At 48.9% G+C, this 115,343-nt stretch carries 109 protein-coding genes, 1 tRNA gene and 2 riboswitches (2 of these 112 only partly in view); of the genes, 61 read left to right on the plus strand and 49 right to left on the minus strand.

From position 1 onward, the window contains the following. The 5 genes from HHL17_RS14875 to HHL17_RS14895 form a co-directional block, all read left to right on the plus strand. Positions 1-1,165: the 3' portion of a TonB-dependent receptor gene (locus HHL17_RS14875; protein ID WP_169225481.1), read on the plus strand. 851 nt of this gene lie to the left of the window's left edge; only the last 1,165 of its 2,016 coding nucleotides appear in the window; its start codon lies off the left edge, out of view; the stop codon is at positions 1,163-1,165. 5 nt (positions 1,166-1,170) lie between these two features. After that, on the plus strand, positions 1,171-2,322 hold the full coding sequence (locus tag HHL17_RS14880; protein ID WP_206155992.1) for a YncE family protein: 1,152 nt from the start codon (positions 1,171-1,173) through the stop codon (positions 2,320-2,322). A 9-nt stretch (positions 2,323-2,331) separates the two neighbouring features. Continuing rightward, positions 2,332-3,504, plus strand: coding sequence for a PKD domain-containing protein (locus HHL17_RS14885; RefSeq protein ID WP_206155993.1), 1,173 nt, complete (start codon positions 2,332-2,334; stop codon positions 3,502-3,504). Positions 3,505-3,582: 78 nt separating this feature from the next. Continuing rightward, positions 3,583-3,800, plus strand: a riboswitch (cobalamin riboswitch). 252 nt (positions 3,801-4,052) lie between these two features. Then, a complete protein-coding gene (locus HHL17_RS14890) occupies positions 4,053-5,204 on the plus strand; it encodes a DUF5074 domain-containing protein (protein WP_169225482.1) in 1,152 nt (383 codons plus the stop codon). A gap of 39 nt (positions 5,205-5,243) precedes the next feature. Beyond that, complete coding sequence (locus tag HHL17_RS14895) at positions 5,244-6,173, plus strand: PKD domain-containing protein (RefSeq protein WP_169225483.1); 930 nt, start codon at positions 5,244-5,246, stop codon at positions 6,171-6,173. 90 nt (positions 6,174-6,263) lie between these two features. Here the strand turns inward: HHL17_RS14895 and HHL17_RS14900 are convergent, their stop codons facing one another. Then, entirely contained in the window at positions 6,264-6,719 is a 456-nt protein-coding gene (locus HHL17_RS14900) for an NUDIX domain-containing protein (protein ID WP_169225484.1), read from the minus strand. A 60-nt stretch (positions 6,720-6,779) separates the two neighbouring features. Beyond that, the gene (locus HHL17_RS14905; RefSeq protein ID WP_169225485.1) at positions 6,780-7,343 is read right to left on the minus strand and encodes an AAA family ATPase; all 564 of its coding nucleotides are present in this window, start codon (positions 7,341-7,343) and stop codon (positions 6,780-6,782) included. Positions 7,344-8,122: 779 nt separating this feature from the next. Between HHL17_RS14905 and HHL17_RS14910 the strand changes: the two genes are divergently transcribed. Beyond that, a complete protein-coding gene (locus HHL17_RS14910; RefSeq protein ID WP_169225486.1) occupies positions 8,123-8,857 on the plus strand; it encodes a LuxR C-terminal-related transcriptional regulator in 735 nt (244 codons plus the stop codon). Here HHL17_RS14910 and HHL17_RS14915 read toward each other — a convergent pair. Further along, positions 8,823-9,896 (minus strand): AAA family ATPase, encoded by a 1,074-nt coding sequence (locus HHL17_RS14915; RefSeq protein WP_169225487.1) that lies wholly within the window; start codon positions 9,894-9,896, stop codon positions 8,823-8,825. The genes HHL17_RS14910 and HHL17_RS14915 overlap by 35 nt on opposite strands. A gap of 97 nt (positions 9,897-9,993) precedes the next feature. On the opposite strand from HHL17_RS14915, the gene HHL17_RS14920 reads away from it, so the two are divergent. Further along, complete coding sequence (locus HHL17_RS14920; protein WP_169225488.1) at positions 9,994-11,100, plus strand: ABC transporter permease; 1,107 nt, start codon at positions 9,994-9,996, stop codon at positions 11,098-11,100. Between the two features lie 5 nt (positions 11,101-11,105). On the opposite strand, the gene HHL17_RS14925 is transcribed toward HHL17_RS14920, so the two are convergent. Beyond that, on the minus strand, positions 11,106-12,242 hold the full coding sequence (locus tag HHL17_RS14925; RefSeq protein WP_169225489.1) for a glycoside hydrolase family 172 protein: 1,137 nt from the start codon (positions 12,240-12,242) through the stop codon (positions 11,106-11,108). Between the two features lie 142 nt (positions 12,243-12,384). Between HHL17_RS14925 and HHL17_RS14930 the strand changes: the two genes are divergently transcribed. After that, positions 12,385-13,017, plus strand: coding sequence for a hypothetical protein (locus HHL17_RS14930; protein ID WP_169225490.1), 633 nt, complete (start codon positions 12,385-12,387; stop codon positions 13,015-13,017). Here the strand turns inward: HHL17_RS14930 and HHL17_RS14935 are convergent. Further along, positions 13,001-13,804, minus strand: a complete 804-nt coding sequence (locus HHL17_RS14935; protein WP_169225491.1) for a hypothetical protein — start codon at positions 13,802-13,804, stop codon at positions 13,001-13,003. The genes HHL17_RS14930 and HHL17_RS14935 overlap by 17 nt on opposite strands. Before the next feature lie 159 nt (positions 13,805-13,963). Here HHL17_RS14935 and HHL17_RS14940 point away from each other — a divergent pair, with 159 nt between their 5' ends. Then, a complete protein-coding gene (locus HHL17_RS14940) occupies positions 13,964-14,341 on the plus strand; it encodes a hypothetical protein (protein ID WP_169225492.1) in 378 nt (125 codons plus the stop codon). Here the strand turns inward: HHL17_RS14940 and HHL17_RS14945 are convergent. Together HHL17_RS14945 and HHL17_RS14950 are read right to left on the minus strand one after the other, a co-directional pair. Further along, entirely contained in the window at positions 14,338-15,396 is a 1,059-nt protein-coding gene (locus HHL17_RS14945; RefSeq protein WP_169225493.1) for a response regulator, read from the minus strand. The two genes, HHL17_RS14940 and HHL17_RS14945, sit on opposite strands and share 4 nt — an antisense overlap. 4 nt (positions 15,397-15,400) lie before the next feature. Next, complete coding sequence (locus HHL17_RS14950) at positions 15,401-16,993, minus strand: sensor histidine kinase (protein WP_240975301.1); 1,593 nt, start codon at positions 16,991-16,993, stop codon at positions 15,401-15,403. Between the two features lie 162 nt (positions 16,994-17,155). Here HHL17_RS14950 and HHL17_RS14955 point away from each other — a divergent pair, with 162 nt between their 5' ends. Together HHL17_RS14955 and HHL17_RS14960 are read left to right on the plus strand one after the other, a co-directional pair. Then, entirely contained in the window at positions 17,156-17,551 is a 396-nt protein-coding gene (locus HHL17_RS14955) for a hypothetical protein (protein ID WP_169225494.1), read from the plus strand. 11 nt (positions 17,552-17,562) lie between these two features. After that, positions 17,563-18,396, plus strand: a complete 834-nt coding sequence (locus HHL17_RS14960) for a hypothetical protein (RefSeq protein ID WP_169225495.1) — start codon at positions 17,563-17,565, stop codon at positions 18,394-18,396. 6 nt (positions 18,397-18,402) lie between these two features. Here the strand turns inward: HHL17_RS14960 and HHL17_RS14965 are convergent, their stop codons facing one another. Further along, positions 18,403-19,824, minus strand: coding sequence for an MFS transporter (locus HHL17_RS14965; protein WP_169225496.1), 1,422 nt, complete (start codon positions 19,822-19,824; stop codon positions 18,403-18,405). 84 nt (positions 19,825-19,908) lie between these two features. Between HHL17_RS14965 and HHL17_RS14970 the strand changes: the two genes are divergently transcribed. Both HHL17_RS14970 and HHL17_RS14975 read left to right on the plus strand, forming a co-directional pair. After that, on the plus strand, positions 19,909-20,298 hold the full coding sequence (locus HHL17_RS14970) for a winged helix-turn-helix transcriptional regulator (protein WP_240975303.1): 390 nt from the start codon (positions 19,909-19,911) through the stop codon (positions 20,296-20,298). Beyond that, on the plus strand, positions 20,299-21,123 hold the full coding sequence (locus HHL17_RS14975) for a sigma-70 family RNA polymerase sigma factor (protein WP_169225497.1): 825 nt from the start codon (positions 20,299-20,301) through the stop codon (positions 21,121-21,123). Here the strand turns inward: HHL17_RS14975 and HHL17_RS14980 are convergent. Next, on the minus strand, positions 21,120-21,740 hold the full coding sequence (locus HHL17_RS14980; RefSeq protein WP_169225498.1) for a hypothetical protein: 621 nt from the start codon (positions 21,738-21,740) through the stop codon (positions 21,120-21,122). The two genes, HHL17_RS14975 and HHL17_RS14980, sit on opposite strands and share 4 nt — an antisense overlap. 106 nt (positions 21,741-21,846) lie before the next feature. Next, the gene (locus HHL17_RS14985) at positions 21,847-23,361 is read right to left on the minus strand and encodes a DNA polymerase III (protein WP_169225499.1); all 1,515 of its coding nucleotides are present in this window, start codon (positions 23,359-23,361) and stop codon (positions 21,847-21,849) included. 153 nt (positions 23,362-23,514) lie between these two features. Here HHL17_RS14985 and HHL17_RS14990 point away from each other — a divergent pair, with 153 nt between their 5' ends. Genes HHL17_RS14990 through HHL17_RS15000 form a run of 3 tightly spaced genes read left to right on the plus strand, consistent with a single transcriptional unit; the run spans position 23,515 to position 26,285 of the window. Beyond that, positions 23,515-24,543 (plus strand): hypothetical protein, encoded by a 1,029-nt coding sequence (locus HHL17_RS14990; protein WP_169225500.1) that lies wholly within the window; start codon positions 23,515-23,517, stop codon positions 24,541-24,543. A gap of 2 nt (positions 24,544-24,545) precedes the next feature. Further along, positions 24,546-25,265: a polysaccharide deacetylase family protein gene (locus HHL17_RS14995; protein WP_169225501.1), complete on the plus strand. Its 720-nt coding sequence runs from the start codon at positions 24,546-24,548 to the stop codon at positions 25,263-25,265. A gap of 9 nt (positions 25,266-25,274) precedes the next feature. Then, entirely contained in the window at positions 25,275-26,285 is a 1,011-nt protein-coding gene (locus HHL17_RS15000) for a zinc-dependent alcohol dehydrogenase family protein (protein ID WP_169225502.1), read from the plus strand. Between the two features lie 6 nt (positions 26,286-26,291). Here HHL17_RS15000 and HHL17_RS15005 read toward each other — a convergent pair whose 3' ends face one another. Together HHL17_RS15005 and HHL17_RS15010 are read right to left on the minus strand one after the other, a co-directional pair. Further along, positions 26,292-26,744 carry a hypothetical protein gene (locus tag HHL17_RS15005; RefSeq protein ID WP_169225503.1) on the minus strand — a complete coding sequence of 151 codons (453 nt, stop codon included), beginning with the start codon at positions 26,742-26,744 and terminating at the stop codon, positions 26,292-26,294. 84 nt (positions 26,745-26,828) lie between these two features. Then, on the minus strand, positions 26,829-27,719 hold the full coding sequence (locus HHL17_RS15010) for an AraC family transcriptional regulator (RefSeq protein ID WP_169225504.1): 891 nt from the start codon (positions 27,717-27,719) through the stop codon (positions 26,829-26,831). A 198-nt stretch (positions 27,720-27,917) separates the two neighbouring features. Here HHL17_RS15010 and HHL17_RS15015 point away from each other — a divergent pair, with 198 nt between their 5' ends. The 5 genes from HHL17_RS15015 (at position 27,918) to HHL17_RS15035 (ending at position 33,676) form a co-directional block, all read left to right on the plus strand. Further along, entirely contained in the window at positions 27,918-28,832 is a 915-nt protein-coding gene (locus HHL17_RS15015) for a dihydrodipicolinate synthase family protein (protein WP_169225505.1), read from the plus strand. 9 nt (positions 28,833-28,841) lie between these two features. Further along, positions 28,842-30,266, plus strand: coding sequence for an aldehyde dehydrogenase (NADP(+)) (locus HHL17_RS15020; RefSeq protein ID WP_169225506.1), 1,425 nt, complete (start codon positions 28,842-28,844; stop codon positions 30,264-30,266). A gap of 43 nt (positions 30,267-30,309) precedes the next feature. Further along, positions 30,310-31,311: a 4-hydroxyproline epimerase gene (locus tag HHL17_RS15025; protein ID WP_169225507.1), complete on the plus strand. Its 1,002-nt coding sequence runs from the start codon at positions 30,310-30,312 to the stop codon at positions 31,309-31,311. 8 nt (positions 31,312-31,319) lie between these two features. Next, positions 31,320-32,570 carry an NAD(P)/FAD-dependent oxidoreductase gene (locus HHL17_RS15030; RefSeq protein WP_169225508.1) on the plus strand — a complete coding sequence of 417 codons (1,251 nt, stop codon included), beginning with the start codon at positions 31,320-31,322 and terminating at the stop codon, positions 32,568-32,570. A gap of 269 nt (positions 32,571-32,839) precedes the next feature. Further along, entirely contained in the window at positions 32,840-33,676 is an 837-nt protein-coding gene (locus HHL17_RS15035) for an FkbM family methyltransferase (protein ID WP_169225509.1), read from the plus strand. Here HHL17_RS15035 and HHL17_RS15040 read toward each other — a convergent pair. From HHL17_RS15040 to HHL17_RS15090, 11 genes are all read right to left on the minus strand, one after another. Then, the gene (locus HHL17_RS15040) at positions 33,627-34,901 is read right to left on the minus strand and encodes a WcaI family glycosyltransferase (RefSeq protein ID WP_169225510.1); all 1,275 of its coding nucleotides are present in this window, start codon (positions 34,899-34,901) and stop codon (positions 33,627-33,629) included. The genes HHL17_RS15035 and HHL17_RS15040 overlap by 50 nt on opposite strands. Next, positions 34,891-36,291 (minus strand): undecaprenyl-phosphate glucose phosphotransferase, encoded by a 1,401-nt coding sequence (locus HHL17_RS15045; protein ID WP_169225511.1) that lies wholly within the window; start codon positions 36,289-36,291, stop codon positions 34,891-34,893. The genes HHL17_RS15040 and HHL17_RS15045 overlap by 11 nt, the downstream gene beginning before the upstream one ends. A 42-nt stretch (positions 36,292-36,333) precedes the next feature. Then, entirely contained in the window at positions 36,334-37,074 is a 741-nt protein-coding gene (locus HHL17_RS15050) for an FkbM family methyltransferase (RefSeq protein WP_169225512.1), read from the minus strand. Continuing rightward, the gene (locus HHL17_RS15055) at positions 37,058-38,173 is read right to left on the minus strand and encodes a glycosyltransferase family 4 protein (RefSeq protein WP_169225513.1); all 1,116 of its coding nucleotides are present in this window, start codon (positions 38,171-38,173) and stop codon (positions 37,058-37,060) included. Before HHL17_RS15055 ends, HHL17_RS15050 begins: the two co-directional genes overlap by 17 nt. A 5-nt stretch (positions 38,174-38,178) precedes the next feature. Then, a complete protein-coding gene (locus HHL17_RS15060) occupies positions 38,179-39,600 on the minus strand; it encodes a hypothetical protein (RefSeq protein WP_169225514.1) in 1,422 nt (473 codons plus the stop codon). A gap of 2 nt (positions 39,601-39,602) precedes the next feature. Continuing rightward, positions 39,603-40,550 (minus strand): glycosyltransferase family A protein, encoded by a 948-nt coding sequence (locus HHL17_RS15065; RefSeq protein ID WP_169225515.1) that lies wholly within the window; start codon positions 40,548-40,550, stop codon positions 39,603-39,605. Continuing rightward, positions 40,541-41,248 (minus strand): FkbM family methyltransferase, encoded by a 708-nt coding sequence (locus HHL17_RS15070; RefSeq protein WP_169225516.1) that lies wholly within the window; start codon positions 41,246-41,248, stop codon positions 40,541-40,543. The genes HHL17_RS15065 and HHL17_RS15070 overlap by 10 nt, the downstream gene beginning before the upstream one ends. Continuing rightward, a complete protein-coding gene (locus tag HHL17_RS15075) occupies positions 41,241-42,590 on the minus strand; it encodes a flippase (protein WP_169225517.1) in 1,350 nt (449 codons plus the stop codon). Before HHL17_RS15075 ends, HHL17_RS15070 begins: the two co-directional genes overlap by 8 nt. Next, positions 42,583-44,943, minus strand: coding sequence for a GumC family protein (locus HHL17_RS15080; protein WP_169225518.1), 2,361 nt, complete (start codon positions 44,941-44,943; stop codon positions 42,583-42,585). Before HHL17_RS15080 ends, HHL17_RS15075 begins: the two co-directional genes overlap by 8 nt. Before the next feature lie 12 nt (positions 44,944-44,955). Then, positions 44,956-45,714, minus strand: coding sequence for a polysaccharide biosynthesis/export family protein (locus HHL17_RS15085; protein ID WP_169225519.1), 759 nt, complete (start codon positions 45,712-45,714; stop codon positions 44,956-44,958). A gap of 86 nt (positions 45,715-45,800) precedes the next feature. Next, positions 45,801-47,009, minus strand: a complete 1,209-nt coding sequence (locus HHL17_RS15090; protein ID WP_169225520.1) for an acyltransferase family protein — start codon at positions 47,007-47,009, stop codon at positions 45,801-45,803. 247 nt (positions 47,010-47,256) lie between these two features. On the opposite strand from HHL17_RS15090, the gene HHL17_RS15095 reads away from it, so the two are divergent. Continuing rightward, positions 47,257-47,508 (plus strand): hypothetical protein, encoded by a 252-nt coding sequence (locus HHL17_RS15095; RefSeq protein WP_169225521.1) that lies wholly within the window; start codon positions 47,257-47,259, stop codon positions 47,506-47,508. Positions 47,509-47,552: 44 nt separating this feature from the next. On the opposite strand, the gene HHL17_RS15100 is transcribed toward HHL17_RS15095, so the two are convergent. The 4 genes from HHL17_RS15100 to HHL17_RS15115 form a co-directional block, all read right to left on the minus strand. Continuing rightward, positions 47,553-47,909, minus strand: a complete 357-nt coding sequence (locus HHL17_RS15100) for a cupin domain-containing protein (protein ID WP_169225522.1) — start codon at positions 47,907-47,909, stop codon at positions 47,553-47,555. 2 nt (positions 47,910-47,911) lie between these two features. Continuing rightward, positions 47,912-48,331: a DoxX protein gene (locus HHL17_RS15105; RefSeq protein ID WP_169225523.1), complete on the minus strand. Its 420-nt coding sequence runs from the start codon at positions 48,329-48,331 to the stop codon at positions 47,912-47,914. An 82-nt stretch (positions 48,332-48,413) separates the two neighbouring features. Then, positions 48,414-49,208 (minus strand): helix-turn-helix domain-containing protein, encoded by a 795-nt coding sequence (locus HHL17_RS15110; RefSeq protein WP_240975318.1) that lies wholly within the window; start codon positions 49,206-49,208, stop codon positions 48,414-48,416. A 12-nt stretch (positions 49,209-49,220) separates the two neighbouring features. After that, positions 49,221-50,165: a hypothetical protein gene (locus HHL17_RS15115; RefSeq protein ID WP_169225524.1), complete on the minus strand. Its 945-nt coding sequence runs from the start codon at positions 50,163-50,165 to the stop codon at positions 49,221-49,223. Positions 50,166-50,606: 441 nt separating this feature from the next. Here HHL17_RS15115 and HHL17_RS15120 point away from each other — a divergent pair, with 441 nt between their 5' ends. Then, complete coding sequence (locus HHL17_RS15120) at positions 50,607-51,029, plus strand: pyridoxamine 5'-phosphate oxidase family protein (protein ID WP_169225525.1); 423 nt, start codon at positions 50,607-50,609, stop codon at positions 51,027-51,029. A 30-nt stretch (positions 51,030-51,059) separates the two neighbouring features. Here the strand turns inward: HHL17_RS15120 and HHL17_RS15125 are convergent, their stop codons facing one another. Then, entirely contained in the window at positions 51,060-51,827 is a 768-nt protein-coding gene (locus HHL17_RS15125) for an alpha/beta hydrolase (RefSeq protein WP_169225526.1), read from the minus strand. 427 nt (positions 51,828-52,254) lie between these two features. On the opposite strand from HHL17_RS15125, the gene HHL17_RS15130 reads away from it, so the two are divergent. Then, a complete protein-coding gene (locus HHL17_RS15130; protein WP_169225527.1) occupies positions 52,255-52,902 on the plus strand; it encodes a class I SAM-dependent methyltransferase in 648 nt (215 codons plus the stop codon). A 56-nt stretch (positions 52,903-52,958) separates the two neighbouring features. On the opposite strand, the gene HHL17_RS15135 is transcribed toward HHL17_RS15130, so the two are convergent. Together HHL17_RS15135 and HHL17_RS15140 are read right to left on the minus strand one after the other, a co-directional pair. Beyond that, complete coding sequence (locus tag HHL17_RS15135) at positions 52,959-53,741, minus strand: type 1 glutamine amidotransferase domain-containing protein (RefSeq protein WP_169225528.1); 783 nt, start codon at positions 53,739-53,741, stop codon at positions 52,959-52,961. A gap of 88 nt (positions 53,742-53,829) precedes the next feature. Further along, the gene (locus tag HHL17_RS15140; RefSeq protein ID WP_169225529.1) at positions 53,830-54,396 is read right to left on the minus strand and encodes a Crp/Fnr family transcriptional regulator; all 567 of its coding nucleotides are present in this window, start codon (positions 54,394-54,396) and stop codon (positions 53,830-53,832) included. Positions 54,397-54,639: 243 nt separating this feature from the next. Between HHL17_RS15140 and HHL17_RS15145 the strand changes: the two genes are divergently transcribed. The 9 genes from HHL17_RS15145 (at position 54,640) to HHL17_RS15185 (ending at position 64,730) form a co-directional block, all read left to right on the plus strand. Next, the gene (locus HHL17_RS15145) at positions 54,640-56,142 is read left to right on the plus strand and encodes a Gfo/Idh/MocA family oxidoreductase (protein WP_169225530.1); all 1,503 of its coding nucleotides are present in this window, start codon (positions 54,640-54,642) and stop codon (positions 56,140-56,142) included. Between the two features lie 70 nt (positions 56,143-56,212). After that, the gene (locus HHL17_RS15150; RefSeq protein ID WP_169225531.1) at positions 56,213-56,800 is read left to right on the plus strand and encodes a Crp/Fnr family transcriptional regulator; all 588 of its coding nucleotides are present in this window, start codon (positions 56,213-56,215) and stop codon (positions 56,798-56,800) included. 61 nt (positions 56,801-56,861) lie between these two features. Then, entirely contained in the window at positions 56,862-57,773 is a 912-nt protein-coding gene (locus tag HHL17_RS15155; RefSeq protein WP_169225532.1) for a haloalkane dehalogenase, read from the plus strand. Positions 57,774-58,353: 580 nt separating this feature from the next. Further along, the gene (locus HHL17_RS15160; RefSeq protein WP_169225533.1) at positions 58,354-59,649 is read left to right on the plus strand and encodes a hypothetical protein; all 1,296 of its coding nucleotides are present in this window, start codon (positions 58,354-58,356) and stop codon (positions 59,647-59,649) included. A 153-nt stretch (positions 59,650-59,802) separates the two neighbouring features. After that, positions 59,803-60,213 carry a VOC family protein gene (locus tag HHL17_RS15165; protein WP_169225534.1) on the plus strand — a complete coding sequence of 137 codons (411 nt, stop codon included), beginning with the start codon at positions 59,803-59,805 and terminating at the stop codon, positions 60,211-60,213. 203 nt (positions 60,214-60,416) lie between these two features. Further along, positions 60,417-61,271, plus strand: coding sequence for a hypothetical protein (locus HHL17_RS15170; protein WP_169225535.1), 855 nt, complete (start codon positions 60,417-60,419; stop codon positions 61,269-61,271). Between the two features lie 102 nt (positions 61,272-61,373). Continuing rightward, complete coding sequence (locus HHL17_RS15175; protein WP_169225536.1) at positions 61,374-62,072, plus strand: hypothetical protein; 699 nt, start codon at positions 61,374-61,376, stop codon at positions 62,070-62,072. Positions 62,073-62,415: 343 nt separating this feature from the next. After that, positions 62,416-63,561, plus strand: a complete 1,146-nt coding sequence (locus tag HHL17_RS15180; protein ID WP_169225537.1) for a TIGR03118 family protein — start codon at positions 62,416-62,418, stop codon at positions 63,559-63,561. Between the two features lie 350 nt (positions 63,562-63,911). Continuing rightward, positions 63,912-64,730, plus strand: coding sequence for an HAD-IIA family hydrolase (locus HHL17_RS15185; RefSeq protein WP_169225538.1), 819 nt, complete (start codon positions 63,912-63,914; stop codon positions 64,728-64,730). 250 nt (positions 64,731-64,980) lie between these two features. On the opposite strand, the gene HHL17_RS15190 is transcribed toward HHL17_RS15185, so the two are convergent. The 3 genes from HHL17_RS15190 to HHL17_RS15200 all read right to left on the minus strand — a co-directional run bounded on the left by HHL17_RS15190 (position 64,981) and on the right by HHL17_RS15200 (position 68,451). Then, the gene (locus tag HHL17_RS15190) at positions 64,981-66,783 is read right to left on the minus strand and encodes an amidohydrolase (protein ID WP_169225539.1); all 1,803 of its coding nucleotides are present in this window, start codon (positions 66,781-66,783) and stop codon (positions 64,981-64,983) included. Between the two features lie 72 nt (positions 66,784-66,855). Next, positions 66,856-67,737 carry a pirin family protein gene (locus tag HHL17_RS15195; protein ID WP_169225540.1) on the minus strand — a complete coding sequence of 294 codons (882 nt, stop codon included), beginning with the start codon at positions 67,735-67,737 and terminating at the stop codon, positions 66,856-66,858. A 132-nt stretch (positions 67,738-67,869) separates the two neighbouring features. After that, positions 67,870-68,451 carry a Crp/Fnr family transcriptional regulator gene (locus HHL17_RS15200; RefSeq protein WP_169225541.1) on the minus strand — a complete coding sequence of 194 codons (582 nt, stop codon included), beginning with the start codon at positions 68,449-68,451 and terminating at the stop codon, positions 67,870-67,872. 58 nt (positions 68,452-68,509) lie between these two features. Between HHL17_RS15200 and HHL17_RS15205 the strand changes: the two genes are divergently transcribed. Beyond that, complete coding sequence (locus HHL17_RS15205) at positions 68,510-69,367, plus strand: helix-turn-helix domain-containing protein (protein WP_169225542.1); 858 nt, start codon at positions 68,510-68,512, stop codon at positions 69,365-69,367. A gap of 155 nt (positions 69,368-69,522) precedes the next feature. Beyond that, positions 69,523-69,888 (plus strand): nuclear transport factor 2 family protein, encoded by a 366-nt coding sequence (locus HHL17_RS15210; RefSeq protein ID WP_169225543.1) that lies wholly within the window; start codon positions 69,523-69,525, stop codon positions 69,886-69,888. Positions 69,889-70,200: 312 nt separating this feature from the next. Here the strand turns inward: HHL17_RS15210 and HHL17_RS15215 are convergent. Together HHL17_RS15215 and HHL17_RS15220 are read right to left on the minus strand one after the other, a co-directional pair. Beyond that, positions 70,201-70,274, minus strand: a tRNA-Pro gene (locus HHL17_RS15215). 179 nt (positions 70,275-70,453) lie between these two features. Then, the gene (locus tag HHL17_RS15220) at positions 70,454-70,621 is read right to left on the minus strand and encodes a phosphatidate cytidylyltransferase (protein WP_169225544.1); all 168 of its coding nucleotides are present in this window, start codon (positions 70,619-70,621) and stop codon (positions 70,454-70,456) included. Between the two features lie 100 nt (positions 70,622-70,721). On the opposite strand from HHL17_RS15220, the gene HHL17_RS15225 reads away from it, so the two are divergent. From HHL17_RS15225 to HHL17_RS15240, 4 genes are all read left to right on the plus strand, one after another. Then, positions 70,722-71,333, plus strand: a complete 612-nt coding sequence (locus HHL17_RS15225; RefSeq protein ID WP_169225545.1) for an RNA polymerase sigma factor — start codon at positions 70,722-70,724, stop codon at positions 71,331-71,333. A gap of 66 nt (positions 71,334-71,399) precedes the next feature. Next, positions 71,400-72,416: a FecR family protein gene (locus HHL17_RS15230; RefSeq protein WP_169225546.1), complete on the plus strand. Its 1,017-nt coding sequence runs from the start codon at positions 71,400-71,402 to the stop codon at positions 72,414-72,416. Positions 72,417-72,493: 77 nt separating this feature from the next. Further along, positions 72,494-76,039: a SusC/RagA family TonB-linked outer membrane protein gene (locus HHL17_RS15235; RefSeq protein ID WP_169225547.1), complete on the plus strand. Its 3,546-nt coding sequence runs from the start codon at positions 72,494-72,496 to the stop codon at positions 76,037-76,039. Between the two features lie 25 nt (positions 76,040-76,064). Further along, positions 76,065-77,873, plus strand: a complete 1,809-nt coding sequence (locus HHL17_RS15240; RefSeq protein ID WP_169225548.1) for a RagB/SusD family nutrient uptake outer membrane protein — start codon at positions 76,065-76,067, stop codon at positions 77,871-77,873. A gap of 56 nt (positions 77,874-77,929) precedes the next feature. Here HHL17_RS15240 and HHL17_RS15245 read toward each other — a convergent pair whose 3' ends face one another. Both HHL17_RS15245 and HHL17_RS15250 read right to left on the minus strand, forming a co-directional pair. Then, a complete protein-coding gene (locus HHL17_RS15245) occupies positions 77,930-78,643 on the minus strand; it encodes a phytanoyl-CoA dioxygenase family protein (protein ID WP_206155994.1) in 714 nt (237 codons plus the stop codon). A 15-nt stretch (positions 78,644-78,658) separates the two neighbouring features. Further along, positions 78,659-79,930 carry a hypothetical protein gene (locus tag HHL17_RS15250; protein WP_169225549.1) on the minus strand — a complete coding sequence of 424 codons (1,272 nt, stop codon included), beginning with the start codon at positions 79,928-79,930 and terminating at the stop codon, positions 78,659-78,661. A gap of 137 nt (positions 79,931-80,067) precedes the next feature. On the opposite strand from HHL17_RS15250, the gene HHL17_RS15255 reads away from it, so the two are divergent. After that, positions 80,068-81,141: an NADH:flavin oxidoreductase/NADH oxidase gene (locus HHL17_RS15255; protein ID WP_169225550.1), complete on the plus strand. Its 1,074-nt coding sequence runs from the start codon at positions 80,068-80,070 to the stop codon at positions 81,139-81,141. A 25-nt stretch (positions 81,142-81,166) separates the two neighbouring features. On the opposite strand, the gene mgrA is transcribed toward HHL17_RS15255, so the two are convergent. Together mgrA and HHL17_RS15265 are read right to left on the minus strand one after the other, a co-directional pair. After that, entirely contained in the window at positions 81,167-82,168 is a 1,002-nt protein-coding gene (gene mgrA / locus HHL17_RS15260) for an L-glyceraldehyde 3-phosphate reductase (RefSeq protein WP_169225551.1), read from the minus strand. A gap of 133 nt (positions 82,169-82,301) precedes the next feature. Further along, a complete protein-coding gene (locus HHL17_RS15265) occupies positions 82,302-83,222 on the minus strand; it encodes an acyl-CoA desaturase (RefSeq protein WP_169225552.1) in 921 nt (306 codons plus the stop codon). Positions 83,223-83,392: 170 nt separating this feature from the next. Here HHL17_RS15265 and HHL17_RS15270 point away from each other — a divergent pair, with 170 nt between their 5' ends. Beyond that, on the plus strand, positions 83,393-83,959 hold the full coding sequence (locus HHL17_RS15270) for an HdeD family acid-resistance protein (RefSeq protein WP_169225553.1): 567 nt from the start codon (positions 83,393-83,395) through the stop codon (positions 83,957-83,959). Positions 83,960-83,967: 8 nt separating this feature from the next. Here the strand turns inward: HHL17_RS15270 and HHL17_RS15275 are convergent, their stop codons facing one another. Next, positions 83,968-84,471, minus strand: coding sequence for an RNA polymerase sigma factor (locus tag HHL17_RS15275; protein WP_169225554.1), 504 nt, complete (start codon positions 84,469-84,471; stop codon positions 83,968-83,970). Positions 84,472-84,637: 166 nt separating this feature from the next. Here HHL17_RS15275 and HHL17_RS15280 point away from each other — a divergent pair, with 166 nt between their 5' ends. The 3 genes from HHL17_RS15280 to HHL17_RS15290 all read left to right on the plus strand — a co-directional run bounded on the left by HHL17_RS15280 (position 84,638) and on the right by HHL17_RS15290 (position 90,589). Beyond that, positions 84,638-85,582, plus strand: coding sequence for a FecR family protein (locus HHL17_RS15280; protein ID WP_169225555.1), 945 nt, complete (start codon positions 84,638-84,640; stop codon positions 85,580-85,582). Between the two features lie 96 nt (positions 85,583-85,678). Further along, positions 85,679-89,128 (plus strand): SusC/RagA family TonB-linked outer membrane protein, encoded by a 3,450-nt coding sequence (locus HHL17_RS15285; RefSeq protein WP_169225556.1) that lies wholly within the window; start codon positions 85,679-85,681, stop codon positions 89,126-89,128. Positions 89,129-89,146: 18 nt separating this feature from the next. Further along, positions 89,147-90,589, plus strand: a complete 1,443-nt coding sequence (locus HHL17_RS15290; protein ID WP_169225557.1) for a SusD/RagB family nutrient-binding outer membrane lipoprotein — start codon at positions 89,147-89,149, stop codon at positions 90,587-90,589. 102 nt (positions 90,590-90,691) lie between these two features. Here HHL17_RS15290 and HHL17_RS15295 read toward each other — a convergent pair whose 3' ends face one another. The 4 genes from HHL17_RS15295 to HHL17_RS33945 form a co-directional block, all read right to left on the minus strand. Further along, complete coding sequence (locus HHL17_RS15295; protein ID WP_169225558.1) at positions 90,692-91,024, minus strand: hypothetical protein; 333 nt, start codon at positions 91,022-91,024, stop codon at positions 90,692-90,694. Between the two features lie 87 nt (positions 91,025-91,111). Further along, the gene (locus tag HHL17_RS15300) at positions 91,112-91,372 is read right to left on the minus strand and encodes a hypothetical protein (protein ID WP_169225559.1); all 261 of its coding nucleotides are present in this window, start codon (positions 91,370-91,372) and stop codon (positions 91,112-91,114) included. A gap of 220 nt (positions 91,373-91,592) precedes the next feature. After that, entirely contained in the window at positions 91,593-91,961 is a 369-nt protein-coding gene (locus HHL17_RS15305) for a hypothetical protein (RefSeq protein ID WP_169225560.1), read from the minus strand. Positions 91,962-92,088: 127 nt separating this feature from the next. After that, entirely contained in the window at positions 92,089-92,274 is a 186-nt protein-coding gene (locus HHL17_RS33945; protein WP_394353273.1) for a transposase, read from the minus strand. Positions 92,275-92,628: 354 nt separating this feature from the next. Between HHL17_RS33945 and HHL17_RS15315 the strand changes: the two genes are divergently transcribed. The 11 genes from HHL17_RS15315 (at position 92,629) to HHL17_RS15365 (ending at position 103,941) form a co-directional block, all read left to right on the plus strand. Further along, positions 92,629-95,250: a M1 family metallopeptidase gene (locus HHL17_RS15315; RefSeq protein WP_240975326.1), complete on the plus strand. Its 2,622-nt coding sequence runs from the start codon at positions 92,629-92,631 to the stop codon at positions 95,248-95,250. 97 nt (positions 95,251-95,347) lie between these two features. Beyond that, the gene (locus tag HHL17_RS15320; protein ID WP_169225561.1) at positions 95,348-96,502 is read left to right on the plus strand and encodes a hypothetical protein; all 1,155 of its coding nucleotides are present in this window, start codon (positions 95,348-95,350) and stop codon (positions 96,500-96,502) included. A 55-nt stretch (positions 96,503-96,557) separates the two neighbouring features. Then, on the plus strand, positions 96,558-97,736 hold the full coding sequence (locus HHL17_RS15325) for a hypothetical protein (protein ID WP_169225562.1): 1,179 nt from the start codon (positions 96,558-96,560) through the stop codon (positions 97,734-97,736). 7 nt (positions 97,737-97,743) lie between these two features. After that, positions 97,744-98,280, plus strand: coding sequence for a hypothetical protein (locus HHL17_RS15330; protein WP_169225563.1), 537 nt, complete (start codon positions 97,744-97,746; stop codon positions 98,278-98,280). A 100-nt stretch (positions 98,281-98,380) separates the two neighbouring features. Then, positions 98,381-99,853, plus strand: a complete 1,473-nt coding sequence (locus HHL17_RS15335; protein WP_240975334.1) for a cobyric acid synthase — start codon at positions 98,381-98,383, stop codon at positions 99,851-99,853. After that, a complete protein-coding gene (locus HHL17_RS15340; RefSeq protein ID WP_169225565.1) occupies positions 99,850-100,872 on the plus strand; it encodes a pyridoxal phosphate-dependent aminotransferase in 1,023 nt (340 codons plus the stop codon). The genes HHL17_RS15335 and HHL17_RS15340 overlap by 4 nt, the downstream gene beginning before the upstream one ends. Next, positions 100,857-101,792 (plus strand): adenosylcobinamide-phosphate synthase CbiB, encoded by a 936-nt coding sequence (cbiB, locus tag HHL17_RS15345; RefSeq protein ID WP_169225566.1) that lies wholly within the window; start codon positions 100,857-100,859, stop codon positions 101,790-101,792. The genes HHL17_RS15340 and cbiB overlap by 16 nt, the downstream gene beginning before the upstream one ends. A 15-nt stretch (positions 101,793-101,807) precedes the next feature. Next, the gene (locus HHL17_RS15350; RefSeq protein WP_169225567.1) at positions 101,808-102,650 is read left to right on the plus strand and encodes an SDR family oxidoreductase; all 843 of its coding nucleotides are present in this window, start codon (positions 101,808-101,810) and stop codon (positions 102,648-102,650) included. Between the two features lie 17 nt (positions 102,651-102,667). Beyond that, positions 102,668-103,042 carry a hypothetical protein gene (locus tag HHL17_RS15355; RefSeq protein WP_169225568.1) on the plus strand — a complete coding sequence of 125 codons (375 nt, stop codon included), beginning with the start codon at positions 102,668-102,670 and terminating at the stop codon, positions 103,040-103,042. Positions 103,043-103,071: 29 nt separating this feature from the next. Then, entirely contained in the window at positions 103,072-103,440 is a 369-nt protein-coding gene (locus HHL17_RS15360) for a hypothetical protein (RefSeq protein ID WP_169225569.1), read from the plus strand. A 192-nt stretch (positions 103,441-103,632) separates the two neighbouring features. Then, complete coding sequence (locus tag HHL17_RS15365) at positions 103,633-103,941, plus strand: hypothetical protein (RefSeq protein WP_169225570.1); 309 nt, start codon at positions 103,633-103,635, stop codon at positions 103,939-103,941. 187 nt (positions 103,942-104,128) lie between these two features. Here the strand turns inward: HHL17_RS15365 and HHL17_RS15370 are convergent, their stop codons facing one another. Then, positions 104,129-104,815: a uracil-DNA glycosylase family protein gene (locus HHL17_RS15370; RefSeq protein ID WP_169225571.1), complete on the minus strand. Its 687-nt coding sequence runs from the start codon at positions 104,813-104,815 to the stop codon at positions 104,129-104,131. Positions 104,816-104,853: 38 nt separating this feature from the next. Beyond that, positions 104,854-106,926, minus strand: coding sequence for an ATP-binding protein (locus tag HHL17_RS15375; protein WP_169225572.1), 2,073 nt, complete (start codon positions 106,924-106,926; stop codon positions 104,854-104,856). Positions 106,927-107,240: 314 nt separating this feature from the next. On the opposite strand from HHL17_RS15375, the gene HHL17_RS15380 reads away from it, so the two are divergent. The 3 genes from HHL17_RS15380 to HHL17_RS15390 all read left to right on the plus strand — a co-directional run bounded on the left by HHL17_RS15380 (position 107,241) and on the right by HHL17_RS15390 (position 110,996). Next, positions 107,241-108,470 (plus strand): YdcF family protein, encoded by a 1,230-nt coding sequence (locus tag HHL17_RS15380; RefSeq protein WP_169225573.1) that lies wholly within the window; start codon positions 107,241-107,243, stop codon positions 108,468-108,470. Positions 108,471-108,533: 63 nt separating this feature from the next. After that, positions 108,534-109,454 carry an NAD-dependent epimerase/dehydratase family protein gene (locus tag HHL17_RS15385; protein ID WP_169225574.1) on the plus strand — a complete coding sequence of 307 codons (921 nt, stop codon included), beginning with the start codon at positions 108,534-108,536 and terminating at the stop codon, positions 109,452-109,454. A 71-nt stretch (positions 109,455-109,525) separates the two neighbouring features. Beyond that, positions 109,526-109,636: riboswitch (SAM riboswitch) on the plus strand. Positions 109,637-109,817: 181 nt separating this feature from the next. Then, positions 109,818-110,996: a trans-sulfuration enzyme family protein gene (locus HHL17_RS15390; protein ID WP_169225575.1), complete on the plus strand. Its 1,179-nt coding sequence runs from the start codon at positions 109,818-109,820 to the stop codon at positions 110,994-110,996. On the opposite strand, the gene HHL17_RS15395 is transcribed toward HHL17_RS15390, so the two are convergent. Continuing rightward, the gene (locus HHL17_RS15395; RefSeq protein ID WP_169225576.1) at positions 110,947-112,158 is read right to left on the minus strand and encodes a dicarboxylate/amino acid:cation symporter; all 1,212 of its coding nucleotides are present in this window, start codon (positions 112,156-112,158) and stop codon (positions 110,947-110,949) included. The genes HHL17_RS15390 and HHL17_RS15395 overlap by 50 nt on opposite strands. Positions 112,159-112,390: 232 nt before the next feature. Here HHL17_RS15395 and HHL17_RS15400 point away from each other — a divergent pair, with 232 nt between their 5' ends. Continuing rightward, entirely contained in the window at positions 112,391-112,720 is a 330-nt protein-coding gene (locus HHL17_RS15400; protein WP_169225577.1) for a NirD/YgiW/YdeI family stress tolerance protein, read from the plus strand. 14 nt (positions 112,721-112,734) lie between these two features. Here HHL17_RS15400 and HHL17_RS15405 read toward each other — a convergent pair whose 3' ends face one another. Together HHL17_RS15405 and HHL17_RS15410 are read right to left on the minus strand one after the other, a co-directional pair. Beyond that, positions 112,735-113,712, minus strand: coding sequence for a sulfite exporter TauE/SafE family protein (locus HHL17_RS15405; protein WP_206155995.1), 978 nt, complete (start codon positions 113,710-113,712; stop codon positions 112,735-112,737). Positions 113,713-113,767: 55 nt separating this feature from the next. Further along, a complete protein-coding gene (locus HHL17_RS15410; protein ID WP_169225579.1) occupies positions 113,768-113,983 on the minus strand; it encodes a hypothetical protein in 216 nt (71 codons plus the stop codon). A gap of 48 nt (positions 113,984-114,031) precedes the next feature. On the opposite strand from HHL17_RS15410, the gene HHL17_RS15415 reads away from it, so the two are divergent. Together HHL17_RS15415 and HHL17_RS15420 are read left to right on the plus strand one after the other, a co-directional pair. Continuing rightward, a complete protein-coding gene (locus HHL17_RS15415; protein WP_169225580.1) occupies positions 114,032-115,318 on the plus strand; it encodes a hemolysin family protein in 1,287 nt (428 codons plus the stop codon). Positions 115,319-115,329: 11 nt separating this feature from the next. After that, positions 115,330-115,343: the 5' portion of a pirin family protein gene (locus HHL17_RS15420; protein ID WP_169225581.1), read on the plus strand. It continues 850 nt past the right edge of the window; 14 of the gene's 864 nt are visible here — the first part of the coding sequence; it begins with the start codon at positions 115,330-115,332; its stop codon lies beyond the right edge, outside the window.

Consider the following 115,343-nt stretch of genomic DNA (forward strand, 5'->3'; position numbering starts at 1 on the left):
TGACAAGCAATGGGACCGTAACTTCTTCGCGCAGTCTTCCTGGCGAAAAGATATTTCCCCCAGGTACAGCCTGATGTTTAATGGTAAATACGCTTACGACTATACGCATTACCTGTCGCCGGATACTGCCTACTTTGCGGAGAACCGCTACTATCAGCAGGAAGTGTACCTCTCTGTGGCCAATCAGTTTGCAGTGACCAAATGGTGGAACGTGGGCCTGTCAGGTGATTTTCAATGGAACAAACTGGATGCGGACCTGAAGAAATTCTCTTATCCGCAGCGGTTCACCACACTGGTGGCACTGGCTACTTCCGTCAGCTTTCAGCGCTTCAGCGCACAAGCCAGCCTGCTGAACACCAACATGAATGAACAGGTGAAGCTCAATACAGCCTCACCTTTCCGGCAGGAACTGACACCGGCGGTTTTTGTGTCATGGCAACCCGTCAAAAAAATACCTGTCACCTGGAGGTCTTTCTATAAGCGCATTTTCAGAATGCCCACCTTTAACGATCTCTATTATACAGACATTGGCAACTCCAACCTGAAACCGGAATTCACCACCCAATACAATACGGGCCTCACCTGGAACCAGACGTTCCATGGAAAAATGTTGCAAGAGATAGGCGTGGAGACGGACGTATACTACAACGAAGTGACCGACAAGATCGTAGCAGTGCCAGGTTCCAGCCAGTTCCGCTGGACCATGATGAACCTCGGCTTTGTGAAAATCAAAGGAGTGGATGTTAAAGTAAAGGCAGCATGGCAGTTGTTGAATGAGCTGCTGGTGAGCACCCGGGCTACTTATACCTTCCAGGAAGCACGTGACTTTACAGATAAGTCGGATTCGTTTTACGGAGATCAGATTGCCTATATTCCCTGGCACAGTGGCTCATTGATAATAGGTGGTACTTACAGGGCATGGGACCTGAACTACAGCTTTATTTATACCGGCGAACGTTATAACATGAAGGCCAATATTCCTGCAAACTATACGCTGCCTTGGTATACCAGTGATCTTGCACTGGCGTACACACGTACCGTTAACAAGACCCGCTTCCGGCTTACCGCACAGGTGAACAACCTGATGAACCAATACTATGATGTGGTAGCCAATTACCCGATGCCAGGAAGAAACTACAAATTTATTCTCGCTGTAAATATTTAATAAAAATGATTAAACAACTACGTTTTATCAGAATTGTTGCCGTGTTGATAATGCTGGCCATGGCCGGTTGCCGCAACGGGGATTATATCGTGCCCCCTGTGACAACGCCCGTGGATACACCGGTAACGCACCAACGTTACAAAGGGTTTTACCTCCTTAATGAAGGAAACATGGGCAGTAACAAATGTACCCTCGATTTCTTTGACTTTACCTCCGGGACGTATAGCAAAAACATCTATGCAACAGTGAATCCTAATGTGGTAAAGGAGCTGGGAGATGTAGGCAACGATATCAAAATATATGGCAGCAAGTTATACGCTGTCATCAATGTGTCCAACAAGATAGAGGTGATGGAAGCTGCCACCGCCAAACGCCTGCAGCAGATAGAGCTGACCAACTGCCGTTACATGGCATTTGCTAACGGGAAAGCCTATATCAGCTCCTACGCCGGCCCTGTAGTGATAGACCCTCGCTCGCCACTGGGTATTGTGGCCGAAGTGGACACCGCCACGCTGCAGATTACCCGTAGGGTGGAAGTAGGCTACCAGCCGGAAGAAATGGCCGTGATAGGCAACAAACTGTATGTGGCCAATTCCGGTGGTTATCGTCCGCCCGACTACGACAGTACTGTATCAGTAATAGACCTGACAACGTTTAAGGAGATCAAAAAAATACATGTAGATATTAACCTGCACCGGTTGAAAGCTGACAGTGATGGCGATCTGTACGTGACCAGCAGGGGAGATTATTATAACAGGCCTTCCGCATTGTATGTATTGGACACTAAAACCGATGAGGTGAAAAAACGCTTCGCGATTGCCGCGAGTAATCTCTGTATTGCCGGGGACACCGCTTATCTGTACGGCTCTGAATACAGCTACAATACTGCTTCCTGGAAGATCAACTACGGCATGGTGAATGTGAAAACAGAGACGTTGTTGCCGGGTAATTTTATTACTGACGGTACCGAGAAGAACATCAAAATGCCTTATGGTATCATGGTAGATCCGGAAACCAAGGATATTTATGTAACAGATGCCCGTGATTATGTATCTCCCGGAACATTGTATTGTTTCGATAAAACCGGTAAAAAGAGATGGTCAGTGATTACCGGCGATATTCCTGCGCACTTTGTCTTCCTTCCTGCAAAACAATAAAACTCAACCATGATGAAACATAAACTTTTACCAATTTCTGTACTGGCAGTGCTCCTGGCCGGTAGCTGTTCCAAATCTGATGATACGCCGACTGCTAAGCCGGACGTGTCTGTGAACATCCCAACGGGTGGTGTTACGACTGCCAACATGAAACTGGTGCGTATAGCCGGTACCGTGAAAAACGAAAGCGCTTCCACTTCCTTTATGTGGAAACTGGGCAATGATACCATTGCTACCACGAAAGAACTCGTGTACGCTTTCACCAAAGAAGGGGATTATACCCTCACTTTCCTGGTTAAAAACAGTGTTGGTGAAGAACGTGTAAACGTTCCCGTTAAGGTGACTGCTGGCAAATATACAAATGGCGTTGCCCGCGTATTTGATTACTTTCCGGCGCCGGGACAGTTCGTACATGACCTGCCCAAATGGGAAGCTGGCGATGACCAGGTGAAGATGACAGCTAAAGCAGAAGAATCGCTGAAAAACGGTACGATGATCCACCTTGGCGGTTTCGGCGGTTATGTGGTGATGGGATTTGATCATACCATCGTGAATGTACCGGACTCCTTTAACTTCAAAGTGCTGGGTAATGCTTTCGCCAAATGGTCTGAAGCGGGTATTATCGAAGTGGCCTATGATGCCAACGGCAACGGATTGCCGGATGATGAATGGTATGAAATTGCCGGTTCTGAATACAAGAGCCCTAAAACCATCCATGACTATAAGATTACCTATTACAAGCCGAACGACAACAAGGCGCCAACGCCCAATAATGATTATAAATGGCTGACTGACACGACTTATATCCGTTGGAAAGACAATCAGGGCAAATCCGGTTATCTCTCTAAAAACTCCTTCCACGCCCAACCTTATTACCCGCAGTGGAAAGGTGACAGTATCACGTTTACGGGTACACGTCTCACAGATGAAAATGTGAAAGACCAGTCTGGCAAAGGAAGCTTTTTCGTAAGCCTGGCGTTTCCATTCGGCTATGCCGACAACTGGGCCAACGACAATCCGGACGCCAGGATCAAAATCAACTGGGCGGTGGACAAGAAAGGTAATTCCGTGCGGCTGCCGGGTGTGGACTTTATCCGCGTGTATTCCGGTATGCGTGCAGAAGCCGGCTGGGTCGGTGAAATTTCCACGGAAGTTACCGGTGTAACTGACCTTAATTTGTAGTGAATATTTTACAGAAAAATATTTCAATCCCGGGGCATTTCCCCGGGATTTTTTATTGGATATAAGCTGAACTTAACGTACGTTTGTAAAGCAACTGGTTGTTCTGTTCATGCAGAACATTAAAAGGGAATCCGGTGTAAGACCGGAGCTATCCCCGTAGCTGTAATCCTGCCTGCCGGCCATCAACCGGCAATGTTTTTCCGGAGTATGCTCCATACCACTGTCTGCTGTTGCAGATGGGAAGGTTTCCGGAAAAGCAGGAGAGCCAGAAGACCTGCCAGATGAGATCACCATTCGTCGCTTTCGGGTGAAAGGCTGTAGAATGTAGGCCTGCCGGCTTTATATTCGCGTATTTGTTTTTTTGTTTCACCTGCGTGCGGGTACGGGAAAGAAAACCTGTACTGTTTTTAGGCTGTCACAAGAGCGGCCATTGTAGCAAATTGTTTTTGAGTGAAAAACAAAATGGAAAACCCATGCCTCCTATGAACGACCGGATGCCCTATGATGTGCTCATTTTTTATTAAAAATAACCACACAATTTGTAAACTATGAAATCAATCAAGTGTTTGGCCCTGGCGGCCTCGCTGTTAATCCTGTTTGCCGCCTGTAAAAAAGAAAATGCCGACTCCGGGTTAGGAGCACTCTCCGAAGAAAACGCAGCAGCGGTACATGCCGGCGTAAACCTGCTCGGGAAATATCAAAACGGCTTCCTGATGGTACATGAAGGACAGTATGGCGTCAACAACGGCGATCTCTGGTACTATAGCTACGACAGTAATAAAGTGGCCAAAGACATCTACAAAGCGGAGAACCCCGGCAAAAACCTGGGCCCCACTACTTCCACACTGCAGTTTGCCACTATCTACAATAACAAGGTGTATATGGTCGCAAAAGTCGGCGGTCCGCTGGTGGCCACCGATGCGAATACCCTGGTGGAAACAGGAAGGATCACTAACCTGCCTCAAAGCGAAGGTTACGCCTTTGTCGGTGTAGATGCCAGCAGAGGCCTGCTTAGCGCGGTAGACGGCGTATACCGCATCAGTCTCTCAGGTCCTTCGCTGGGCACCAAAGTAACGGGCATCAACGGACCGGCGGGTGATATGCTGCTGGCCGGCAACTACGTGTTTGTGATGACCAAAGATGATGGGGTAGTGGCACTGAATGTATCCGACTACAGCATCGCGAAGAAATTTGGCATCGGTGATGCTGGCTTTGCCCGTACCAACGATGGTACTGTTTGGGTGGCCGGCAAAGATTCGCTCGTAGCCATCAATCCTGCTTCCCTGGCAGTGTCCCGCGTGAAACTGCCTTTTGCCACTACCAGCCCGTGGGCTTATCTGTCCTGGCGCTCCGGGTCACTGACCTCCGATGGATCATCCGTGTTTATTGCTGCCCGCCTGTCCACCGCCGGTATCGGTGGTGACATCGAATACGGCGGTACACAGCTGTACCGCTATGTGCCAGGTAATGCTGCATCCTTGTCAGCGCCTTTCCTGACAGTGCCTTCCGGTCAATATTTCTACGGTTCTGCTGTACGGTATAATGCAACGCGCAATGAACTGCTGGTGATCACGCTCACAGACCAGTTCGGCGCCAGCAATGATAACCGCTGGCTGATGTATGACGCTAATACCGCCGCACTGAAAGAAACAGTGAGGTATACAGGTTATTATTTCCCTGCCCTGCCGGTATTTTATTGATCATGTTCTTTCTTTTCCCTCAAATTTTAAATAGATAATATGAAGATTTCCTATTTGCCAGCCATCGCATTGGTGGCCCTGTTTTTCTCGTCTTCCTGCCGTAAAGACGCTTTAACCGACACGCTGAATACCCATGAAGCAGTACGTACCGGTATTGTCAGCAATGTGGCTGTCAGACAAGCCACGCGGACCAGCAGCCCGTTGATCAGCACAGTGTATACGTACCTGCCGGCACCTGGACAGTATACCAATGAATCCGGCCTGGGTTCTGTCACCGCAGCGCAGGCGCTGGTGGGCAGCACGACCAATATGGTATCGCTCGGAGGTTATGGTGGTTACATCGTTTTTGGATTTGACCATTCCGTGGTGAATGGAACTGGGGCAGACCTTGGCATCTATGGCAATCCCGCAGGCCCTACCTATCAATGGTCGGAGCCGGGTATTGTGATGGTAAGCCAGGATATCAATGCCAACGGTATTCCCGATGATCCGTGGTATGAACTGGCGGGCAGCGAATACAATGCGTCCGGTACTGTCAAAAACTACCGGATCACGTATTACAACCCGCATGCTGCCGGCACAAATGTAAACTGGACAGACAATCAGGGTAACAGCGGATATGTGCAGGCCAATGCTTTTCATACCGCCAATAACTATTATCCGGCCATGGCGCCCAACCAGGATTCCGTCACCTTTACAGGTACCAAACTGGTGAATACGCTGGTGTCTGGCGGGATACTCACCAACCTTGCTTTCGCCTGGGGATATACCGACAGCTATTCCAGCGAATATCCTGCGTTAGGGTATAATACCGTGGATATTGCCAATGCCGTAAATGCAAGCGGTCAACCGGTAACGCTGAACGCCATTGATTTTGTGAAAGTGTACACGGGCCAGAACTGCAATGCAGGAGCGATGTTAGGAGAGATATCTACGGAAGTGAGAGGAGCGCGTGATCTTCACCTGTAAATGACAAAATCTCCGCTTTTATCACAATGGTAAAATCTCCGCTTTTATCAAAACGGTAAATCTTCGCTTATCAAAACGTAGCCCAGGGCTTCAGCCCTGGGTTTCTGATAATTCATCGATGAATGCCGCCTGTTGAGGATTGATCATTTTTTTAGCGGTATCCGCATCAAACCAGCCGGCCCTGTCGATTTCCGGGAACTGCTTCTTTTTGCCGGAATGTGGCGGCCATTCTATTTCAAATAAATTACTGACGATGGTCTGGTGGTCCAGATCACCTTCGGTGGCCCAGCAGTACACTTGTTTGCCGCCTTTCTGGGTGATGGGCTGCAGGGGAATAAATGTCCCTTCCGGCCGGTAGCCGGTTTCTTCTTCAAACTCGCGGATGGCCGCTTGTAGTGGCGCTTCTCCCGGTTCTATCTCTCCTTTGGGTATGCTCCACCATCCGGCGTCTTTTTTAACAAAGAAAGGCCCGCCGGGATGTACCAGGAAGTATTCTGTAGTGTCGTTGTTTTTTCGGTAGAGCAGAATGCCCGCACTTTGTTTCATATCGTGATTGTATGAATGGACGGTTACCTGACCAAGCCCGGAAAATCATCGATGGTGGCCTTACTGTTGTGGGGCTTCCCGGTATTTGATGCCGGCGAGTTTTTCCTGCATCCGTTGCAGTCTTTCTGCCAGCGGGAAGTCCCCGCTAATTTCCAGTACGGGTATTTTCAGTTGCCCGATCCAGTTTTTATGAAGGGTGAGGCTTCTGCTGGGGAAATCGGGCTCATCGTACCGGGATGCCCAGGCAATGAAATCAGCATTGTGTTCTTTGAGCCAGGGGTCGGATTCCAGCAGGGAGCCGTAGCGTTGTTTTTCCCGCAGGATAAGCCGCTGCATCCGGATTTCAGGAGGCAGCCACAGGAAAACGGCGAGGTCAAACAATCCGAACATTGCCGGGTCCCACTTGAAAATAGAGCCTGCCACCACTACTTTGCGGTGGCTGTTGAGGTCTTCGAGGAACAATCTGTTCCGTTCAGCAGGGTTTCGCCTGGTTTCGTATGGCCGTTCGGTTTTGAGCCAGTAGTAGTTGTCCGCTTCGATATGCTGGTAGCCGTTTTCTCTGGCAAAAGCTTTGGCCAGGGTGCTGGTACCGGCACCGGAAGCTCCAAAAATAATGATCTTCATCTTTGCTGGATATTCTTTGGGTGTTACAATCGGGTATAACAAATATACTCATATCTTTGGATCAAGTCGAAAAGTTGGGGGATGGAGTAAAAACACATTGCCAGGCGACAGAAATGAGTGTTTTTCCCTGGATATATCGCTATGGTACATACAGCCCCCCTATAGTAACCCAGGGGTAAAGGTGGACTTGATGCGGGAGTGTTCTTTGGATGTATAGTTTTAATGAAATGATCCATATCTTTTTTTTATCATGGCGGTGATCATGATAAGCTGGTGAAAATAAAATGGCGAGGCCGGGGCCTCGCCAGGTTGCTTCATAATTGAAACTAGTAGGATTAACAATTCGGGGGTAATTCAACAGTCAAAAAATTCATGACAATCTTAACACAAAATCAATATCTTTTGGGGCCAACCTGTCAGGGTCAGTACAGGCATGGACCTGGATGGATCCGGTCCATGCACCGTAGCTGTTATCCCTGGGGGACATTGCATCAATGAGGATGGGGCTTTTTCTAACAAACTTTTCCTCGGTTTTTAACACATTCCTTTATCTCAACTTTTGGGCTGGTAACCACTCCTGGTTATGGTCTCCGGTTCTTGCCTCCTTGCCGGACCATTAAACCGGGTGAATTCGCTGGACAAAAGGCCTCTTAAGCGGTTTTTCCTGCAGATCCATTTCTGATGGTTTACGGACGCAAAATTACCAGTACGTTCATAATCAGTCAACTGCGTAATTACGCAGGTTGTGATATTATTTTTACATTTATGACAAAAAACGAATGGATCCGGATAAGTTGGGGCATTATTCCAAAACATTTATTACAGACGTACCGGCTGACCTGAGCAGTCCGGAAGCACAGCATTTTAAGAAGATCATCCGGAGGTTTCCGGATGAGGCGATTTATATCTATTCGTTCAAAGAAAACCGCATGTTATATGCCGACGGCTGGGAACCGCTGCTCGGCTATCGGGACGATGAAATGACCATGATGACGTTCGTCAACATCACGGCGCCGGAGTACGCTCCCTTTTCCAATGAACTCAATGACAAGGCGCTGATGTTCCTGCATAACAAAACAAAGGACCTCGAACAGTACAGCTTTACCATTGAACTGAAAAAGATCCATAAAGATGGTACCCATGTGCCGCTGATTACCAAAGTAGGGGTATTTGCCACGGAAGAAGGAAGGGTAACGGCCATCATCGGGCATTCCCAGAAGAATGAGAGCATTCAGCTGGGCAATGTGATGCGTTACGCTGCCTATGGCCCCGAAAAATCGACCTTTGAGGAGGACCTCAATAAACAACTGTTCCGGCACTACGCTATTTCAGAAAAGGAAAAAGAAGCCCTGTCGCTCGTGGCGGAAGGATTTTCCTTCAAAGAGATAGCGGCCCGTTTTGGGGTGTCCCAATCGGCTATCGAAAAACGGATCATCCCGATGTATAAACGTTTCGAGGTAAAGAGCCTGACCCACCTGATCAGCTTTGCATACGCAAATCATATTCTGCCTTAACAGGAGCCTGGCTATATAACTGGAGATTGAGAGACAGTAGTTTCTCTTTCTCCACGCCAATGCCCGTCAGCATATCCTGCCATCTCTCCGACAGTTTCCTGGAAACATCATCATCTCCCAATACCCAGATCACATTGGTCTGGCGGAGCACCGTGCGGTTAATATCGTTGGTGGAGAAGGTATCGACAAAGCTGAGGAATCTTTCCGGGGTGATAATATCTTCCTTGATAGGGTCTCCCGGATTAATATCATCTATCACCAGGATAGAAGCTTTCCGCCAGGTCCACAATACGTTGGCCGCGCTGTCATCGTCATGTTCAAAGAACATGCAGTACAGCTTCATGGCAGACGTATACACCGCAGACTGGTGGCGGATGGACAGTTCCGTGGCGATAGCCACGCTCAGGCTCGTTTTACCGCTGCGCTTAGGGCCGAAGAGGAACAGGTGCATGCCCTGTTCTTCGTTGTCCAGGAAACGGCGTACCAGCGCAATGTCTTCTTCGGGGATATACTCTGTGCTCCATTGGCTCAACCTGAACTGGAAAGGATAGGAGGGCACCTGCAGGTACATTTTGGTGAGATACCAGTAGTAAGCCGGATAAAGTACCAGCACCGTCAATATTAGCAGGGCGATGAGCGCAGTTGTCGTATAGGCGCAAAGGATAGAAGCCATCAGTGCGCCGGACCAGAAGTACATCAGGTCGGTGATGGTATCAAAAGCAATGTTGCCCCATGCCGGCTGGAAAACGTAGGTGCTCCTGGATTTGCTGGACAGCAACGGTCCCAGGAAGTTAAAGATTTCAAACGTCAGCCAGAAGAGGCTTACCGCCAGCGCGGCATACAGGGATGCCTGTTGTTCGCTGAAATGCCGCTTCAGGATAAGATAACCTACAAAAGTAGGAATGAAGCCGAGGGAAAAGTGGCCAAACTGGTTGGCCAGCCAGGTATAGGTCAGCGTAACTCCGCGGTAGGAGTCTTTGCCGATCAGGTCTGCTTTGAGTTGGCGTACGATATCTTTGCCTGTAATCACTTTTTTCATAGTAGCCTTGGGTATTAGGGGACCGCATTGTGAAGGGCAAATATAATATGTTCCCGGAAAATGAATCTTTGAAAGAATACTGTAGCTTTGGTTCCCTATGACAAAAAAATATAGTCAGCTCAGGGCCGGTCTGGTGATGGCCCGTGCCAGCCTGATTGCTACCCTGCGTAGCCCTACTTCGGTTGTATTCGCCCTATTGTTTCCCATCATTTTTGTGACGGTGTTCGGTGCAATGGTTGATAACACGGCTGTGAAAATTCCTGTGGCCATTGCCCCCGGCAGTGATACCAGCAGTCCCGTATACCGTGCTGTAAAAGATATCAGCATCTTCAGCCTGTCAAAAGAAACCGATTCGCTGACGCAGCTCGGCGCCCTGAAAAAAGGACGTATAGCCGGCATTATTCGTATACCCGCCCCGGTAATGACCGCCCCGGTGCCGCAATATGGCCTGACCCTGCTCAGCTCCGGTGCGGTGGCCGACAAACGGCCGCTGGTAGAGGCGGCGCTGCAGGAGGTGACAAGCCGTATTAATCAACAGGTGTTGCAAGGCCAACCGGTGGCTGCAAAACTGGACGTGGTCACCATACCTGGCCGCGTATATCGGCAGATCGATTTTATCCTTCCCGGTCAGCTGGGCTTTTCGCTGTTAATGGCGGGGGTATTCGGCTCTGCTTTCCTGTTGTTCAACCTGCGGCATACGCTGGTGCTGAAACGTATTTTTGTGACGCCCATCAGCCGCGCTTCGCTGTTGTTCGGTGAAATGATGAGCCGCCTGGTGTTTCAGATCATCTGCTTTATCATCATCACCGCGCTGGGATATTTCGCATTCGACTTCACACTGGTCAATGGTATCCTTACTTTCCTCGAGATGTTGTTGTTGTCTGTATTTGGCCTCGTGATCTTCACGGGGATCGGTTTTATGATCAGCGGCGTTATCCGCAACGAAAGCTCCATTGCGCCGGTGGCCAATACCATCACGGTGCCGCAGATATTGTTGTGCGGCCTCTTTTTCCCGGTAGAGAACTACCCGGTATGGCTACGTACTTTCTGTGAGTGCCTGCCACTCACTTTCTTCGTGGACGGCCTGCGGAAGATCGCCTTTGAAGGTGCTCACATATGGCAGGTGCCGGTGCAGCTGGGCGGCTTGACCGTATGGGCCGTTATCGTGGCGGTGCTGTCTGTGAAGATGTTTAAATGGGAATAAGGCTGCTAATTCACTTCCAGTTCATTCATGGACGGTAGTTTTGGAAAGGGCGCATGTGGCTCCCGCTGATACCAGAACACGACGCTGCTGATATCAGACTGTTGTGGCAGGTAACGGCCGCCACTGCGCCAGCCCAGGTCCTGTATGGTTACCCGCAGCTCTTTTTCAAAGCGGACAGGGTCCATGATATGCCAGCGGTACAACCCGAAACGTTGTTGTGATTTATACAGCCCGTCAGGCCGTATTACCTGTGGCAGCCCGGCATAAGGCGTAGAGAATTCCTGGTATTTCCCTTTGACGTCGAAGTTATAGGAGCCGCAGAAATAGTCTTCTGTGCCGGTACCGCAGATGGTGGGATATTTGCTGTCGCCATCCATAAAGAATTTAATTTCTCCTTCTCCCCACCAGCCGTTGTTATTCACGCCCCAGGCAAGATAAGTACCTACATATTGTCCTTTCCCGCGGATGCCGTCCACCAGGGTGTAGCTGGCGTCTTTCACGGGATTGCTGCGCCGGAACTGCGCATGGAAATAACCGGCATCTTCAGGAACGGTCGTCAGCGTATAGTCGACCTGGTAATACAGCGTCATTTTTTCGGTATTGATATTTTCCATGGTGATCCGGCATTTTTTCCGGAAGGGCATGGACCAGTAGCAGTTGAAAGCGCTGCCTGGATTAACACATACCGCGAGGGAGTTGAGAGGTGCGTATTCGCCCCATCCCATGCCAAAGAAGTCGCCCACAGGTACCTCCACGGAAGGAGTGGTTTCGTCGTCCCAGTAGAAGCGGAGAATGGAATAGCGCCAGTTGCCGGTAGGTGTCATCCAAATATGCTGGATAGCGCCGGAGCCATTGATTTCGGCCAGCGTAACGGTTTTGCCGGGCTCTATGAAGATGTAGGGATTCACTTTCCAGCCCTGTCCCAGTTCCCGGGCAGCATGACGGGCGTTGCCCTGCTCCAGGGTGGCCATGCCGCCTTTACCGGCTTCACCGGTGAAGTTCTCCGGGCTGATGGACCGTGTTTTGGCGTCCGACAGGCGGGAAAGGTTGCCCATGTTCATGTCCAGGCCGTTGAAGGGTTGTTGGGCATAGGCCGACAGCTGTACACAGGCTGCAGCCAGCAGAAAGATGAGTTTTTTCATGTCGTGGAATTTAGAATTTTGCAGCGGTCTGATTAAAAATAAGGTTAAACGTTTTAGTATACAAGCACTGTCCGGATTTTTTTATGAATGGTATGCAATACCTTTGCGGCCTTACCGTTAACTGCATGACGAAACTTATCGTATGTACCGTATTGCTTTATATAGTGTGCTGTGGTTGCTCCTGATAATGATCAGTGCCTGTAATATAAAAACAGACCTTTACCAGCATTACTGGACCATGGATGTGAACAGTTACATGAATTACAGAAAGCATGTGGTCAGCCGCGACCCGTTTACCACCCTGCCCAGCAAAATGATTGACAAGGTGCGTGATTTTCGCTATGGAGACCTGCTGTTTTCGGGCGATTCCCGCGATACGCTGCTCTCTGCCAACGGTTGGGGCAAAAGCATTTCTTTTTTGTTTGATGATGAAGCCCGTACCGGTAAGGCAGGTGTGGAGATTGTAGAAACAAACCTCGCTGCCAGTCTGCGTAATGCAGAAATAGTGAAACGGTTGACGGCTTTACTGGGAACTAACGTTGATCGATACACGGACGGAAAAGACAGTGTGTATATCTGGACCGGTAAACCTGCAAACGGGCAGACAGTTGTGCTCTCTCAAAATCATGGTGGTAGCCTGTCCTCCGGTTATATTACCACCCGCCTGTTTATGATCAAACAATCAGTAGTGGTCCCGGCTACTAACACCACCGCATTGGACAAGATGATCAACACCCTGAAAGGAAACAAGTATGCGGTCAACGGTGCGCAATAAACACCGGTACCTGGTGTGCACGCAGTGTATCTTCCACAAAACTGCGCCGGAACACCCTTGATAACAATGAGCGGCCATAGGCGCCGCATATCACCATCGGGTGGGGGATCTCACTCAGCCATGTGTTGAAGTATTTTTCGGGGATGGTATCAATCGCCCCGGTATCCAGATTGGGAAAATGATGTTGTACCAGTTCCATAATATCTCCGGTATCTGGTCGCCGGGTATCATCCGTATGGCTGTACAATAAAGTTGTTTTTAGTTCGCATAGCTGAGGAAACAACCAGGCAAAACTTTTGATCGCGTATACAGAAGAGGCGCTGCCATCATAGGTGAGGATGAGGCTTTCGGGGAAAGTGGCATCTTCCGGGACAGCAATCAGCGGGCATGCCGACTGGTGCAGGGCGCTGCCCAGAAATCCGCCGGGGCCATAGAGCAGGTCCGCATAAAATTTCTCGCTGCTTAATAATAGCAGGTCTGAGAAAAGTGATTCTTTCCGTAACAGCTTTAGTGCATATTCGTTCAGGTCGTGGTGTACGAGGTGGTTGATATTATACTGCCGGCAGTATTCCCTGAATGTCTGTATGCTTTGCTGGATGGAGACCGCAGCATAGTTTTCTGTCAGCGGTATATACAAAGAGGTATAGCTGACATTGGTACCAAAGTCCAGCTCCGGTAAAAATACACCGCAGAGCGTAATGGGCTCCAGTTCCTGTATTTTCCGGGCAAACCGGAAGGCGCCTTCCGGGAAGTGGCCGTCATCCACAGCCAACAGTATCTTTTTCATCTGGCATCGTTTATAAGACACTGAAAAATAACCTGTAACAAAGGTCGGATGCCCATTGGCCGAAGGCAATGACGGATATCATTGAGGCGGCTGATCCCTGTCATTAATCAGGAAATGCCGCTTCCCTAATTTGTGCCGGATTACTATAAACAACGGACGATGAAGGACAAGTTGGAGGAACTGCGGGCACAGCAAGAATCGCGTAAATACCTGCTAAAGGTCCTGGAAGATGAGAATATATGTTTTAAGCTGAAGCTGGCCCGGATTTTATCAACAGACTTTGACCGGAGGGAGCTGGGGCGGCTGGAATATTTTCAGAGCCGGTTCCTGAAGATGGACGAACAGATAGCCCTGCTGCGCCACGAAATCAGTGAGCAGCAGGGCGTGCTGGCATCAGTTCAAACTATGACGGGGCTGAAAGACGCTACCGTATCGGAACTGATGATGGAGAGAAGGTTTACAATGGTGCAACAACATTTTGATATGCTGGATGCTGACTTCCGTCATTATCTGCGGCAGTCTTTCCCGTTGGTCTAAGCCAGTATACCGGCCAGTTTTTTTTCATTCAGGATCACCACGGCTCCTTCTTTTATCTCGATCAGTTGTTCATCGCGGAAATCGCTCAGTGTACGGATCAGTGACTCGGTGGCGGTACCGGCTATGTTGGCCAGGTTCTCCCGGCTGATGTTGATCACCAGCGGCGTGTCCTTGGGTGGATTGTATTTTTTAAGCAGATTCAATAAAGCTTCCGCTACCTTTTTGCGCAGGGAATTGTATGCCAGTCCCAATAGTTGCTGTTCTTTGTCGCTGATGTTTTTAGCCAGCATTTTGATGAGCTGCGAGGCCACTTCGTGGTTGTTGTTCAACAACTCTTCAAAGTCGGTGGCAGGGATAACGGCAATCTCACTATCTTCCATGGCCACGGCTGTTTCTTTATACAGTGAGCCTTCCAGCAGGGCGTTATAACCGAGGAAATCACCTTCTGCATAAATGTCCAGCACCAGTTCTTTGCCCTGGTCGTTGGTCTTGCAGGTTTTTACCTTGCCTTTCTGTACAAAGAAGAGGCGGGTAGGGTGGTTGCCTTCTGTATAGATCACTTGTTTTTTACGGTACTTGTCGATGTTACGTCCTTCGGCCAGCGCTTCCAGCGAGGCTTTGCCGGTAGCTTCAAACATCAGACGGTTCATGCCCTGCAGGTTGGGCGGGAATTCTTTTTTGCGGATGGCGGCTTTGCGCAACCGGTTTTCCACGGTTTCCCATAACTCCGTGCCACTGAAAGGTTTGGTCAGATAGTCGTCAGCGCCCATGCCCATGCCTTTGCGGAAATCGGCCCGCTCTGTTTTGGCCGTGAGGAAAATGAACGGGGTGTCCTTAACGGCTTCATGCTGTTGCATCAGATGCAGCACGCCAAAGCCGTCCAGCACGGGCATCATGATATCACAGATAACGAGGTCGGGCTTGTGCTCCAGCAATTTTTCAAAGCCGGTCATTCCATTCTCTGCGGTCAATACATGATAACCGGCAATAGCCAGGATGTCTGCCGTGTTTTCTCTTAATTCTTCATTGTCTTCTATCAACAGGATCGTCTTCATATGCTTACGGAATATTTATGGGATCAGCAGGGAAAGTAATGGTGAATACGGTGCCTTTGCCCAGCTCGCTGGCACAGGAGATGGCGCCGTTCATCAGTTCACTGTATTTCTGTACAATATGCAGTCCAAGACCGGTGCCCTGGATGTTGCTTACGTTGGCGCCCCGGTAAAAACGTTCGTAGAGATGTTGCTGGTCTTCCTGCGACATACCGATGCCGTAATCTTTGATCATAACGGTAAACAGGTTGTCTTCCATGCGGGTGTACATCTCGATGGTGCTGTCGGCAGCGGAGAATTTAATGGCGTTGCCGAGCAGGTTCATGGCGATATGCCGGAGCAGCGAGGTGTCCAGCCAGCAAACTTCTTCGCCGGTATGCTCATATTGGATGGTCTGTTTTTCCCGGATGATGCCCTGCATTTCCTGTATGATGGTCTGGAAATAATCTTTGATCTGGAACATGGAATACCGCGCCTGTAGCTTGCCCTCTTCGATTTTTCCGACAGACAGGAAATCGTTGAGCGTGTCTGTCAGAAAGCTGACAGCGTTCACGATGCGCTGAATATGTTTGTTGCGTACCGGCTGTTCGCTTTCTGCGGCATAGTGTTTTACCAGGAAAGCGGAGGACAGGATGGTGCTCAGCGGCGTACGGAACTCGTGAGAAGCCATAGACACAAAGCGTGATTTGAGGTCGCCCAGTTCCTTTTCCTTGCTGAGTGCGATAGTCAGCTCTTCTTTAGAGGCTTCGAGTTCTGCCAGTGCTTTTACCAGCTGCTGGGTACGTTCTTCCACCATGCTTTCCAGCTCGTTATTGAGTCTTTCGATGCGTTCTTCCGCTTTTTTTCTTTCAGTGATATTGCTGACATAAGCAATCACAAAATGTCCTTCTTCGTTGGAATAGTGGCTCAGGCTGATTTCCACCGGGAACTCGGAGCCATCGCGGCGAACGGCGAAGAGGTCCAGCCCGATGCCCATCGGCCTGCTTTGCGGTGCGGCATTGTATCTTTCGCGGTGACCGATGTGCTTCTGGTGCAGGCGTCGCGGGATCAGTTTTTCTACTTTCTGCCCCGTCAGCTCTTCCCGCCGGTAATCGAACTGGGTGAGCGCGAAGTCATTGATCAGCGTAATATCACCATCCTGGTTGGCTACCACAATACCGATACTGGCATAGTTGAATAACGCGCCAAACCGCTGTAATTCTTTGCTGAGCTGAAGTTTATAACGACGGTCAGATTGGCTGTCGGTGATCCGGAAGAAACAGTATTGTTCATTTTTGTGTTTGAGCACCATTTCTTCATAAAGACCGGTATAGGTTTCCCCTTGTACATTTTTCCATTGTCTTTCCTGCAACAGCGGCTCATCCGGGGAGAAAGCGGCGCCCTGTACTGCTTTACCGGTGCCCAGTTTATTTTGTTCCAGTAACAGTTCCAGCGAAGGGAAATCGTCGGTGCCCAACATCCGGATACCGGTTTCGTTGATGTATTTCAACCGTCCCGAAGCCATTTCCCTGACGGCCACCAGCCCGGGGGTACGCTCCATCACGGCGGCGAAAATACTGAGCTGTAAGTCGATATCCAGATCGCTGACATGTAAATTCATGATCGATGAGTCTTAGTATAAAAAACACAATTGGCGGAAAGTTAAGGATTTATGCGGTTGCAGCAAAGGATATGACTATTGTCAGTCTTTGTCCTGACTGATCTCATTGGGGAAAATACGGTGTCATCGTAGTATTGTATCAGCGTTTTAAAGCTATGGGTTATGCAGATCTATATTAGTGAAGAAGCGATCATTGCCGACGTTCAGGAACGGTTCCGCCGCCTGTATCCGAGGTTGAAGCTGGAGTTTTTCCACAAGTCAGCATTGCCGGGAGAATGTTGTGATGAGAAAGATAAGTTTGCTGCTAACACACCGATAGAGAAAATCAGGATATTACACAGCTTCGGTTGGCTGGACATCAGCCATTACCGCACCGCGTTGGCGGTAGAACATGATCTGAGGTGCCTTTTCGGCCTGCACGGACATATTTTTCATAAAGCCGGGGACATTTGGTTACAAACCACCACCACCGGACATCTTACGCTGGAGGAATTAAACGCCGGGGATGCTGAAAAAGCTACTGCTTTCCAATTGCCGGAAGAACCGGAAAAAGAATAATCTCCCTGACCATGGAAAAAATATTATTTGTAACAGATGTCGTATGCATGAGCAAAAGTTGTCTTGACTTCGCCTGCTATCTGGCCAACCTTACCCATTCCCGGTTGACCGGCGTGTTCCTGGAGAACCAGGAAATGGAGTTGCGCTCTTTGGAAGACATCCGTGAAAAAGGTGTGATAGAATCCGTTCCCGGCGCGCCTATCGCACAACAGAAAGAACTGTACCGGGACGAGAACATCAAACGTTTTATCAGTCAATGTAAGCTCAATGAGGTGGACTGTACTGTTCATCAACATGCAGGCATGCCGTTGAAAGCCGTGTTGAAAGAAAGCAGGTATGCCGACCTGCTGGTGGTAGATGCCGCAACCTCCTTTTCCTGGCGGCCGGAAACCACACCTACTTCATTTGTCAGAGATGTACTGGAAGAGGCGGAATGCCCGGTTATCATTGCACCACCGAAGTTTGAAGGGATAAACGAAATTATTTTCACCTATAACGGTGGCAACGCCTGTATGCATGCCATGCGGCAGTTTACTTACCTGCTCCCGCAACTGTCCTGCCACAAAGCCACCGTGCTAAGTGTTACGTCCAAAGATCACCCGGTGAAAGGTGACATGGAAAAGCTGGAAGAATGGTTACATACCCATTATCCTGGCGGTTCCCTGATTGTACTGGAAGATGATTACGTACAGGCGCGGCTGTTAGAGTATCTTTTTGAAAAAGAAAAAGTAATGATCGTGATGGGCGCGTTTGGCAGAAATGTGGTGTCCAACCTTTTAATGCCCAATCCCATGGAACCGGTATTGAAGCTGATCAGCCAGCCGGTCTTTATCACCCATCACTGACAGGAATTAATGTATAGCCATTGCCGTTATTGTTTGCTGCCCTTCGGGCAGGATATACAGGAAGACGCTTACCAGCAGGAGAAAACCGATATTGACGCCGGTGGCGATCTGATAGGCGTGCAGGTAGACGGACAGCGAAGGGGCATCGCCCAACAGGCTGAAGAAGATACCGCCGGTGACGCCAATGCCCAACGCTACGGCTGTTTGCTGGAAAGTGGAAAACGTGCCGGATGCTGCACCGGCAAAATGTACGGGAATGCTTTTCAGCGCCATAGTCAATAAGGAGGGCAATACGGAACCGCAGCCGGTGCCGTAAAAGAAAAGGGTGGCCAGTAACACAGTTTTCGGCATGGCCGCAGCACGGAAAAACACCAGGTGCATCAGCAGCGATAGGATCATGATAAGGACACCGCCTTGCAATACCCTTTTACCATACCGTTTCACCAACGGAATAGATAACAGTGACGCCACTACGTAGCCCACGCCCTGAAACACAAAGAGGATGCCCGTTTCAGAGGAACTATATCCCAGTCCTGTCTGCATGAATATGGCATTGATCAGGAAATAGGAATCCTGCACCATAAAATAAAACAATACGGCGCAAAGCCCGATGTTGAAATCTTTATAGGAGAACAACCGGATATTGATCAGCGGGTTCTGCTGCGCTGCCAGCTTGCGCTGCTGGTCGTAGCCGAAAAGCAGCAGTACGGCTACCGCCCCGGCGAGGGACAATATGCTCCATAACGGCCAGCCCAACTCACGGCCACGGATCAACGGATATATTAAGGCGAACAGTGCGATGGTGAGCAATGCCACGCCGCTGATATCAAAACGGCCTTCCCGGTGTTGCGCCGTATCGTTGAGATAACGGCCGGCCAGTGCCGCCGCTGCCAGTCCCAGTGGCAGGTTGATCAGGAACAATAACCGCCAGCCTTCCACGATCCAATGTACATCGGGTAACAATCCGCCCAGGAACTGGCCTATCACGGAGGCGGAACCGGCAATACTGCCGTAAATGCCCAGTGCTTTGATCCTTTCTTTATGTTCGGGAAACAAGACGTGTATATAACTGATGCCTTGTGGTATCATAAAAGCAGCGCTGGTGCCCTGGATGAACCGGGCTGCATTCAGTTGCCATGCTGTTTGCGCCAGGCCGCACAACAAGGAGCTGAACGTAAACAACAACATGGACACAATGAATACCCTTTTCCTGCCATAGTGATCGCCCAGCCGCCCGCCGGTGATCAGGAAAGCGGCATATCCCAGCAGGTAAAGCGCAATGATCAGCTGCATATCCGATTCACTGCCCTGTACTCCCTGACGGATGGAGGGCAGGGCCACGTTCACAATAAAAATATCAATGACAGCCAGAAATACAGATGTAGATACGATCAGGAGCGATAACCATTTCAATTGTAGTCTCTTCATAATGTCCAATTTGTTAACTTTATCGCTGCCAAAGTTGCGGCGGACAGTGAATTGTAACAAGTAGTTTAAAGAATAATACCTGGTATGAAAAAAAATACTATTGATGATAGTCAGTTAGATACACAGTTGGAGAAAGATGTATGGGAGGGAGAAAATAACTGTGCCATGACAAAAGCCATGAAGGTGATCGGTGGAAAATGGAAGCTGCTGCTGCTCAATGCCATCCGCAAAGGATGTCCCCTGCGCTTCGGTGAGCTGCGGAAGAAAATGAAGGATATCACCCATGCCACGCTGACGATGCAATTGCGCGAACTGGAACGCGACGGCATCATCGAAAGGAAGATATATGCCGAAACGCCGCCGCGTGTGGAATATAAACTCACGCCCATCGGCATAAAGCTGGTGCCTACCATCCAGGCATTGTGCGACTGGGGCGATGAATATCATGCTTTGCAGGACCCAAAAAGTTGTTAGATGACTGCCTTTGAACAGTATAAGCCTACCCTTTTTGCTGTCGCTTACAAGATGACAAAAAACGCCATGGATGCGGAAGATATCCTGCATGATGTATTCCTGGCGTATTCCCGGCAGGACGCAGCAGTCATCGTGCATCCGGAAAACTACCTCGTCAAAGCAGTGATGCATCGGTGTCTCTCGCTGCTGGAAGCCCGTAAGAAGACCGTGTATCCGGGCATCGATCTGCCTTCTCCGCTATTCCAGGAACGTTTTTCGTATATCCATGACCGGGATATCTCCTTTGCATTGCTGATTTTGTTGCAGACACTGAATCCGTTGGAGCGGGCCGTGTTTATTTTGAGGGAGACACTGAGTTATTCCTATGAAGAGATAGCCGCAGTCCTTACACTGGAGCAGGACCACTGCCGGCAGCTGTTTCACCGCGCCAAAGAGAGGATTGCAGCAGGTAAGATGCGCTACTCTCCTGCGGACGAACAGCGCACCGCTTTGTTCCAGGCGTTTCTGGAAGCATGTAGTGGCGGGGATACCGCCAGACTGATGACTTACCTGAAGGACGATATCACCATCTACTCAGACGGCGGCGGAAAAGCCACAGCTGCGCAGGTGCCGCTGGTGGGCCGCGCAACAGCTGCAGCTTTCCTGCTGGGGATATACGCGAAACAAGGCTCAAAACTTACTTTCGCAGTAACTGCCATCAATGGCGGGCCTGGCGTGATCTGCTATGATGCCAATGGTGCCGTGGATACTGTTATGCTGGTGTCTATGGACGAAGAAGGGGTCCATGCCGTTTATTTTGTACGCAACCCCGATAAACTCCGCTAACCGCCAAATGACTGCCGGATAAACTGCTTATTCGCCGGTGGCATAGGGCGCCACCGGAAACCATTGGTAAAGCCGCTGATGATCAGCACTGCTGCCAGCACTCCGGTAACGGCAATAGCCCTGGACCAGCGCAGCGAACCGGTTTTGATATAGTGTATGGCCGCTACATGCAGTGAAATTGCCGATACAGCCAGAAAGTAATATGGAACGAAAAAGAAAGTGGCCGGGTAAATGTTCAGCCCCGCTGCCGCGAAATAGAAATTCGTATCCAGCCCCAGTGAACGGCCATATAGTACAGCGCCTACATGAAACAACAAAAAGAAGGAGAGATATAACCCGGAATAAACCTGTATTTTCTCTGCCAGGCTGCTCCGTTTCCTTGTAAAAATCAACAGGAAACCAGTCATTACCTGAAACGCCACCGCCGCCAGCAGCATGGTTTCCACTACAGGATGCCGGTATACGCTACGAAAGGCCTGCATCACCATGATATGAGCGTTTCCCCCCACGAGAGAAACCAACTGGTTAAAGAGGTGAAACCCAATGAATACGGCCAGCGTGACGCCGGACCAGTAATGTCCTGCTTTGGTGTAAGCTGAAATTGTGCTTTTAGTCATAAAAAAAATCCATTTCATCAGGGACAGACATGATGGACTTTTTGTGACAAAACCAGGTAAAATATTTTTTGTTATCATCCCCCGAAGGGGAAAATAACAAATAGGGTTATGGGCGGAACAACCGTTGTTTGGCTGCTTTAAATGCTTCAATATCTTTCCAGCTACCGGTATTAAGAATATCCTTTTTGCCGCAGGCCCCACGCCGCGCCACAGATACGCCCAGTTTTACGAAATCAAAATGGGAAAGCGTACGGGCATCACTGTTAATGACCAGTTTCACGCCTTTGGAGATGGCTTTGTGCACCAGCTCATCATTCAGGTCCAGCCGGTTGGGACGGGAATTGATTTCCAGCGCGGTGCCGGTCCGGGCGGCCGCATCAAACACCGCATCCCAGTTCACCGGATATGGCGGCCGCGTACTGATCATCCTGCCACTGGGATGTCCGATGCAGTGAACATGTGGATGCTCGCAGGCCTTGATCAGCCTGTCGGTATTGTCCCTGGTGAAATCGGTATGAATGGAGGCTGTCACCCAGTCTGACTGTTCCAGGAGATCATTGGCTAATTCTGGTTCCCCGTTTTCCAGGATGTCTGTTTCCAGGCCTTTTTTTACATAGTCGAATCCCATCAGGCCATTAATACGGTCTATTTCTGCTGCCTGTCTGTATACATCTACAGGGGGCAATACATGGTTAGGCCGATTACCGGAAACATGATCAGTGATCACGATGTATTGGTAATGCGGAAAAGTATGCGACAGGTACCTGGCAATGGCTGCGATGCTTTCGGTACCATCGCTCCAGTCGGTATGGACCTGCATATCGCCTTTCAGCTGGTTGAAGGTGATCAGCGAGGGTATCTGATAAAATGATGCATAGGTCTGTTCATCATAATCTTCCCGTAGTTCAGGTTCCAGGTAATCGATACCCAGTTGCCGGAAGATATCTGTTTCCTGTTCACCGGCCACATATTCCCCGGTTTGACTGGCGGTCAGCCCCAGTGGCCCGAAGCGGAAACCTTTATCACCGGCCAGTTTTTCCAGGTATTGATTGTACGGCACGGAGCCGGTATAGTACAATAAACTGGCGCCGTAATGTTTATGGGTGGCCAGCCGGATGTCCGCCTGTAAATGGTTACGCAGGATTACGCAGAAGTGATGTGGCCCGGTGGCGACAATACTTTCCGTTTGCGGCATCCGGGAAATTTTGTACAGCAATTTCCTTCTGTCGGCTTCGGTAGATTGTATCAGAATATCGATGTCTCCGACGGTGTCTTTGCATCGTCGCAGGCTGCCGGCGAGCGCTACTTTTTCCACTTCCGGAAACAGGGAGAGGATGCGCAGTAATTCCTGTCCGGCAAAACGAGCGTCCCATAGTGGTACACGGGTATCGTCTGTTTTATACAATTTGAAGGCACGCTTGATATTTTTGATTTGCACCGCTGTGATGCCCGGCACTGTTTCCAACAGCCCGTTGCTGGCAGCCGCCACCAGTTCCCGGATACTGTTAATGTTCAGCTTTTCCTGTATCGCCTGCACTTCCTGTGCAGTAATATCTTTCACATGGCCCAAAGGCGCCAGCGAAGCCGGAATAGACGGACTGTTTTTACCTCGACGTTTCATATGGCCCGCTTTTTTGATACTGCTAATGTAGGATGATTCGCAGGCCTGGGACATGATGGATGTTAACCCTGGTCCTGATTATCGTCAGGATAACATACAACTGATTGCCGTCAGTATTTGTTATGAGTTCGGATCATCTTAATAACATACCACATGAAACAGGCCGGAAAATGGATGGCAGGCATATTGGTGTTGGTCATACTAGGGTGGGTGCTGTGGAAATCCTTTCGCCGCCCGAAGGAAGAACGCCCGTTGACAAAAGAAATAACCGCCGTTCCCAACAAGCGGGAGACAGGCGGAGCTGTATTGGATACGGCAGCCTATCAACAAAAAATGCTTCGCTTGCTGCATGACTCTGCTGCTACAGCCTGGCCTTATCAGCGTGATTATCCGCTTCCTGGGGCTTTGTTGCCCTTTCATCGGGTAGTAGCTTACTATGGAAACTTTTATACGCCCCGGCTGGGCGTGCTGGGCACGGTGCCTGTAGATTCCATGCTGGCACAACTGGCAGCTGCAGCTGCCATGTGGCAGGCGGCGGATACGTCCACACCAGTGCTGCAGGCTTTTCATTACATCGCTGTTACTGCGCAGCGTAATCCCGGCAAGGATGGTAAATACCGGATGCGTATGCCAGAATCCGCGATCAACAAAGCGTTGGAGCTGGCAACCCGCGCACATGCGCTCGTTTTCCTGGATATACAGCCGGGGCACAGCAAGTTGCAGGAGGAGCTGCCGCTGCTGGAAAAATACCTGGTCCGGCCGGAGGTGCACCTGGGCATTGACCCGGAATATTCCATGAAGCATGGTCAGCCTCCCTGTACCGTTATCGGTACAATGGACGCGGAAGATATTAACTACGCCAGCTCCTGGCTGGCCGACCTGGTGAAACAACACCGGCTGCCACCCAAAATACTGGTGGTGCACCGCTTTACGCGGGGCATGGTGACCAACTACAAAAATATCCGCCTGCATCCGGAAGTACAACTGGTGATGGACATGGATGGCTTTGGCAGCGTGACTAAGAAGAAAAATACTTACCGGACCTGGATCGCTCACCAGCCGGTGCAGTTCACCGGGTTTAAATTGTTTTATCAGGTAGATATCGCTACCGGCGGCCACCTGATGGGGCCTGATGAAGTGCTGGCTCTGTTCCCCCGTCCGGTTTACATTCAATACCAATAACCATGAAACGGCTCATTGTCTTTTGGTGCTGTTGCCTGTCGCTGACAACCACCGCCCAGCAGTTGCCCGTATTGTGTTACCACAATATCACCACTGCGGGGCAGCATAAGAACGATTTGTTGCATATTGACCGCAACCAGTTTGAAAGGCAACTCAAAACACTTGCCGACAGCGGTTACCATACCATCCTGCCAGATGAACTGGTGGCGCTGATGCAGCAGCATAAACCATTTCCACCACATGCCTGTATCATCACCTTCGATGATTCCCATGATGTGCATTATTCGGTAGCGGCGCCATTATTACAGCAGTACCATTTTAAAGGCGTGTTTTTTGTGATGACGGTTACGTTGAACAAACCGCGTTATCTGTCGGCTGCCAATGTGAAAGCGTTGGCCGATGAAGGACATGTGGTGGCCAGTCATACCTGGGACCATCCTTTTCCGGACGGATACAAGGACTGGAACAAGGAGCTGGTGGAGCCAAGGCGGCAGCTGGAGAAAATCACAGGCCGGCCGGTATGGTATTTCGCTTATCCTTTCGGCGCGTACAACGACAGTATTATCATGCATGTGAAGCAGGCCGGTTATAAAGCGGCTTTTCAGCTCAACCGCCCGCCATCAGCAGGGAAGGAGCTGTATACCCTTCGGCGCCTGATGGTTGACGGCCGTTGGTCCGGTGCACAGCTGCTGCGAGAAATGGCCTTGTATGGAACACAATAAATGTTTTGTATGACGAACAACATCCCTTCCACCATGCGAGCCATGGTCATGGAAAAGAAAGGACAGCCGCTCATGCTGCAAACGGTGCCGGTGCCTGCGCCCGCAACAGGACAGGTATTGATGAAAGTGATCGCCTGCGGAGTATGCAGAACAGACCTGCATATCATCGACGGTGAATTGCCGGCGCCGGCTTTGCCGTTGATACCGGGACACGAGATCGTTGGCGAAGTGGTCGCTGTGGGAGATGGGGTCACCACATTATCACCAGGAGAAAAGGTGGGCGTGCCGTGGCTGGCCTATACCTGCGGGCATTGCAAATATTGTTCGATGGACCAGGAGAACCTGTGTGAGCATGCGCTTTTTACCGGATATAGCGTCAATGGCGGTTATGCTGACTACGTACTGGCGCTCGCAGCTTATTGTTTACATATACCGGAAAACTACGTTCATCCCGGCGGGGCGCCGCTGATGTGCGCTGGCCTGATTGGGTATCGTTCCTGGCGGATGTTGCCGGAGCATGCGCAGCATATCGGGCTGTATGGTTTTGGTGCGGCGGCGCATATCCTGGTGCAGATAGCACAGTACCATTACAAATCCATTTATGCCTTCATCCGTCCGGATGATACATCAGGAGAGAGTTTCGCGCTGAAGATGGGCGCGGCCTGGGCCGGCAGTTCGCTGGATGCACCGCCGGCATTGCTGGATGCTGCCATCATTTTTGCACCGGATGGTTCGCTGGTACCACAGGCGCTTTCGCAGGTAGACAAGGGTGGTGTGGTGGTATGCGGCGGTATTCACATGAGTGACATCCCCGGATTTCCTTATCGCCTGTTGTGGGAAGAGCGTTCGATTCGTTCCGTGGCCAATCTCACACGTAAAGATGGTGAATTGCTGATGAAGGTCATCCAGCAGGTGCCGGTGGCCACTATTGTACAAACCTATCCGCTGGAGCAGGCCAACGAGGCATTGCAGGCGTTGCGGCGGGGAGAGATAAAAGGTGCTGCTGTGCTGGTGATGTAACGGTGTTTACGTCAGCAGGGTGGTAGGAGGGGTGTTGTTTTCTGTAGGTGGCTCATCCTGCATGTTATGATTATCACCCGGTAGTTGTTTTTTTATTTTTTCTTTGAGATGATGTACCCGCTGTTGTAGTTCGTTAAACTCCTTTTCCACGGATGTTTTGAAGGATTCCCATTTTTCATCAGCTACTTTTGTTTCTTCCTTTACTTTTTGCCGCAGTTTAGCTTCATGTTTTTTGATGGCAGCCTTTTCTTTTTTATAGTCCGCCACGGCGTCTTTTTTCAGGCGGGCGGCATCGTTTTCCATTTTTTCCTGCTCCCTGTCCAGTGAGTCGAGGCTGGCCCTGGTGTTTTCCTTGAGGTGCCGTATCGCTGTGGCGGCCTTACTTTCCTGTTGCCGCGCTTGTAAGGAGGCAGGGACAAATATCAACGGAAACACGAGTAATAACTGTAGTACGCGCATGAGGTTATTGTTTGCGGGTGATGCAATATCGTTGCACCATAATAACAGGTATAGGTCCGCGAATGTTATAAAGGTTGAGACAGTTTATTGACCGGTTTTCTCCACATGCTGGAAATAGCTATTGAGATATTCACTGGGAGATTTACCGGTAACGGATTTAAACACCCGGTTGAAATTGGTGATGCTGTTGAACCCACTGGTGTAGGCTACGGTAGCAATATTATCATAATTCCCGTCCGTCAGTTTTTTGCAGGCTTCATTGATACGTACTTCATTCAGGAAAGAGACGAAAGTATGCAGGGTATGTTTTTTAAAGAAGCGGCAGAAAGCGTGCGGTGTCATGTGTACCTGACTGGCAGCGTCTTCCAGCGTGATAGGGTGTTCGTAGTTGTGCATGATGTAGTTGTAGATGTTCCCGATACGGATACCATCATGATCGCTGACAGTCACCTTTTTATTGACCGCTGCCAATGGGCTAATATCCGGGTATCCGGAGAGCAGCCGGAGTAGTTCCACAAAATGCATCAGTTGTTCAGGGCCACTGCTGTTGGCGATACGGAGCATTTGCGCCGAGATGTCGGGCGTTTGCAGTGAAGGTACCTTAAACCCGCACTGTTGTTGCAGTACAAAGTTCTTCAACGGTTTCATTTCCGGGAGGTTGAACAGCGCCGACAGGTTGCCGTCAGGATTAAAGAAGATGACCAGCGCCATGATCTTCTTACGGCTCCTGGGGGCAAAGTAGGAAGGATCGCTTTTATAGATATGTGGCTGATTGGCTCCCAGCCAGAAGATATCATTAGGCCGGAAAGCATGCATGTTATTGTCAGCCACGAGCGTGCCTTCCCCCTGTTGTACCCATGTAAGCTGTACTTCCTGGTGCCGGTGCAGATGCGGGTAAAAGTAAGGCAACACATCTCTCTGCACAATGATAGTTTTATCTAGCGGTACAGGTACGGTAAACTGTAAGACTTTCATAATTACTGCCGGTTGTTCTTGGATGGGTCAATATTACGAATATTAACCGTATTGTAACCTTAGGTAGGTTGAACTGGTTAAAAAACGGTAAGGTATCCCTGTTTTTTTCAAAACTGGTTAATATCGGGTTATAATTGATTACAATCGGGAAAGCCAACTGAGGGTGTCATGAATACTTTTGGGAAAAAAAAGAATATCATGTCTATCGAATGGAAAGGCGTATTTCCCGCCATCACTACCAAATTCACTGCAGCCGACGAACTGGACCTGCCTTTGTTTGACAAAAACCTCCAGGCCCAGCTGGCAGCTGGTATTGATGGTATCATCCTGGGCGGATCGCTCGGTGAGGCCAGCACACTGACCACCGCAGAAAAAGAAACCCTGACGAAGTTCACCGTAGAGAAAGTAGCCGGTAAAATCCCCGTGGTAGTCAACATCGCTGAAGGCGCAACCCGCGACGCGATACAACAGGCCGCGCTGGTAAAGAAATGGGGTGCTTCCGGTATTATGTTGCTGCCGCCCATGCGTTATAAAAGCGATGAACGTGAAACAGCCACCTGGTTCAAAACGATTGCCGCCTCCACTGACCTGCCGGTAATGGTATATAACAATCCTGTTGATTATAAGATAGAAGTCACCCTGGATATCTTCGACCAGTTACAGGAACTGCCTAATATCCAGGCTGTTAAAGAATCCACCCGCGACGTGTCGAACGTTACCCGTATGATCAACCGTTTTGGTGACCGTTTTAAAATATTATGCGGCCTTGATACGTTGGCACTCGAAGAAATGGTGCTGGGCGCTCATGGCTGGGTAGGCGGACTGGTAGATGCTTTCCCTGCGGAGACAGTCGCCATACACCGGTTGATTAAAGCCGGCCGCGTTCAGGAAGCCGTGGAAATTTACCGTTGGTTCCTGCCTTTGCTGGAGCTGGACCTGTATCCTAAGTTGGTACAATTTATTAAATTGGCAGAAGCCGAAGTGGGACTGGGAAGCGAATATGTGCGTGCACCGCGCCTGATACTCGAAGGAGCAGAAAGAGAAAGAGTGCTGCAGGTAATTCGCACTGCCGTAGCCCAACGCCCGGTTTTGCCTGATTACCTCTCTTTATAATTTCCATGTATGCAGATAGATCAGATTATGCAGCAGGCTGCCACAGCCTACGAGCAATACAAAAATATTCCACCGTTACAACGTGCGGCTTTCCTCGAAACGATCGGGGCGGAGATCACGGCGCGGCGTGAGGCGCTGGTGAAAACGGCAGGCGAGGAGACCAACCTGCCCATGGCCAGGCTGAACGGAGAAATTGTACGTACCACTACGCAGCTTCAGAAGTTTGCCGATCTCATAAAAGAAGGCAGCTGGGTAGAAGCGGTGATAGATACTACGCCCAACATCCGCCGGATGTTGCTACCGGTAGGGCCGGTAGTGGTTTTCGGCGCCAGCAATTTTCCTTTTGCCTTCTCTACTGCCGGTGGTGATACCGCCAGTGCGCTGGCTGCCGGCGCTACGGTGGTGGTAAAAGGCCACCCTGCACATCCGCGCACTTCCCAACTGATGTTTGAAGCCATACAGGCAGCTATTATACAAAGCGGTATGCCCGCGTATACCGTGCAGCATGTCACCGGCGATTATCATACCGGCAAAGCGCTGGTCGTTCATCCCTATACCTCAGGCGTTGGCTTTACCGGCTCTCTACAGGGCGGTAAAGCTCTCAGCGCCTATGCAGCGGAAAGGGAAACGCCCATCCCTGTTTTTGCAGAGATGAGCAGCGTAAACCCGGTGGTGTTCCTGCCACAGGCGTTGGAAACACGTAGCGCTGAACTGGCCGAAATGTTTGCTACTTCGATCACGCTCGGGGCAGGACAGTTCTGCACCAATCCGGGCCTGCTGATAGGCCTGGAAAGCCCTGCCTTTACAGCGTTTCAGCAGCAACTGGGCACTGCGCTGGAAAAAACAGCGCCGCAGAAAATGTTGCACCCGGGTATTCACAGCGCTTTCCTCGAAGGACGCAGCCGTGTGCTGGCCAGTCAGGAGGTGACGCTGTCACCCGCACCGGTACTGGATTTTGATGCCAGCGCCGTACGCCCTTCGCTGGCCATCACTTCCGGCGCGGCCATACTGGCCAACCCTGCACTGAAAGAGGAAGTGTTTGGTCCACATGCCCTGGTGGTTGCATGCAAAGACAAAACCGAGCTGCTGGCTTTGCTCAGAAGCCTTAAAGGACAACTGACCACCAGCGTGATGGCCACCGAAGAAGATCTCTCCCAATGGAAGGAAGTAGTCGACGTACAAGTCACCCTCGCCGGCCGTATCATCCTGAATGGAGCCCCTACGGGGGTGGAAGTATGTGCAGCCATGGTACATGGCGGCCCATATCCTGCCACCACCGACGCACGTTTCACGTCTGTAGGTACCGCCGCTATCCGGCGCTGGGTAAGGCCTGTATGCTTCCAGCAGTTCCCGGACACACTGTTGCCCGATGAGCTGAAAACGGCTAATCCGCGTGGTATATGGCGACTGGTCGATAATCAGTTTACCCGTTAACGTTAGGCTTCCACCATTTTATTAACCAACAAATACATCCACCGTGAAGCATACATTTTTCTGCATCGATGCACATACCTGCGGTAATCCGGTAAGACTGGTGGCCGGCGGCGGCCCCGTCCTGAAAGGCAGCAATATGAGCGAAAAAAGGGACCATTTTCTCCGGGAATATGATTGGATAAGGAAAGGCCTGATGTTTGAACCCCGCGGGCATGACATGATGAGCGGCAGTATCCTTTATCCGCCACATGATCCGGCCAACGATGTGGCGGTGCTCTTTATCGAAACCAGCGGCTGCCTGCCTATGTGCGGCCACGGTACTATCGGTACCATCACCATCGCCATTGAAGAAGGACTGATCAACCCGCAGACACGCGGCAGGGTGAGAATGGAAACACCCGCAGGACTGGTCGAAGTAAAATACCAACAGCAGGGCAACAAGGTGAAAAGCGTTAAGCTCACCAACGTACCGTCTTACCTGGCTGCTACCGGCATCGTGGTGGACTGCCCCGATCTGGGACCACTCACCGTAGATGTGGCTTATGGCGGCAACTTCTATGCTATTGTAGATGTACAGGAACGTTTCCCCGGACTGGAACATTTCACGGCCTCCCAGCTCATCGGATGGGCCAGGGAATTACGCAGACGGATAAACGAAAATCGCAGCTTCGTACACCCAGACAATCCGAATATCAATGGCTGCTCCCATGTATTGTGGACCGGCGCAGTATTGGACTCCACTTCTACCGCACGTAATGCTGTGTTCTACGGGGACAAGGCGATCGACCGCTCTCCCTGTGGTACCGGCACTTCCGCCCGTATGGCGCAATGGTACGCTAAAGGCAAACTGAAAAGCGGCGATGCCTTTGTGCATGAAAGCATTATCGGCTCCCGCTTCACCGGCAGGATAGAGGAAGAAACAAACGTCGGCAACATGCCGGCCATCCGCCCCAGCATCGAAGGATGGGCAAGGGTATATGGATACAACACTATTTCTATCGATCCGGAAGACGATCCTTATGCTTACGGATTACAGGTAATCTGATACAGACTATGAAAGTAATCATCATCGGCGGTGGTATCATCGGACTGGCCAGTGCCTACTACCTACAACAGGCGGGTTACAGCGTGACCGTGGCAGACAGATCGGACATGTCGCAGGGCTGCTCTTACGGCAATGCCGGCTATATCTGTCCCAGCCACTTTGTGCCGCTTGCCACACCAGGCATTGTGCGGCAGGGGCTCAAATGGATGCTGAACGCTTCCAGCCCTTTTTACATACAGCCATCGCTTAACCGGGACCTGGTCAACTGGGGCCTGAAGTTTATGAAAAGCGCCACGCGGCAGCATGTGGAGCGTTCGGCGGCTCCGCTGCGTGACATCGCGCTGCTCAGCAAACAGCTGTATGAATCATGGACCACGGTGCCTGGCCTCGATTTCGCCTATGCGCCCATTGGTATGATGGAACTGTTCCAGACGGAACAGAACGCCCATCACGCACATGAAACGGTGAAAGAGGCCGCAGCACTGGGTATTGAAGCCCGCGTGCTGAATAAGGCAGAACTTTTGCAAATGGAGCCGGACATGAAACTGGAGGCATTGGGCGCAGTGTATTTCCCCGGTGACTCCCAGTTGAATCCTAATCTGCTGATGCGTAATCTGCAGTTGTACCTGGAGAAACAGGGCGTGCAATTTATTCATCATCAGGAAGTGACCGGGTTTGCAGCCACAGGCAACCGGATCACCGGCGTGCGTACCGCCACCGCTACACTGGGGGCTGATCACGTGGTGCTGGCCGCCGGTGTGTGGAGCGCTGCCCTCGCCCGGGAAATCGGGCTCAGTATCCCCATGGTGGGCGGCAGAGGCTATTCTGTAACTTTTGAAAACACGCCATTCAAAGTGCATCATTCCATCATCCTCAGCGAAGCAAGGGTGGCTATCTCTCCTCTTGATGGCCATAAAATCCGCTTTGGAGGGACCATGGAGATCACCCCGTTGCATACACCTCCGCGGATGCGGCGCGTGCAGGGTATCTTCGATTCGGTGAAAAGGTATTTCCCTGACTTTGATATGGCCGTTCCTCCGGCAGACCAGGTATGGTATGGCTACAGGCCTTGCAGTGCCGATGGTCTGCCGTATATCGGAAACTTATCCCGATACCCTAATATAACAATCGCCACAGGTCACTCCATGCTGGGAATCAGTCTGGGTGCGGCTACCGGAAAACTGGTGGCTGAACTCGTTGGCGGGCAACCAACATCGATGGACCTGCAACCTTTCCACCCTGAAAGGTTTAAGCGGTGAAAGCCCGCATAAAATGAAACAACAGGAAAAAGAGCCTTTAAACTACCCCGTTTAAAGGCTTTTTCCTTTATGCAGCTTCCGGCAAATTCTCTTCTCATAAGGAATCCTCATCAAAATAACCTGAACAACAAATTAGCCCAGGGCTTCAGCCCTGGGAACCTGGGAACGAATATGATTGAACAAAATGAATGAATATTTGTCGTTATTAAGGGCGTATCTTCATTAAGTATTAATGACTGCATCCTTTTACCTTTTAATACCGGAAACATATGCACAGAATAGCCCGTACCTGCAAGCAGTTGTTTGTTTTTTTATTTGTTAGAAAATTGTTTTATCCCCTCCACCTCATCGTTTACAAAACCAGTATGTTGGGATTGGGTATCAAGAACCACGAAAACGAACGCGTTTCGGGGGAACGGGCTTTTATCCGGTACCTGAAGCGGCGGCGTATGCTTTCCTCCGGTGTGGTTTTCGATATTGGCGCTAACGTAGGCAACTATTCCGAGATGCTGCGCAGGTACGAGGTGAAGCTGCCCATTTATGCGTTTGAACCGCATCCGGTCGCTTATCAGAAACTGAAGGCCACCGCGTTAAAAAATGATTTCATACCAGTATGGATGGCAGCCGGCGACCAGGAAGCTGAAACAGTGATGTATGATTACTCCGGTGCCGGTGGTTCTGAACATGCCAGCATGTACCGGGAAGTGATTGAAACGCTGCACGATGGTGTGGCAGAGGCGGTGGCCATTACCCAAACGACCCTGGATGAATATGTACAATCCCATGGGATCGATGCTATAGCGCTGCTGAAGATTGACACAGAAGGACATGAACTGCCCGTGCTGAAAGGGGCCCGCCAGTGTATCTCTGGTGGCATGGTGAATGTGATACAAATAGAATTTAATGAGATGAATGTGATCTCCCGCACATTTTTTAAAGATATCATCGATCTCTTACCCGGGTATAATTTTTACCGGTTGTTGCCAGATGGGTTGCAGCCGCTTGGTAAATATAGCCCCGCCCACTATGAAATTTTCTCCTTCCAGAACATCGTTGCTATACGTGCTGCGGCACCTGTAGGATTTCCCGCTCAAAACGTTCCATGATATGATCGATAGCCAGCTGCTCCTGCGCATACCTGCGGGCATTGGCTGCAATATGACCGGTTTCTCCCTGTAAAGCGTCCTCTATGGCACGGCTCAAAGCGGTGGCATCATCTGCTATAACAGAAATGCCTATACGATGTTGCCTGATCAGCTGGTACAATCCAGAACCTTCGTTGGCTGTAACAATAGGTACCCCGCCTACGGCCAGGATGGTGGTGAGTTTGGAAGGCATCACCAGGTCGCTGGCTTGTCCCCGCTGTATTACCAGGTGTAGATCGGCCATGTTCAAAAACAGGTTGAAGTGCGAAGCTGGCTGTAGTGGCAGGAAGGTAACATGCTCCAGCTGCCATTCGGCGGCCATGGCCTCCAGTCGCTGGCGGTAAGGCCCATCGCCGCAAATCACAAAACGGATATTACGATGATACTGTAGCTGTCGCGCTGCCACCAACACATTTTCCAGTCCCTGCTTTTCTCCCAGCGCACCGGAATACAATATCACTTTGTTGTTGGCGGAAAAGCCGAATTGCTCTTTCAGGGCAGCGCGATTATTGAGCGGAAAGTACCGGTCTGTGTCCACCCAGTTGGGAAAGAGCTGCACTTCCCGGGAGGCCTTGCTGGCAATGCTGCTCACCATCTGGGGAGAAATGGAGGAAACCACGTCCGCCCGCCGCAGGATATATTTTTCCAACCGGAACAACTGCTGCAGCAGCCATGGAGAGCGCAGCATACCAAGATTACTGGCGGCTTCTATCTGCATATCCTGGATATGGTAAATAAAGCGGGTCTGCCGCAAAGATTTATATCCGGCAGCCAGTAAGCCCAGATGGAAGGAGGGGGCTATGGTGATCACTACATCAAAACGCCTTTGCAGTAACAGCTGTAACATTTTCCCGGAAGCCGCCAGGCTAAAAGTGAAGTCCTGTAATACCCTTTTGCTGCCCGATGGCAAAGCAGGTACATAATGCGGGCACCGGTACACTTTCACCGGCCTGCTTCCGGCGATGATGGTTTCCCGGGAGAAAAGGTATTTTTTGGGACGATAGGAGGCGCTGATTTTCCACTCGGGGTAATAGGGATAAGTAGTCAGTACGGTACAGTCGTATCCTTTGGCTGCCAGCCAGTTGATCAGCTCTCCGTTATACTTGCCGGTGCCATTGGGCTCTGGTGCATAATTACAGCTGATCAACAGGATACGTTTGACACTGGTGTTATTTTTAGAAAGCATTTTTATCTCCTTTAATCAGGTTCACGATCGTCTGGAATATGATCTGAAAGTCGAGCCAGCAGCTGTAATTCTCAATATACCAGATATCCAGGTTGATACGTTGCTGTTGCCAGTCAAGCCGTTCGTTTTCACCGCGGCAGCCGTTGACCTGTGCCCAGCCGGTGATACCGGGTTTCACCAGGTGACGCAGCATGTAGTGCTGCACGGTTTTCTGTAACTCCAGGTGCAAGGGTGTCACATGAGGCCGCGGGCCAACGAACGACATATCTCCTTTCAGTACGTTAAAGAACTGGGGCAGTTCGTCCAGACTGGTATGCCGCAGGAATTTACCCATCCACGTTACCCGCGGGTCGTTGCGGGTTGTCAGCCGGTAGGTGCCATCGCTGTTCCATTCACTGTTTATCTTCATGGTCCTGAATTTGTAAATGGTCAGCTTCTTGTTTTTCAGCCCCCATCTTTCCTGCTTGTAGATGACCGGTCCGGGGGAAGATATTTTCACCAGGAGAGCGATCAGTATAAATAACCAGGAGAAGGTGATCAGCAGAAACAGGGTAAAGCAGATGTCGAAGAACCGTTTGAACTGCTGATTACCGGAATGGTCCAGCGGGGAAGAGCGGATGGTGATCACCGGAAAGGCCCCGAACAGGCTCATACTCACCGTGGAGGTGCAATGCTGATAACAGCTGGCAATGATTTTTACTCGCTTGGCAGCTTTCTCGCTGGCCACAATGACGCTTTCGGTTTCTTCGCGGCTGCTTTCAGGAATGGCCAGCACCACATCATCTATCTCATGGTTTTCCAGAATATGGCCAAGGGAGGAGAGCGGCCCCAGGTATTTACCGTTGAGCGTCTGATTGGGCGTATTATCTACAAAGCCCACACATTGATAGCCAAAATGATCGTTGGTGGCAATAGTGTTGTGAAAGTTCATGGCGGTTTCTCCTGCCCCTACGATCAGTATATTTTTCATGTTGTAACCTCTCATCCTGATACGCAGGAAGAGTTTTTTGATCAGGATTTTGGAGACCATCATGCCGATGAAAATATACCCGCTGTATATGCCTATAAAAGCCCTGGGCGCGTAGAAAAATTTGAAGAAGTAAAAAAGGGTGAAGGTAAGGATACAAATGTGCAGTAACAGTGTTTTGATGATCGCCATAAACTCATAGGAGAAAGGGCGGGAGCGGAAATCATCATACAGGTGCAGGTAAAGTCCTGTGGCTACCCACGTAGTCATGCTGATGCACCATACGGGGATGCTCGCCGGATGGTGGGAAGTGGTGTGCTGGAAGAAGCTGAGCGTCTCCTGAGCCATCACGTAGGCCATGGTGAGTACGAGGCAGTCAACGAGTTGCCTGAGCAGTAGCGGTACATTGAGCGCGGTTTTCATAATCACAAATTCATACAGTTAGGTAATCACATACGGGAGTTTTCATCGATCATTTTGCCTTTGGTACAACAGGTCCATCTGCAGGATCTGAAGGTTGTCTGACTGAAGGAATCCAACTGGTGCTATAAAGTCAAAGCCGAGCGATTTTACAAAATGATGCATTTCATCAAAAAGGGGTTCTCCGTTATACATGGGGATGAAAGAGGTTTCAAACAACAGATAGTCTATCTGCCGGAGGGTGGCAGTGGCGCCACGCAGCACTTCCTGTTCGAAGCCCTGCACGTCGAGCTTCAGCAGGGTAGGGCTTCTCAGCGGCAGGTCCGGCAGTTGGTCGAGTTGTTTTACGGGGACCACTATTCTGTGGGTGTGCGCAGTTTGTGGTTGCAGTTGTATTTGTTGATCAGACACCTGTAAGGCGGAGCTGGCGTGGGAATACGCGTTGCTGTAAAATTCCAGCGCTCCGTCGATGCTGCCCAGCGCAAAGTTGAACGTCCGGATAGTGGGTAATTTTTTGGTATGTTGCTGCAACTGGCTGAAGGTTTCCGGCACCGGTTCAAAGGAATAGATGCGGGCCTGGGGGTAACGATGAGCAACAGCCAGGGCAAACTGCCCTTTATTGGCGCCTACGTCCAGTATGGTATGCAGCGACCGGATATAGTGGCTGCAATTATGGACCAGCTGTGTAGAGGCAATGGATGCGCCTCCCTGAAGGAAGGCTCCGGGCCCCCTTCCCGACCGGATCATGACTCTGGCGGCATCCGCCATTTTAAACAGGATATTCATGTTCTGAAAATTTATGGTTCCAGCAATGGTGATAAAAACGGATAGTTTCTGCGACGGTTTTTTTCCATGAAAACAGGCTGGCCCGCTGATAACCTTTCTGAATGATCTGTTGCCGGAACGGGTCAGACTCCAGCAGGCGGATGCTGGCAGCAAATGCTTCGGCATGCGGTGTGACGGTTAGCAGTCCTGCGTCGCCCACTACTTCAGGCACAGAAGTCCGGTTGCAGCCTACTACCGGGCACCCCGCTTTCATGGCTTCTCCCGGAGGAAATCCGAAACCCTCGTAGATAGAGGGGTATAGCAAACAGAAAGCCCTGTTGTACAGGTAGTTCAGCTCCTGGTTACTGGCTACGACTACCTGCTGGTGCCGGCCCGGTATCCGCTGTTGCAACAGTCCGGCCTCGGCTTTGTTGAGCGGGCCTCCGCCGATGGTCACCAGCTGGTACTCCTGTGGGAGCAATGCCAGCGTGTCTACGGCGGCGCCGAAATTTTTGTAGTGGTTACGGCCCCCCACGTATAGCACAAAAGGCCGCAGCGTAAGCTGCGCCGACAGCCCCGGAGGAGAGGACAGTACATGTGGGAAAAAATCATCGCTGATACCATGATGTATGACCGTGATTTTAGCGGGATCTGTCTGCGGATAAAAATGCAGCAGCTCCTGCCGCGTACTGTCGGAAATACAAATGATGCCATCTGCTTTACGGATGCCGTAAGCTTTCTGCCGGATGTTGACAAGCCCGCGGGGAAACGGACTGGATAGCTTCCGCTCATGTGCGAAATCATGCACGGTGAGGATGTTCAGCACATCTTTTTGTGGCGATACCCGCAGGTAACCGCCGTGAAAAACGGCGCCGGGCGGAAGCCGGTACCGGAGTGGCAGGTAACGTAACAAGCCCCGCGGCAGGATGCTCTCCCGGATACAAGGCCAATGCTGATAAGCTATCTGCCGTTCGAATACATTGGCAGACGCTTTATTGGCATTCAGCATATACACCGGCAATCCACTGTGACAAACGCCCTTCAGCAACTCGTGCCAGTAAGCGGAAACGCCACCGGCCTGTTGAATAGAAAAAACGATATTGTCCAGGTATATTTTCATTGTCTTCACGTTAATAAAGGCAGACGTACCCGTTCCTTTTCCGGCACGGGCTGACACAACATGGCCATGATCAGAAGGAACAAATCTATCTGGCTGAAAAAAAAGCATACCACCACATAGGCGAGATAATTGCGCTGGAAGAAGGGCAGGCGCCTGTCGTTTCTCGTCAGCAACCAAAAGAAAAATACAAGGGCCGGAAGCCCGAACTCAGCAAGGATATAAAACCACCGCATGTTCAGGTTATGGCCGCCCACACCCTCCAGGTGCTGCATATACTGCATCAGTCCGGAGAAATAATGGCCGGGGATAAAAGGACTGTTGCCCGGGCCATAGCCTGTCCACAGCAGATAGGGATGATCTTTTAGAAAGTTCACAACAGGCAGTTCCATGTCCCGTTGCAGGGGAATACCCAGTACTTGGTTGTCCTGCTGCCAGTACAGGGTATTATACCGGCTGAGGGACCTTTCCAGCAGTACACGGGAGATGAGTTCGTTCCGGTTCCTCAGAAAGTATTGCATCAGGATATCTTTGGCGCTGGCTATACAGAGAAAAACGCAGATGATCACACCCAGGCTGGCCAGTGCCTTAAAACGTACAAGCTGTATGCGTTTCACTAAAACAAATACAATAGCTGCCGCGAACATATTGATCCAGAATGTCTGGGAGGCAGTTTGTACGGCCATCAAAAAAACCCAGGCGGCGGATTTGTATTCACGGTCGCGTAAAAAGGCGGGAATAGTGAGAGACATAAAAGCGCAGTAGATTTTAGGTTCTGCAAATAATGCCTGTATCCTTACACCCATAGGGCCATTGATCTGTTCTACCATATACCGTTGCTGTAGCCCCAGCAGTTCGCCTAAAGTATCATTCTTTAACACCACCTGTACAATCAGTTGTATCACACCAATGGCAGAAGAATACAGCGCAATCTTTTTCATAGTGCGCAGCATTCCTTCAAAAGAAAAGGTGTCCCGCTCCTGCAGTATGCGGGAGCCGATGGCCAACCAGGGCAGGTAAGTTTTTAAATAGAAATAGACCGGCCGGAAATAGTAGCCGGCAATACTTCCTTCAATGGATAAGGGATTTTTATACAGTTGAGCCACCATCATCACCAGCATATGGGAGATCAGCGGCAGCGACAATAATAGGAGGTATTCCGGCTTGATACGCAAATGGCCGGTGAATACCTGATGGATCTGATTGATGGTAAGGTACAGGGCAACAAAAAAAGATGCATTGAAAGTGGGACCGATCGCCATCAACGTATACGCTTCGGAGGCAAAAGCATACAACAGCAAGTCAAGGATGTTGATGCGCTTCCGGTTATAGGTAACGAGCAACCAGGTGGCGATCAGCAAGGGCATACATTCCTTGAAGATTTCCACGAAGAGGTTACTGCTTCTTAGGTCCAGATAAACGGAGTCCATCGTTATTTATTTATTTTGATATTTTGATATTTTGTTTTGATCATCAGCCGCTGGTAGAGCCGGAAGAGGGTGGGGCTACCCTTGATGACCCTGCGCATGGTGGTATACCAGCGGCTCGGTGAATACATCACCGAGGCGGCGTGCTGATCGGCTGCTTCGTCGAGGTGGCGCTCCACCGGATGTGTGATGACCGGCAGCTGCCCGTAGTTTATTTTCTTAAACCACCGGGGTTCGCGTAACGTGTGCGTAGAGGCGTTACCGTAACCGGTGTTCCGCACGAGACATACATTAGGGGTGATCGTCCAGCCTCGGTTGAACCAAACGCAGAGGAACCATTGTACGTCCCAGGTGTCCAATTTCTGATTACAAACGGCTTTCATATCGTGTTTCAGCATGGTGCTAAGTCCTTCGGAGGACAGTCCCTGATAACGTTGCAGCGTAAAGTCATACTGCTGCCATGCCCGTCGCCAGGACGCCCAGCCCCATACGTGGGCAAAGCGGGAGTAGTAATAGGAGGCCGTTCCCCGACGCTGGCCAAATTGAAAATTGCTGCCGTTGATATGCATCACCGAAGCATCGTTACGGTAGTGCTGTAACATGGCAGTGCAGAAAGCAAAAAAAGTAGGGTCAGGCAGGCAATCATCTTCCAGTATAATACCTTCCGGATTATGTTCAAAAAACCAGTCGATAGCGCTGCTCACAGCCTTGCCGCAACCAAGGTTATGTGAGCGAAAAAGTGTCTTTACATCACAGGGCCAGTCGATAGCAGATATAGCGGTCTGCCGCGTTGCCTGGCACTGCAGGGCTTCGCCGGGCCGGTCTGCACGGGGCCCGTCAGCTGCGATGTACAGCTGCGACGGCCGTTGCCTGCGCAGGTGGTCCATCAGCTGCTGCACCTTGTCGGGCCGGTTAAATATCAATATCAAAACAGGGGTGTGCATCATAGCCATTCATTGCCTTTTAACCGGTTGTTTTTGAAAAAATAGGTGTAGCAGGTTTTGGCGAAGATGCTATAGCCCATTTCCCGCATGAAACTGAACACTTCACTGTCTTCCTTTTCTATGTCATACGGCTGTGATTCCACGAGCACATAAGACGGTCGGTATTTGTCCCAGTTGTTGGAGCGGAGCACTTCGAGGTCCATGCCTTCTACATCGATGGTAATAAAATCGATCGGTGTACCTGCAGAGAGGTAACGATCCAGAATGTCCGCCAGTGGCGCAGTTTTTACCGTCTTCCGGTCAATAACCTGATAGTCCGGTTTCTGGGTATATTCCAGTACCCTTTCAGCAGAAAAGGTATTGAGTGCCGGTTCATTGAAAATGGCGTAAGTCAACTCCTGCGGTACGCCGGAAACGCCCATTTCCAGGTTAGTGTCACCAGGCCGGTATTTATTGAACAGCGCCTGCATGCCGGGCTGTGGATCTATATTGATACCCCGCCAGTTTTTTCTGTAAAACAGGTAGGTATTGGAAAAACGGAAAGGATGGTGGGCGCCTACATCTACATATACGCCCTTATGTTTTTTGCCAAAGATGCGCCTGAGGATAAGATCTTCTCCTTCTGAACTGTAGGCCATCACCCCGTACCGGATACGCGGAAACAAGGCCGCCAGGAGCTTCTTGGTCATATTTTTTACCTTACTCATGGGGAATTGATTTGTGGGACCCTGTAAACAAATAGTTGTTCCACGATTTGCGCAGGATATGACTAATGTCTGCTATATCGGTATATATCCTTACGGGATGAATCATTTCCCGGGCGAGGAACAAGGCCTGACCGCTTCTGTCCAGCGCCACCATCACCAGGTATACACTGAAGTAGGCTGCTACGGTGGCGATGGCAGCGCCTTTGCCGCCGTTGTGCGGTATCATCAATAGGTTGATGGCGACGTTCAGGATCAGGCCGGCTACATTGCTATACAGGTATAGTTTGAATTTCCCTTCCACAAAAAGATATTGCACCACTACCATCATCAGGAATACCGGTATGGCGGACCAGATATGGATGCGAAGGATGCTTGCTGCGGTAGCATAAGCGGAGCCGTACAACAGTTGTATCAGCATGCCGGCCGAAAGACTGATGACGATAGCAAGCGACAGGCTGATGAAGCAGGAGATACGCAGCCATCTGCCCAGCGTTTGCAGGTAAGCGGACTGGTCTTCTTCTTTTTTACGGAACAGCATGGGCAGCATCGCTGTGGACACAACGGTAGGGAGGGCATACCACAATTCGGAAATACGCACCGCTACTACATAATTGCCCAGTTCTTCCGGCGTGGCCAGTATGTTCAGCAATATGTTGTCCACCTTCATGAACAGCACCACCACCAGGTTCGCCATAATGAGCACCCAGCTGTTGCCCAGCAGCCGCCCCGCCATACGCAGGCTCACCAGTCGCAGCGACGGAGGACTGAATTGCAGGCTGTATTTTCCCAGTATCCACACATAAGTGGTGACCAGCTCCAATAGCGTGATCCAGAGGAAGGCCGGCAATGACGCATTGCAGAAGATAGCAACACATTTGATGGCGCAGAAAAGCAGGAATACCGTCACCTTGGGAACGATTACGGTTTTCAGGCTGTTGTTGACCTGATAAAAGCCATCCATCACATCAAAGGACTGCAGCAATACAGTAAAAGAGGAGAAGATGATACACAGCAGATATACCGGCCCGGGGTTTATCAGGTGAACCAGGAAGGTACTGAAGAGCATACAAGCCAGTGCCGCTGTTAGCCGCATAAAAGCGATGGTGCTGACAATGCGTGACTGGTCTTCTTCGGAAGCCATCAGTTCTTTTATCACCAGTTTGTCCATTCCCAGTACGGCGATGCTGGTCATGATGGCGCTGAAAGCGATGGTATAGTTCCATATGCCAAACACACGGGGGCCGAGGTGCCTGGCCATCAGGGCCAGCACCAGTATGCCCGGGAAGAGCTTACTGATTTTGTCGATCAGCAGCCAGCTGCTGTTTTCAAATACTTTACGCAATTCGTTTTCCTGTTTTTTTGAAGATGGTGGTCCAGTTACTCTTATGGTTTTTTCCTCCTTGGTTATAGGAATACCTGCCGTAATAGTAGTAAGGATAAAAAGAGTCTTGTACAATGCCGTTGAATATGAGCCCTTTCTTTTTGAAAACGGGTTCTTTCAGGCTTTCTTCTACGGCCAGCAGTTTTGCTTTGTGGGTAAAGTTGTACCGGACGGCAAACAGGGTGCAGTCCACATAGGATGCAATGCTTTTCGCATCTGACACAATGCCTACCGGGGATGTATCTATGATGATATAGTCAAACCTGTTTTTTAGCTCTGCCAGCAAATAAGCCATACGGGGACTTTCTATCAGCTCGATCGGATTAGGTGGTATCGGTCCTGCGGAAACGAGCCACAGATTGGTGTCCGGCACTTCCCGGATGATCTCTTCCATGGTTTTAGTGCCCAGGAGATAATTGGTGATACCGGTTTTGTGGTCTATGCCGAAGAAAGCGGACAGCTTGGGTTTGCGCAGGTCCATCTCCAGCAGCACTACCTTCTTGTTATTCACGGTGAGGGAATTGGCGAGGTGGGCCGACAGGAAGGTTTTGCCTTCTCCGGAAATACTGGAGGTGAGCATCACGGTGGCTGGTCCTTTATGATCTGCCAGCAGGAAGCGGAGATTGGTGCGGAGGTTAAAAATCTGCTCCGTAAGTATGGAGTGGATTTTAAGAGAGAAATCATGTACACCTTCTGTATACTGGAAGATTTCAGCGATCACCGGCAGATTAAATACCTGCTCAATTTCATTTCGGGCGAGTATGCGGGGATTGAGGAAGTATTTAACATAAACATAAATGCTGACGGCGATCGCTGCGAGTACCATGAAGCTGACGAAGACCATCGGTTTTTTGGGTGTTACAGGGTCTTCGGGTACAAAGGCCGGTGCAATCACTTTATTGTCGATCACGTTGCTGGCCTTGGTAACGGCGGCTTCCTCCTTTTTTTTCAGCAGATAGAGGTAGAGGTTTTCCTTCACGCTTTGTTGCCTTTTGATATTGACATATTCCCGGGAGTAAGAGGGGATATTGGCTATTTTGCCCTCTATGGTGTTTACCTTCTGCTGGGTAGCATGTTGTGCAACGTTTGCGTTGCGGCGGTAGCCGCTGATGTAATCGCGGATGGTGCCCCGTGCGGCGTTTACCTGTGTGTCAAGGTTTTGCATCAGGAAACTGGAAGGCTGTACGGCGAGCGACAGTTTTCGTTGTTCGCGCAGGGCTTCTTCATAGCGGTTGATCATACCCGACAGGGCGGGGTCCACATTGCCGGTGACTGGCGTGAAGGGGGTGCGGTTATCGGGGGTGTTGATATATTCTTCCACCTGGTCCATCACGGCCAGTTGCAGGTTGGCTTCGTTGAGTTTGATGTCTGCATCTTTTACCTGTTCCAGTGCCAGCTTGGAACTGGCGTCGATATCGGTGATGCCGCGTTGTACCTTAAATAGTTCTTCCGTACGTTCCAGCAAGCCCAGTTCTTCTTTCAGGGAGTCTATGCGGCCATTGAGGAACTGGATGGTTTTTACACCGGCTTTATTTTTATCACTGAGGGTATAGTCGTTATATTCATCCAGCAGGGCATTGAGGAAGTCGGCGCTCCGCCGCGCTAAGGGGTCTTTGTAGGTGATGGCGATCACGGTGGCGTCGCGGTTAACGAGCGCGGTGGTGATATCATCCACTGATTTGTAAGCCAGTTCTATGGCTGAATCCACCTCAATGCGGCAGGGGGTTGATTCGGAAAATGGCAGTGGACCGGCTTGCAGGGAGAAGGTATCTTTCCCAATTGAAAAAGGAGTATTGGGCGTGATGGTAAAATGGGTAGAGCGTTTGTCTTTACCGGCGCGGGCTTTCACGTCGAAGTGCTGCTGTACGCGTGATACCTCAAAGGTGTAGTTGCCGGTGTGGCAGCTGTCGCTCAGTATCTGTATGACGATGGGTGATTTTGGATACCATTCTTTGTCCCGAAGATGATGCGGGGCAAAGTATCGGACGTTGAAGTGATTGCTGCTGATGACCCGTTGCAACAGAATAGGGGAGTGCAGCAATTCCATTTCGTTTTCCATGTTTTTACCGCTTCCCAGCAGGGAGAGGGATTTCAGTACATCTGCTTCTTCGCCGTTGCTTTTCTTTTCATCTTTCAGGTACAGGCGTGCCGACGACATATAGGAGGGCGGGGTGTACCGGAGATAAGCCCATCCCGCTGCGCCAGCCAGCAGGATAGCTATCAGGTATAATGGCCAATGGAAGAGCATTTTCCGGAACAGATCGCCGATGTCGATGGCGGTCTGCCGATGGTGGGGTGCTTTGAGCGATGCCATGGTACTTGGTTTTCATTTGCTAAGAAGAACGATAGTAGTTGCCAGCGAAATGGCGCTGAGTATGACAGGTAGCAGCTGTACCAGTTTCGATGTAGGGAACTGCTTGCCCGAACCGGGTTTGATGTACACTACGTCGTTATTGGCCAGATAATAGTACGGTGAGGCCATTGTTTTGCTGTCTTTCAGGTTTAATGAAGTGTAATATCTCACGCCGTCTATTTCACGGATGACCATTACATCTTTCCTGTCAGCAGTGGTGTTCATGTCTCCTGCCATGCTGAGCGCATCGAGGATGGAGGTCCTTTCGGTGCCCACCCTGAAAGAGCCGGGGTGTGCCACATCTCCGAGTACCGAGATTCTGAAACTGACCATGCGTGTGGAGACATACACGTTTTTCAGGGTCTTCGATAGTTCGGTCGTCACCTGCTCATCGATCATCGCGGTGGTTTTATTTCTGACAAACAACCTGCCGGCGATGGGCATCCGGATATATCCGGCGCTGTCTACGAGGTATCCCTGATCTATGCCGGTTCCCGACGGGCTGGAAAAGCCGGTGAGATTGGGATTGAGGAGTTGGGTGACATCTTTGTCCGGGGTGCTGACGATGATCTGTAAGACATCTCCCGATTGGATTCTTAGCTGTGGGAACCGTGCCATGGAGGCATGGCCGGTAGTGGCAGCTATGTCGTTGAAGTAAGTTATTTTCTTGCTGCTGGTGCATCCTGCCATCCAAAGAGATAGCATCAGCAGTATCATACGAAATGACTGCATACGGGGTCCTGATGTTAAATGAGAAATAGGGGATTTATCTCCATATAAGGGGTGTTCAGTGCTTTTCACTGTGACACTAATAAATTTCAGGATGCCAGTATGCCTTTCCGCCGGGAAAGCGTTACCTGTCTGATTTTGTCCTGTACCGGCTGTTCAAAATAATAGTAAACGATCAGACTCAGGAGAATAACCGTGCCGATAAAGGCGATCATTGTCCATGGGGAGAGCAGCAGGCTGCGGTCTACATGCAATTGATACATGACCAGCACCAATGCCATCTGCAACGGGAAATGCAGCAGGTAAATCGCATAGCTGCAGTTGCCGAGAATAGACCAGCGGTGATGAAACGGTTTCTTTACCGTTTCCAGCAACACCAAAAACAATATGCTGCAGGGTGCTACCGTGACTCTGAACAGCAGATTCCTCACTGTGCCGTATGCGTCAGCAGACTGCGCTGGGCTGAGACCAGGGCGAAATCTACCAATATTATTCATCCATGCCAGTTGGAGGAAAGGATAGATATAGTAAGATATGATGACCGCCGTCCAGAGAACGATGGTGACAGTGGTAATAACACGGAAGTATGCCCGGATGTTTTTACGTTGCAGTATATAACAGTAGACATAATATAACAACGCACCCAGAAAGAAGGAAAACACCCCTTTCCCGACGAGCATACCATAGTGTTGCATCAGCGCGCCGGCGGGGATAAACAACAACAGCAATGCTTTATTGGTATGCCATTTCAGCTTACAGAGTATAAAAAAGAGTATGTAGAGAAACATCTCCACAGATACAGACCAGGAGGGTGAATTAAAATTCGATCCTGCTTCAAACCCCCAACTCTGTATAAAAAAAAGATTCAATAAAAAGTGATAAGCGTCATTATAAGGCATTACAAGATAATGCCCTACCCGCTGCAGCATCAATGCCTGTAAAATGGCCACAGCCACTAATGTTACAAGATGGAGCGGATACAGCCTGGATATGCGGTATATCCAGAACTTCCTGAAATCTGTTTTGCCACTGGCAACGGAATCAGCATACAACCAGAAGAAAATAAAGCCGGAGAGTTGAAAAAAAATATCTACCGACACCATTCCATTGGTATAGAAGATAGATAAAACCGAATAAAGCGGCAGGGATGTGTTTTGCTCACCACCAGGCGCGTATACATCGTTTGGGTAAAAAAACACTTGCCAATGATAGAGGACGACGATTACAGCCGCGATGCCCCTGAATGCGTCCAGGCTGTGAAAATAGGTCGGGACAACGGGGAGACGCTTCTTCTCCATAAAACAGCATGGTTAAGAGGTTAAACAAATCGGGTTTCCTGTGATACGGAAGTTAATAAGAAAACGGACGCAATAGTGATGCGTAGCAGCAATGAATAAAATAACCAGGATCGGGGAGCGTGAACAAAATGAATAAGCAAAGTATGCCGTAAGGAAAGATTCAGTATCTTTAGTGTAGCAATCTGTGCAATTTAGAAAAAAAATTATAGATCTGAAAATTATAGATCTGGACTTCCAATAGGCGAACATGACATACAGGATCGACTTCAGAGGACCCGAACAAACAATGCTCTATACCGCTGTTTGCAACTCTACGCTGGAAGTGGAAACATTACTCCGGCAAGTCCTACAGTATGACTGGTCAGATGAGAAAGGTACTTATGCCATGACGCTGTACGACCTCTCTTCAGGTGAAGAACAGGTAGTACATGTATATTGTTTTAAAATGGAACCACCCTATACAAAAGCTGCTTTTGAGGCGGTGAACAACAGGTCATAAATAAAAATGCCCCGGCGTCTGTCGCCAGGGCATGATGGTAATGGTTAACCCAATATCTCTACTTCTTCGGGAATAACAAATAAAAGCATGCATCCGATAGGACTGCTAACCGAGTGTTTGAATCCGGGCGGTGTGTACAGGTAATCGCCGGCTGACAGGGTGGCGTGTTCGAGTACCGCTTCTCCGCTTAAGACGAAAATTTCTTCGCCGGCAGGATGATTGTGATAAGGATAGGTGGCGCCTGGTTCAAATTTCAGCAAGATGGTTTTTGAACGCTGGCTGTCTTCGTCGTATCGCAATGACTTCACAAAGATGCCTTTATAGTGTATGCCTTTTTCAACAAGTGGCTGCCAGTCCTGCTGGGTGCTGCGGGTAATGTAGTGGTTAATATCTGTATGCATAATTAGGAATTTAATAATTGATCAATGCTCCAGCGATAGTTGGAGAGCGTGGCCAGCATAAAGGCGCCGGCGCTGAAAGCGAATACGGAGTAGTCCAGTGGTTCTTTCAGTCCGAAGGAATAGGCCATGGCTGCGCCAAAGAATAATGTTAGCACCATGGCAGTACCGGCCGCGAGCTGGGTTTTAAATCCTGCCAGCAGCAGGAGGCCGAGGGTGGCTTCCAGTATGGTGGCGATGACCGCAATCACCGGTATGATACGGGCGGGCGCAAAGGAATTGACCTGCGCGGTATATTGCAGAAAGTTTTGCCAGCCGGAAGAACGGCTGCCCCAGAGCCCCAGCCTGCTGGCTACGGCGGAAAGGAACCCGGTTCCCAGCGAGAGCCTTAACAGCAAGGCGGCGATGTCCTGATATGATTTCATGTACTGTTTGTTTTTGACAGTACAAAGTTGGCATTTCAGGAGGGGCTAGAAAATAGAGAATCCTGCAAAAAACATGTAATATTTACAGGGCGTATTGTTCTTTATACTGTTTGGGAGATAATTGGGCCTGTTTTTTAAAGAAATTGGAGAAATAGAAAGGATCATTGAAGCCCAGTTTATAAGCCACCTCTTTGACGGAAAGATCGCCATAGGTCAGCAGCCGCTTGGCTTCCGAGGTAATGAGGCCGTAAATCACGTTCTGGGCTGTTTTGCCGGCATGCAGGCGGGCCAGTTCGTTGAGTTTGGCTTCTGTGGTGCCCAGCAGGGAAGCCAGCTCCTTGAGGGGATAGTTGTGCTCAAAATTGTTCCTCACGGCTTCGAGGAATTTGAGGAACAGGGCGTCGGGTCTCCATATTTCATCGCCACGCTGCACCTTGGCCCTGTTGATGGCCACCAGTATCAGCGTGATGCGGCTGTGGACAGAGATCAGGTACTGATAAGGCTGTTGCGCTACTTCCTCCTGTATGAGCGCCAGCTGCATGTCCGCTACGCCATGGCCGACGGGTATCACCTCATTCATCGCAAAATGACAGAAAAGGCCGTTGTGGAAAATCAGCTCTATATCGTTATCATCCTTACAGAAGAAGTCAAGGGTAAATTCCAGCAGGTACCCGGTGGCCTGGTTGTTTTCCCGGACATGGTGTATCTGACCGGAGGTGATGGTGATAACATCGCCGGCGCCAAGGGTAAAGTCACGGTGATCGACGGAGATGACCAGTGAGCCGGTATGGCAATACAGCAGCACATACCGCATCACGCGGCGTGGTTTGTCCGGAAGAGCGGACGGTTCAAGTGTGGTGATGGTAATCATCGACATAAATGGAAGATACTATTTTACCTGTATGGAAGAAGCCAGTTGCTTAAAGTATTGGAGGTCGCGTGTGTCGCCTTTTTTGCTGAGGGCCTGCAGTACGATGGCCTGATCTCCTTTCACCACTACACAACAATAGGCGGTCACCGGTTTGTTTTTCAGCTGCCCCTGTATTTCCAGCTGATAGGCTTCATTGTTATTGATACGGTCATTGATTTCCTCTTTGGTTTCCGGATCGGTGAGGCCATACTCCCGGAATTTGCCTACCATGAGGGCGGCGATTTCTTTCGGTTTGGCGGTGTTGTCGTTGGGGAACTGGGCCACCATGACAAACGGTCCGTCAGGATCTTCCTTGGTGTCCATCCCATTGACGGTATAGATGTAGAGGCTGGCAGCGTACTTAAAGAAGCGGAAAGGCGTATTGGTGGTATCGATCGTGAAATTGGCTGTTTCAAAGGGATCTATCTTCTGCTGCGGGTCGTACCAGATAGTACGGAGACTGGCCAGCATTTCTTTACCGGCGGCCTCATTGCCGGTGGGATATACTGCCATCACCGAAGTGGAGAAAGTGGTATCTCCGAAAACAAGTCCCAGGGTAACATGTGTTGGAGCGCCCTGAGCGGCCACAAACTTAGCCGGGTAGCCGTCTATCTTCAGCTCCTGGTAATTATACACCGTAGCGCCTTTTTCGATAAAAGCTTCCTTGCTGAAGGAGGCAGCATTGGTGTAGAAGTTCCCTCCCGGCAGGTCATATACGTTGATCATGCCTCTTTCTTTGTGATGTAACCCGATGAAGTTTTTGGCGATGTCGTAGTGTGCCGGTGGAATGATATACAGATGGGTCCCGGGGATACGTATGTGCCGGGCTGTTTTGGTATTGCGGATAACGCTGTCCAGCTTGTACTGGGAACGGGCGCCAACGGCAATACACAATAGCAGGCAAAGCGACAGGAGTGTTTTCATGTGTGATCGTTTACTATCGGAAATGATGAAGGCGGGAGAAAAAGGACCCAAGCAGTTGGCAGGGGGAGGCTTTGTATTACTCCGGCGGCATAAATGTCGGATTTTATTTTCATTTTCTGACGCCTGTGCTATAGCAGGTTGACGGGGGCAGGCGCTGCGGGGAGAGCAGTAACTAAAGCGCCTTACAACGTTATGTTGTAAGGCGCTTATTTTTACCAGCCGAAGCGGACGTCGTACGTACCATTTTGAAGATAAACAAAAGTGTGACGCTAACTGACTAATCAGCCATAAACAAAAACATATAACCGTCACCGTTGTAAAGGCTGTTTTCCTGAAGTAATGTATTGTTTGATAAGTTTTATATGCCGCAGGATGGCTTATTTTGTCACCCCCTGACTTTCACCTACATTAGTCATACGGATGATTAAATGTCCGCGCGGTATGACAAGAAAAGATCTTTGTGCTTATCTGCAGTCACAGTCATTGGCAGTTGTTGCCAGCATCAATAGTGTCGGGGCGCCACAGTCTGCGGTGGTCGGCATTGCCGTTTCCAATGACATGGAAATCATTTTTGACACGGTTGACAGCTCCCGTAAATACGCCAATCTTATGTCAGATCCCCGGGTGGCGCTGGTCATTGGATGGGATAATGAGGTGTCTGTTCAACTGGAAGGAACAGCCAGGTTGCTGCCACCGGGTGAACCGGACCCGTTGAAAGAAGTGTATTATGGCGTTTTCCCCGAAGGCCGTGAACGTACGGCCACCTGGAAGGGGTTGGTACATTTCGCTATTACGCCGCACTGGGTCCGTTACAGTGATTTTAAAGACCAGCATAACCCGGTCCATGAATGGGACTGGAAATAGTATAGCGCGCAGCTATATAAGGGGCCAGCATTACTCCCGAAAGTAATTCATAATGATACTGCTGATCGTGTCCGCCCTGTTAAACACCATGAGATGTCCGCCGCCTTTTATCCGGTAATCAGGATGTACGAGCCTGCTGGCAATCACCCTGTCGGCCGTGCCGTGTATCTGGACGGTGTGCTCGGGAGGTTGTTTGTTTTCCCAATGGGAGATACCTTTGAGCGCCCACCGGAAAAAATAAATATCCGTGCCCTGTAATAGCTGCTTTAAAGCGTTCTTGTCCATTTTGGTGCGGGCGCCAAAATAGCTGTAGGTGAGGAAGTTCATGCGCTTTAACAACACACGGGGGATGAGCCGGTAAAGGCCCAGCCTCATGAAAAAGAATTGAAATTTGCTTAACTCATCCTTCGTTCTTGCAGAGGAGATCAACACCATTTTTTTTACGTTGATGAGTTTGGATACTTCCACGGCAACAATGCCGCCAAAAGAAACCCCGATTATATACGGGTTTTCTACCGTGATCTGGCTTCGTATCCTGGCAGCATACTGGGTAATGGATTCGTCCCGTGATGACGGTACCCAGTTGATGTACACTTTATGATAGCCCGGAAGGTCCAGGTTTCTGAATATACTTGAGTCAGCGCCAAGGCCGCTAAATAGATAGATGGTTTTTTCCTCTTTAGCGCTATCCGCCGGGGGGTGAGAAAACCCAGGGAGACTGCAGCATATGAATAAAACAAAAAGAATCACTTTCACACTTTGCGCCATAAAAATCTTCACTTCTTGCCCGATAGGCATGTTATTAACGTTGCCGTTTAAAATATTATTGAAAAAATTGAATTATTAAAACATGGATTCTCCATCCACATTGGCAGAGTTAGCATAAAATAGCATGGATGCTTTAGGCGTGAGCAGTATTTACAGGGATGTTGCCTGATTACACAGGCAATTGATAGAACCGGCGCAAAACTATAAAATATCCATTTGAATGCAAAGTAAATCTATCCGGGTTGTTTAGAACTGTCAGATTGTATTGTGTGAAATCTATATGTAGCAGATAATCAAATGTATAGTTGTTTTTTAATCATGTCGACTTGGTAGCGGTCGGAAGCGTATATCACTGGCCGGCTGTTAGGGTACAGCCCAACAAAATGTATTTATCCCGTGTTATTTTTCTCTGTAAGTATCTGATACCCCATTACAATTAAAATATGCAAGCGTGATTATGGAACGAGGAAAATTATATGTCCAATATGGCAGCGGCCCTTTTTCTGCGCCCCCGGGCTGGATGAATTTTGATGCCTCACCGACGTTGCGGCTGCAGCAGTTGCCTTTGATTGGGTCTCTGCTGAAAAAGAGGATGCATGTGGCTTTTCACCCCGATGTGCTCCAGGGGGATATTATTACGGGATTGCCCGGCATAGGGGAGAACTCCTGTGACGGTGTCTATTGTTCGCATGTGCTGGAACATCTGTCGTATCAGGATTGTCTTACGGCCATCCGTAATACCTATCATATACTAAAGCCCGGTGGTCATTTCCGCTGTGTATTGCCCGACCTGGAAACGGCGGCACGGAAATATATAGACAACCTGCACGTGGAAGACCGGGAAGCCAACGTGAAGTTCATGGAAGAGACCCTGCTGGGACGACACCAGCGGCAGCGCGGCATCCGACAGCTGGTACAATCCGCATTCGGCAACAAGGAACATCTCTATATGTGGGACCATATCTCGCTGGCCCATCAGTTGCAAAAAGCTGGTTTCAGGAAGGTACGCCGCTGTACATTTAATGATGCGGCCGACGGAATGTTCCGGCTGGTAGAAGAGAAAACGAGGTTTAACAATGCAGTGGCATTAGAAGCTGCTAAATAACGATAGCAAAGCCTTACAACAAAGCGTTGTAAGGCTTTTTTAGGTTAATATGTGTCCTATTTGCCCATACCCTGAAGTGCCGTCAGTGTTGCTTCCCCTACAGCCTGTGCGGAAGCGGGATTCTGGCCTGTAACGAGCCTTTGGTCGGTGACAACATGTTTTTGCCAGAGCCCTGACTTTTCAAAGATGCCCCCGCGTGCAATTAATGTAGCTTCCAGCAGAAAGGGGACCACGTTGTCAAGCTTTACCGCCGCTTCCTCTTCATTGGTGAATGCATTCACCTTCTTCCCGTCTACCAGGTATTGGCCGTTGCTTAACCGGATATTCACGAGGCCTGCCGGGCCGTGGCAAACAGCGCTTACCACACCACCCGCTTCGTATATCTTTACAGCGATGCCGGCAAGTTCAGTGTTGTCCGCAAAATCCCACATGGCGCCATGCCCACCGGCATAGAAAATAGCGGCGTATTTTGAAGCGTCTACTGCTGACGGCTTCATCGTATGTGTCACCTTTTGCTGATAGGTAGCGTTGTCCCAGAATTTTTTGTTGATGGGGTCTTCGAGGTTGAAACCATCAACAGGGGCTTTACCGCCCTGTGGACTTACAAAATCAATTTCGTAGCCGGCATTGTGGAGCACTTCCCAGGGGTGTGCCACTTCTGCAAGATAGTAACCGGTAGGTTGGCCCGTATTGCCTTTTTTGTCGTGGCTGGTCACCACAAACAGGATTTTCTTTTCCATATGCTTTGCTTGTTGTTTAGTTTGTGCTGCTGCCGGGTTGCAGATAGCAGCGGTAATAGTCATTAGTCCAACTGCTATTGATAAGATTGCCTTCTTCATACATATTTGATTTGACAAGGCAAAACTCCTCAAAAACGCCATGACAGCACAGGAACTATGTCACAAGTTTAGTGTGAGGTAGATCACATTATTTGGAAAACCGGCTCAGCGTTTCCCTTGAAACACCTAAGTAAGCGGCAATTAATGTCTTCGGTACCCGCTGGAAAAGTTGAGGGTAGGTGACGAGCAGTTGATGATATCGTTCTTCTGCTGAACTGTTCAATAAAGATAAAATCCGTCTTTGTAAGGCAACATAACCGGCATTCGATTTTCTTCTGAAAAAATGCTCGATTTTATGCAGCTCCGCACATATTTTCTCCCTGTTGTGCAGGGATAAACAAAGGACTTCTACATCTTCGATGCAGTCAATTGTTAAACTGGAAGCTGTTTCGTTGAAATATGCCTGGTAGTCCGTGATCCACCAATCCTCCCAGGCAAATTGCAGGATATGTTCTTTGCCGTCGTTGAGGTTTGTATAGGACGCTTTTAAAAGACCTTTGGTAACGAAGAAGTCGTTGGGAACAGGAGCATCTTCCTGGACCAGGAATTGATGTTTTTTATATTTTTTGGGGGTGAAGTGGGATAGGATGTATGTAAACTCACTGTCGGTGAGTGGTGTGATTTTTTCGATGTGTTGTCTTAAAAGTTGACTCATTTTGTGTGGCGGTATGGTGGCGAAAGTATAACAATTTATTTTTATTGGGCTTTCCAAATAAATCACTATTTTAATATGCCAATTAATGAAAAACCTATGCACACATAAAATTGACACCCTATTATGATTAAAAAGAATTGAACCTGCTATTGATAAACCGCTCCTATAATTGTATAGACTAACTAAATAGTATCATCCTCACACCTCAGTAATAACCAAACCTGCCCTGAATATTAATCTATCATGAAAAAGAAAGACGATAAAGTTAATGTGATTTTAATTGGATGTGGTCCTCACGCCAGACGTATATATCTTCCGGCATTACGTAACATGAAACAGGCGAAGCTGGCTTTAGTAATTGATTTGGAAAGCGAAGCCTCCATCGTACGTAACGCTATAGGGGATTTGGAAACGGAATTATGGTTAATTCAACCTTTTGCCAATGAGTTGCCGCCGGAATTGAAATCCAGGCTTTCAACATTTATTTTGGAACACCAGGTGAAAGGGGTAATTATTGCTACTGAGCCGCTTGTACATAAAGCTTACGCCGAATGGGCTTTAGCCAATGATCTCAATGTTCTGATGGACAAACCCATAACAACGAGAATAGATGTCACAAGCAATATAGATAATGCCCAAGGGATCCTGCATGATTACTTTGAACTGCTGGATGCATATAATGATCTTCAAAGAAGAACAGAAACTGTTTTTATGATTAACTCCCATCGGCGTTTTCATAAAGGGTTTCAGTTTGTGAAGGACCAGATCCATGAAGTTGCCTTGAGGACAAATTGCCCGGTAAGTTTTATTCAGGCGTATCACAGTGATGGACAATGGCGATTGCCTAATGAAATTATCTCGCAGAAATACCATCCCTACTGCTTCGGGTATGGGAAGGCTTCTCATAGCGGGTATCATATTTTTGATACCATTTACCAGTTTTACAAAGCCTCTGCGTTGCCGGGTAAAGTGGCAGATGAAATGGAGGTGATCAGTTCTTTCCTAAAACCCAATGGTTTTTTTACACAGTTGAATGAAAATGACTACCAGTCCGTTTTTGGCGAGGAATATAATCAAGTCAACCCCTGGTCAGAGCAACAGCTGCGGGAAATATGCCAAAACTTTGGAGAGATTGACATTTCATCCATTATTGCGCTAAAGAAATATGGAGAGGTGGTCGCTAATTTCAATGTAAACCTGGTCCATAATGGATTTGCCGGAAGAACATGGGTTAGGCCGGGTGAAGATTTGTACAAAGGGAATGGACGGATTAAACATGAAAGTTACCATATCCAGCAAGGCCCGTTTCAAAGTATTCAGATACATGCTTATCAGGCATATGATAAACATGATAAAAACAGGGGCATTGAAGAGCATTTGGGAGGGAAAAACCATTTTGATATATATGTATTTCGCAACCCATTGGTGGCTGACGGTGAAATTCAACCGAAAGTGTATAAATATTCAGATCTGGCTGGAAATCATGCTGGGGAAGGTGGTGCTGCCATAACAATGGAATGGGTTAAATTTAAAGTAGTAGAAGAGTTTATTGATTATTTAACGGGTAGAAAACAGAAAGGCGAAATTTCTTCTCAAATTGAAGACCATGTTATTCCTGTGAAGATAATGAGTGGAATTTATTGCGCTCATATTAATAAACAAAGGGCTTGCTACAGTTTTGAAATGGATAACCCTCAGCCATCAGAACGTTATTGCAAAAACGGCAGTTCTAGTGCTTTGGTATAATGCCACGATATTGAATCTTTTGGAGATCTTATCAGGCTGTTCAATAACAACGAAATTTCAAGAATAGAAAATGTACGAAGCTGTTATAAAGAACCTGCGGCGGCACATTGAGCCGACCAGGGAAGAGACCGAAATTTTTTTATCCCTGGCGGTGGCTAAAACCATTAAAAGGAAGGAATTTTTATTGAAAGAAGGGGACGTGGCAAGACAGCAATTCTTTGTGCTCAACGGTTGCCTGCGGACCTATACCATTGACCAAAGCGGAAAGGAACATGTGTTGATGTTCGCGCCGGAAGATTGGTGGTGCAGCGGTGATCTGTACAGCTTTTTGTCCGGACAGCAGAGCGTCAATAACCTCGAAGCGCTGGAATCCACCACCCTGTTACAAATCGGCAAAGACGATTTAGACGTGTTATTTCAGCAGGCGCCAAAATTCGAACGATTTTTCAGGATACTGTTTCAAAACGCTTTTGTTTTTCATCAAAACAGGATCAGTGCCAACCTTTCGCAACCCGCGGAAGGCAGATATGAACTGTTTACACAAGCTTATCCTGATCTTGAAAACCGTATCCCACAAAAGTATATAGCCTCGTATATCGGTGTTACCCCGGAGTTTTTTAGCCAGATGAAAGCAAATATGTTCCGTAAAAAATCTTAATGTACCTTATTTTTTGAGGTATGATATGATCGTTGCTTTGTTGTATTAAATCATACAGCATATGGAACACAAAGCAAACGTACAGCCTGTTTTCGGCGAAAAGCCTTTTGCTGAAAAAAAGTTTATTGACATAAAAGGTCGCCGGATGGCTTATATAGACGAAGGAGAGGGCGACCCGATCGTATTTCAGCACGGCAACCCCACCTCATCCTATCTCTGGCGGAATATAATGCCTTTCTGCCGAGGACTTGGCCGCCTTATTGCCTGCGATCTGATTGGCATGGGTGACTCGGAAAAGCTCCCCGATTCCGGACCCGGACGATATACTTATTTAGAGCAACGCAGTTTTCTTTTTGCGCTTTGGGAAGAACTGAAACTGGACAAAAACGTGTTGCTGGTACTTCATGACTGGGGTTCTGTATTGGGCTTCGACTGGGCCAATCAACACCGCTCCCGTGTGCAGGGTATCGTTCACATGGAAGCATTGGCGGTCCCTTTTAAATGGGACGAATTTGAACCTAAAATGCGTGATGTATTCCGGGCATTGCGTTCTCCCGCTGGCGAAGAACTGGTTTTGAAGAACAATGTATTCGTTGAAAAAGTATTGCCGGCAGGGATTTGCAGGGAACTCAGTGATGCCGAGATGGCGGAGTACCTGCGGCCTTATCTTAACGAAGGGGAAGACCGCCGCCCCACCTTATCATTTCCACGACAGATTGCCCTGGACGGCGAACCCAAAGAGGTAGCGGAAGTAGTGACGGACTATGGAAAATGGCTTCAACAAAGCCCTGTTCCCAAACTCTGGATTCATGGCAACCCCGGCGCCGTGGAGAATGACAGTGTTCGGGCGTTTTGCGGTACATGGCCCAATCAAACAGCGATAACAGTAAAGGGGAAACATTTTTTACAGGAAGACAGCCCCATAGAAATTGGCGAAGCTATTGCTGCATTTGTAAAGAAGTTGCGCCGGTAGAGGAAGTGATGCTTTACCCAAACAAAAAAGCTCGTATCACCACGAGCTTTTTTGTTTGGAGGGACTAAATTCGACCGCACGCAGTGTCGTGATGCAAATAGGGAAATGTTATATGTAAAATATTATCATGTGTATTGGGAAAACCTTTTCATTGCAGTAGCCAGTTGAGCTATCGTTTTTACTGCTGACCAGGTTTGATCCTGTTGATCATGTCAAACCCAAATTGAAGGAGAAAGAGTGGGTGAACGAGACAAAAAGAAAAATGGAATAAAGTGGGGTGTAATGCAATCCTGTAAAGCGTTTTTGCGAAGTCGGCACAACTTCATAGTTATCTAGATATCCTATAAGTCAGCCATTAAAAATGAATGGGCGGCTAACATTTTACAGGATAAATATATGCTTCACTGTTAGAAAATAGGGCAAAAGTGATTATTTTTACCCTTTGGTTTTAAAAAATATTTATTCACCATAAAATCCAAAAAAAAGCCGGCCATATCTCAGATACCTTCGAAAATTACAACGATAGGAAAAGGATTTGGATAGGCGCTATATTGTTGTTTGGTAGCAAAAAGAGGACTTCATGCGAACTACATTAAAATCACTATGTCTGCTGGTATTACCATTGGCCAGCTTTGCACAGAAAACTGTTTTACCCGGCCACCCAGACGTTAACACCGCTCGTTTGAAACCTGGAAAATCATTGTACACGATCTACTATGTGAAGGATCAAAACTGGACAAAAAAGGGAACTTTCACCAATGAAATAGCCGTTTCCGGGAATGAGCTGAAATTTATAGCCGACTACATAGATGAAAATGGAAAATGGTACAAAAAAAGAACTTCTGTAGCGGAGGCAAAAACACTGAGCCCTGTCAGTTACAAGATGGAAGGACTAAAAAACACATTGGAGCTGAATTTCGGAAATCCTGTCACTGCTAAAGAACGTTTTGTGAATGGAGCAAAGGACAAACACGTAACAATAAAGCCCAATGGGAAATTTGTTGATTTTAATGTGTCTGAAATTCTTTTTACCACTTTACCGCTGGACGTGGGTTATAAGGCTATAGTACCGGAATTTTATTTTAATAACAGCCCTGACAGTGTATTGTCGAACTACGTGATAAAGGACGTAAAAAGCTACATACAGCGCTCACCTAAAACAGGAAGTCATGAAAGCTGGCTCGTGAATGTGCTGGAAGAAGAGTCAGGGGCCATTTACACTTATATCATAGATAAAAAAGATCACCGTATCTGGCAAAGGGAGATGCCTGTGGGCGGAGGAACGATGGAAATTTGCGTGAATGAGGAACTGGATTACCAGCCAATAGAAAGCAAGTTTGACAAAGAAGAAAATTTAAGAAAATTAGAGAAGGGGAATAGCGTCATTGTAGGTACTGCCTTCGCAAGGGATCGCGGTGGAAGTAAACTGCAGGTGATTAATATCAACAGAGCACAGTATGCTCCCAGGGGCACCGTGGTATCCATTCTTCCCAATTCAGCATACATCGAAGAATGGAAAGAAGTAAACAGGAAAATCAGGAAAAGGAACAAAATCCCTGAGGTGCCTATCGATCCTAACGTTGCCGCCTGTATTAAGAAAACAACCGTGTATGATGACAAAGGGCATTTCGAATTTACGAACCTGGAGCCCGGCGAGTATATTTTGCTGACCACCTTTGGGTATACACACCGGTATTCCTATTCCTATCAGTCAGGGACTTCGAATTTAGTTCACCCAAGCGGAGCAGTATTGTCATCCTCGCCTATTTACAGCTCTGGTAGCGGCGCTACAGGAGCTACTGCAGAAATAGAAATGAAAGTCACCATCCGGAAAGATGGCGATAAAGTGGATGTTAATCTGAAAGATGTGCGATAAGTTTTTCAATAAAAACATTAATAAAAAGCCTTCAACTTATTACAAGTTGAAGGCTTTTTCATGTTGTGGTATTTTTTGAATTTATTTTTTAGCCCTACTGACATAACGTTGTCACCAGCGGTATTTTTCTTTGCCGGACTAAAAACATTAATTATGAATTTTTCTTCGGCCAGGATTATCACCGCTGACATCAAGCGCCTCGTTCAGTTTTATGAACATGTTACCGGAACGCCTATGACGTGGTACACCGATGAGTTTGCTGAATTGCGTACTCCCCTGGCATCGCTGGCAATTGGAAGCACAAAGACATTGGCATTCTTTGGTGGAGACGAAGTGGCGGAAGCCGCTGCTAATCGCTCAGTTATCATTGAATTCAGGGTGGAAGACGTTGATGAATGTTATGAGACGTTGGCCGGCTTCCTGGATAAAGTGGTGGTGCAAAAACCAACTACTATGCCCTGGGGTAACCGGTCATTGCTGTTTAGGGACCCGGACGGTAACCTCATCAACTTCTTTACACCAGCGACTTCAGATGCTAAGAGGAGATTTGAAAGCGCTGAGTAGAACGGACGATATAAGTACAGTTTCCTGTAGCAGCGTCTCCGGAGGAGCTTAAAGAGAAAAACTTACAACGTTTCGTTGTAGGTTTTTTCTGTTTCGTCGCCTTGTACAATGTTCTAAATTAATAAAAGAGCTTAACTTCGTGTCCATTCAACGATAGAGACCCATAACCCATACAATATAAACAAGCTTTAAACGCCTTTTAAATGGAACTTCAAAATTTGGACATAGATAATTATGTTAACTGGTACAAGGACTTATCGTACAAAGTGGAATTTGCAACAGCTAATGAATGGCGAATTAACAGGTATATGCATACCGGTTGGAGTTTATATGCGCGTTACGTACGCAATAATGAAAACATAAAATCAAAAGAATTATCAGAATGGTTGTCGTCGGAAGCAAAGAGCCTGTACTACAACGTACAGGAAGTGAAAAAATATATGGAAAGCGATGATTTGCCTCGCATTTGGTATGTTCCGCCTGTATCAGCGTGGTTTCACTTTGATGATGTAGTAGAGGGTTTCACCGATACTCCCATGGCGTCTATAACAGACAGATTACGGTCAGGTGCTTTACCGCCAATAAAGATATTCAGGGAAGAATTAGAGAGAATAAATCAAAAAGAATGGATTTTTACTAATAATGTTCAGATTAGCTACCCTTTCTATATATCCGACATAGAAAACGAGGGAGAGGGCTGGGTTACGCAGTTCGCCCTGTTTGTCAGGGATTGCCAGTTTGCTAAATTGCTGGCCAGCCGTATAGAAGAACTGGAAGGCCCCGCATCCGGAAATACTATCCGGCTGCCATGGCAGGGAACAGCAGAGGATTTATCAGAACTAATAAAAGCCCTTTCCCTTACCGCACTAAAAGGAGTTCAGGAAACAGAAATAATCACGGTGCTGGGGAATGTGTTTAATATTAACGATATGCCATTTAACGACGAATGGTACCAGGTAAATATTAACGAATTGCTGGATAAAGAGCCAAAGAATATGTTTACGGCCCAACTGCATCAGGCAATCAATAATTTTTGGATGAACGACAAAAATAGATGACCGGCAGATAATAGTTATATGACGGGTACGACCCAACGGAGATTGAACGGCTACTAATCCCTTACTTCGTTGTCAAATGATTTTATATTTATATTAGCTATTATGGTAGATTTATCTGATGCTGAGAAGCACATTCACCGTGTCACGAATTTTCAAGACCTTGTTTCTACGCCGTTTAGCGGGGAAACTAATGCGATTTGTTGGACCCGTCAACTAACGGGTGATTTTTCTGAGATCGTTAAAAAGGTGGAACTAAGCGGAAACATAACGGAAATTGAAGAAGAGGAACTTCGTGCACTTCAGTTGAGTGAGCAAGGGCAGCTTGCCCGCGAAATTCTTTTAAATGACCTGAAGGCATTGGAAGCTCATGGCGCCTCGCCAGTTCTTAATGTGATCAACTATTATGATCGGGATGATACGTACCCATTTTTTCCAACCGATGTTTATTCTTTTCATGTAGATCGCTCTCCCATACCAACAGATACTTTTTTATGCACCTACTATGGCGAGTCCAGTGAAATACTGCCAAATTCACAGGCGCAAAAGAAAGTACTTATTCCGGAAATACGTGATGAACTCAAAAAACTATATCATGGAGCCGAGGAAGGTTTTGAATCATTCTTAAGTGAACATTCCTTTGATCTGCATTATCAGGCTAAACCTAATGGAAGTCCCATAAGCTTAGGTCTTGGTCACTTATGGAGATTGGCGGTTGATCATCCTGAAAGTCAGGTTCCTCCTTGTGTTCACCGCGCACCAAAGGAAAAACCCGGGCAGAGCAGGTTGTTGTTGATCTGTTAAACACAAATCCTTAGTAGCAAAATAAATCTAAACGCGAAACCGCTCCCTGCCTTAATTTCATGAAAGATTTTTTTTAATCAGTCAACTTTTTATATCGATCAATCCTTATTTATTCATCTCAGCATCTGAAATATTTTGACCCCAAAACTGTAACAGACTGTGAATATGATAGCAGAGATTGGTTACAGCTAACCTCCACCATACAGCACATCTGCCAGGAATTGTAGCACTACAGTGGCCGGGAACAGTATTGTGCCCTATCGTCCTCTTTCGGTTTTCAGGTTCAGGAAACAATGCTTTTACTACACAGTGTATTATTCCTTCACTTCTAAAACGCAGCAAGATGACAACTTCATTTAAAAAACTGCTTGCAGCAGGACCAGCTGCCGGAATTTATCACAGAAATGTTCATTCGGGAATAGTGGTGATGCTGGTCATGCTTTTAATGATGGCTACCAGTTGCCGCAGATGGACCCCTGATGATTGTATCGATTGTGACTGCCTGTCGAAAGACTATAAACAAACTAACCTGGTTGCTGATACATCGGGCTTCGGGGCCGCCAGGATCGATCCTCTTCTTGTCAATGCCTGGGGGCTTGCAGTGGGGCCGACAGGTGCTTTCTGGATTTCTACCAATGGCAATGCCAAACTTAGTGCTATTTATCGGTATAGCGTTATTTATGATAAAGACGGGAACAAACTGAGGGCACCTGTTGTTCTCCCCGTGGTCGAATTTAATCCCAATCGTCCGACCGGTGTTGTGTTCAACAATACCAGCCGCTTTGGTGGCTCCCGTTTTATCTTTGCTGATGAAGCTGGTACCCTTATAACCTGGATTTCCGGCGATACTGCAGTTGACCAGCCAGCCCGCTATCAATTCGGTGCCGTTTACAAAGGCATAGCCATCGCCAGCGATAGTGGCAAACCATATATTTACGCGACCAATTTCCACGAAGGAACGATAGACGTGTTTGACACTGCCTTCAAATATATTCCGTACAAACAATTCCTTGACCCGAATATCCCGGCTGGCTTTGCACCATTTAATATCCGTAGCATCGATGGCTTACTGTATGTTACCTACGCTAAGCAGAAACTCCCCGACAAAAAAGTTGACGAGGCAGGCCCTGGCAATGGTTATGTAAATGTTTTCAGACCAGATGGTTCCCTGGTAAGAAGGTTCGCTTCCCAGGGCACGCTCAACTCTCCATGGGGTATTACCAAAGGCTGTAGCGGTTTTGCTAAAGACGACGACGATGTGCTCCTGATCGGTAATGCCGGCGACGGCCATATCAATGCCTATAGTGAAAGCGGTACTTTCCTCGGACAACTCCGGAAAGGAAATGATCCGCTGAAGATTGACGGATTATGGGCACTTGAAAGTCATGTGACCGGCGCCGGTAATAAAATATTTTTCACAGCAGGTCCTAATAATGGATCTCACGGCCTCTTTGGTTACCTACAGAAGAACGACGTTCCGCAGAAATAATAGCCTGGGCTTTCTCTTTTTTAAAAATTCATTATCAGACAGGCAATGATGACCCATGTCATTGTCTGGATGGAGCAAAAGTAAAGAGCTCTAAGATCTTTAGTGATAAAGACTTTAGAGCTTTTTATTTTTCGTCGGTTGGATTGGAGCGGCAACAATTGTAACATTCTTTTGAAAATAAATATAACAATCCGGAATTAATAATTATCTTTAAGACAGATAGCTGTATCTACAACAGCGTATCTTTCTGCCTTTATTCATTCCATCCTGCCTTTATTTATTCCATATTTTTTTCTAATAGCGTTCGCTTATTTAATTATCGAATATAACTAACCAAACATCTGATTGCTATGAAAAAAAAGGGATTTCTAATTGACATGGATGGCGTAATCTATAAAGGCAGTGAGCCCATTCCCGGGGCGGTAGATTTTATTAACGGGCTCAGAGACAAAGGGCTGCCTTTCCTCTTCCTCACCAACAACAGCCAGAGAACCAGCAGGGATGTTTGTTACAAGCTGAATAAAATGGGCTTTAGGGTAAATGATACGGATATCTTCACCTGTGCCATGGCTACAGCCAGGTATCTGGCATCCAGGAAGGAAAACGGTACCGCCTATGTGATTGGTGAGGGTGGCTTGCTGACAGAACTGCATAATGCGGGTTATTCAATTGTAGATGACCAGCCTGATTACGTGATTATCGGCGAAGGCAGAACTATCATGCTGGAGTCAGTGGATAAGGCTATTAATATGATCATGAAGGGCTCCCGGCTCATTGCCACCAACCTGGATCCAAATTGCCCGATGGGAGGCGGTAGGTACCGGGTAGGCTGTGGCGCATTGGTAGCCATGCTCGAATTTGCCACGGGTATCAAAGCTTTCAGCGTGGGAAAACCAAGTCCGGTGATGATGCGCATGGCAAGAAAAGCTTTGCAGCTCACTACAGATGAAACTGTTATGATAGGGGATACCATGGGAACAGATATACTGGGGGCAGGTTCCATGGGTTTCACTACTGTGCTTACATTAACAGGAGTGACCCGGGAAGAAGACCTGGCACATTTCGGCTATTCCCCGGATTTCGTTATCCGGTCCATCAGGGATCTGCTGGATGAAGAGCTGTTTATGCGGGTGATGGGAGCATCTGCACTTGTTACAAACGAATATTAAACAGATTAAGGAAGCTTTATTGCCATCAGGCTCCGGCCTGACGGTTTCATATTGTTTGAAGTGAACCTGTCAACTGGCTTGATGGCACCGCGGAAGATGTAATCTATTACATGCTGGAATTGTAATTCCAGCGGGGTAACAGGCAGATTACTAGTTCACGCACTAATACAATGCCCCCAAGAAGTGTCTAACCTTTTGGGGGCACTGCATAAAAGGAAAATAATGAGGTTACAAAGTGGCATAGCTTTGCTTACTTGGTATTATAATATCCTCCGAAATATTTTACAGGCGACCAGGCTGGCATTATGTTAGGAAGCTGTGGTGCCATGTTGCTATATTTACCGGTACCAAATACCACTCTGCCATCTACCACGGTCAATACGGAGGATATATTTTTTATTTCATCTTCTGGCACGGTAAAGTAGTCTGCGCTGAGCAGGACAAAATCTGCGAGGTTACCGGGGGCGATCCTGCCTTTTTCATGCTCGTTATGCTCGAACCAGGCGGCGCCAAGGGTATATAGTCTGAGCGCCTCTGCCCGGGTCAGACGATTGTTTTGGGCCAATACCACCGAACCGGAAACGGACTTACCGGAAATGGTCCAGCCAATGCCGATCCAGGGATTGTAGGAAGAAGCTCTGAAGCCGTCCGTGGTCATGGCCAATGGAATGCCACTGTTCACGAGGCTTCGCAGGAGAGGGGTCTGCAAAGCCTTCTCCGTTCCGTATGTCTTAATAAAAGCATCTCCGTGCAATGCCATTTTATCGTCCAGGGCAATGCCACCTCCCAGTTTTTTAACCCGCTCTATGTTTTCCGGGCTGATAGTCTCGGCATGTTCGATACTCCAGCGTAGTCCATCAAGAGGAGTTTGCCGGTTTATTTTTTCCAATGCATCAAGGAAGGGAGAGATATTTTCATTGTAGCTGATATGCATCCGGAAGGGTATTCTTCTTTTTACCAGTTGGCTCACATCTTCTTCAATGTAATGGCGCATGGTGTCGGCATTGATGACAACTGCCGGTTCATCAAAATTTTCGTAGTCGTGTAATGCAACCCTCAGCAATTCCCCAGCACCTTCATATTCATGGCCATGTACCATAGTGGGGTGAATATTCTCCCCGGGACTGATCGGAGCAATCCTTGTGATAGCCTTAATATCTGCCTCTACCATGGAGATGCCATCGGCATCCCCGGATTGCAGGTCGATAAACGGAAAGCGGATATTCAGCCGATTGTCCCGGATCAATGCCTGTAACGGTGCATGTGCGGCGGGATAACCTTTGATGCTGCCTCCATCATTCACTGAGGTGATCCCGAAACGGTTCAGGTCATTGATCACATACGCCATGGAGTTTACCTGTTCTTCGGGCGAGGGCTGAGGCACCATGTTCTCCAGGGCCAGGAAAATAAACGCATACCCAACAATCACACCTGTATATTGCCCGTTCTTGTCTTTCTCAAGCACGGTGCCCGGAACCATGGGGAACCGGGGCGTACCCAATCCCATGGCCTTCATGGCCGGCTTGTTTAAAAAGGCCCTGTTATAGGCATACTGCACAATAAGCGGCCTGTTGGGCACTGCATTGTTAAGCTCTTCCACCGTTGGGTGCCGGTTTTCCTTGAACTGATAAGGCGACCAGCCACCAATAACTTTCACCCATTGGCCTTCCGGCGTCCTTTGAGCTTGTTCTGTCAGCATTTCGAGTGCCCGCTTCAGGGTAGGTACGCCATCCCACCTTACATTGTAATTATAATTGCTTTCGTTGAGCACATGAAGATGTACGTCATTGAGGCCCGGTATCAGGCGGCGGCCGGTTGCATCGATCAGTTGGGTATTGTTGTCTTTCAGATTAAGGATCTCGGCATTTTGCCCTACTGCATATATCCTTCCTCTTTTTACCGCCAGGGCAGATGCTTCCGGTTGCGCGAGGTTCTGTGTGGTGATTTTGGCGTTAAATACGATCATGTCAGCGCCGATAAGCGGTCCGCCGGATTGGGCTTTTACGGTGATCACAAATGACGTTGCTATCATTAAAGCGGTTGCTTTTTTCATTGCTTTGAATTTTGATGTAAAAGATATTTCCCGTGTCTTTATGGTTTTGCCTGTTTTCTGAACTATCCCTTATCAGGCTTGCTGTTCATACCTGATCTTACCATACTTGCCATTATGAAAATCGCTATAGGCGGTGGCAATTTCCTGTTGCGTATTCATGACAAAAGGGCCTTGTGCTACAATACGCTCCGTATAGGTAGCGCCGCCAAAGAAGATGATGTCAATGGGTCGGTCTGAATGGTTCCGGCTTTCGATGGTACCGGTATTTTTTTCAAAAAGCACGAACTCACCCTTGCTGAACTCCATGTCATTGATCGTCGCATCGTTGACCAGGAAGGCGGCGTATTCGAGACCTTCTTCGTCTTGCAGCAGGAACGTTTTTCCGGGTTCGAGGTGGAGATGATAAATAAACTGCTCCAGGTAAACAGGGATTTTTGACGCGTACTGTCCGTAGGTGCCGGTAACTGCTTTTAACCACCCTGCATTATCATCCAGCTCCCTTACCGGGATTTCCGAGGACTGTACGGGAACATAGTCGGGCTTTTCGGCTTTGTTTTTCGCAGGCAGGTTCACCCAGAACTGAAATCCGTGGGTAAGTCCATTGTCAGCCTGAGGGTCGGGATTTATTACCTCGTCATGGATAATGCCGGTCCCTGCCTTCATCCATTGGGCGCCGCCGGAATATACCTTAGCATGATGGCCGTTACTGTCAAAATGGTCTGCTTCTCCGTTCAGCACATAGGTTAATGTAGCGATCCCCCGGTGAGGATGGGCGCCGCTTCCGTTCACTGCTTTGCGGGGTTCATCAGCAGCGTGCAGCACAGGTGGTACATAGTCCAGGAATACAAAAGGGCCTACGGCCTTCACATAATGATTGGGAAGGATGCGATAGATTTCATAATCGCCTACGTCGGCTCTGCGACCCTGCGATGTGAATGTGATCTTCTTTTTCATAGCATTTCGTTTTGGATGTCAGTGGTTGAGTTGACAATACAAAAATGCTATGAAAAGTGGGCTGAGAACGATGACAAATGCTGCAAAAAAACATTGACATTTATCAACGACCTGTTTGGGAGTGGTCTGCCTTTATTTTTTGGAGGTTTGGCTGCGCACCCGGCTGAGGGTTTCTTTGGCAACCCCAAGGTAGGAAGCTATGATATGCTGCGGAAAACGCTGCAGGAAATCGGGATATCTTTCGGCCAGGTCCGCATAGCGTTGTTCCAGGGGGAGGCTATTGGATGCATTGAGCCTCTTCATATTGGCGAAAGCGTGCTTTTCGTCCAGCTTCCTGCTCATTTCATGCAGTGCAGGGATGGAATTGAATTCAGCCAGCCTGGCCTGGGTGATCGTAAGGATGTCCGTGTCTTCCCAGGCATCAATGTTATAAACCGTGGGGGTAAGCATTACAAAACTTTCACGGTCACCTGCCCACCAGTCCTCCACATAAAGGCTCAGCACATGCTCCATGCCCTTGTCGTCAACGCTATACATCCGCATGGCCCCCTTCACGATAAATCCCATATACTTGCATACTTCGCCTTCCTGTAAAAAGTATTGCTTTTTCCGTATTTTTTTTGGCACAAAAATATCCTTAATGACCTTGACTTCTTCTTCATCGAGCGGCTTGGTAGCGTAAGCGTTTATATATGAGATAAGTTTTTCGTACATTAGTTTATAGGTTGTTGCTATACAAGATACGTTATTGACTCCGTAACGATGGAAAAAAATGATCAAAATACCCAGCCAGTTGATGTATGGTCCCTCTGCGCAAAATAGCCTGACCATTGAAGGATGCTCCGTGATAGAGCAGTGTTTCAGGACTACCGAAGAAAAAGGTATGATGTTCCTGGAAGAGCATGTATTGCTTTTTGTGCTGCAGGGCAGTGTTTCGCTTATACTGGGAACACGGACTTACACGGTTGGTAAAAATGAAATGACCTTGCTGAAGAAAGCAACGGTCGTTCAGTATGAAAAAAGGGGAGACTCGGACGGCGGGCACATTTACTACGGAATGATGTTCAGCATAAAAGACGACCTCATAAAATCGTTTCTGGCCACTACGGAAAAGATAACACCAAAAGGAACAGATGGTGAGACAAGAGCCGGAGTACATACAATGACCGAATGCCTGATTACCTTTGCAGCATCGCTTAGCCCTTATTTCCAGAACAGTTCCGAAGTTTATCCGGGGCAGCTTAGCCTGAAAATGAAGGAAATGCTGTACCATCTGGGCATAGGCAACCATAGCATATACCAACAGCTGATGCAGCTTCATCAGCCTGCAAGGATTGGAGTTCGCCACATCGTAGAAGAATACTATACCTCACCCGTTACAATTGCTGAACTTGCCCATTTGTCAGGAAGAAGCCTTTCCAGCTTTAAAAGGGATTTTCTGGCGGTATATAACATACCTCCTGCTGAATGGATACGAAAGAGACGCCTGGAGAAAGCAAGGGAAATGCTCGAAACAACCAACCTACCGGTATCGGATATATGTTTTTCCCTGGGTTTCGAAAATATGTCACATTTTTCGAGAATTTTTAAGGAATATCATGGAAAAACGCCCTCATTTTATCGTAACTGACAACTGACTGCCCACATCCGGTGGCATAGCGCGTCACTGCTTCCAAAGATGCATTCGGAAAAATGAGCCAAATGGAACATTTATCTGGACGCTTTGGAAAAACAAAGGGTACGTATCTCCAATACCTTTGTTTCCTGAACAATTAATTAAAAAATATGGAATACATTCAGGACGCCGAAATAATATCGGTATTGGAAAACTATGCAGAGGCATTAAGAATGGGGAATATAGAACAGCTGCAAAAGACATTTCATGGTGATGCAATAATGTACGGATACTGGGACCAGCATCTTGTCGAAGGAGGCATCGCGAATCTATATGATTCTGTTGCAAGGCATGGAGCTGCGCCCCATCTCAAAGCGCGTATTGAGGTGCTGCACAAAGCAGGAAACATAGCTTTGGTCCGCGTGGAATACGAAAATAATGCTGCCGGAAAGGATGGCGTGGATTACCATTCGCTGATCAAAATTAACGGAGAATGGAGGGTTATCGCCAAACTCTTCCAAACATTTGAAAAGTAGACGTATTTTTTCCATATTCTTAAATAGCTCCCTACTTAACACACGCAGGTAATTCAATTATAAAGGAGGCATTGGGGCATGAGACCGAAGAACAGACCAACGTATACTTAAACGATCTGGATGATCAACTGATCGCTAATGAAATATATAGATCTCTTTTAGAAGAAAATCAATTTGAAAAACGCCATTGCATATAAGAGCATCGTATCGAATAGCAATGCTGAAACAAATTTTGACTGAGTAATTTTAACATTGGAGGGTACTGAAAACAAAGAAGCACTTACAATAATATGTAAGTGCTTCTTTATGAAGTCGGGACGACAAGATTCGAACTTGCGACCCCTTGCACCCCATGCAAGTGCGCTACCGGGCTGCGCTACGTCCCGAAAATTTTTTCCGGTGTTTCCCGTTTGACGGGGATGCAAAAGTAGGTAATTATTTGAATTAAAAAAATATTGCTTTACCTTTTTTTCAAAAATAGCAGCTTTAACTACTTGGTTGTCTTAGGAAAACAATGTAGGAATAACGAATATTAAACTGAATTTTATTTATTCTAAAATGATAATCAATCCCTCCGGGAGCTGCGGGAAAGCAGGTAAATGATCAATCCCACAACTACGGCCACAATCATGATACCGGTCCACACACCGGCCTTAAAAATACCGCCAACGATCTTACAGCTGGTCATCAATATTACCATCATTGCTAAAAGGAGAGAGGTGAGCTTTTTCATGGATATGTTTTTAAATGAACGCGATACATATCCCGTACCAAAAAAGATTTGCATTTGTCAGAATAATTGCACAGCTTTATCTAACTCAACCAAAATAGTTATGAACACAGGGAAAGCAGTACGCGCAGACCTGAAAGTGGTGCCTTCCCATTCCTCACTTTGGGGACGCCTGCTGGAGGGAGATCGCCACGCCTTCACTGAAATATATGAAACCCATGTTGATCATCTCTATCACTACGGCATGCATTTCTGCCGCGACCATGAAAGAGTGAATGACAACATCCAGGACCTGTTTCAGGACCTCTGGCTCACCAGAGAACACCTGAGTCCGCAGGTGCAACATATCCGCTATTATCTGATCAGCAGCCTGCGCCGCCGCCTGCTACGCTCCCTGCAAAAAGACCGCCGCTGGCAATACCGCGACTCCTGGGAAGGATTTGAATTTGAATTCACTACGCCACAGGAGAATAAACTGATACTCGAAGAAACAGCGGCCGAACAAAAGAAGTTGTTACAGGCTGCCCTTGCCAACCTGACCCGCCGCCAGCGTGAAGCCATCTATCTCCGTTTTTACCAGAACCTCAGCTACAACGAAGTGGCCGGTATTATGTCTATGCAGGTGGATTCTGTTTATAACACTATCTCCAAAGCTATCGCCATCCTCAAAAAGAATCTCCCTTTCCCGCTACTGTTGCTGTTTTTAGGAAGATGAAAAAATTTTTCCAAAAAAGTGATGAGAAAAGACCCGTTACCTGCTCTTTAGTAAAAAGACCGCCACTTGGCCCGTAAAGATTATCTGACATATACCGCCCGTGACTTTGCCCTGGATGAGGATTTCCAGCAATGGGTGCTGCAACCGTCCACTCGGAATGTTTTCTGGGAACGATGGCTGCAACAACACCCGGAAAAGGAAAACGATGTCCGCGAAGCCCGGCAACTGCTGGAAGGCATCAGCTTCACTCCTTATCAGCTCTCAACAGGGGAGAAGGAGCAGCTGTGGACGGCTATCTGCGGCGGACTGGAAGAAGAGGAGTCACTAACGCCAGCGTCTACACGGTCACACTGGCGGCAGCTATGGAAGTATGCGGCAGTCCTCTTGTTAGGGATGCTGTTGGCCGGCGGTTGGTTTTGGTGGAAGGAAGAACATAAACCGACCATCGTTAGTGCCCATACCCGCCTCGGGGAAGTAAAAACACTCTTGCTGCCCGACAGTTCTGAAGTGACGCTCAACGCCAACTCCCGCCTGTTGTACGCCACCTCCGGGAAACAACGGGAGGTATGGCTCGATGGGGAAGCTTTCTTTCATGTAAAACACACTGCCTCACACCAGAAATTTATTGTGCATACCTATGAAAATGTCAACGTGGAAGTACTGGGCACACAGTTTAACGTCAACAGCGCCGGAAAAGAAGTGATAGTAGTACTGCAACAGGGGAAGATACTGCTCAATATCGAAGGCCGGAATACTTCCATGGCCCTGCAACCGGGAGAAATTGTGCGCTACAACAAACAGGACGGCGATTTTACCAAAAGCAGCGTCAATGCAAACCAGTACGTTTCCTGGCATAACGGCCGCCTCGTTATGGACGATTATTCCCTCGCCGATGCTGCGGTCTTTATGCAGCAGGTCTTCGGCAAAACCATCATCGTGCCGGATACTCAGTTGCTGAAATACAAAGTGTCGGGCTCTATGCCCATCATCTATAATGCTGATACCATGCTGGTACAGCTGGAAAAGGTTTTCCGAATGAAATTCAACCAAAAAGGCGACGAAGTCTGGATTCAAAAGAAATAATACCCGCGTAAAAGGCAGGCCACCTTTTACTGCAACCAAAGTCTCATCATTAATATTAATCGTCAAAACCCGTTCACATGAAAAGAGGTTTACGTGTGGCGCTAGTGCCCTCTTTAGCCCTGTATTTCCTATTTCAATCGGTTGCTGTCCCGGCCCTGGCTGCCACCGGCATCCCTGCGGTCCCCCTGTATCCGGGGAACATGGACCAACCCGATGAATCTTCCCTGAAAGATGTGCTGCACCTGATAGAACAACGCTTCAACGTATCCATCGCTTACAAAAGCAACCTGGTAAAAAGCAAACGGGTACAAGTGTCCGTTGACGGCTGCCAAACCGCGGAAGAAGCATTGCACAAAGCATTGGCACCATTTAACCTGCATTTCGAAAAACTAAGGGACCACTTCTATATGATCACCGAAAAACCGGCGCCCACAGCTCCTGCTACATCGTCAGGCCCGCTGCAGCAGCGCCCGGTGAAAGGCACGGTGAAAGATGAAAAAGGGAATCCCATCGCCGGCGTTACGGTAAAAATACCCGGCACCAGCATTGGCACGGTTACCAATGCAGACGGAGTATACACCATCTCTGTGCCCGGCAGGAGTGGCGATCAACTGGAAGTGACTTTCATTGGTTTTGAAACACAACGTATAGTCGTTGGCGATAGGCAGCTGGTGAACTTCACCCTGAAAGAAGGCGCCAGCGCCCTGAACGAAATTGTAGTCACCGGTTATACTACCCAGAAGAAAAAAGACCTCACCGGATCAGTAGCGGTGGTGAACATCGAACAACTGAACCGGCAACCGACGGCACAAGTAACGGAACAACTGCAGGGACAAGCATCGGGTGTAACGGTCATCGGTTCCGGTCAACCGGGAGAAGCGCCCCAGATCAGGATCCGCGGTATCAATACCTTCGGCTCCAACTCACCCTTATATGTGGTGGACGGTGTACCCACAACAGACATCGCTGACCTCAACCCCAATGATGTGGCCAGCCTTCAGGTACTGAAGGATGCCGGCGCTGCTTCTATCTACGGCGCCCGCGCTTCCAACGGTGTGATCGTTATCACCACCCGCAGAGGCACCGGTAAAATATCCGTTCATTACGACGGATACTACGGTCGCCAATACCCTAAAAATGGCAATGTCTGGAACACACTTAATCCTACGGAACAGGCCCAGCTCCGCTGGATGGCCTATACCAACTCCGGCCTTGACCCACATACCCCACAATATGGCAATGGCAACGCGCCCGTCATTCCGGACTATATCACACCCAATGGAGGCATGGAAGGAGACCCCGCTGTAGACCCTTCCAAATATTATGTGAATCCCAACTTTACTGATCAACTCGATTATAAGAACTTTTACCGTATTACACGTGCCAACAAGGCCGGGACTGACTGGTATCACGAAGTCTTCCGCCCGGCCCCCATCACCAGCCACAACGTAGCCGTGAGCGGTGGCGGGGATCGCGGTAATTACCTCTTTTCCCTCAATTATTTTAATCAACAGGGTACCTTGCTGAACACTTATCTGAAAAGATATACGATCCGCTCCAATACCCAGTACAACATCACAGATCACATCAGAGTGGGGGAAAATCTCGCTTTTTCGATGACGGAAAACCCTGCTGTGGAAATCAACAGCTCCGACGCGGCCATCGGCCACGCCATGCGCGAACAAAGCATCATTCCGGTGTACGACATCAAGGGCAATTTTGCTGGCTCCTGGGGCGATGCCCTCGGAGATGCCCAGAACCCGGTAGCGATGCAGGCTCGCACCAGAAACAACAAAGGCCTTAACACCCGTTTGTTTGGTAACATCTATGGGGAAGTGGACTTCCTGAAATACCTCACCTTCCGCACCAGCTTTGGTGGTGAGATCTATTCCGGGTGGTCCCACTCCTTCACCTATCCGCAGTATGAGAACAAGGAAAACAATACCTCCAACTCCTACTCGGAAGGCTCCAACAACGGCCATAGCTGGACATGGACCAACACGCTGACTTATCACCAACGCTTTAATAATACGCACGACCTGAAAATACTGGCAGGCACAGAAGCGTTCGACAGCCGCAAACGCTCTGTTGGTGGCACTACCAAAGACTACTTTACTTTCGATCCCAATTTCCCGGACCTCAGCACCGGTACCGGTACACAAACGAACTACAGCAACCGCGAACAGGAAGGGCTGTATTCACTCCTCGCCAGAGTAGACTATTCCTTCCGCGATAAATACCTCATCAGCGCCACCATCCGCCGCGATGGTTCCTCCAAGTTCATCAACAACCGCTTCGGCACCTTCCCGGCGGTAACTGCAGGCTGGCGCCTCTCCGAGGAAGCGTTCATGAAACCACTTACCTGGATCAGCGACCTGAAAATCCGCGGTGGCTGGGGTATCATGGGCAACCAGCTCAATCTCAGCGTCAACAACGGTTACTTCCTCTATGGCGGCAAACGCAGCTCAAGCTATTACGATCTGGCGGGTACCAACAACAGCCTTACCGCTGGTTTTTCCGGCATGCAGATCGGTAACCCCGATGCAAAATGGGAAAGTGATGTCAACGCCAACTTCGGACTGGACGCATCACTGTTCAAAGGGGAACTGGACTTCTCGATCGATTATTACCGCAAGGACATTAAGGACCTGCTGTACAATCCCGAACTGCCAGGCCTCGCAGGCACTGCTGCACAGCCTTTCGTGAACATCGCCCAGATGAAGAACCATGGCTTCGATTTCTCCATCGGATGGCACAAGGAATTCAGTAATAAGTTGAAACTGAATGTCACCGGTACCCTCACGACTTACAAAAACGAAATCATGAAGATCGCTGACGGCGTGGACTACTTCGATGGTGACAGCCGCCGCTTCGATGGCAGCAACATCATCCGCAACGCGGTAGGTCACCCGGTATCTTCGTTCTTCGGTTACCAGATCGATGGTTTCTGGAACAGCGCCCAGGAAGTGACAGACGCAGATGATAAAGTAAAGAAAGCCACCAATAATCCGGACGCTTTCTACCAGGAAGGCGCCGGCATGGGACGGTTCCGCTACAAAGATGTAAACGGCGACGGCCGCATCACGCCGGATGACCGTACTTTCCTCGGTAATCCGAACCCCGATTTTACCTATGGTATCAATATCGGAGTGGCCTACAAAAACTTTGACTTCAATATTTTCCTCTTCGGCACACATGGCAACCAGATATGGAACAACGTCCGCTGGTGGCGCGATTTCTATTCATCCTTTGAAAGCGCGAAGAGTAAAACAGCGCTGTACGATTCCTGGCGCCCTGACCATAAAGATGCGAAAGCACCCATACAGGAAGTGGATGGCTCTGTCAGCACACAAGGTGTTCCCAACTCCTATATGGTGGAAAACGGTGCTTACCTGCGCGCTAAAAACGTGACGCTCGGATACACGCTGCCAGCCGGCTCTCTGTCACGGTTACACATCACGAAGTTCCGGGTATATGTACAGGCGGCCAACCTGTTCACCATCACCAAATATTCCGGTATAGATCCCGAAATCGGAGGTTCCAATATCACCGACTTCGGGGTGGACGAAGGCGCTTATCCGAATCAACGCCAATACCTCATCGGGGTGAACCTGGCTTTTTAATCGTTGCTCACTTAAATAAAAGACCATGAAAACATTCTATCATATAGTGTTGGGCGCTTCTTTTACAACCCTGCTGCTCGCGGGTTGTAGCAAGAGTTTCCTGGAGCGCGAACCACAATCATCCTTACAGGAAGAGGCCCTTACCAATAAAAAAGGCGTGAATACCCTGCTCATCGGGGCTTATGGCGCGCTGGACGGACAGGATTACCAGGACAGCGATATGAAAAATCTCTCCGGCGGCAGCGGTTACGCGGTATCACCGGACAACTGGATCTACGGCAGCGTGGCCGGTGGTGATGCCCACAAAGGCAGTGATCCCAGTGATGCGGCTTCTATCCTCCAGATCGTTACTTTCGTCGCCAATTCCAGCAACGGCTTCTTCAATGATAAATGGCGGGTGGATTACGAAGGTATCCGTCGTTGTAACTTCACGTTGCACGTGCTCGCAAAAGTGACGGACATGACAGACGCCGAAAAACAGGTCGTGGCGGGAGAGGCCCGTTTCCTGCGTGCCCACTATTACTCCGACCTGAAGAAGATGTTTGATAAAGTACCCTGGGTAGATGAAAATGCTGCCAACTACCAGAAGCTGGTGGTAGATGATTATAAAGTACCGAATGATAAAGATATCTGGCCAATGATTGAAGCGGATTTTAAATATGCCGCTGATCACCTGCCCGAAACACAAAAGGAAGTAGGGCGCGCCAATAAATGGGCTGCTGTGGCCTATCTCGCTAAAACATTATTGTACCAGGGCAAGTTTGCGGCCGCTATGCCGCTGCTGGAAGATGTGATCAATTCCGGCGTCACTACCAAGGGCGTGAAGTTTGGCCTCATGGAACATTTCCACGATAACTTCGATGCTTTCACGGAAAATAACAAGGAGGCGGTATTCTCCATACAATACAGCGCCAACGATGGTTCCGGCGGTACCGGCAATGCGAACCAGGGCCAGATGCTGAACTATCCGTACAACGGGCCATTCAGCTGCTGCGGATTCTATCAGCCTTCGCAGGACCTGGTGAACTCCTTCCGGACGGATGATGACGGGCTGCCTTACCTGGACAACTTTAATCAACACCCGGTAAAAAATGATATGGGCGTGCCCGATACCATAGCTTTTACGCCGGACAACGGGAACCTGGACCCGCGCCTGGACTGGACCGTAGGCCGTCGTGGTATTCCTTTCCTCGATTGGGGCCTGCACCCGGGGATGGCATGGGTACGTAATCAGCAATCAGCCGGCCCTTATGCGGCCCTCAAAAATGTGTACATGCAGGTGAACCAGGATAAATTCTATGACGGCAATTCCTGGGCGCCAGGCAACGCTATCAATTATGTACTGATACGTTTTGCTGACGTACTGCTGATGGCGGCAGAATGCCAGGCCAATGCCGGTAGCCTCGACAAGGCAGAAGCTTATGTGAATATGGTCCGTGAGCGCGCTGCCAATCCGGTAGGATGGGTGAAAGAATACATTGACCCCGATGATCCTATGGGTGGCAACACTGATGAGCCAGCGGCCAATTATCACGTCAGCCCATATCCGGCAGGCACCTTTGCTGGTGGCGGAAAAGATTTCGCGTTGAAAGCGGTCCGTTTCGAACGTAAGCTGGAACTGGCCATGGAAGGACATCGTTTCTTTGACCTGGTAAGATGGGGACTGGCACAAACAGAGATCACCCGTTATTTTACTTATGAGAGAACGATCACATCAGATATTGCCACCGGCAATTTCAGCGCGAGAAATAAGTATTACCCGATTCCACAACGCCAGATAGACCTGAGCGTTAAAAATGGGGCATCAGTGCTGAAGCAAAATCCGGGATACTAAATAATAAAAAAAAGAATTGCAAAACGGAGTGCGCGGTAAAAGTGCATTCCGTTTTTTTATTGCTCCGACCATGTTAATCCGCCGGGAAGACTGCGGTTAGAGAACTCCATATGTACCACCCTGCGGTTGGAGCCACTGGTACTGCGGGAGGACGCATGCATCAGCAATGGCCGCATAATCATAACACCACCGCTTTTTACGCTGCAGCTTACTTCGGGAGTCTCTTGCAGGGAAATAGTATCCGGGCGTACAATTCCCTGTAAGTGTGTACCAGGGATCACTTTTAAAGCACCATTCTGTGCGTCGGTATCATCGAGGTGCAGCCGGATGGTGTAAATGTTTTCCAGTAGGGACAAAGGCGGCTGAACGGCATACTGGTTCTGTTTGACGGTCCAGGGGCCGAAGCCCTCCACAGGCAGGCGCTCGCGAACGGAAATAGTCAGGTCCTGGTGCCATGCCACAAACCAGTTGGATTGCCCCGGCTTATCGAAATAGATGGATTTTACCGGCACATAATCTTCTCCAAACAGGGTATGAATAATGGACTGTAATGCCGGCGTAAAAATAGTGTTCCGCACACCCGGCACTGATTGCAGAAACTGCCGGATGGCAAACAGATCGGCTGTTTTGCGGAACACCGTCTGACTGGTGTCTGCTGCTGATATCTGTTGCAGTATAGCCTGTACTTCTTCTTCGGAAAATATATCTTCCAGTACGGTATATCCTTGTGTGGCCAGCTGTTGCCGGTGTACTTCGATATCTTTTATCATCTTCAAATGTACAGGTTATTTGTTGAACGGTGTTTCATTCACCCAGTGAAATCCCCTGTTCGTCAGCAGAGAGTGATCTCTGTCCTTCCTGCGCAGGCTGACCAGCACACTATCGTTGCCAATGGTGCCTTTCAGTGTCAGGGTATCTCCGTTGAAGGTATAATGCATATGAACGGATTCAGTGTCATCCTGGGCTTTCCAGTTCAGTATATGCGTTACCGTATCTGCGTTTACAGCCGCTCCTTTCATATTTTCTGCTTCCTGGTAAAGCAGTATCCCGCCTTTTTCGAAGTAAAGCGTTTTCCATGCTGGTCTTACTTTCTTCAGCGGGGGAAAGGTATGGGTGCTTGTTGCCAGTTGGTCTTTTAAAAGTGGAGAAAAACTGAAGACTTCGTAGGTGCCGAAAATGGCCCCTTTGATGTGCCTTTTTTGGTACGAACGATCAACATAGATTCCTATTTTAACAGTATACCAAAGTACCCACACGACGGCAGCATACCTGAGGCTATTGAACACATACCGTTTCCACCGCGTGGTGAATACCGGGTAATATTGAGTGGTGATTGATACCGGTTGTTGTAGTATAAAAAAGCGGACCATCCGTTTCATATCAGGCATAATAAGGAATAGGGCTGTGAGTAGCAGATGGCCTGAATAAAGTTTTACACAGATATCGTAGAAGAAGTTCAGCGCCACGACATTGGTCATGACTGCTATGCATACCAGGGCTCCCAGCAGGCGGGTACGCCGAAACAATAACAGGAAGCCGCCCAGGCATTCGGCTATTCCGGAGAAGATCGTGTAGCCGCGGGAGTAACCCATGAACGTCCATGCCAGTCCCATGGGGGAACTTTCGCCCAGCGGTTGTTCCAGTTTATAGAGAGACAGCTCCTCAAACTGACCCGGGAATACTTTGGCCATACCATATTTTAACGTAGCCATGGCTAAGGTGTAACAAAGCGGTACCATAACCCAGTATTGCGCCTTATCATAGTTTTTGCGTTTTCTGTCGATGACTGACCAGAGCAGGCATCCGGTCAACGCTATGAGCAGCAGACAGAATAACTGAAGATAGTTAAACGTGGTATCACCACTGCCCATTGGCCATGCCTGAATGCTATAATCTTTGCGGAGCAATAGTTGACCTGCCCGCGTAACAGCATTGTCCCACCATACCTGGGGAATGTATCCGGCAAAGTGATATAACAACAGGTAAATCGAAAAGAAACGAAAAAGTATCCGGTTGATGACCGGCCATGTTTGGGGGGGATTCAGGGTTTGCTGCATAAGGCTAGTTGGATAATGTTACGATAATATGGAATATTATTATTCAGTGCAAAGTCTTTAGCATTACTTTAACAGCACCTGATAAGATGGCAGTTCGGGGAGAATAGCTTATTTTTAAGTAGATAAAACGAGAGCCCATGGCGCATTTGTTCACTCCTTTGCAGCTGAGAACGGTCACGCTGCGTAACCGTATCGCGGTATCTCCGATGTGTGAGTACTCCTCTGAAGATGGTTTTGCCAACGACTGGCACCTGGTGCATCTGGGCAGCCGGGCAGTAGGCGGGGCCGGACTGGTGCTCACTGAAGCAGCGGCCGTATCTCCCGAGGGCCGTATTTCCCCGCAGGACCTGGGCATCTGGAAAGATGAGCACATCCCCATGTTGCAACGCATTACGGCATTCATTGCCGGACAGGGAGCGGTGCCGGGCATCCAGCTGGCACATGCCGGCAGAAAATCCAGCACACGAAGGCCATGGGAGGGGAGCGGCACTGTAACGCCGGCAGACGGTGGTTGGGAAGATGTATATGCCCCCAGTGCCATTCCGTTCAACGACGTATATCCGATGCCGGTAGCCCTCACACAGGAAGGTATCCTGGAAGTACTGAACGATTTCAGGAAAGCGGCTGCCAGAGCATTACAGGCGGGTTTTAAAGTGGTGGAGATACATGCAGCACATGGTTATCTGCTGCACAGTTTCCTGTCGCCGCTGAGCAATCAGCGTACCGACGAATATGGTGGCAGCTTTGAAAACAGGGTACGCATGTTGTTGCAGACGGTGGAATCAGTAAGAGCGGTATGGCCCAAGGAACTGCCTTTACTGGTACGTATATCCGCTACCGATTGGGCGCCCGGCGGCTGGGACCTGGAGCAGTCCACACAACTGGCCACGCTGCTGAAGGCGGAGGAGGTGGACCTGATTGATTGTTCATCCGGCGGACTGGTACCGCATCAGAAAATCAACCTGGGGCCATTGTACCAGACTCCTTTTGCAGAGACAATTAAAAAAGAAGCGAAGATAGCTACCGGTGCGGTAGGACTTATTACTACTGCTCAGGAAGCGGAGTCCATCATTGAACAGGGCAAGGCAGATATGGTGCTGCTGGCGCGCGAACTATTGCGCGATCCTTATTTCCCTTTACGGGCGGCCCATCTGCTGGGCGATACCGGCGTCAAATGGCCGGTGCAATATGAGCGGGCCAAACCCCGTTAACATACAGGCCTGCGGCCCGGGGCGTTTAGCCCCGGCCGTGCAGGATATTTTCAATTTTTTCCAGTTCTTCAGCAGTGAAAGACACGTTCTTCAGCGTGTCAAGGTTGTTGTCCAGCTGCGCTACGGAGCTGGCGCCAATGAGCACCGTGGTGATACGTTTGTCTTTCAGTATCCATGCCAGCGCCATCTGGGCGAGGGACTGACCGCGTTCCTGCGCCAGGCTGTTGAGCTGCCTGATTTTAGCTATTTTCTCATCAGATACTTCATTTTCCTGCAGGAAGCCGCTGGGTTTGCTGGCACGTGAACCTGCGGGGATACCATTCAGGTAACGGTCGGTGAGGAGGCCTTGTGCCAGCGGTGAGAAAGGAATACAGCCGATACCGTTAGCCTCAAGCACATCGAGCAGGCCATTTTCCACCCATCTTTCAAACATGCTGTATTTAGGCTGATGGATCAGGCAGGGCGTACCCAGTGATTTCAGTACGGCGACAGCCTCTTTGGTTTGTTCAGCGGTATAGTTGGAGAGGCCCACATAGAGCGCTTTTCCCTGTTGCACGATGCTATGCAGCGCACCCATGGTCTCTTCGATAGGCGTCTCCGGATCGGGGCGGTGGGAGTAGAATATGTCCACGTATTCCTGTCCCATACGGCGCAGGCTCTGGTCGAGGCTGGAGATGAGGTATTTGCGGGAGCCTTTGTCGCCATAAGGGCCGGGCCACATCAGGTAGCCGGCTTTGGTGGAGATCACCAGCTCGTCACGCAGATGCCCGGTGAAATCCTGCCGGAGAATACGCCCGAAATTTTCTTCCGCGCTGCCCGGTACCGGACCATAGTTGTTGGCCAGGTCAAAATGGGTGATGCCTTTATCGAAGGCCCTACGGATAATACTACGGCCATTTTCATAGTTGTCAATGGAGCCGAAGTTGTGCCACAGGCCCAGTGATACGGCCGGCAATTGCAGGCCGCTTTTACCACAACGCTTGTACATCATGGCGTCATATCTGTTGGTAGCTGGTGTATATTGCATGTATCGTTTTTTTCAGGGAAACAAGATAACAATCAATTACGAATTAATACAGGGAGATGATCACAAAATATAAAAGCGAAGACCTGAGCGTGTGTTGCCGAGGTCTTCGCTTTTATATTTTCGTCATTCGTAATTAATCCTGTAATTGTCCTTCGGGCACGGCTACACGTCCTGCCTGGATATCTTTCAGTTTGTTGCTGTTCTGTACTTTAGCCGGCACAGGACGGATTTCCCATACAATGCCCAGCCAGCCCAGAGTTTTGATCACATAGTAGCTGATGTCGATTTCCCACCAGTAGAAACCCTGACGGGCAGCGCTCTGATAGTAGTGGTGGTTGTTGTGCCATCCTTCACCCAGGGTGATCAGTGCCAGAACAAGGCTGTTACGGGACTGGTCACCGGTATAATAACGTTGTTTGCCGATTTTATGCATCAGGGAGTTGATGGTAAAGGTACCGTGGTATAGGATAACAGTGCTCAGGAAGAAGCCTATCAACAAGGTAGACAACCCTGCTGTCCAGTCGAACCATCCAGTGCCGTTTACTTTATTGCCCACAAAATATACTGCTATGGCCAGTACTACAGCTGGCACCATGTGCCATTTGTTGAGCCAGAACAGTTCTTTCGCTTTGTGATCTTTGATCAGGTCAAAACGGGTAGGTTTGTATTCAGGGCCCATGATCCAGCCGATATGGGCGTACCAGATACCATAGATATTGGCAGAGTGAGGATCTTCAGGCGTATCACTGTGCTTGTGGTGAATACGGTGATTGGCAGACCACCAGAGCGCGCCTTTCTGTAAGCTGCTCTGTGCACCACCGGCAAGGATAAATTGAAAGAACCGCGACGTTTTAAAAGCGCGATGAGAGAAGTACCGGTGATAACCGGCTGTTACAAAAAACATGCGCACTACGTACAATACGCCGCACAGTATCCAGTCAAATGCCGTGGTGCCGGTAAAAAATGCCAGCAAGGGAACTGCATGAATTCCCAGAAAATCCACTTGATGCCACCAGTTAGGTGATATTCTGTCTTGCTTGATCGCCTTATTCATTCTGCAAATATAGTTTCCGTGGTGTATTAAATTTATGATTTAAATCATTTTGACAAAGTTAGGGCATTTCACCGTGAAACCGAGGGTCGTTGCCCCGAACTTTTTAAGCGGACAGGTGTTAGGAAGATATACATTGTCATTATTTTATAACAATAAAATAAAATTCATATATGTCACAGGTCCTGTCAGCTATCCGCAACAATGTAAAGTACTGGTGGCTTTATCTGCTCAATGGCATCATCTTCATTATTGCGGGCTTCATTGTTTTCAGTAATCCATTCAGCAGCTATGTGCTGCTTAGTATCTTTTTCAGTGTAACCTTATTCGTGACCGGCATTTTTGAGATCATTTTTGCTACGGGCAACCGGCGGTCCATGCACGGCTGGGGATGGTCACTCGCATCAGGCATTATAGACGTAGTGGTGGGGTTCATCCTGATGTTATATCCCGCTATCAGCATGGCGGTCATCCCCATTTTCCTGGGGTTCTGGTTCATGTTCAAAGGCATCAGCCTGATCGTGTTCGCGATAGCGCTCAGCACGGACAAAATCCCCAACTGGGGCTGGGTGCTGGTAGGAGGCATCCTGTTGATCATGATCGCCATCGTGATACTCGACAACCCTGCATTGGGCGTGGCCACTATTCTGGGCGTAATGGCGGCAGCCTTCTGGGTGACCGGCGTATTGAGCATCGTCTTTGCCTTCCGGCTGAAACATGTGAAGAAATTATTTCAATAACGATACGTTTATCGCCCCAGTTCTTTCCTCAAAAATTTTAATGCCCTGTTCATTTGTGTTTCGATAGTACCGGTAGTGATATTGAGCTGGGTAGAGATCTGTTTGTAACTATAAGCATGTTCTTTATGCAACCGGAAAATTTGCTGCTGCTGTGCAGGCAAACGGTTGATTGTGGTTTGCAGCCTGCGCTGCAGCTCCTGTTCCATTAATTTTTCTTCCGGGGAAGGGGCCGTTGTTTCCGGTGTGTATTGCGACAAGGCCTCCTCCTGGCGCGCTTTTTTACGCAGCTCGTCCAGGAACAGGTTTCTACCGTAGACTTTTAATAAGGCAATTATTTTTTCATCGTCCCGGATACTGTCAAGATTCTCCCATACCTTGATATAAGCCTGTTGCACCAGGTCGGCGCATAGGTCATGGTCTTTGCAAAGTGCGAACAGTACCCCAAAAAGTTTGTCATAGGTTTGGTCTATTATCCGCTGCAGCCTTTCTTCCTGTTGATGTGCCAATGACATGTTGATTTTTGTATGCCACAAAATTACGGCGGTGTTAATAGCCCGTAGATTAACAAATTGTTAAGCCCGCTTTTTTTGTACAGGCATTTTCCGTTGCATACGTGTATTATTCAAACACGGCTTCCGGAAGGGTAGCGATAGCCTACCGGGAAGCACTAAACGAAAAATGGACCAGGAACGCATCATTAAATATTTTCAGGGACACTGTCCGGCAGAAGAAGCCAGGCAGGTGCAGCAGTGGCTGGACCAGCAGGGCGCTGAATGGATAGATCTCTTCATGGAACAGCACTGGGATGCTATTGCGCAAACATCTACTGAACAAGAGCGCCGTCACCTCGCTTCACAGGTGATCGCGATGGCGCCGGCCCCTAAAGGGAAATGGCGCTGGCTTACCACCGCCGCTGCTGCTGCCTGCGTGGCTGCCGTTGCCGGCGCCGCCTGGTGGGCTTTCTCTTTATCCGCGCCACAACAGCTGGCCTGGACGGAAATACGCAACGACAGCAACATTGTACGAACCATTCAACTGCCCGATGCGTCTACTGTCACGCTCAACAAACATGCGGTAGTCCGTTATTCATCTGCCTATAATAAAAAAGACAGACAGGTGGAACTGGCAGGGGAGGCCTTCTTTGAAATCCACCCTGACGCCAACCGGCCTTTTGTGGTACAAGCTGGCAGCACCACCGCTCGCGTATATGGCACCGCCTTTAACGTGAACGCACTGCCTGGCGCCGGCGAAACGCGCATCGCCCTGCAAAGCGGTAAGATCGGCGTCACCTGCGACAGCCTCTCCGGAGAAAAAATCCTGTCCCCCGGACAACTACTCATATTCGATAAACACACACATCATACAACTGTTACACAGTTGCTCCCTACACAAGCCGACAGCTGGCGCAAAGGACAACTGAATTTTGTCAATACACCATTTAAAGAAGTATTGCTTCAACTTGAAAATACATATGGACTGCATTTTATTTATGCCGGCAAACCACAACAACAAACAGTAACCGCCGTATTCCCGTCCAACGATCTGCCGAAAGTGTTACAGCACCTGGCTTTCATCTGGGAGCTTAATTTTCAGCAGCGGAGCGACAGCATCATTATTCAATAAAACATATTTACCCGCATCATCATGTGAGGCATCGCCAAAAGCGGTGTAGGGGGACTATTTATTCCTGTAAAGCAAACAAAACTTCAAAACAACAGTATGAAAAAGAATCTGCAACGGTGGTTCCAACCTGTTTCCGGATGGCAATACCGCGCAAAGATTGGTTGCTGGTCATTAGCACTGGTAGCTGTAATGAGTGCCCAGGTACAGGCCCAGGCCATCCAGGTGGACCTGCATGGTTCCAACCTGGCCATGGTAGTGGCCAGTCTGCAAAAACAGGCGCCCGGTTACCATTTCTCTTATCAGCAACAGGCACTGGAAAAAGTAAAGGTAGAACACATCACCTTTCATCAGTCCAGCATTAAAGCGGCCCTGGAGTACCTGCAAAAAAATTATGGCCTGCAGTTCCTCCTGGAAGGCAACCAGGTATCTGTGAAGTACAATCCCGCGCCGGTAAGCGCCACTACTGATATCCAGGTGGTACAGGGCAAAGTGACCGATGATGCTAACACCCCACTGCCGGGTGTGAGCATCATAGACCAGCACGGTAAAATGCTGGGCACCACAGACGTTTCCGGCGTATTCTCCGTGAAAACCGCCACCGGCGCCACCCTCATTTTTTCATACATGGGCTTTACTACGGAAAAATATACGGTGACCGGCAAGGAAGACGTGGTTAAAATCTCCCTGAAACCAAACAGCCGCGAACTGAACAGCGTAGTGGTAACTGCGTTGGGTATTTCCCGTGAACAGAAAAGTCTCGGCTTCGCTACACAAAAACTGGATGGCAGCGCCGTTAGCGCCGCTCCCACCAATGGTTTTGTGAATGCCCTCAGCGGTAAAGTAGCTGGCCTCAACCTCACCAAAGCCGGCGGCCCTATGGGCAGCAGCCGTGTTGTGCTCCGCGGGGAAAGCATCCTCGACGGACAAGGTGGTGAAGCTATCCTCGTAGTAGACGGCGTGATCGTTAATAAATCCTTCAACGGCACTGGCCATCAGGGATACCTTGGCAACGACAGCCCCATCGACTTCGGTTCTGCTCTCACAGACCTCAACCCGGACGATATCGAATCCATCAACGTACTGAAAGGCCCCAGCGCTGCTGCGCTGTACGGCGCCCGTGGTGCCGGTGGCGCTATCATCGTGACCACCAAAAACGGTACCCGCAATACAAAAGGTATGGGCGTGACCGTTAGCAGCAACCTCGCTTTCGATCAGATCAACAACTGGCCCGATTATCAATATGAATACGGCCAGGGTACCAACAACGCCAAGTATTATTCCTACGGCAAAACTGCCGACGGCTCCAATACCTCTTCTACCAGTTCCTCATGGGGACCTAAGTTCGACGGACAGTCCTACTTCCAGTTCAACTCCCCCATGGACGCTAATGGTGTAAGAACAGAACGTACGCCCTGGGTACCTTATAAAAACAACCGCAAGGACTTCTTCCGTACCGGTCTTACCAATACCAACACCGTTTCCGTGGCCGGCAGTAACGATAAAGGTGATATGCGCCTGAGCTTCACGCACATGAAGAACGAATGGATCATGCCCAACACCGGCTACAAACGTTACTCCATCTCTTTCTCCGGGAATACACAGGTAAGCAAAAAAATCTCCCTGTCTACCAAGATCGACTATACGAACAAAATCGCCGACAACCTGCCTAACTCCGGCTATAACAACCAGTCTGTCGCCTATTTTATCAACTTCCAGAATCCCAACGTGGACCTGAACTGGTATCAGCCATACTGGAAGCCCGGCAGAGAAGGCATCGAACAGAACCATCCTTTCAGCTCATTGATTGACAACCCGTACCTGATCGTAAATGAAATGATCAACGCCTCCAACCGGCACAACGTTACCGGCAACGTGATGGTGAAGTACAAAATTCTTGACAACCTGGAACTGATGCTGCGCAGCGGCCTCGATATGGGCTACGAATTCCGGAACCAGCGCCGTCCTAAAAATACCCAGAAGTTCCAGGACGGTATGTACCGTCAGCAGACCGTGATGAACTACGAAAACAACAACGACTTCCTGCTGCGCTACAATAAAAATATCGGCGCCGACTTCAATGTCATCGCCAGCGTAGGCGGTAACGTACGCAACCAGCGCCGTTATTATACCAACCAACGTGCGGACAAACTGGCTGCGGTAGGCGTATACAACCTCGCCAACAGTAAAGACCCGGTGCTCTCCAGCTCTTCCCGTCCTGTAGCGCAGGTAAACAGCCTGTACGCCTTTGTGAACACCTCCTGGAAAAATAAACTGTTCCTCGATCTGACGCTTCGCAGAGACCAGTCCAGCACGCTGCCACTGCAGAACAACGTTTTCTATTATCCTTCCATCGCCGCCAGCGCTGTGCTGAGCGAAATGGTACAACTGCCGTCTTTCGTGTCTTATGCCAAGCTGCGTACTTCATACGCCAGCGTTGGGTTTGATGCGCCTTTCGGTACCTACTCCCTGGAGAAAGATTATGAAGCCGGCTCTATCACCGGCAGCATGAGCAATCCAACCACCATTCCTAACCCGAACCTCCAACCGCAGCGTAACAACGCACTGGAATTCGGTACAGAATGGAAATTGTTCAATAACCGTGTAGGCTTTGACGTTACCTGGTACCGCCAGCGCGCTATCAACCAGATTTCTGCTATTCCGATCGACCGTTCTACTGGTTACGAATACCAGCTGGCCAACGTAGGTATTGTAGAGAACAGGGGTGTAGAGGTGATGCTGAACGTAACACCGGTGAAGCTGAAAAACTTCCAGTGGAAATCCACCATCAACTGGTCACGCAACCGCAACGAGGTGATTAAACTGAACCCTGAAGTAGGTACGTCCCTGATCATCGCCGAAGGCCCGAGAGGAACGCTCGAAGCCAGGGAAGGCCATCCGCTTGGAGAGTTGTATGGTATCGGCTTCCAGCGCAGTCCCGACGGACAGATCGTGTACAAGAACGGTCTTGCGCAACTGTCATCCGAAGCTACCTTCCGCGGCAATGCCAATCCAGATTGGAGAGGCGGCCTGAACAACCAGTTCACCTATAAGAACCTGTCCCTCTCCGTACTGTTCGATATGCGTAAAGGCGGTAAAATTTACTCCCTCACACACGCTATCCTGGCTGAACAGGGCAAGATCAAATCAACCCTGCCTGGCCGCGACAATGGCCTGATCGGTGAAGGCGTGATGCTGGACGCTAACGGTAAATATGTGCCAAACAATGTACTGGTCACCAACATGGACCAATACTACAACGCCATCTATGACCGTAACAACGTTGAGTCCAACACTTTCGACGCTTCCTATATCAAACTGCGTGAAGTGGTGCTGAGCTATAACATCCCAGCCAGCGTCTTTGGCCGCTCCTTCATCAGAGGCGCAGCGGTGAGCCTCTATGGCCGCGATCTCTTTGTATGGTCCAATTTCCCGGCCTTCGATCCGGAAACCGCCACTCTGAACAGCTCTTCCATCGTACCGGGCTTTGAAACAGGTCAATTCCCTTCTACCCGTACCATGGGCGTTAACGTAAAACTCAACTTCTAATACAACATACAGGCATATATGAAAAAGTATTTTATTTATATGGGTGTCGCGCTGGGACTGTGTACAAGCGTAGCCTGTACCAAGAACTTCGAGGACATGCAGCATAACCCGGAAACGCTGAAAGTGGTGCCGGCAGGCAACTTCCTCAATGCAATCCTGTACGATGGGATGAACACCGGCCTGAGAGAATCCCACCGTATCAACAATGAACTGATGCAGGTGACGGTTACCGAAATCTCTACTACTGACCTGCACCGGTACATCATCAAAAACACAGAATCAGACTATCCGTGGGAAAACTACTATCTGACACTGAACAACGTGAAAGATATGCGTGCCTCCGCCAAACTGGCCGGGGAAGTCAATAGCGAGGCAGTTGCATTGACCCTGTGGGCATGGCTTTTCCAGAACCTGACTGATATTTATGGAGATATCCCATACCAGGATGCCCTGCGCGGATATCCCGATAACCAGCTGCAGAACCGGTTTGACCCACAGCAGGATATCTATCGCGATCTGATTGCCAAGCTGGACACCGCTAACCGCCTGTTTGTGACCACCAAGGGCATAGAGCAGGGTGATGACCTGTTGTTTAACAGTGTAGCCGTTCCCGCTAATATCATCAAATGGAAAAAGCTGTGTAACTCCCTCCGTCTGCGTTTGCTGATGCGTATCGCGCATAAGTCAGCCGATGCCCGTCTGGAGTTGGCCAATATGTTGAATGCGCCTGATAAATACCCTGTCATGGTTAACAATGACGAGTCGGCCGTATTGAAGTATACCAATATTAAGCCTTTCCAGAACCCGTTCTTCAGCTATCGTGATTACGATTTTAATGGTGACCGCGCTTTGTCCACTTACTTTGTGAACAAGCTGACTTCCTGGAACGACCCGCGGCTGCCGCTGTGGGGTAAAAAAGCCAGCGATGGCGTATACAGAGGTATTCCGAGCGGTTACAAACCGGAGCAGTTTGATGATATCTCCGGTATTATTGCCTCTACGCTCAACGTGGACCTGAAAAAATCCAACCTGATTGGTACTATCATGACCTATGCAGAAGTGGAGTTCATCCGGGCGGAATCCATTATGCGTGGCTATGCTACCGGTAACGCACAAACGGCGTACGAAAACGGCGTGAAGGCCTCCGTTACCTACTGGGGCGCACAGGTGCCTGCGGATTTCCTGGCACGTCCGGGTGTTGCGTTCAACAATACACCTGAACAGGTGCTTACCCAGAAATATTTTGCGCTGTTCTTCAACGATATGCAGCAGTGGTTTGAATACCGTCGTACCGGCTTCCCGGTGCTGCCCCGTGGCGAAGGTATTGTGGCCGGTGTGAATATGCCTGCCCGTATGAAATTCCCGATTATTGTGCAAACCATCAATGCCGCTAACTACCAAAATGTAGTACAGGCGATGGGTGGAGATGATATTGCTACCAAAGTATGGTGGCAGAAGTAATCAGAATTTATTGATTTCGGGATTTTCGGATTTCGGGATTTAATATAGAGGCTGTATCATTTATTTATGATACAGCCTCTTTTTATTCTACACCATTGATGGTTAATAAACCTCTTCCCCCCGGCAGTAATATTTAAAAGTCAGTGTGGTGTCCTTTCTCACAAGGTACGTTCTCATTTTACCAGCCTCCTTTACAAGCGTGTCTCCGGGGGTAGCCGCATCATACAACTTATGAAAGCCCACCTGACGAAATTTTTCATTTTTTCCGGTACTGTCTTTTCCGGTAATAACGGATATTTTAGCGTCCTCCGTATGTTTTTCGGCCACAACAAAGTGGTATTGCAACTGACGGAATTCCTCCCCACTGGTACGACAGATATCATCACAGCCGGTTAATAGTATCAACAAAATAATTTTAGCGATATTTTTTTTCATACACTACTTATTAGAATTTATTTTTTTTATACACTACTTACTAGAATTTATAATAATACTGCATATAGGTATAGTTAAGTTCATGGGTTACATTAGGAGATGCAGGTCCCAGTTGGATACATTATCTACAACCGTCCATACTTCCGTTATATCAGGAATCTGCACCCTTGCAGTGGGGTTATACGTAAAAGACACCGTATCTCTCCCGTTCTGGGATATCATTTGCTCCAGCAGCCAGCCGGATGTGCTGTTAATCTGGAAATCCGTGCCCGGCGTAACCGTGGTTTCCCTGGCACTCTCGCCAAACCCGAACTGGTCACCGTTTTCGTCCCTGATGTTAAAAGACATATACCCGGTACGGCTACAGGTGATGACAATGGCGAAAAAGGAACAAGCGCTATTTTAAAGTTATCCTGACCATTGAAGAAAAACTTTCCATTCCTGCCACCTATGCTATAGGTAAAGATATCGGGCTGCGTATCAATTTTTCTCTTCCTGACGGAAGAAAGATAACTTATCCCACTACTTGTTTCCGGGTTAACACCAGCAGCACCACTCAGCTGGCCACTCAAATAACCTGACGGCTCTTCGTCCGGATTCCCCATAATTTTGCGTGTAATTTGCCCGCCTGCCATACAGTCCAACCTAACCCCGCCCAACCGGCTTTTTCATTAACACGGAAACCGGCAGCATGATAACTTAGCGTAATAGGCACCTTCAATGCGCCAGCCGTAATCTCATATAAATTAATACTAATTTGAGGCAGTCCCGAAAACTGGTTCACCGGGTAGTCTCCAAACTTATCAACACCTGCTGCAGTAGGAGATTTCGGAAAAACGACAGGAGCATCATAGACACTTGCCATCTGCCCGCTGGATACTGTTGCAGTAAATAACAGCATAGCCACCATTACAAATCGATACAGGGAATATTGCATGATATTCAAATTGAGTTCACAGGAAAAAGGAAAGTTTAACAAACCTGACTACAGGAAAAATATAGACAACAAAACGTGGCGGTATATAAACCGGATGTTTAATTTAGATTAATACAAATAAAAAAAATCACATCTTCATGTGGTATTTTTTCAAACAAAAAAACTGTCTGGTTAAGCCTTCCAAAGACACTCTGCCGATTTTAAAGCAAATTTGCAGCCGCTGGCCCCGGAACCGGTTGATCGTATTGTGATCCGGCTTGCTCATCCCGGTCTGCCACATAAAATAAATATTTTCCCGTAAAGCCTGCTCGATCTTGCGGCTGCCACCAACTCATCCAAACTAGGAGGGAAGGCCATGATCTGATGTTGGTGGTTGGCCTTGAACACCATCGTCATGGTTTTGCCTCTTGCCATACCCTAATTTACCTCAAAAGCCCCGCCTATCTTAACTCCTACCCATCCTAGTTATCCGGAACCTATGCATGCCCTGCGTAAAAACCGCAAATGAAAAGGGAGCCTCAGTTTACTTTTGAGACACCCTCTTTTATTTAAGTCTCAAAATCCCAAAATCCCAAAATGAGATGAGAATGGTTAATATCCGTAAAGGTTAGAGTCATCAAATCGCAGTATATTTAGAGACCACAAAATCTAACTTATCGCTAACGAGATGACACTACGCAAGATTTATTCTCTGGCCTCCCTGTTGCTGTGTGGGATGGCACAGCCCTGTCTGTCACAGAACGCACCGGTTTCCCGGTATGACCACCATGAGGCATTTTCACCTTTGTTTTATCCGTCCAACGGAAACGAGTACAGGAGCGCGGGAGGGCAGCCCGGGCCTAAATATTGGCAAAATGCGGCTGACTATAAGATAACGGTCGCCCTGGATACCCTGCAACACCGGATATCCGGCAGCGTATTGATCACTTATAAGAACAACAGCCCTGACCATTTGCCTTTCCTGTGGTTGCAGATGGACCAGAACGTGTACCGCCAGGACTCCCGGGGCACGGCCACAGTAGCTGCCACCGGCGACCGGTTTGCTAACCGCACTTTTACCAATGGGTTTGAGTTAAAGTCGGTAGATGTGGTGAGCAACGGCAAAAGCAGTACCGCCAAGTACCTGGTAGACGATACAAGAATGCAGATACGGCTGACAGACGCCCTGAAGCCAGGTGGTAGTCTGCAGCTGAAAATAGACTATAGCTATACGGTGCCGGAATACGGCACTGACCGTACCGGCCGTATGAACACCCGTCATGGATGGATATACGAAATTGCCCAGTGGTACCCACGGATGGCAGTGTACGATGATGTATTGGGCTGGAACAATATTCCGTACCTGGGAGCATCTGAGTTCTATCTTGAATACGGCAACTTCGATTATACCATTACGGCCCCTGCCAATATGGTGGTAGTAGGTTCCGGCGCGTTGGTCAATGAGGCACAGGTGCTGAACAGCACTGAAGCGGCCCGGATAGCCAAAGCGCGTAACAGCGATGCTACCGTGATGATCCGCGATACCACTGAGTTCCACAATGCTGCTGCAAAAGGCAACCGCACCTGGCACTTCGTCTGTAAAGAGTCCCGCGATGTGGCATGGGCTGCCTCCGGCGCTTTTATCTGGGATGCTGCCCGTATGAACCTGCCCGGTGGAAAAACTGCCCTGGCGCAGTCAGTATATCCGGCAGAATCATCGGCTCCCAACGCTTGGCGCCGCTCTACTGAGTTTGTAAAAGGCTGCATTGAACATTATTCCAGCCAATGGTATCCCTATACTTATCCGGTAGCCACCAATGTGGCCGGAATAGTAGGCGGGATGGAATATCCCGGTATTGTGTTCTGCTCCGCGAAGTCCACTAAAGGCGGGCTATGGGGCGTTACGAGCCATGAGTTCGGGCATAACTGGTTCCCGATGATCGTCGGTTCCAATGAACGTAAATACGCCTGGATGGATGAAGGTTTCAACACATTCATCAATGGCATTGCTGCTGCTTCGTTTAACAAAGGTGAGTTCAACTCCGAACAGTCCGGTCAACGCGCAGCTCCTTCCATGTTCGCCTCCAATGCGGAAGCGATCATGAACACGCCCGATGTGATCGGGTTACGGTACAACGGCACAGCGGCATACTATAAACCTGCCATGGGCTTGAAACTACTGCGTGATCAGATTTTAGGACATGAGCGTTTTGACTATGCTTTCCGGGAATACATCAAACGATGGGCGTTTAAACACCCTACACCATGGGACTTCTTCCGGTCAATAGAGAATGCGGCAGGAGAGGACCTGGCGTGGTTCTGGCGGGGATGGTTCTTTAATATCTGGAAGCTGGACCAGGCGGTTAAAAGTGTAACCTATGTCGGCAGCGACCCGGCTAAGGGCGCTATCATTACCCTGCAAAACCTGGAACAGTTGCCTATGCCGGTGGTAATGACCATCCGCACGGAAAGCGGTCGCCGTGATACGGTGCGCCTGCCGGTGGAAATCTGGCAACGCGGGTCTACCTGGGCTTATCATCATCCATCCAAAGAAAAGCTCGCCAGTGTTGTCATCGACCCACAGGGCGACATGCCGGATATTAACCCGTCCAACAACAGCTGGAAAGCGGAAACCGGAAAACCGGTACCGGCGGGAACTACAGCAGCTACGGTGCTGAAAGGCTACGTAAACGCTATCGGTGGCAGCGAAAAACTGAAAGGCGTCAAAGATCTTTCCATCGAAGCACAGGGAGAAACCCAGGGCACCGAGGTAGAACTGAAGTCTCTGTATAAGCTGCCCGGCAAAGTCTGGCAGGCGGTTACTATCCCTGCTATCAATGGGGTGGCCTATAAAGTTGTGATCAACGGGGATTCTGTGAGACTATGGCAGATGGGCCGCGAAATGCCGCTGGCGCCTTCCGAAAAAGCATTGCTCAAAGAAAGGAACCTGCTGTTCTCTGAATTGTCTTACCTGGAAACACCCGACAATGTGAAGGTAGAGCTGGCGCCACAAACGGAGCAGGTCAATGATGAAGACGTATATGTATTGACCATCGCCACGGCTAATGGCAGCCTGCAAAAGAACTATTACAGCACCCAAACAGGCCTGAAAGTGCGTACCTTACTGCTCAGCGGACAGGAAGGCGCGCCGGCTAATAATGCCATAACCGACTATCTCGAATACCGCGATGTAAGCGGTGTACAGATACCTTTCCGGTTCCGCACCACTGCCGGCGGTTTTGATACCAATGTAAAAGTAGTGAAGGCAGTCATCAACAGTAATATCGGCGACGACGTGTTCAACAAGTAAACGTTCGCTCACAAGATAAGGTCCGGTAACAGGCGTAAGGGAAAACCGTTTTTTTCCTTATGTTTGTTACCGGATTTTTTTATTGTATTAACCCTTTATGCAGCAAGAATACACCTATAGCCGCGGTTTCCGCATCTTTGTTTTTTGCCTGATAGCTCCTTTTGCCCTGGTGCCATTGTTGGCCATCGGAACAGCGATGGTAGTGAGGGTGACATCACCGCTGGAGACGTTCTATGGGTTTCTTGCGGGGGTGCCCGGTATGGCATTGGTGACCTACTGTATCAATGAGTTGTTATCGGTAGTGGCATCTGACGCCTTTAGTATACGCTACCAATCTTTCCTCTATCACCGCGAATTATTATGGCAGGAGGTAAAAGGGTATCAATTGAAAGAAGGCAGCCTGGTACTTGTACCCACGGTGACAGGCAAACGAAAAATTAAAATATCCAACCGGCGCGGCAAGTCCCGGGAATTAGCGGATTGGGTAGAAAGCCGTTATCCCGATCTCGGTAAGATATCAGAAACCGCAACCGTGGCAGATGATAAGATAAGCACTGTTGCTCCATATGAATTAAGGATAGCCCGGAAAACGGCCTGGGTGCTAAATATCACCGCCTTCGTGGTGATGATGTTGTGTTTTTTCTTTCTCCGTTCTTTGCCATGGTTGCCGTTGATACTGGTTTTATTGTTGCCTGTTGCGCTGATAGCCCTGTTGTATCATAAAGGGCAGCCTGTATTTATTGACCGGAAAAAAGAACCATTCCCCGTTGTTTTACTGACTATTATATTTTCCGCCATCGGCTTGTTTGTATTTGCAGTGCCCATTTTTAGCCTGGCGCTGAAGGAATTATGGCTGGGCGCTTTGGTGGCCTCCGGGGTATTTGCTATAGGGATAATTTTCGCTATCCGTCATTGGAAAACTACTCCTGCAAAAAAAGCATGGGGCGTCATCAGCTTTATAATTTTCTGTACGCCGGCATTTTTTGAATCTATCGTTTACCTGAATACTTTTTTTGACCATAGCGCTCCGCAATTGTTTGAAACAACGGTCTTTGATAAAAGAATCAGCAAGAGGAAGTCTACCAGCTATTTCCTGGTGGTGAAGCCATGGGGGCCTGTAACATCAGCGAGGTCTATTTCAGTCGGGAAGAGGAGATACGAAGTGGTCCATGTCAATGACATGATAATAATGGAGCTGCACAAGGGGGCTTTTGGTATGCCCTGGTATACGCCACAGCTACTGAAGCGCTAAGTATCGCCGTTTTTTCGTTATGTTTGTCGCCGGATTTTTATTGTAGTAACCCTCTATGCAACGAGAATATACCTATGCCCGCGGTTCCCGCATTTTTCTTTTTTCTTTTGTGGCGCTTCTGGCCGTGATACCAATGTATACCATCTACAGCATGATTGTTAACGGTTTGCCGGAACCGATGGTACTAACCATCATCATGGTAGTGGGTGCTATAGTCCTCCCCGTGGTACTTGCGATCGTGTTTACAAATGAGGGCTTGTCGGTTATTTATACAGATAATGATGGGATACGGTATAAATCCTTTTTGTATACAAGAGAACTATTGTGGAGCGAGGTGGTCGGATATCGGAAAGACGGTAACGTAGTGATACTGGTGCCCGGACAAAAGAGCAAACGGAAGATCCAGGTGTCAGCCTATCGTAGTAATTACGCGGAATTAGTCCGCTGGGCAGACAACCGGTACCGGGACCTGGACAGGCGTCATTGGGACCTGGACAGCCATTATCGGGACAGAAGTTCAGTGAAAGGTACCAGGGTATTGGACCAGGGAAGATTGAGAGAAGCCAAACATACAGCCTGGACGTTAAATATTACTGCCACAGTGTTGGCCGCTCTGAGTTTTTTCCTCAGGCATACAGTTCCCTGGTTGCCCGTATTGTTGATAATATTGTTGCCGGTAGCATTGATGATGGTAAGGCGCCACAGAGGATTTCTTATCATTAATACAGCGAAGAAGGAGGAGATTTTGCCCGATATTACCTGGACTACACTGTGCTGTACCGTTGGGCTGTTTCTCTTTACAATGCCTGTATATACCGTCGGTCAGGTTAATCTATGGATATATACGCTTATAGTGGAAGCAGCGCTTGTTGGACTGACCATCTTTAGTATCAGGGATTGGGAGGCAAAGCGTTCCACGAAGATCGTAGGGGTGATTACCTATGCCTTTTTGTTATTGATAGCATCTTATGGGATGGTCGTATTTATAAATGTTTTTTTGGATACCCGTTCAGCGGGCTTATACCAGACTACTGTTGTTAATAAGAGAATCAGTACCGGTAAATCCACCAGCTATTACCTGGAGGTGTGGCCCTGGGGCCCTGTAAGATCCAGCGAATCGATTTCCGTTGTGAAAAGTGATTACGAAGAGACGGAGATCAATGATCTGGTAAATATGGAGTTGCACAGGGGTGCTTTAGGTTTGCCCTGGTACAGGGTAACCGGAATAAAATGAAAGTAATATGAAAAATCAAGAACAGCGGGACACCCGCAAACCATGGCTGATCAGTGATCCAAGCCTGCCACCTATACTTAATGAGGCCCGCTGGGCGGTATTTTCCCTGAATGGTATTAACGGCCTGATATGGATAATAGCGGCTATCTGTTTTCCCACCGGCTTTAAGTGGTTTTTCTGGCTGGGGGTCTGTAGTGTATTCGTTGCTTTTTATGTGTTCAAAAAGTACGTGGAACATATACGTATCATGCCTCCCAGACGAGGTGAAAACGAAACCCGTCAGCCCAATATTTTTTACCTGTTGGGCATTAATATGGTCATCATATTCATGGCATCCCAGTACATGGGCGAACATGCTGTTTTGCTGGTGTCGAATGCTCTCTTTACGTTCCTGACGGTTGCTTTGTTTGGCGGATTAATGACCGCGCTGTTTATCTACATCAATAAGGATATTCGCAGGAATTATATGGACTACGCGGTATTTATTCTTTTCTTTTTTATGGGAGGTTTGGGCATTGCGACTGCATTAAGTCATATGTTTTAACTGAATACTCCCAGTAGCTGTTGTCGTCACTGTATAATGCCGGACGAAGATAAGTTTGTGAAAGTTAATATCTTCGTTGCCACTTGATGTTATGGATACCATGAAACAACTCAGGCCGGTAATGTTCGTCGGCACTGCTTCTGATGTGGGCAAAAGCGTGATTACAGCGGGGTTTTGCCGTATATTTAAGCAGGATGGCTACCATCCGGCGCCTTTCAAGGCACAGAATATGTCGCTCAACAGCTATGCTACGCCCGATGGCCTGGAAATAGGCCGTGCGCAGGCGGTACAGGCAGAAGCGGCAGGCGTTCCCTGTCATACCGATATGAATCCGGTACTGCTGAAACCTACCAACGATAAGACTTCCCAACTGGTGCTGCACGGCAAACCTGCCGGCAATCAAACGGCATGGGAGTATTTTATGCAGGACGACAAACGGCAGCTGTTTGAAGAAGTGAAGGCCGCTTTCGACCGCCTGTCGGCACAATATAATCCGGTGGTAATGGAAGGGGCAGGCAGCATATCTGAACTGAACCTGCGCCAGCGTGATATTACCAATATGCGCATCGCACTGCATGCGGGAGCGGCGGTATACCTGATCGCGGATATCGACAGGGGAGGCGTGTTTGGCAGTGTGTACGGTACTATCGCCTTGCTGCCGCCGGAAGAGAAAGCGTTGATCAAAGGTATTATCATCAACAAATTCCGCGGCGATATCCGTCTTTTTGAAGATGGCCGCAGGCAACTGGAGACTATTACTGGCGTACCGGTTACTGGTGTATTGCCTTATTATCACGATATTCATATCGAAGAAGAAGATTCGGTGGCGCTATCACTCAAACACAAACGGCAAACGGAGGGACGGATCAATATCGCGGTGGTGCTGCTCCGGCATATGTCAAATTTTACTGATTTTAATGTGTTGGAGAAAGATGACCGCGTTAACCTGTTTTATACCGATAACCCGGCAGAGATCACGGAGGCGGACATTATCATTATTCCCGGCAGTAAGAACACGCTGGCCGATCTGGTGGCGATAAAAAATAATGGCACCGCCCGCGCTATCACAGAGGCATATAAACGGAATAAAGTGGTGATCGGTATTTGTGGCGGCTACCAGATGATGGGCACTTCCATTGCCGACCCATACGGCGTGGAAGGGGAGCCTGGCAGTATGCCGGGACTGGGCATTCTGCCGGTGTCTACCGTCCTTACCCGTGAAAAGGTAACACGGCAGCGCCGTTTCACTTACCGGCAACAAACGGCTGTCAGTGAAGGTTATGAAATACACATGGGCATCACGGAAAGCGGAAAGCCATCCCCCCTGGCCACGCTGGATGATGGTGAGCCTGACGGGTACTTCCTGCACGATAAATGCTGGGGCACTTACCTCCACGGCATATTGGACAATACCGCGGTACTCGACGAGCTGTTGTCCGCCTGCGGCAATAAGGTCAGTACTGCGCAAAGCTTCGATTATAAGGCCTTCCGGTCTGCTCAATATGATAAACTGGCCGCTCATATCCGGCAACACCTGGACATGGACGCGGTCTACAAAGCCATTCGCTTATGATACAAGGACACGGAGACGACGCTTACCTGTTTGACCGCCCTATTGTGGCTGATTTCAGCTCCAACGTATACTATGGCGGTATACAGGAAAAACTGGTACAACATATCACCAGTCATATTCGCGGGGTGGACCATTACCCGGATGCGGCCGCGGGTAAACTGCAACAGCAGATTGAACAGCGCACGGAACTAACTCCCGGCATGGTGATGGTCACCAACGGCGGTACGGAGGCTATCTACCTGGTGGCGCAGGCTTTCAGTGGTTCTTCCTCCACGGTGGTGGTGCCTACTTTCGCGGAATATGCGGATGCCTGTAAACTGTACGGGCACGAGGTGAGTTATTTTTTCTGGGAGAAGCTGGCGCCGGATACCCGGTTTATCACCGACCTGGTGTTTATCTGTAACCCCAACAACCCTACCGCCCAGGCGATGAGCGAAGAAGGGCTGTTACAACTGGTACAGTTCAACAGCCGTTGTGTTTTTGTCATCGATGAAGCGTATATACAATTCACCCGTAATACCGACACGTTGCTACCACACCTGCACCAGTTGCCGAATGTGCTCATCCTACGTTCGCTGACGAAGTCCTGCTGTATCCCCGGTCTGCGGCTGGGTTACCTGGCAGGCCAGAGAACACTGATGGACAAGGTACGTGCTTACCGCATGCCATGGTCGGTCAATAGCCTCGCGCTGGAAGCTGGATATTACATCATGGACCATCCGGCAGAATTTGAAGTGCCGGTAGATTCCCTGCTGGCAGACACCTATCAGCTGTGGGAAGGCGTGCGGAAGATGCCGGAATTCAACGTGCATCCTACCCATACCCATTATTTCCTGTTTGAAACACTGACCGGCACAGCAGCTGCGCTGAAACTTTGGCTGGTCAACAATTACGGTATCCTGATCCGGGATGCGTCCAATTTCTATGGACTGGAACAGGGACACTGCCGTATCGCCTGCCGTAACAAAGAGGATAATACGTTATTGTTAACAGCCCTGCGTAAATGGACCCTTTCGTAAAATTCGTGTTGCCGTTGCTGTTAGGTTATCTGCTGGACCTCCTGTTGGGAGACCCGCGCAACTGGCCGCATCCGGTGAAATATTATGGTCATCTGATCTCCTTCTTCTCCCGGTGGCTTAACCGCGGGAAAGGACGTTTGTGGAAAGGGGCACTGATGACTGCAGGTTTATGCGCATTCGTCTTTTTCTTTTTTTATTATATACAACACCGTCTCGCGCCATGGCCATGGGCGCAGGTCTCGTTTGCATCGGTCATGGTATTTTTTGCCCTGGCGAATAAAAGCCTGCTGCGGGAAGGCCGGGAGGTGTTTGATACTCTGCAGCAGCAGGGGCTGGAAGCCGGTCGCAAGCGGCTCTCCTGGATTGTGGGGCGTGATACGTCTGCCTTATCGCCTAATCAGATACGGACCGCCGTGATGGAGTCCATGTCTGAAAACCTGAGCGACGGCGTGATTGCGCCGCTCTTTTATTATGCCTTGCTGGGCGTGCCGGGCATCATGCTGTACAAAATAATCAACACGCTCGATTCCATGATCGGGTATAAAAATGACGAATACCTGTACTTCGGCAGGGTGGCGGCGCGGCTGGATGATGTAGCGAATTTCATTCCTGCGCGGCTCACCGCTTTGCTGATGGTGATGGTGACGGGCAGCGGTCGTGCGGCGCAGTATGTGCTGCGTTTTGGCGGGGCACATGCCAGTCCCAATGCCGGTTATCCGGAGGCAGCGCTGGCGGGTATCCTCCACTGCCGCTTTGGCGGCCCCAATACCTATCACGGGCGTGTGGTGGTGAAACCCTATATCGGAGAGCAGCCTCGCGATATTGAACATACGGAATTCCGTAAGGTGCTGTATGTGAACCATGCCGCCACACTGGTGATGGTACTGGCTATTTGTTTATTGGGCTATTTAATTATTTGAGTATTTTATTCCGGTATGGACCAACCTTTTCAGAAAATAAGCATTTTGAGCTGCGGCTGGCTGGGCAAGCCGCTGGCAATCGAGCTGCAACGCAGGGGCTACATAGTGAAAGGTGCCCGTACATCTGCCGAAGGCGTAAGAGATCTGAAAGAAGCAGGTATCGATGGGCATATCGTGGTATTGGGCAGCGCTCAACCGGAAGCGCCTGAAACATTCTGGGATGCAGATGTACTGGTGATCAATGTGCCACCCCGTAACCGGGAGAGAGGCGTACAGGCGCATATCCAGGAGATCAGGGCACTGCGTGAAAAGCTGGAGACCACGGCCATCAAAAAAGTGTTGTTCGTTAGCTCCACATCGGTATATGCGGATGTTAACGGCGTAGTAACGGAAACGGATATGGCAATGCCGGAAACTACCAATGGTGCTGCATTACGGGAGGTGGAGCAGTTGTTGCTGCAATCCCCGGTTTTCCGTACCACGGTACTTCGTTTCGGTGGACTGATCGGTTATGACCGGGTGCCTACCGCAGCCATATTACAATCGCAGCGCCGTAATAACGACGCACCGATGAATGTCATACACCGCGATGATTGTATCGCTATCATCTGTCAGTTGATAGAAAAAGAAATCTGGGGAGAAGTTTTTAATGCCTGTGCGAGTGCGCATCCGCCTCGGTATCAGTATTACACCGCTGCTGCAAAGGCTTTCGGGCTGGAGATGCCGGAGAAAAAACCATCTGCTGAACAGCCGGCTAAAATAGTAAGCTCAGATAAGCTGAAGCAGTGGCTCGGCTATGAATTTATCTACGATGATCCGTTAACGTTATTCCATGCTCCGCCAACCGGAGAGAAATAGTAAAATCCTGTAATACTATGACCCTGTTGTTCAAGAAGATGCTCTGCGCGGGTGTGATTGCGGTGTTTCCGCTGTTTATGGCAGCATTGATGACCTACCGTTTTCTGGACCCTATTCCTTTGTTGTACAATTGGTGGTTGGGCGCTATGTTTGTTTGGAGCGCCGTCTTTTACATGATGATTAGTCCGTTGTTTTACGGGAAATATCCCTTTGTTTTCAGGTGTCTTATTTGGGTAGGAATCCTTTGTTCTTTGGCAGGATGGGCGGCGTGGGGGTATTATTATCTGTATGCGCCAGCTGATGAAACGCTCTTGTATACTGGTTTTGATAGGGTTTTTATCAGGGTGAACGAATTTGTGTCAGTTGATAGTTGGTGTTGGAAGATGTATTAATTTAGCGAAACAATAATAATTTTTTGATCATGGAATTACAGCTGGTTTTAGCCAAATTGGATGTCCTGGATGAAAAAGTTGATCGCAGGTTCAATGCATTGGAAACACGTATTGGCTCACTGGAAACACGTATCGGCTCACTGGAGAATCGTATGGGTACATTGGAGAATCGCATGGGTTCAATGGAACGGCGCATGGATTCACTGGACCACCGAATGGATTCACTGGAAAAGAAAGTGGATTCTCTGGAAGCCAAAGTGGAGATGCGGTTTAGTGTGGTTGATCTTCGTTTCGAAGCGCTGGACTGTGTATTGAACACCATCCGGGAAGACATCGGGAAAATTGCGGAATGGGTACCCTTTCGTACGCCACCGTTAACACCCGTACTGGGCGGTTAACAGCTGATGGCTGCTCACATTGTTTACATGGAATCAATCGGGGCCCGGTGCTTTGGCACCCGGGCTTTTTTATTTGCCGTTCTTCCCGGCCGCTTGTTTTTTTGTCAGGTAAAAAGATTATATTGTATAGCTGTTTGATGCCAACGACAGCCATTTCTCTGATTTACCTAAACATCTAAACCTCAAGTAGCTGTGAACCTGCTATTCATAGGCGTTGTCGCCTTATCCCTATGGTTGCTGTACCTTCAGTATAAGAGCAACGCACGTAAAAGAAGCCGCTTACTGACACCGGTGCGGCCAGCCAGCATTCTGAAAATAAACAGTTATACCTCTTTCGGTATTATGGCCACGGTACAATTTAAAGATGATGCCTGTCCGCAATTGGGTGAGCGTATCCAGAAGGAGGGAAGCCTGTATAAGATCACCGGCGTGCTGCCGGAAAATGATCCTCAGCAGGAAAACCAGCAAAGAGTGTGGGACTGCCGTCTTGAAAAAATTTGATGGCCATGATTATTGCTTATTCGCCTGATCACGGAGATCAGAGCGAATAAGTGGTATGATGCTTCCATCAGTAAATGACTGTATATCAGAAAGCAGTGGTAAACCCTTACATTGCAGAATAGCAGCAGTTAATCCCCGCTCATATCTTCGCTATCAGACGAATCAGCAATAATCATGGCCATCACAGTTACGGTTTAAGGGCGGTGATATACTTGTCTACGTACGCCTCCTTTGTCTTGCTTTTGTACTGCATCACAAATCTGGGATGTTCCAGCGGAACTACCTTTTGGAAGAACTGTTCCTTTTTGTTCAGCGCTTCAAAGAAAGCGGCATTTTTGCCGGTGCCCATCACATAACAAACAGTGGTGTCTATGTCCCAGGTAAGCTGGGCACGGAGGTTTTCAATGATGAAAGGCGTCACCGCTTTGGTGAGGGCGGGGCTATCGTAATAGTTGTAGTTGATCTCCTTGCCGCCGGTTTGTTGTTTGGTAAAACCGAGCGGGCATACCGCGCTGATGTAGAATTTTTTGTAGAAGTCCTTCACACCGCCATAAGCATCGATCACATCGTACACAAACACAGATGATGGCTCATGTGTTTTGAAGCCATTGATGGTAATGCCGCATTTTTCAGCCATCCGTTTGGTATCGGTGAAAGGCACGCCGGTGGCGCCGGAGCCGAGGCGGCCGGGGTTGATGCCTAATATCATACGGCGCTGCGCGTGGTCGTTGTAATACTTCTTATAAAACTGTTCCATGATGCCGTTGATCTCCGGGTTTTCACGGAACGGGTTCATGATACGGATACCATCGGGAAGGTGGCCGTTGAATACAAGGTTTTTATTAAAGTCGATGATCTGGTCTGCGAATGTCATACGCCAAGATAGGACAGAATCCGCGAATATCCTGAAGGTTATACCAGCAGGCCGTGCGCGCTGATTTTCTCAAGGATGTCTTCTTCACGGTACGGCTTCATGATGTAGTCATTCAGGCCACTGTTCATATAGCTGGCCACATCATCATCCAGTATATTACCGGTAATGGCGATGATGGTGACGCCGGCCTTTTTCTTGTCGGGCAGCTGCCGTATCTGCTGTGTGAGGGCAATACCGTCCATGCCGGGAAGATCAATGTCAGTCAGGATCATATCAAACGATTCGCGGGCATAGATGGTCAGCGCCTCTTCGGCGGAGCCGGTGATCACGTGCGAAATGGCAAGCCTGTCCAGCAGGAGGGCCAGCAACTTTTGGTTCAGCACACTGTCTTCCACTACCAGTAGTCGGATGTGGGCAGGAGTGGCAGGGGTGTCGGGGGATTCGGTAGAATTGTTCACGGGCATGGTAATTTTAATGGTACCGGGTGTTTGTACAACAGCGGGATACCTTATTTCGAAATAGAACGTAGTGCCTTTTCCGGGTGTACTCTTCACTTCTATTTTCCCATCATGCAGGTCGATAATTTTTTTGGCGATATATAGTCCAAGGCCGCTACCTTTAGAGACGCCGTTGGGGCCTTGCGTGAAAGCGTCAAACAGGGTAGGGATTACTTCTGCCGGGATACCGTTGCCGGTATCTTTCACTGACACCTGTAACAGTTCCCCTTCACGCAGCCAGGCTGTTACGGTTATCTCGCCTTTGCTGGTGTATTTGATGGCATTGGCGATCAGGTTGATCAGCACCTGTTTCAGCCGGAACACGTCGCCATACACCTGTTGTGTAGTGGGGAAATAAATACAGGGCTGCAACCGGAGTGACTTGATGTTGGCCTGTACCTGTAAACTGGTGCAGACTTCCTCAATGGCGGTGCGGGGCGAAAACTTCTCCTGTTTCAGGGATGGTTTGCCGCCTTCCATCTGCGTATAATCGAGCACGTTATTGACCACCGACAACAACATCTCTGCTGAATTGCGGATGGCGGAAGTTGTTTCTCCGGGCTGTTCCCGCTCCAGCTGACTGGTATAGCCCAGCAAAGAGTGAATGGGTGTCCGTATCTCGTGGCTCATAGTAGAAGCAAACTCACTTTTCTGCCGCGCGTATTTCTCGGCCTGCTGTTTGGAACGGAGCAGGGCCAGATCGTATTTATAGAGCCGGATAATACCATAGATGATGATACCGGTCAGTAACAGTAACAACGGAATTTCCCAATACGTATGTTTGTCCATCGTATACAGGGAATTACCGATGTTCTGGCTCAGCACCCAGCGTTTTTTGTCTGTTTCCGCGACCATGTTTTTGCGCAGATTGGCCAGTACTTGTTGCAAGGCGTTAAACAATCGCTGGTTGGCCATCACAAGCGCATATTCCTTGCGGTTGAGGTTCGCATGGCTCTGCGCTGCCTGCCGCATGAACTGCTGGTAGCTTTGCTGCATCTTCTTCAGGTCTGCAGTAGAGATAACGCTGGTCTGACTGTCACTGGCTGCATCGCGTTTGATGACTTTTACTTCTTGTTTGGTTTGTACCGCTGCTCGGTTGGAAATAGCGTCCTTGATGCGACCGAACAATTTCCTTTTAGGCTTGACGGTAGCAGAAGAGGAGGTGATGATGGTATCTATCTGTTCCCGCTGGGGCAGTTTTATCTTTTTCAGTTCCTGTATCACCACCGGTGTTGCGGCGGTATCCCACTGTTGCGATAGTTGCAGCAGGGAGTCCACATACAGGCGGGTATGAAGGAATAGCTGGGTTTTGGCTTCCTTGTCGGCCAGTAGCCCCTGCACCTGTTTTTGTTTGGAGGCGGCGCCAATGGCGGTATCAATATGGGCACTCATTGACTCCAGCGAAGCCACATACGAGTGGAGGTAAGCCGGGTCGTAGGTGAGGGTGTAAAAACGAAAATCGTTGTCTGCTGCGTATAACAGCTGTACGGCCTGATCGATATGTCCGGCATCGGTTTTGGTGGCCACCAGGTCTCTCACGCCCGCACTCAGCTGATCTGACGCCCGCTTACGCAGAAATATGATCATAAAGAAGGTAACCAGGATGATTACCATCAAAATGACTATTGCAAACCGGAAAAAACTTTTTCTTTCGTAGGCGTTGTACATTATTGCATGGATTGGAAGTTGGCACGAAAGAGTGAATGGGACTCTCCGGCGCGGTGAAATTAACTCATTTTCCGTATCGGTGGTAAAAGCCACTTATGGCGAATATGTTGATGGGTATATGGTTTTAAATAATTGAAATATGCATTATGATTAGATATGTATTATTGATTTTTTAAATTCTATATTCAAGTAAATGTTATTTAAAGGTAATTTGTACTTTGCCGTTCTATTCTAAAACAATAATACTTTCGTGGACGATTATGAACTATTACGCATGGATAATAGCCCCGTTATGCAGCGGCATACTGGCAACTTCCGCCCAAACGCCCGCTCCGGATCCTGGTTACAAACTACTACATGAAAAGAATGTGATCGTAAACAGAAACTTCTACCTGTTTACATTGCTTGAATACCTGCCGGAGGTCAACAAGCTCCTGTTAAAAGACACCGGTATTCAGCGCTGGAACAACATCTTCCGGACCAGGCTGCAGTCTTCCCGCAATCCAATGGACATGCAACTTGACGATGCCACCGTTGCCCGTTTTAATACCTGCTGCATGCAAATGCTGCAACAACATCCGAGGGAGATGGGCATACTGCTGCAACACATGCGCCGCTCCGGCTTCTTCCAGTTGTATGCCGGTGAGCCGGACAGTACACTGCTCACGAAAGCATGGCAGGACGCCGCCAATGGGGTGAACTATATCCTCAGCGCCTATACGACTAACAAAGGCCTCCGGTATCCTAAAATTGACTCCGCTTCCTTTTATGTGGAAAGTCCTGCCTATAAACAGGCACTGACAAAATTATTGGTTTCCGTTGACCGCAATACATCACCCAACAGCCTGTTTTTCCAGTCACCATTGGCGGTGGCGATAGGATTACTGGTACTGAACAAACATGATGAATGTGCCCGGTACATGCCGCTGGAAGAAACTAACAGTGCTGCCTATACGAAAGTGAAATCGGTCAACTGGGATAAATACACCTACTCGGCACTGCTCATTCCTGGTGCAGGCCCGGGTGATACAGACTCTATCAGCGATGCCGGTAAAAGCCGCTGCCGCATTGGTGCGGATATGTACCACGATGGGAAAGCTCCTTTTATCATCGTTTCCGGCGGGCACGTACATCCGTTTGGAACACCTTACGCAGAAGCGATGGAGATGAAAAAATATATGGTCAGGGAACTAAAGGTACCGGCCGATGCGATTATTGTTGAGCCTCACGCGCGGCATACCACCACCAACCTCCGCAACGCTGTCCGCATAGCATGGAAAAGCGGCATGCCCCTGCAAAAAAGAATATTGTGCGTATCTGATGCATTACAATTATATTACGTGGCCAGCCCTGTTTTTACTAAACGCTGCCAGGAGGAACTAAACTATCTGCCAGGGGCAGATATTCAGCAGGCTGACCTGAACTTTTTATCCTTTATGCCTGACCTGAAGTCGCTGCAGGCAAATTCCCTGGACCCGCTCGATCCCTGATCGCGGGATACAGATGTACAATGGTGAATCGTCTTACTTGTTATTCATAAAACACACTACCTCATGTACACTATCCTTGGTGCCGGTGGCGTAATCGCCAATGAACTGGCCAAAGAACTGGTAAAAAACGGAAAACAGGTGCGCCTCGTGAGCCGCTCCCCACAATCTATTGCCGGCATCACCGATTTGGTGGCTGCTGACATCACCGACGCTGCACAAACCCGCCGCGCGGTAGCCGGCGCTACTGTCGTGTTTCTCACGGCAGGACTGAAATATGACCATAAACTCTGGGGGGTAACATGGCCCCGCATCATGACCAATGTTATCGATGCTTGCAAAGCTGAAGGAGCTAAACTGATCTTCTTCGATAACGTATACCCTTACGGGTTAGTCAACGGCCCGATGACAGAAACCACCCCCTATAACCCCATCAGCAAAAAAGGAAAAATACGGGCAGCTATCGCCACCCAGCTGATGGACGAAGTGAAAGCCGGCCGTATCACTGCCACTATCGCGAGGGCAGCAGATTTCTACGGGCCTGGCGCCGACAAAACAGGTTTCCTCAATTTGCTGATCATCGACAAATTTAAGAAGAAGAGTTCCGCCATGTGGCTGGGCAAAGACAACGTCACCCATAGCTACACCTTCACCCCGGATGCCGGCAAAGGGCTCTATCTGCTCTCCCAGGACGATTCCTCCTGGAACCAGGTATGGCATCTGCCCACTACTAATCCAGCTCCGGATGGTAAAGGATATATGGAAATGATTGCCCGCCAGATGGGCGTAAAACCGAAATACATGAAGCTGAACAGCTTTCTCATCGCTATTTCCGGCCTGTTCGATTCCACCATCCGCGAACTGAGAGAAATGTTGTATCAAAGCAACTACCCCTATATTTTCGATTCCTCCAAATTTGAAAAACACTTTAAGGTGAAGCCTACTTCCTATGAAGAAGGTGTCAGACTTACCCTGCAATATGAATAGTCTACAAAATTTGTAGGAAATAAATTTGGTGGTTTGAATTTGTGTCCTATCTTTGCACCAGTTCTTTTAATCGCTTATCAAGAAAGGAGGAGGGAAATGGCCCGACGATACCTTAGCAACCTTCATCACGGCACTGATGAAAGGTGCTGCATCCATCCCGGTGAAGCCGGGAAAGATAAGTATCTACATTTAGAAATTTATTGATTTTCATATTTAGATATTTAAAATGCAGCGAAGAATGCCATTTCTTCGCTGCATTTTTTTTTAAATCACTAAATTCTAAAATTCCCAAATCCCAAAATTGATTGGCGCTGCATTGAACTTGTTTATTCATTTTTTCATCAAACTAAAAAACAAGTACAGATGAGCACTATCACATCACTGATCCATTCTATTCCCGTAGATCCGCAAACAGGCGCAATCGCTGTTCCTATCTACCAGACATCTACTTTCGTACAGGAGGCTCCCGGTGTAAACAAAGGATATGACTATGCCCGGTCCAATAATCCCACCCGCGAAACAGCAGAGAAAATCATCGCCGGCCTTGAAGGAGGAGCAGCTGCTTCTGCCTTCGCCAGCGGACTGGCGGCCATAGACGCAGTCATCAAACTGCTGAAAGCCGGAGATGAAATTGTTGCTGTAGATGATATCTATGGCGGCGCTTTCCGCCTCTTTCATAAAGTGTATGAAAAATTCGGTATCAAGGTACACTATGTAGATACTGCCGATACGCAGGCAGTATTCCAGGCCATCACACCGGCTACGCGCCTGATATGGCTGGAAACACCTACCAATCCGACACTGAAGATTTCTGATATTGCGGCCATCAGCCGTATCGCCAAAGCAAGTAACTGTCTGCTTTGTGTGGACAATACTTTTGCTTCACCGGTGCTGCAGCAGCCGCTGGCACTCGGAGCCGATCTGGTCATTCACAGCGCCACCAAATACCTGGGCGGCCACAGCGACCTGATCGCCGGTGTGGTGGTGTCTAAAACGCCGCAACTGGGAGAGGAGATTAAATTTTATCAGAATGCCTGTGGCGCTATCCTGTCACCGTTCGACAGCTTCCTGCTGATACGCGGCATCGAAACGCTGCACCTGCGTATCCGTCAGCACGTGGCTTCTGCACAGGTTATTGCCGAATACCTGGAGCAACATCCGGCGGTGGATAAAGTGTTTTATCCCGGGTTGCCTTCCCATCCGGGCCATGAACTGGCCAAACAACAAAGCAAAGGCTTTGGCGGCATCATCTCTTTCTCGCTGAAAGATGACCGCGAAGAGGCAGCTACCGCTTTTGTGACATCTACCCACTATTTTAAACTCGCCGAGAGCCTGGGTGGTATTAAAAGCCTGTTGAGTCACCCCGCTACAATGACCCATAAATCCATTCCGGCAGAAAAAAGAAAAGCTGCCGGTGTGAGCGACAGCCTGGTACGTTTATCTGTAGGTCTGGAAGAACCGGCCGACCTGCTCGCCGATCTGGAACAGGCCTTTACACGCTTACCGCAGCCCGCTTTGGCAGAAACCGGGTTACCAGCATAGCTGCTACGTTGTCTCCCGTCGCGTTTAAAATGGTGGCCAGCGGATCTACCAATGTGCCGATCACCATCAGCGGCGGGAGCGCCTCCGGAGGGAAACCATATACGGACATCACCAACAGTTCCCCTATATAACCACCGTTGGGGATACCACCTTCCACAATGCTTACGATCACGGTGATACCCAGCGCCATCACAATGACGTTGACACTGTCGAAACCCTTGCCAAACATGGCAAAAACAACCGCCATCTTGATGATGGAGCTGATGCTGGAACCATCTTTATGCAGTGTTGCGCCCAGAGGGACGACCACATTGCCAACAGATGCCGGTACACCCATTTTGTGTACCGCTTCCAGGTTGGCCGGAATAGTAGCGATACTGCTACCGGTACCTACAGCCGTGAGGGTAGGAATGATATTGTTTTTCCAGAAAATCTTTACCCCTTTGAGACCGCCGGCCACAAAGGCATAGAAGCTGAAGCCAACAAGAAAATAAATGATGCCGAAGCCATAATAGATACCCAGTGAGTGAGCATAGGTGCCAAACAGCTGTGGGCCCACGGTGCCCACCTGGTAAGCGAAATATGCGCCCAGTCCCACCGGGCCCGCCTTCATCAACAATGTCAACAGGTCTTTCATGACCTCATTGCCCGAATGCAGGAAACGCCGGAAAGAGGCGCCCCGTTCTCCCGCCCGCATGGCGGCCATGCCGGTCAATACGGAAAAGATAATGAACGGTAACATGTTCTTACGGGAAAGCAGTTCGTAAAATTCGCTGACGGTCAGCAACCGCGTCAGCTGGTCGCCAAAAGTACCAACACTTTCATGACCGGTGACAGGTGTCAGCACCACTTTCTGATGAATAGGAAACATCCACACGGCCACAATGGTCAGGAAAGCTGCAATCAGCAGTGTGCTGAGAAATACCAGCGACATCACGCCCAATACTTTCCCCAGCCGGTGCGAGGCATCAATATGTGCGATAGCAGATGCAATCGCAAAAAATACCAGCGGTATGACAGCCGTAAATAACAGGTTGAGAAAAATATCACCAATCGGTTTGATCACTTCCACCTTTGGCCCCAATAGCCCCCCGACTATGGAACCTGCGATAATTCCGCCCAGCAGCAGGAATATACCGCGATAATTTTTGAGGACTTCCATGTATGGAAATTTATTTCTTCCCGAAAGCTAGTACATTTCATGCATATTATTAAATCCGAATGTTAAGCTGAGATTTGTATGAATAACAACGTTGTCGTCTATACGGATATCGGCAACACAGAATTAAAATCGCTCCTGTCTTCGTTATCAGGGGAATCAGTAGTAATCATGTCCATCATAGTTAACATTTTAGCGCTCCCGGTTGTTACACTATCAAACCAACATCGTCCATATGAAATGTTTGTTACTGGGTTTATTATTACCGTTGTGTTTTCTTGCCCAGAAAAAGTACTACACCATAGGAGAAGTATTGAAAAACGCACGGCAGTTGAGCTACGACAGTACAACGGTAAAAATCCGGGGATACATTACCAAAAAGGTCGGTAAAACCACCTATCTGCTGGAAGACCGTACGGCAGAGATCCGCGTGGATATTGCAGATAAATTCCTGCCTGGCAAACCGTTCAATGACAGGGATGAAGTGATCGTGGAAGCCTGGGTACAATATGAAATTAACAAGCCGGTCACCCTGACGGCTAACCGGCCTGTAACGCATGATTAGAACCAGATGGTAGATTACAATATTTTGAACACAAAGCTGTAGATGCTCTTGATGCTGGCCGCGATCACGATGATGGACACCGCCATCATGATGGTTTTGGCAGAAATTTTATTGGACACTTTGGCGGCAATGGGAGAAGCCACAGCACTGCCAATGACCAGTCCGAGTACCGCGTCCCAATGAACATGCGATAGCGCCGCCACAAAGGTGAGGGAGCTAAGCATGGCGATAAAAAAGCGGGTAGCCTTTACCGTGCCCAGTGAAAAACGGGGATGCCTGCGGCCCGCAATGAGGGATGACAGGACGATAGAGCCCCATCCGCCACCGCCGATGGCATCGATGAAGCCACCGCCAAAGCCCAGTAATCCGATACGTTTTATTTTTTTTCCGGCATGTTGCGCACGTTGTGCCTGAATGGCCCTTTTGAAAATAATGGAACCCAGTATCAGGGTGTACAACGACACCACCGGTTTGGTATACATCGAATAATGTTCGAGGGAGGAGAGGAGGTAGGCGCCGATCACCGCGCCGGTAATGCCCGGGATGATCAGTATTTTAAACAGCTTTTTGTTGACATTGCCCATTTTGAAGTGCATCCATCCGGCGATGCCGTTGCTCAGGATTTCCGATATATGCACCGCCGTGCTGGCCGATGCGGGCGGGATGCCCATACTAAGGGAAAAAGTGGTGGAGGTAATGCCGTAAGACATGCCAATGGCGCCGTCAATCATGGCAAACAGGAAACCTGCCGCCAGAAAATAGTAAAAAGTAGGCGGTACATCCTCTACATGTACCCTGAACTCCGGCACTAGGTACCAGACCAGGGCAAGCGCTGTTGTCAGGAACAGAATGCCTATCAACCAATAAATCCATCGCTGCTTTTTTACTGCGGCGGTATCGCCGCCAGTCACCGCCCCGCTAACCAGCAGGGGCTTCAGTGCCGCTTCGTCCGCGGGTACTGTGGTGACTATTGTAGTTGTTTGTTTCTCCATTTTTAAACAATGAGCCAGCCTAAATTTGTCCACAAAATACATAAACTCTATGAAATTAGTAGACTACTATGTGAAATTTTTTTTCATGCCACAAAGGTGCAAAGCAGTAAAACGCACAAAGGGCAATATCAGCGGGCAAAGCAAACAAAGGAGCGGAAGCCTGATTTTGATCTCCCCTCCGTTGTTTGCTGATGAATCCTGAGAAAATCTTTGCGCGCTTTGCTGTTTTGCGCCTTTGCGGGAACCCTTCCTGCGAGAAAAACGGACGCATAAAAATTGATTTACCTATATTTGGGGTTGCGAACCAATTACCACATTCATGCTTTTGCAGGTTTTTCTGACTTGTTTTTTAGTTTTATTAAATGGATTTTTTGTAGCGGCGGAATTTGCCATCGTGAAAGTACGTTCTTCACAGATCAACAGCAAAGGCGGCCTGAACAGGGCCACGACAGCGGCCAAACATATCCTGAGCAATCTTGACGGCTACCTGGCGGCCACCCAGCTGGGCATCACCCTGGCCTCCCTCGGCCTGGGCTGGGTAGGCGAATCAGTGGTGACCACCCTGATCCTGCGGCTGATGGACGCTTTGAACATCCGGATGACGGAAAGCACAGCGCACAACATCGCCATCCCGGTAGCTTTTCTGACCATTACCATACTGCACATCGTTTTCGGTGAACTGGCGCCTAAATCCATGGCCATCCGGAAACCGCTGCCCACCACACTGGCAGTGGCCCTGCCGCTACGGTTCTTTTTCGTCATCTTCCGGCCGTTTATCTGGCTGCTCAATGGCCTGGCCAATAGTATCCTCCGCATGATCGGTTTAACACCTGTAGGGGAGTCTGAAATTCACTCTGAAGAGGAACTGAAACTCATTATCTCAGAAAGCCAGGAAGGTGGTGCTATCGAAGAAACCGAACGCGAACTGATCCAGAACGTGTTTGAGTTCGATGACAGCCGTGTAAAAGAAATCCTGACCCACCGGAAAGACATCTCTGCGCTCGATATCAGCAAACCCTTTCAGGAACTGATCGACCAGGTGATCAAAGATGGTTATTCCCGTTACCCGGTATATAATAGCACCCTCGATGAACTGAAGGGCGTTATTTACACGAAAGACCTGGTAAAAGGCGTCCTCGAAAAAACGCTGACCAACATACAGGACATCCTCAAACCCTGCTTCTACGTGCCGGACAGCATGAAGATCAAGGACCTGCTCCGTACTTTCCAGAGCCAGCGCCTCCAAATGGCGGTGGTGACCAACGAATTCGGCGACACGGAAGGTATCGTTACCATGGAAGATATCCTCGAAGAACTGGTAGGTGATATCCAGGATGAACATGACCAGGAAACCCCTATCGTGGAGAAAAAGGACGAAAACACCTACCTGGTGGACGCCCATGAATACCTTGCGGATATCAATGAACTGTTGCCGGTGCCACTCCCGGAAAGTGAACATTATGAAACACTCTCCGGTTTAATCAACTATATCCACGGCAACATTCCGAGAGAAGGAGAGGTGCTGGTCATTGACAATTATGAAGTACTGATCCTTAAGATGTTCAGAAGCTCTGTTGAGAAAGCGCGTTTAAAGTTGCTCCGATAAAATATTGCCATATGGAAAAGAAAAT

This window comes from Chitinophaga fulva (genome assembly GCF_012927205.1).
GTDB classification, from domain to species: Bacteria; Bacteroidota; Bacteroidia; order Chitinophagales; family Chitinophagaceae; genus Chitinophaga; species Chitinophaga fulva.

Excerpts from the sequence above, each read along its gene's own strand:
- HHL17_RS15105 (WP_169225523.1), bottom strand. The coding sequence starts at position 48,331 with ATGAAATCATATCAGGACATCGCCGCCTTGCTGTTAAGGCTCTCGCTG.
- HHL17_RS15150 (WP_169225531.1), top strand. The coding sequence starts at position 56,213 with ATGTACGAAGCTGTTATAAAGAACCTGCGGCGGCACATTGAGCCGACC.
- HHL17_RS15120 (WP_169225525.1), top strand. The coding sequence starts at position 50,607 with ATGACAAGAAAAGATCTTTGTGCTTATCTGCAGTCACAGTCATTGGCA.
- HHL17_RS14905 (WP_169225485.1), bottom strand. The coding sequence starts at position 7,343 with ATGAAGATCATTATTTTTGGAGCTTCCGGTGCCGGTACCAGCACCCTG.
- HHL17_RS15050 (WP_169225512.1), bottom strand. The coding sequence starts at position 37,074 with ATGAATATCCTGTTTAAAATGGCGGATGCCGCCAGAGTCATGATCCGG.
- HHL17_RS15335 (WP_240975334.1), top strand. The coding sequence starts at position 98,381 with ATGAAACAACTCAGGCCGGTAATGTTCGTCGGCACTGCTTCTGATGTG.
- HHL17_RS15010 (WP_169225504.1), bottom strand. The coding sequence starts at position 27,719 with ATGAAAGTCTTACAGTTTACCGTACCTGTACCGCTAGATAAAACTATC.
- HHL17_RS14940 (WP_169225492.1), top strand. The coding sequence starts at position 13,964 with ATGAAGGACAAGTTGGAGGAACTGCGGGCACAGCAAGAATCGCGTAAA.
- HHL17_RS15325 (WP_169225562.1), top strand. The coding sequence starts at position 96,558 with ATGCAACGAGAATATACCTATGCCCGCGGTTCCCGCATTTTTCTTTTT.
- HHL17_RS15280 (WP_169225555.1), top strand. The coding sequence starts at position 84,638 with ATGGACCAGGAACGCATCATTAAATATTTTCAGGGACACTGTCCGGCA.
- HHL17_RS15240 (WP_169225548.1), top strand. The coding sequence starts at position 76,065 with ATGAAAACATTCTATCATATAGTGTTGGGCGCTTCTTTTACAACCCTG.
- mgrA (WP_169225551.1), bottom strand. The coding sequence starts at position 82,168 with ATGCAATATACACCAGCTACCAACAGATATGACGCCATGATGTACAAG.
- HHL17_RS15145 (WP_169225530.1), top strand. The coding sequence starts at position 54,640 with ATGAAAAAGAAAGACGATAAAGTTAATGTGATTTTAATTGGATGTGGT.
- HHL17_RS15165 (WP_169225534.1), top strand. The coding sequence starts at position 59,803 with ATGAATTTTTCTTCGGCCAGGATTATCACCGCTGACATCAAGCGCCTC.
- HHL17_RS14885 (WP_206155993.1), top strand. The coding sequence starts at position 2,332 with ATGATGAAACATAAACTTTTACCAATTTCTGTACTGGCAGTGCTCCTG.
- HHL17_RS15200 (WP_169225541.1), bottom strand. The coding sequence starts at position 68,451 with ATGTACGAAAAACTTATCTCATATATAAACGCTTACGCTACCAAGCCG.
- HHL17_RS14970 (WP_240975303.1), top strand. The coding sequence starts at position 19,909 with ATGAAAAAAAATACTATTGATGATAGTCAGTTAGATACACAGTTGGAG.
- HHL17_RS15390 (WP_169225575.1), top strand. The coding sequence starts at position 109,818 with ATGAGCACTATCACATCACTGATCCATTCTATTCCCGTAGATCCGCAA.
- HHL17_RS15175 (WP_169225536.1), top strand. The coding sequence starts at position 61,374 with ATGGTAGATTTATCTGATGCTGAGAAGCACATTCACCGTGTCACGAAT.
- HHL17_RS15340 (WP_169225565.1), top strand. The coding sequence starts at position 99,850 with ATGATACAAGGACACGGAGACGACGCTTACCTGTTTGACCGCCCTATT.
- HHL17_RS15320 (WP_169225561.1), top strand. The coding sequence starts at position 95,348 with ATGCAGCAAGAATACACCTATAGCCGCGGTTTCCGCATCTTTGTTTTT.
- HHL17_RS15315 (WP_240975326.1), top strand. The coding sequence starts at position 92,629 with ATGACACTACGCAAGATTTATTCTCTGGCCTCCCTGTTGCTGTGTGGG.
- HHL17_RS14980 (WP_169225498.1), bottom strand. The coding sequence starts at position 21,740 with ATGACTAAAAGCACAATTTCAGCTTACACCAAAGCAGGACATTACTGG.
- HHL17_RS15285 (WP_169225556.1), top strand. The coding sequence starts at position 85,679 with ATGAAAAAGAATCTGCAACGGTGGTTCCAACCTGTTTCCGGATGGCAA.
- HHL17_RS14935 (WP_169225491.1), bottom strand. The coding sequence starts at position 13,804 with ATGAAAAAGATACTGTTGGCTGTGGATGACGGCCACTTCCCGGAAGGC.
- HHL17_RS14955 (WP_169225494.1), top strand. The coding sequence starts at position 17,156 with ATGCAGATCTATATTAGTGAAGAAGCGATCATTGCCGACGTTCAGGAA.
- HHL17_RS15035 (WP_169225509.1), top strand. The coding sequence starts at position 32,840 with ATGCACAGAATAGCCCGTACCTGCAAGCAGTTGTTTGTTTTTTTATTT.
- HHL17_RS14965 (WP_169225496.1), bottom strand. The coding sequence starts at position 19,824 with ATGAAGAGACTACAATTGAAATGGTTATCGCTCCTGATCGTATCTACA.
- HHL17_RS15265 (WP_169225552.1), bottom strand. The coding sequence starts at position 83,222 with ATGAATAAGGCGATCAAGCAAGACAGAATATCACCTAACTGGTGGCAT.
- cbiB (WP_169225566.1), top strand. The coding sequence starts at position 100,857 with ATGGACCCTTTCGTAAAATTCGTGTTGCCGTTGCTGTTAGGTTATCTG.
- HHL17_RS15040 (WP_169225510.1), bottom strand. The coding sequence starts at position 34,901 with ATGCTTTCTAAAAATAACACCAGTGTCAAACGTATCCTGTTGATCAGC.
- HHL17_RS15360 (WP_169225569.1), top strand. The coding sequence starts at position 103,072 with ATGGAATTACAGCTGGTTTTAGCCAAATTGGATGTCCTGGATGAAAAA.
- HHL17_RS15005 (WP_169225503.1), bottom strand. The coding sequence starts at position 26,744 with ATGCGCGTACTACAGTTATTACTCGTGTTTCCGTTGATATTTGTCCCT.
- HHL17_RS15180 (WP_169225537.1), top strand. The coding sequence starts at position 62,416 with ATGACAACTTCATTTAAAAAACTGCTTGCAGCAGGACCAGCTGCCGGA.
- HHL17_RS15380 (WP_169225573.1), top strand. The coding sequence starts at position 107,241 with ATGAACTATTACGCATGGATAATAGCCCCGTTATGCAGCGGCATACTG.
- HHL17_RS14895 (WP_169225483.1), top strand. The coding sequence starts at position 5,244 with ATGAAGATTTCCTATTTGCCAGCCATCGCATTGGTGGCCCTGTTTTTC.
- HHL17_RS15115 (WP_169225524.1), bottom strand. The coding sequence starts at position 50,165 with ATGAAAACACTCCTGTCGCTTTGCCTGCTATTGTGTATTGCCGTTGGC.
- HHL17_RS15030 (WP_169225508.1), top strand. The coding sequence starts at position 31,320 with ATGAAAGTAATCATCATCGGCGGTGGTATCATCGGACTGGCCAGTGCC.
- HHL17_RS15410 (WP_169225579.1), bottom strand. The coding sequence starts at position 113,983 with ATGCGTCCGTTTTTCTCGCAGGAAGGGTTCCCGCAAAGGCGCAAAACA.
- HHL17_RS15250 (WP_169225549.1), bottom strand. The coding sequence starts at position 79,930 with ATGCAGCAAACCCTGAATCCCCCCCAAACATGGCCGGTCATCAACCGG.
- HHL17_RS15060 (WP_169225514.1), bottom strand. The coding sequence starts at position 39,600 with ATGGACTCCGTTTATCTGGACCTAAGAAGCAGTAACCTCTTCGTGGAA.
- HHL17_RS15270 (WP_169225553.1), top strand. The coding sequence starts at position 83,393 with ATGTCACAGGTCCTGTCAGCTATCCGCAACAATGTAAAGTACTGGTGG.
- HHL17_RS14945 (WP_169225493.1), bottom strand. The coding sequence starts at position 15,396 with ATGAAGACGATCCTGTTGATAGAAGACAATGAAGAATTAAGAGAAAAC.
- HHL17_RS14930 (WP_169225490.1), top strand. The coding sequence starts at position 12,385 with ATGTACCGTATTGCTTTATATAGTGTGCTGTGGTTGCTCCTGATAATG.
- HHL17_RS15210 (WP_169225543.1), top strand. The coding sequence starts at position 69,523 with ATGGAATACATTCAGGACGCCGAAATAATATCGGTATTGGAAAACTAT.
- HHL17_RS15375 (WP_169225572.1), bottom strand. The coding sequence starts at position 106,926 with ATGGTAATCATCCTGGTTACCTTCTTTATGATCATATTTCTGCGTAAG.
- HHL17_RS15245 (WP_206155994.1), bottom strand. The coding sequence starts at position 78,643 with ATGATAAAAGATATCGAAGTACACCGGCAACAGCTGGCCACACAAGGA.
- HHL17_RS15065 (WP_169225515.1), bottom strand. The coding sequence starts at position 40,550 with ATGGCTATGATGCACACCCCTGTTTTGATATTGATATTTAACCGGCCC.
- HHL17_RS15355 (WP_169225568.1), top strand. The coding sequence starts at position 102,668 with ATGACCCTGTTGTTCAAGAAGATGCTCTGCGCGGGTGTGATTGCGGTG.
- HHL17_RS15385 (WP_169225574.1), top strand. The coding sequence starts at position 108,534 with ATGTACACTATCCTTGGTGCCGGTGGCGTAATCGCCAATGAACTGGCC.
- HHL17_RS15130 (WP_169225527.1), top strand. The coding sequence starts at position 52,255 with ATGGAACGAGGAAAATTATATGTCCAATATGGCAGCGGCCCTTTTTCT.
- HHL17_RS14910 (WP_169225486.1), top strand. The coding sequence starts at position 8,123 with ATGGATCCGGATAAGTTGGGGCATTATTCCAAAACATTTATTACAGAC.
- HHL17_RS15405 (WP_206155995.1), bottom strand. The coding sequence starts at position 113,712 with ATGGAGAAACAAACAACTACAATAGTCACCACAGTACCCGCGGACGAA.
- HHL17_RS14915 (WP_169225487.1), bottom strand. The coding sequence starts at position 9,896 with ATGAAAAAAGTGATTACAGGCAAAGATATCGTACGCCAACTCAAAGCA.
- HHL17_RS15305 (WP_169225560.1), bottom strand. The coding sequence starts at position 91,961 with ATGCAATATTCCCTGTATCGATTTGTAATGGTGGCTATGCTGTTATTT.
- HHL17_RS15135 (WP_169225528.1), bottom strand. The coding sequence starts at position 53,741 with ATGAAGAAGGCAATCTTATCAATAGCAGTTGGACTAATGACTATTACC.
- HHL17_RS14960 (WP_169225495.1), top strand. The coding sequence starts at position 17,563 with ATGGAAAAAATATTATTTGTAACAGATGTCGTATGCATGAGCAAAAGT.
- HHL17_RS15070 (WP_169225516.1), bottom strand. The coding sequence starts at position 41,248 with ATGAGTAAGGTAAAAAATATGACCAAGAAGCTCCTGGCGGCCTTGTTT.
- HHL17_RS15095 (WP_169225521.1), top strand. The coding sequence starts at position 47,257 with ATGACATACAGGATCGACTTCAGAGGACCCGAACAAACAATGCTCTAT.
- HHL17_RS15330 (WP_169225563.1), top strand. The coding sequence starts at position 97,744 with ATGAAAAATCAAGAACAGCGGGACACCCGCAAACCATGGCTGATCAGT.
- HHL17_RS14975 (WP_169225497.1), top strand. The coding sequence starts at position 20,299 with ATGACTGCCTTTGAACAGTATAAGCCTACCCTTTTTGCTGTCGCTTAC.
- HHL17_RS15000 (WP_169225502.1), top strand. The coding sequence starts at position 25,275 with ATGACGAACAACATCCCTTCCACCATGCGAGCCATGGTCATGGAAAAG.
- HHL17_RS14890 (WP_169225482.1), top strand. The coding sequence starts at position 4,053 with ATGAAATCAATCAAGTGTTTGGCCCTGGCGGCCTCGCTGTTAATCCTG.
- HHL17_RS15370 (WP_169225571.1), bottom strand. The coding sequence starts at position 104,815 with ATGACATTCGCAGACCAGATCATCGACTTTAATAAAAACCTTGTATTC.
- HHL17_RS14925 (WP_169225489.1), bottom strand. The coding sequence starts at position 12,242 with ATGAAAAAACTCATCTTTCTGCTGGCTGCAGCCTGTGTACAGCTGTCG.
- HHL17_RS14920 (WP_169225488.1), top strand. The coding sequence starts at position 9,994 with ATGACAAAAAAATATAGTCAGCTCAGGGCCGGTCTGGTGATGGCCCGT.
- HHL17_RS14990 (WP_169225500.1), top strand. The coding sequence starts at position 23,515 with ATGAAACAGGCCGGAAAATGGATGGCAGGCATATTGGTGTTGGTCATA.
- HHL17_RS14995 (WP_169225501.1), top strand. The coding sequence starts at position 24,546 with ATGAAACGGCTCATTGTCTTTTGGTGCTGTTGCCTGTCGCTGACAACC.
- HHL17_RS14900 (WP_169225484.1), bottom strand. The coding sequence starts at position 6,719 with ATGAAACAAAGTGCGGGCATTCTGCTCTACCGAAAAAACAACGACACT.
- HHL17_RS15155 (WP_169225532.1), top strand. The coding sequence starts at position 56,862 with ATGGAACACAAAGCAAACGTACAGCCTGTTTTCGGCGAAAAGCCTTTT.
- HHL17_RS15300 (WP_169225559.1), bottom strand. The coding sequence starts at position 91,372 with ATGTCTTTTAACATCAGGGACGAAAACGGTGACCAGTTCGGGTTTGGC.
- HHL17_RS15020 (WP_169225506.1), top strand. The coding sequence starts at position 28,842 with ATGCAGATAGATCAGATTATGCAGCAGGCTGCCACAGCCTACGAGCAA.
- HHL17_RS15185 (WP_169225538.1), top strand. The coding sequence starts at position 63,912 with ATGAAAAAAAAGGGATTTCTAATTGACATGGATGGCGTAATCTATAAA.
- HHL17_RS15400 (WP_169225577.1), top strand. The coding sequence starts at position 112,391 with ATGAAATGTTTGTTACTGGGTTTATTATTACCGTTGTGTTTTCTTGCC.
- HHL17_RS14950 (WP_240975301.1), bottom strand. The coding sequence starts at position 16,993 with ATGAATTTACATGTCAGCGATCTGGATATCGACTTACAGCTCAGTATT.
- HHL17_RS15045 (WP_169225511.1), bottom strand. The coding sequence starts at position 36,291 with ATGAAAACCGCGCTCAATGTACCGCTACTGCTCAGGCAACTCGTTGAC.
- HHL17_RS15190 (WP_169225539.1), bottom strand. The coding sequence starts at position 66,783 with ATGAAAAAAGCAACCGCTTTAATGATAGCAACGTCATTTGTGATCACC.
- HHL17_RS15415 (WP_169225580.1), top strand. The coding sequence starts at position 114,032 with ATGCTTTTGCAGGTTTTTCTGACTTGTTTTTTAGTTTTATTAAATGGA.
- HHL17_RS15110 (WP_240975318.1), bottom strand. The coding sequence starts at position 49,208 with ATGTCGATGATTACCATCACCACACTTGAACCGTCCGCTCTTCCGGAC.
- HHL17_RS15255 (WP_169225550.1), top strand. The coding sequence starts at position 80,068 with ATGGCGCATTTGTTCACTCCTTTGCAGCTGAGAACGGTCACGCTGCGT.
- HHL17_RS15170 (WP_169225535.1), top strand. The coding sequence starts at position 60,417 with ATGGAACTTCAAAATTTGGACATAGATAATTATGTTAACTGGTACAAG.
- HHL17_RS15090 (WP_169225520.1), bottom strand. The coding sequence starts at position 47,009 with ATGGAGAAGAAGCGTCTCCCCGTTGTCCCGACCTATTTTCACAGCCTG.
- HHL17_RS15100 (WP_169225522.1), bottom strand. The coding sequence starts at position 47,909 with ATGCATACAGATATTAACCACTACATTACCCGCAGCACCCAGCAGGAC.
- HHL17_RS15205 (WP_169225542.1), top strand. The coding sequence starts at position 68,510 with ATGATCAAAATACCCAGCCAGTTGATGTATGGTCCCTCTGCGCAAAAT.
- HHL17_RS15085 (WP_169225519.1), bottom strand. The coding sequence starts at position 45,714 with ATGCAGTCATTTCGTATGATACTGCTGATGCTATCTCTTTGGATGGCA.
- HHL17_RS15125 (WP_169225526.1), bottom strand. The coding sequence starts at position 51,827 with ATGCCTATCGGGCAAGAAGTGAAGATTTTTATGGCGCAAAGTGTGAAA.
- HHL17_RS14880 (WP_206155992.1), top strand. The coding sequence starts at position 1,171 with ATGATTAAACAACTACGTTTTATCAGAATTGTTGCCGTGTTGATAATG.
- HHL17_RS15275 (WP_169225554.1), bottom strand. The coding sequence starts at position 84,471 with ATGTCATTGGCACATCAACAGGAAGAAAGGCTGCAGCGGATAATAGAC.
- HHL17_RS15140 (WP_169225529.1), bottom strand. The coding sequence starts at position 54,396 with ATGAGTCAACTTTTAAGACAACACATCGAAAAAATCACACCACTCACC.
- HHL17_RS15080 (WP_169225518.1), bottom strand. The coding sequence starts at position 44,943 with ATGGCATCGCTCAAAGCACCCCACCATCGGCAGACCGCCATCGACATC.
- HHL17_RS15295 (WP_169225558.1), bottom strand. The coding sequence starts at position 91,024 with ATGAAAAAAAATATCGCTAAAATTATTTTGTTGATACTATTAACCGGC.
- HHL17_RS15290 (WP_169225557.1), top strand. The coding sequence starts at position 89,147 with ATGAAAAAGTATTTTATTTATATGGGTGTCGCGCTGGGACTGTGTACA.
- HHL17_RS15015 (WP_169225505.1), top strand. The coding sequence starts at position 27,918 with ATGTCTATCGAATGGAAAGGCGTATTTCCCGCCATCACTACCAAATTC.
- HHL17_RS15225 (WP_169225545.1), top strand. The coding sequence starts at position 70,722 with ATGAACACAGGGAAAGCAGTACGCGCAGACCTGAAAGTGGTGCCTTCC.
- HHL17_RS15235 (WP_169225547.1), top strand. The coding sequence starts at position 72,494 with ATGAAAAGAGGTTTACGTGTGGCGCTAGTGCCCTCTTTAGCCCTGTAT.
- HHL17_RS15220 (WP_169225544.1), bottom strand. The coding sequence starts at position 70,621 with ATGAAAAAGCTCACCTCTCTCCTTTTAGCAATGATGGTAATATTGATG.
- HHL17_RS14985 (WP_169225499.1), bottom strand. The coding sequence starts at position 23,361 with ATGAAACGTCGAGGTAAAAACAGTCCGTCTATTCCGGCTTCGCTGGCG.
- HHL17_RS15350 (WP_169225567.1), top strand. The coding sequence starts at position 101,808 with ATGGACCAACCTTTTCAGAAAATAAGCATTTTGAGCTGCGGCTGGCTG.
- HHL17_RS15195 (WP_169225540.1), bottom strand. The coding sequence starts at position 67,737 with ATGAAAAAGAAGATCACATTCACATCGCAGGGTCGCAGAGCCGACGTA.
- HHL17_RS15395 (WP_169225576.1), bottom strand. The coding sequence starts at position 112,158 with ATGGAAGTCCTCAAAAATTATCGCGGTATATTCCTGCTGCTGGGCGGA.
- HHL17_RS15160 (WP_169225533.1), top strand. The coding sequence starts at position 58,354 with ATGCGAACTACATTAAAATCACTATGTCTGCTGGTATTACCATTGGCC.
- HHL17_RS15055 (WP_169225513.1), bottom strand. The coding sequence starts at position 38,173 with ATGAAAATATACCTGGACAATATCGTTTTTTCTATTCAACAGGCCGGT.